Here is a 110820-nt window from a genome sequence, read left to right as displayed (position 1 = left end):
GCGAAGCTGCTGTGCAGGCCCTCGTCGGCGACCGGCTTGATCGCGGCCAGCGGGGAGACCGGCCGTGATCCCGCTCGGCCGGGTCCCCGACGCGCACGCCTGCTCCCGAGCGGGCTGCCCGCGGACGGCGACGTTCGCGATCGAGTGGAGGAACCCGAGGATCCACGCGGAGGACCGTCGGAAGACCTGGCTGGCCTGCGGCGAGCACCGGGAGTTCCTGCGCGAGTTCCTCCTCGCCCGCGGCTTCCCGCTCGAGGTGAAGCCGCTCTACACGGTCGACCGCGGAGCGGAACGATGAGCGGCGACGCGCCCCGTCCCTCCTGGCGCTTCGTCTTCTCGCGACGCTGGTTCGGCTACCTCGCTCTCGCGATCGTCTTCGCCGTCGCCTGCGTGCTGCTCTCGCGCTGGCAGGTCGCGCGGCTCGACCAGGCCGCCTCGACCAACCGGCTGGTCACCGCGAACTGGACCGCCGACCCGGTGGCGCTCGACGGGCTGCTCCCCGCCGACTCCACGTGGGACGACGCGCTCGAGTACCGCCCGGTCGAGGTCACCGGCGTCTACGAGACGCAGGGGCAGACCCTCGTCCGCAACCGGCCCTACAACGGCAACCCCGGCTTCGAGATCCTGACGCCGCTGCGGCTCGACGACGGCAGCGTGTTCGTCGTCGACCGCGGCTGGGTCCCCGTCGGCTCGACCCAGGACTCCCCCGACGCGATCCCCGCGCCGCCCGAGGGGGAGGTGACCGTCGTCGCCCGCCTGAAGCCCGCGGAGGGACGGATCGACGGACGCTCCGCACCGGCCGGCCAGATCGCCACGATCCAGCTCGACGACCTGTCGGCGCAGCTGGACGAGCCCCTGCGGACCTCGGCGTACGGCCTGCTGGTCGCCGAGGCGCCGGCGCCGGTCGAAGCTCCCCCGCTGGCCGCGATCAAGCCGGTCGCCGACGAGGGCCTGCACATCAGCTACGCCATCCAGTGGGTGCTGTTCGCCGTCATGGGCTTCGGCGGGCTCGGCTGGGCGATCCGCCACGAGTACCGCATCCGCAACGCCGACGACCCCGAGGTCGTGGCGGCCGAGGAGCGGCGCGAGGAGCGCCGCCGACGCCGCGGACGCAGCGACTCCGAGGTCGAGGACGAGCTGCTCGACGCTCGCTAGGCGAGCGTGATCAGGTCGAGGTAGTCGGCCGCCCAGTGGTCCTCGGTGCCCTCCGGCATGATCAGGACGCGCTCGGGGTTCAGCGCCTCGACGGCTCCCTCGTCGTGGCTGACCAGGACGACCGCGCCCTCGTAGTGCGCGAGCGCGTCGAGGATCTCCTCGCGGCTCGCGGGGTCGAGGTTGTTGGTGGGCTCGTCGAGCAGGAGCACGTTCGCGCCCGAGACCACGATCATCGCCAGGGCGAGACGGGTCTTCTCTCCGCCGGAGAGGACCCCGGCCGGCTTGTGCGAGTCGTCCCCGGTGAACAGGAACGAGCCCAGGACCCGGCGCGCCTCGGTCTCGGTGAGGTTCGGGCTGGAGGAGACCATGTTCTCGAGCACCGAGCGCTTGACGTCGATCGTCTCGTGCTCCTGCGCGTAGTAGCCGATCCGGAGGCCGTGCCCGGCCTCGATCACTCCGGTGTCGGGCTGGTCCACGCCGCCCAGGATGCGCAGGAGCGTCGTCTTGCCCGCTCCGTTGAGCCCCAGGATGACGACCTTGGAGCCGCGGTCGATCGCGAGGTCGACGGCGGTGAAGATCTCGAGCGAGCCGTAGCTCTTCGACAGGTTCTGAGCCTGCAGAGGGGTGCGACCGCAGGCGGACGGGGTCGGGAACCGGAGCTTCGCGACGCGGTCGACCGCGCGGACCTCCTCGAGCCCGCTGAGCATGCGCTCGGCACGCGCGACCATCTGGTGCGCCGCTGCGGCCTTCGAGGCCTTCGCGCCGAACTTCGCGGCCTGCAGCTGGAGGGCGCCGGCCTTCTTCTCGACGTTGACCCGCTCCTTCTTGCGGCGCTCCTCGTCGGCGGCGCGCTGGCGCTGGTAGTTCTTCCAGTTCATGTTGTAGACGTCGATGACCTGGCGATTGGCGTCGAGGTAGAAGACGCGGTTCACGGTCTCGCCGACCAGCTCGATGTCGTGGCTGATCACGATGAAGCCGCCGCGGTAGTTCTTGAGGAACTCGCGGAGCCAGACGACGGAGTCGGCGTCGAGGTGGTTCGTCGGCTCGTCGAGGATCAGCGTGCTCGCGTCGGAGAAGAGGATGCGCGCGAGCTCGATGCGGCGCCGCTGGCCACCGGAGAGCGTCTTGAGCGGCTGGTCGAGGATCCGGTCGGGGAGGTTGAGGTTGCTCGCGATCGACGCGGCCTCCGCCTCAGCCGCATATCCGCCGAGGGAGAGGAAGCGGTCCGTGAGGTTGCCGTACTTCTTCATGCCGGCCTCGCTCACGGAGGTGTCGCTGCTCGACATCGCGACCGTCGCCTCCTGCATGCCGAGCACCAGCTGCCCCAGCCCGCGGGCGTCGAGGATGCGGGTGCGCGCCAGCTCCTCCGGGTCGCCGGAGCGCGGGTCCTGGGGGAGGTAGCCGATCTCGCCGCCGCGGTCGACCGTGCCCTTCGAGGCGATGAGGTCGCCCGCGAGGACCTTGGTCAGCGTCGTCTTCCCCGCCCCGTTGCGGCCGACGAGGCCGACCTTGTCGCCGTCGCCCACCCGGAAGGAGACGTTCTCCATCAGGAGTCGGGCGCCGACTCGGAGTTCGAGGTCGTGCACGCTGAGCACAGTGCTGTCCGTTCCCGCCAAGAAATGGCGTTCGGTTCGGGAGGAGTGGGGCAAGGGGCCGCGATGCGGCAGCCCCCTAGTATATTTCCTGAGCCGCGGGGCGGATCCACGTCCGCTCACCGCGGACGCGCTCGCTCCTCGCTCTCGGGCGACCAGGACTCTCGGAGATCACCCATGTCCCCTTCCTCTTCCGCCCTCCCGCGCCCGGTCCTCGCCGACCGGCTCGTCACCCGCTCCGTCGCGACCGACGCCCTGCTGGTGCTCGCGGGTGCAGGTCTCACCGCAGCGATGGCGCAGCTGTTCATCCCGATGTGGCCGGTCCCCTTCACGGGCCAGACCTTCGCGGTCCTCCTGGTCGGCACGACGCTCGGCGCGCTCCGCGGCGCGCTGTCCATGCTCGTGTACGCGCTCGTCGGCGCTCTCGGCGCCCCGGTCTTCACCGAGGGCTCGCACGGCTGGGCGGTCCTCGCGGGTCCCACCGGCGGCTACATCGTCGGTTTCGTCCTCGCGTCGATCGTCACCGGATGGCTCGCTCAGCGGCAGTGGGACCGTCGCGTCGTCGGCACGCTGGTGACCTTCCTCGCCGGCACCGCCACCATCTACCTCGTCGGCCTGCCCTGGCTGGCCGCCGCCCTCGCCTCGCTGGGGCTGCCAGCCGACCTCGGCTCCGTCCTCTCCGCGGGACTCGTGCCCTTCCTGGTCGGCGACGCGCTCAAGGCGCTGGTCGCTGCCGCGCTGCTCCCCACCGCCTGGGCGATGCTCTCGCGACGCTCGCGCTGAGCGGTCGCACGGACGCCGAAGGGCCGGGAGGACGATACCTCCCGGCCCTTCGGCGTCCAGCAGCGGTCGAGCCGCCCGGTCCTCCTACTTGACCTCGGTGGAGACTCCACCGACTCGACCGGCGGGGACGACGACGGCCCTCGACGCCGGAGTCGACCCGTCCGGCCGTTCCGACTCCACGACGGACCGCGACCGGCTGAAGACGACAGGAACGCCGAAGGGCCGGGAGGACGACTCCTCCCGGCCCTTCGGCGTCGGTGTGCAGCGGCTAGATCGAGAAGCCGAGTGCGCGCATCATGTCGCGCCCGTCCTCGGTGATCCGGTCGGGACCCCACGGCGGCATCCAGACCCAGTTGATCCGGAACGCCTCGACGATGCCGTCGAGCGACTCGGCGGTCTGCTCCTCGAGCACGTCGGTCAGCGGGCAGCCCGCCGAGGTGAGGGTCATGTGGATGACGAGGGCGTCGTTCTCGTCGTCCCAGCCCAGGTCGTAGATGAGTCCCAGGTCGACCACGTTGACCCCGAGCTCGGGGTCCATGACGTCCTTGAGGGCCTCCTCGACCTGGTCGAAGAGCTTCGGCTCGAGAGTGGTGACCGCCATGATCAGACCGTCGCCGAGGTCAGGAAGCGGTCGTAGCCCTCGTCCTCGAGCCGGGTGGCGAGCTCCTTGCCGCCCTGCTCGGCGACGCGGCCGGCGACGAAGACGTGGACGAAGTCGGGCTGGATGTAGCGCAGGATCCGCGTGTAGTGCGTGATCAGCAGCACGCCGAGACCGGTGCTCTGGTGGGCGCGGTTGACGCCCTCCGACACGATCTTGAGCGCGTCGACGTCGAGGCCGGAGTCGGTCTCGTCGAGGACGGCGAACTGCGGGGCGAGCAGCTCGAGCTGGAGGATCTCGTTGCGCTTCTTCTCGCCGCCCGAGAAGCCCTCGTTGACGTTGCGCGCCGCGAAGGACGAGTCCATGCGGAGGTTCGCCATCGCCGACTTGACGTCCTTCGTCCACGTGCGGATGGCGGGCGCCTCGCCGGCGATCGCGGTCTTGGCGGTGCGGAGGAAGTTGGTGTTGGTCACACCGGGGATCTCGACCGGGTACTGCATGGCGAGGAAGAGGCCCGCGCGGGCGCGCTCGTCGACGGACATGTCGAGGACCTCGACGCCGTCGAGGGTGATCGAGCCGCCGTCGACGTGGTACTTGGGGTGTCCCGCGATCGTGTACGCGAGGGTGGACTTGCCGGACCCGTTGGGGCCCATGATCGCGTGGATCTCACCCTGGTTGATGGTGAGATCGACACCGCGGAGGATCTGCTTGGTCCCCTGCTCGGTCTCGACACTGACGTGGAGATCGCTGATCTGGAGAACGGACATTCAGACTTCCTTCGTGACGGTCGGGTCGATGTAGACGTCGCCGTCGATGATCTCGACGACGAAGACGGGGACCGGCTCGTAGGCCGGGAGGTTCAGCGGGGTGCCGGTGCGGAGGGAGAACTGGGAGCCGTGCGCCCAGCACTCGAGGCTGTCGCCCTCGACGAAGCCCTCGGAGAGCGAGATCTCACCGTGGGTGCAGGTGTCACCGATGGCGTGGATCTCGCCGGCGGAGTCCTGCACGACCGCGATCGCGACTCCGTCGACCTCGACACGCATGGCCTGGTTGGGGATCAGCTCGGAGACCGAGCAGATCATCGCGGCGTTGCTCATGCGGTGACCGCCGCTCCGCGGGAGGAGCCGGTCTGGCCGGCGCTGCCGGCGAGCTCCGCCTCGATCGCGAGCTGCAGGCGGTCCTCGAGCTCGGCGACCTTGATCTGCTGCACGATCTCGCTGAGGAACCCGCGCACGACCAGGCGTCGCGCCTCGTCCTCGCGGATCCCGCGGGACTGCAGGTAGAAGAGCTGCTCGTCGTCGAAGCGGCCGGTCGCCGAGGCGTGCCCCGCTCCGGCGATGTCACCGGTCTCGATCTCGAGGTTCGGGATGGAGTCGGCGCGCGTGCCGTCCGAGAGGACGAGGTTGCGGTTCTGCTCGTAGCTGTCGGTGCCGGTGGCGCTGTTGCGGATCAGGACGTCGCCGATCCAGACGGTGCGCGCGCCCTCGCCCTGCAGCGCGCCCTTGTAGGTCACGCGGCTGCGGGTGTCGGGGGCGTCGTGGTCGACGTACACCTGCTGCTCGAGGTGCTGGCCGCCGTCGGCGAAGTACAGGCCGAAGAGCTCGCCGTCCGCTCCGCGCTCGACGAGGTGCGCCGAGGGGTTCACCCGGACGATGGAGCCGCCGAGGGTGACCACGATGTGCTTCACCTTCGCGTCGCGTCCGACCCGCACGAAGTGGTTGGCCAGGTGCCGGGCGTCGTCCGCCCACTCCTGCACGGTGACGACGGTGAGCTGCGCGCCCTCGCCGACGAGGATCTCCACGTTCTCCGCGAGGGAGGCCTCCCCCTCGTTCTGCAGCACAACGACGGCGCGGGCGTAGGGCGCCGCCTCGATGATCGTGTGCGCGGCGCGGGGTGCGGAGCCGAGGCCCGAGCGGACGAGGGTGGCGACCTTCTCGTCCTCTCCCGTCACGCGGACGGCGAGAGCCTTCTCGAAGCTCGACCAGGCGTTCGCGGCGGCACGGTCCTCGGGGAGGCCGGCAGTGCCGATCCGCTGGTCGTCGCGGCCGACCCACGAGACGTCGACACCATCCACCGGCGTGTGCTCGACCGGGACGGGCGAGCCGTCGAGCGCGCCGTCGATGAGATCGCCGAGGCGGGCGACGGGGGTCAGCTTCCAGGCGATCTCGCGGCCGGTGACGGCCTCGAAGGCCTCGACGTCGGCCGACGCGAAGCGCTCGGAGCGCGTCTGCACGGGCGTGAACGCCCCGTCGGAGTGGGCGCTGATGCCCAGGCGCTCAGCGGCGGCCGCGCCGTCGATCTCGGGGGTCGCGGCGCTCGTGGGGACCGTCATCTGGCGGTGGTTCCTTTCGATGGGTGCGGGGCGCCCCGTCCGGGCGCCCCTTCGAGGGGGGAGGCGGGCGTCAACCGACGCTGCCCTCCATCCCCATCTCGATGAGCTTGTTCAGCTCGAGGGCGTACTCCATGGGCAGCTCGCGCGCGATCGGCTCGATGAAGCCGCGGACGATCATGGCCATGGCCTCGTCCTCCGGCAGGCCGCGCGACATCAGGTAGAAGAGCTGCTCCTCGCTGACCTTCGACACCGTCGCCTCGTGGCCGAGCTGCACGTCGTCCACGCGGATGTCGATCGCCGGGTAGGTGTCGGAGCGCGAGATGGTGTCGACCAGGAGGGCGTCGCAGCGCACGGTGTTCGCCGAGTGGTGCGCGTTCGCGTCCACCCGGACCTCGCCGCGGTACCCGGCGCGACCGCCGCCGCGGGCGATCGACTTCGAGACGATCGACGACTGCGTGTACGGCGCCATGTGGACCATCTTCGCGCCGGCGTCCTGGTGCTGGCCGGGGCCCGCGAACGCGACGGAGAGGGTCTCGCCCTTGGCGTGCTCGCCGACCAGGAAGATCGACGGGTACTTCATCGTGACCTTGGAGCCGATGTTGCCGTCGATCCACTCCATCGTCGCGCCCTCGTGCGCGATCGCGCGCTTGGTGACGAGGTTGTAGACGTTGTTCGACCAGTTCTGGATCGTCGTGTAGCGCACGCGGGCGTTCTTCTTCACGATGATCTCGACCACGGCCGAGTGCAGCGAGTCCGACTTGTAGATCGGAGCCGTGCAGCCCTCGATGTAGTGGACGTAGCTGTCCTCGTCCGCGATGATCAGGGTCCGCTCGAACTGGCCCATGTTCTCGGTGTTGATCCGGAAGTAGGCCTGCAGCGGGATGTCGACGTGGACGCCCTTGGGGACGTACACGAAGGAGCCGCCGGACCAGACCGCGGTGTTCAGCGCCGCGAACTTGTTGTCGCCCGCGGGGATGACGGTGCCGAAGTACTCCTCGAATATCTCGGGGTGCTCGCGCAGCGCCGTGTCGGTGTCCATGAAGATGACGCCCTGCTCCTCCAGGTCCTCGCGGATCTGGTGGTAGACGACCTCGGACTCGTACTGGGCCGCGACGCCGCCGACGAGGCGCTGGCGCTCCGCCTCCGGGATGCCGAGCTTCTCGTACGTGTTCTTGATGTCGTCCGGGAGGTCGTCCCAGGTCTGCGCCTGCTTCTCGGTGGAGCGGACGAAGTACTTGATGTTGTCGAAGTCGATATCCGACAGGTCGGCGCCCCACGTCGGCATGGGCTTGCGCTCGAAGAGCTTCAGGGCCTTCATGCGGCGGTCGCGCATCCAGGCGGGCTCGTTCTTGAGCGCGGAGATGTCGGAGACGACCTCGGGCGAGATGCCGCGTCGCGCGGAGGCTCCGGCGGAGTCCGAGTCGGACCAGCCGAACTCGTAGACGCCCAGGCTCTCGAGCTCGGGGCGGTCGATCAGGATGTCTGACATGTGTACCTCGTTTCCTACCCACTGCTAACCGGTCGGGTCCCGGAGTCATTCCCCCGGGGGTGGCCCGCGGGTGCTCTCCGGCCGGTCGCGCGATCGATCTGATGCGCGGAGCGGATGATGTGCGTCCCTGGATTCCGGAGGTGTGCGTCGGCGCTCCATCGGGCCGTGTGCGGATCACGTGCGCAGGGTGCGTCGAACCGTGACCAGCTTCTCATTCTACCGGCGTCCGCCGTTCAGCGGAACCTCCGCACCTGGGTGTCGGCCGGGCACCGGTGACGTGCCTCCAGACGCGCATGGCCATACCGGTGTCGGTGGTCCGTGATTCGGTTCCGCCATGACGAACGACGCATCGACCCCGATCCCCGCACGACTCGTGACCGCCCTGGTGGGCGCCGGCCTGCCGACCGGACCCGCACGGGCGTTCGGCCCTCTCGCCCGCGCGATCGCGGCCGACCTCCCGCTGCGGGCGCTCCCCCGCGTGCTCCTGCGCCTCCGGCGGCACCTGCTCTCCGCCGAGCCGGAGCCCGCGGTCAGGCGGCGGGCTGGAGCTCCTGGGCGGCGTCCCGGCGCTGGGCGCGCACGGTGAACAGCCTCGGGTTCACGTCGAGCAGCACGCGGACCGCGCCGACCCAGATGAGCGCCGAGCCGAGGAGGTGCACCGCGACGAGCGTCTCGGGCAGCGCGGTGAGCGACTGCACGACCCCGACCAGCGCCTGCAGCACGACGACCACGAGGAAGGCGATCACGCGCCGCCGGGCGAGCTCCGAGCCCGCCGCCCGCGACAGGCGCAGGAGCAGCGCGGCGCCCACGACGAGCACCGCCGTGCCGAGCACGCCGTGCACGACGGTCACGCTCTCCCAGTGGAACTGCATGCGGGGCACCTCCGCGGAGTCGCCGGCGTGCGGGCCGGTCCCCGTCACGAGGGTCCCCACGAGGATCACGAGGAGCGTCAGGCCGACGAGCCCGATGCTGAGCGCCCGCGTCGGGCGGTCGGGCTCGAAGGCCACGGACTGCGAGCGGTGGGCGCGGTGCCACGTCAGTGCGGTGGTGGTGAGGAGGGCGATGGCGAGAACGAAGTGCCCGGCCACGATGTACGGGTTGAGGCCCGAGTGCACGGTCGCGCCGCCCGCGAGGGCGTTCGCGACGACGAGCCAGAACTGCGACCAGGCGAGCCGGGTCATGGTGCGGTCGCGCGGCTTCTGCAGGCGCGCGGCCGTGATCGCCCAGCCCACCGCGACCACGAGGACGCCGGTGAACGCGCGGTTCGTGAACTCGATGAAGCCGTGGATCCCGAGCTCGGGGGTCGAGGTGAGCGAGCCCGGCTCGCACGCCGGCCAGGTGGGGCAGCCGAGGCCCGAGCCGGTCAGCCGGACGACGCCCCCGAAGAAGATGATCAGGATGCTCGCGACGAGCGCCGCGGTGGTCCCCCAGCGCAGTGCGCGCGGACCCAGGGTCACCCGCTCGGCGAGCAAGGAGAACGGCGTCACCATCAGAAGGGGAGCAGCGGGTCGATGCCGACGGCGAGGAAGAGCAGGGTGAGGTATCCGATGGACCCGTGGAACACCCGCATCGGCGAGACGTGCTCGTGACGGATCGCGAGGCTGTAGAGGCGGTGCGTCTCGGCGATGAACCAGACTCCGCTGCCGAGCGCGACCACCGTGTAGAGCACCCCCATTCCGGCGACGGGGATCAGCAGGAGCGAGCAGGCGACGGTGGCCCAGGCGTAGAGGATGACCTGGAGCCCGACGATCGTGCGCCCGCGCACGACGGCCAGCATCGGCACGCCGGCGGCCTGGTAGTCGTCCCGGTACTTCATCGACAGCGGCCAGTAGTGCGGCGGCGTCCAGAGGAAGATGACGGAGAAGAGGATGACGGGGGCCCAGTCGAGCGAGCCGGTGACCGCCGCCCAGCCGATCAGCACCGGCATGCAGCCCGCGATGCCGCCCCACACGATGTTCTGCGGCGTCCGGCGCTTGAGGAAGAGCGTGTAGAACACGACGTAGATCAGGATCGCGGCGAGCGAGAGGCCCGCGGAGAGCCAGTTGGCCGTGAGGCCGAGCCAGACGATCGACAGGACGCCGATCGTGGTCGCGAAGACGAGCGCGGCCCGGTCCGAGATCTCCCCGGTCACGAGCGGCCGGTTCTTCGTCCGGTTCATGATCCGGTCGATGTCGCGGTCGAAGTAGCAGTTGAACGCGCCCGCGGACCCGGCGCTCAGGGCGCCGCCGATCAGGACGTTGAGGACCAGCAGCAGATTCGGGATCCCGCCCTGCGCCAGGATCATCGTCGGAGCAGTCACCACGAGGAGCAGCTCGATCACGCGCGGCTTCGTCAGAGCGACGAAGGCCTTCACCTTGCGCGAGAGGGTCGTCGGCGACGCCCCGTCCCGCTCGACGGCGGTGGTCTCCACGACTGCGTCCATTGCTCCTCTAACGATTCGATGATCCCGAACGAGTGTAATGCGCCCGTCCGGGAGCCGGGCCCGGCGTGCACGCTTGTCCAATCGGACGCAGACATATGCGACCACGCAACCCCCGGTCAGCGGCGCACCCCCCTCCGTATACTCGAGACTGCTCGCCAGAGCGCCCGCCACGCACCCGAGCCCGCCCGACGATCGTCGGCACGGGGCCGAGAGGGCCGTCGCCGGAGCATCGTGTCGAAGTCGTCATGCGGCGTGCTCCACCATGCGAGAGGGCGGACGGTCCCCGTCTGCCCCACGTCTCGAGAAAGGTCAGTACCAAGTGTCAGAACTGCAATGGGAATCCATTGACGAGAAGGCAGTCGACACGGCGAGGGTTCTCGCCGCGGATGCGGTCGAGAAGGTCGGCAACGGCCATCCCGGAACCGCCATGAGCCTCGCGCCCGCCGCCTACCTCCTGTTCCAGAAGGTCATGCGCCGCGATCCGTCCGACGCGACCTGGATCGGCCGCGACCGGTTCATCCTGTCGGTCGGCCACTCCTCGCTGACCCAGTACGTCCAGTTCTACCTGGGCGGCTACGGACTCGAGCTCGACGACCTCAAGGCGCTGCGCACCTGGGGCTCGAAGACCCCGGGCCACCCGGAGTACGGCCACACCGACGGCGTCGAGATCACCACCGGGCCGCTCGGCCAGGGCCTCGCCTCCGCCGTGGGCTTCGCCTACGCCTCGCGCTTCGAGCGCGAGCTGTTCGACCCGGAGGCCGCCGCGGGCACCTCCCCGTTCGACCACTTCGTCTACGTGATCGCCGGCGACGGCGACCTGCAGGAGGGCGTCACCAGCGAGGCCTCCTCGCTGGCCGGCCACCAGAAGCTCGGCAACCTGGTCGTCATCTACGACTCCAACCAGATCTCGATCGAGGACGACACCAACATCGCCTTCACCGAGGACGTCAAGGCGCGCTACGAGGCCTACGACTGGCAGGTCCAGGTCGTCGACTGGAAGAAGACCGGCGAGTACCACGAGGACGTCGCCGAGCTGCACGCCGCGATCGAGGCCGCGAAGGGCGAGACCGACAAGCCGTCGCTCATCATCCTGCGCACCATCATCGGCTGGCCGTCGCCGAAGAAGCAGAACACCGGCAAGATCCACGGCTCCGCCCTGGGCGCCGACGAGCTCCGCGGACTCAAGGAGGTGCTCGGCTTCGACCCCGAGAAGACCTTCGACGTCGCCGACGAGGTCATCGAGCACACCCGCAAGGCCGTCGAGCGCGGCCAGGCCCAGCACGCCGAGTGGGACGAGCAGCTCGCCGCCTGGGCGTCCGCGAACCCCGAGAAGAAGGAGCTGCTCGACCGGGTCCTCTCGGGCGAGCTGCCCGAGGGCGTCCAGGAGGCGCTCCCCGTCTTCGAGCCCGGCAAGGAGGTCTCGACCCGCGCCGCGTCCGGCAAGGTCATCAACGCCCTCGCCGGCGTGATCCCCGAGCTGTGGGGCGGCTCCGCCGACCTCGCCGAGTCGAACAACACGACGATCGAGGGAGCCGGCTCCTTCGTCCCGACGGAGTTCTCGACCCACGAGTGGACCGGGAAGAAGGGCGGCCGCGTGCTGCACTTCGGCATCCGCGAGCACGCCATGGGCGCGATCCTCAACGGGATCGTCCTGCACGGCAACACCCGCCCCTTCGGCGGCACCTTCCTGATCTTCTCCGACTACATGCGCCCGGCGGTCCGTCTCGCCGCGCTCATGAAGGCGCCGGCCATCTACGTCTGGACCCACGACTCCGTGGCGCTCGGCGAGGACGGCCCGACGCACCAGCCGGTCGAGCAGCTGTCGACCCTCCGCGCGATCCCGGGCCTGGACGTCGTCCGCCCCGGCGACGCGAACGAGGTCGCCTACGCCTGGAAGACCATCCTCGAGCGCCGCGAGGGCCCCGCCGGCCTCGCGCTCACCCGTCAGAACATCCCGGTGTTCGAGCGCGGCGAGGGCGACGCGGAGGGCGAGACCTTCGCCTCCGCCGCGAACGTCGCCCGCGGTGCCTACATCCTGGCCGAGGCGCCGGGCGGCACCCCGGACGTGATCTTCATCGCGACCGGCTCCGAGGTCCAGATCGCCGTCGAGGCGCGCGAGGCCCTGAGGAGCGAGGGCGTCAACGCCCGCGTCGTCTCGGCTCCGTCCCTCGAGTGGTTCGAGGAGCAGGACGCCGAGTACCGCGAGAAGGTCCTGCCCTCCTCGGTGAAGGCGCGCGTCTCGATCGAGGCCGGCCTGAGCCTGGGCTGGCAGAAGTACGTCGGCGACGCCGGCCGCTCCGTCTCGATCGAGCACTTCGGCGCCTCGGCCGACTACAAGACCCTGTTCCGCGAGTTCGGGATCACCACCGAGGCGGCACTGTCCGCCGCCAAGGAGTCGCTCGCAGCCTCCTGACCCGAAGGCCGCGTCCACCACGGACGCGGCCTTCGCCGTCGGAGCAGCGGCCCCCTCACACCACGCACCACCTACGCAGAAGAAGAAGAGACATGACCGAGAACACCCCCACCGCAGAGCTCTCCGCCGCCGGCGTCAGCATCTGGCTCGACGACCTCTCCCGCTCGCGCATCTCCACCGGAGGGCTGCAGAAGCTCATCGAGGAGAAGAACGTCGTCGGAGTCACCACGAACCCCACGATCTTCGCCGCGGCCCTGACCAACGGCGAGTCCTACGACGCCCAGGTGCGCGAGCTCGCCTCCGCCGGCACCTCGGTGACCGACGCCGTCTTCGAGATCACCACCGACGACGTCGCCGCGGCGTCCGACATCTTCCGCCCGATCTACGACGCGACCAACGGCTACGACGGCCGCGTGTCGATCGAGGTCGAGCCCGGCCTGGCGCACGACGCCCAGGGCACCATCGAGCAGGCCAAGGCCCTCTGGGCCAAGGTCGACCGCCCCAACGCGATGATCAAGATCCCCGCGACCGTCGAGGGCCTCGAGGCCATCACGGAGGTCATCGGCTCCGGCATCTCGGTGAACGTCACCCTGATCTTCTCGCTCGCCCGCTACCGCGCCGTCATCAACGCGTACCTGGCCGGCCTCGAGAAGGCCAAGGACGCCGGCATCGACCTGTCGACCATCCACTCCGTCGCCTCGTTCTTCGTCTCGCGCGTCGACACCGAGATCGACAAGCGCCTCGAGGCCGTCGGCACCGACGAGGCCCGCGCCCTCAAGAGCAAGTCCGGCGTCGCCAACGCGCAGCTGGCCTACGAGGTCTTCGTCGAGGCGTTCGCCACCGAGCGCGCCCTGCTGCTCCAGGAGTCCGGCGCCAACCGCCAGCGCCCCCTCTGGGCCTCGACCGGCGTCAAGTCGACCGACCTCCCCGACACCCTCTACGTGACTGAGCTCGTCGCGGCCGGCGTGGTCAACACGATGCCCGAGAAGACCCTCGAGGCGACCTTCGACCACGGCGTTATCACCGGCGACACCGTCACGGGCTCGTACGCCGACGCGAACGCCGTCCTCGACGCCGTCGCGGCGCAGGGCGTCTCGTACGCCGACGTCACCGAGCTGCTCGAGAAGGAGGGCGTGGAGAAGTTCATCGTCTCCTGGAACGAGCTGCTCGACACCGTCACCGCGGCGCTCGAGGGCGCGAAGGCGCAGGCCTGATCATGGCCATCCAGATCCACGTCAGCGGAGACGCCGAGAAGGCCGTCGACCGCGTCGTCCCGGAGCTCGTCGCCGACGAGGTCGCCTCCGGCATCACCGCCCAGGTCCCCACCCTGTGGGGCGCCGCGGCGGAGGAGGAGGCGGCCAAGCGCCTCGGGTGGACCGAGTCGACCACCGTCTCCCGCCCCCTGATCCCCCAGATCCTCGCCCTGCGCGAGGAGTTCCAGGCCAAGGGCGTCGACCACATCGTCCTCGGCGGCATGGGCGGCTCCTCGCTCGCGCCCGAGGTCATCACCCGCACCGCCGGCGTCGAGCTCACCGTGCTCGACTCGACGGCGCCCGGCCAGGTGCTCGCGGCCCTGAACGACCGGCTCGCGTCGACCGCGGTCGTCATCTCCTCGAAGTCCGGCTCGACCGTCGAGACCGCGAGCCAGAAGAAGGCCTACGAGAAGGCGTTCACGGAGGCGGGCATCGATCCGCTCGACCGCATCGTCATCGTGACCGACCCGGGCTCGCCCCTGGACACCTCCTCCCGCGAGGCCGGCTACCGCGTGTTCAACGCCGACCCGAACATCGGCGGGCGCTTCTCGGCGCTCTCCGCGTTCGGCCTCGTGCCGTCCGGGCTCGCCGGCGCCGACATCGAGGCCCTCCTCGACGAGGCGGCCGAGGCCTCCCTCGGGCTCGCCGTGGACTCCCCCGAGAACCCGGGCCTGATCCTCGGAGCGGCGATCGCCGCGACCAGCCCGCGCCGCGACAAGCTCGCGATCGTCGCCGACGGGACCGACATCGTCGGCTTCGCCGACTGGGCGGAGCAGCTCATCGCCGAGTCCACCGGCAAGGACGGCACGGGCATCCTCCCCGTCGTCCTCGGCACGCTGGCCCCCGAGCTCTCGGAGGACCTGCCCGACGTGCAGGTCGTCCGCCTGGTCGAGGACGCCACGGCGCTGCACCTGTTCCCGCGCGACCGCCACGAGGGCGAGATCCTCCTCTCCGGCTCGCTCGGCGCTCAGATGCTGACGTGGGAGTACGCCGTCGCCGTCGCGGGTCGCCTCCTGGGCATCAACCCGTTCGACCAGCCCGACGTCGAGTCGGCGAAGGTCGCGACCCGGGCCCTGCTCGAGAAGCGCCCCGAGCCCGAGGCGCCCGCGTTCACCGACGCGGGCATCGAGGTCACCGGCAGCAGCAGCGTCACCGAGGGCGTCTCGACCGTCGCCGCCGCTGTCGACCGCCTCCTCGCGCAGCTGGGCGACGGCGGCTACGTCTCGATCCAGGCGTACGTCGACCGCCTCGCGCTCCCGCAGCTCGAGGGCGTGCGCGACCTCCTCGCCGCGCAGGCCCAGCGCCCCGTCACCTTCGGGTGGGGCCCGCGCTTCCTGCACTCGACCGGGCAGTACCACAAGGGCGGGGCGCCGACCGGCGTGTTCCTCCAGATCACCGAGCGCTCCGACGTGGACCTCGAGATCCCGGACAGCCCGTTCACCTTCGGCCAGCTCATCCTGGCGCAGGCCGCCGGCGACGCGAGCGTGCTCGCCGAGCACGGCCGGCCGGTGCTGACCCTCACGCTGACCGACCCCGAGGCCGACCTCGAGGCGCTCTTCGAGGCCCTCAACACCTGATCCGACGGGCACGCCGCCGCTGCGCTCTCGAGCGCGCGGCGGCGTGCCCGCGGTCGTCCCGCGACCACTTCCCGGGGCAGCAGCCGGGCCCGCCCGCTCCTCCCCCTCCCTCACCGATAGCAGTGCGCCGGTCCCACCGGCACACAGAAGGACACTGCACATGTCTGTGGACATCACCCCCGAGTTCAACCCGCTGAGGTTGAGCTTCGACCGCCGGTTGAACCGGATCGCCGGGCCCAGCGGCCTCGTCATCTTCGGCGTGACCGGCGACCTCTCCCGCAAGAAGCTCATGCCCGCGGTCTACGATCTCGCCAACCGCGGCCTCCTGCCTCCCGGCTTCGCCCTCGTCGGATTCGCCCGGCGCGACTGGGACGACCAGGACTTCGAGCAGGTCGTCCACGACTCCGTGAAGAAGCACGCCCGCACCGAGTTCCACGAGGAGGTCTGGGCGCAGCTCGCGCAGGGCATCCGGTTCGTGCAGGGCGAGTTCGACGACCCCGAGGCGTTCGCCCGCCTGAAGACGACCGTCGACGACCTCGACCGCGAGCGCGGCACGAACGGCAACTTCGCCTTCTACCTCTCGATCCCCCCGAAGTCCTTCCCGCAGGTCACCGAGCAGCTGCGCAGCTCCGGCCTCGCCGAGCAGAAGGACGGCCAGTGGCGCCGCGTCGTCATCGAGAAGCCGTTCGGCAGCGACCTGAAGACGGCTCGCGAGCTGAACGACGTCGTCGAGTCGGTCTTCCCGCCCGACTCCGTCTTCCGGATCGACCACTACCTCGGCAAGGAGACGGTCCAGAACATCCTGGCCCTGCGCTTCGCCAACATGATGTACGAGCCGCTCTGGAACTCGAACTACGTCGACCACGTGCAGATCACCATGGCCGAGGACATCGGCGTGGGCGGGCGCGCGGGCTACTACGACGGCATCGGAGCGGCGCGCGACGTCATCCAGAACCACCTGCTGCAGCTGCTCGCCCTGACCGCCATGGAGGAGCCGATCTCGTTCGACGCGGCCGACCTCCGTGCGGAGAAGGAGAAGGTCCTCGCGGCCGTCCGCCTCCCCGCCGACCTCTCCACTTCTACCGCCCGCGGGCAGTACGCCGGCGGCTGGCAGGGCGGCGAGAAGGTGCTCGGCTTCCTCGAGGAGGACGGCATGAGCCCCACCTCGACGACCGAGACCTACGCCGCCATGCGCCTGGACATCGGCACCCGACGCTGGGCCGGCGTGCCGTTTTACCTGCGGGCCGGCAAGCGCCTCGGCCGCCGCGTCACCGAGATCGCGGTCGTGTTCAAGCGGGCACCGAAGCAGCTCTTCGCCGAGAGCCAGACCACGTCGCTGGGCCAGAACGCGCTCGTCATCCGCGTCCAGCCCGACGAGGGCGTCACCATGCGATTCGGCTCGAAGGTGCCCGGCGCCGGCATGCAGGTGCGCGACGTGACGATGGACTTCGGCTACGGCCACGCGTTCACCGAGGCGAGCCCCGAGGCCTACGAGCGCCTCATCCTCGACGTCCTCCTGGGCGAGCCGCCGCTCTTCCCCCGGCACGAGGAGGTCGAGCTGTCCTGGAAGATCCTCGACCCGATCGAGGAGTTCTGGGCCACGCAGGGCCAGCCCGAGCAGTACCGCCCCGGAACCTGGGGCCCCGATTCCGCCGACGAGCTCCTCGCCCGCGACGGCCGCACCTGGAGGCGTCCATGATCGTCGATCTGCCCGACACCACGACGAGCGAGGTCTCGAAGACCCTCGTCAAGATCCGCGAGGAGGGCGGCGCCGTCGCCCTCGGCCGCGTCCTCACCCTCATCATCGCGACCTCCCGGGGTCACGAGGAGGAGGCCATCGAAGCCGCGAACGACGCGTCCCGCGAGCACCCGATGCGCGTCATCGTGGTCTCGAAGGACGACGGCACCACCACGGTCCCGGTCGACGCGACGGCGCGCGTCGACGCGCAGATCCGGGTCGGAGGCGACGCCGGCGCGAGCGAGGTCGTCGTGCTTCGTCCCTACGGAGACGCGGCCGAGGACGAGGAGAGCCTGGTCACGGGCCTGCTCCTCCCCGACGCCCCCGTCGTGGCCTGGTGGCCGAACAGCGCTCCGGACAACGCCTCCGCGTCCCCGATCGGCCGGATCGCCACCCGGCGAATCACCGACGCGTCGGCCCAGTCGAACCCGGCGGAAGCGCTGCACCACCTCGCGTCCACCTACGCCCCCGGCGACACCGACTTCGCCTGGACCCGCCTCACCCTCTGGCGCGCGCAGCTCGCCGCCGTGCTCGACCAGCCGCCCTACGAGCCGATCACGGCCGTCGAGGTCTCGGGCGCGCCCGACTCACCCTCGACGATCCTGCTCGCCGCCTGGCTGCAGCTCGAGCTCGACATCCCCGTCGACCACGAGCTCACGATCAGCGCCACCGGGTCCAGCGGGATCCACGGCGTGCGGCTCATCCGCGACTCCGGAGTGATCGAGCTCGAGCGCTCGGTGCCCAACGTCGCGACGCTCACGCAGCCCGATCAGCCGGTCCACGACATCTCGCTCCCCCGCCGCAGCCTCCGGGACTGCCTGGCGGAGGAGCTGCGCCGACTCGACCCGGATGACCTGTACGGTGAAGTGATCTCGCGCGGGGTCGACATGCTCACTGAGAAGGCCGAGGCCCGCAGCGCCTCCTGAGGTGTGGGCGCACGTCCAAGGCGCCCGCACCTCAGAGCTTCCCGACACGGAGCCGAACCCCGCCGATCGGCACCCGAACCCGAAGGAGTCCCCTGAGATGACCACCGAACGCCGCGTGCTGGTCCACCGCGACAAGCAGACCCTCGCCGGCTCGGTCGCCGCCCGGTTCCTCACCAAGACGATCGACGTCCTCGACGACCTGGGTTCGGCGAACGTCGTGCTCACCGGAGGGACGATGGGAGCCGCCACGCTCAAGGAGATCGGCTCCTCCTCCGCCGCCGGCAACGTGGACTGGTCGCGCGTGCACTTCTGGTGGGGCGACGAGCGCTGGGTGCCCCGCGGCCACGAGGACCGCAACGACGTCCAGGCCGGGGACCTCTTCAGCGTCCTCGATGTGCCGGCGGCGAACGTGCACTCCTACCCGGCCTCGGACGAGGGCCTGGACCTCGACGGCGCCGCCGCTGCCTACGACGCGGAGCTGCGCGAGCACGCCTCCGAGGGGCGCGACTACCCGCGCTTCGACATCACCTTCCTCGGCGTCGGGCCGGACGGGCACATCGCGTCGCTGTTCCCCGAGCGCTCCGCGATCCGCTCCACGACGCCCGGCGTCCTCGCCGTCCGCAACTCGCCGAAGCCGCCGCCCGAACGCCTCACCCTCACGCTGCCGCTGATCAACCAGTCGGACCGCATCTGGATGGTGCTCGCCGGCGCCGACAAGGCCTCGGCCCTGGGCCTCGCGCTCGCGGGTGCCAGCACGAACGAGGTGCCCGCGTCGGGCGCGTTCGGCCGCAAGCGCACGGTGTTCTTCGTCGACCAGGAGGCAGCGGCCGAGGTCCCCGAGTCGCTCATCGCTCCGAGCTACTGAGCACGGTCCGGAAACGACGGAAGGCCCGACCCCCGAGGGGGCGGGCCTTCCGTCGTTCGTCGTCCGGTGAGGATCAGGACGGGGTCGCGGTGCCTCGCCGGGCGCGCAACTGCTGCAGCGCCTCCTCGAGGAGCTGAGCCGCCTCGGCCTCGGTGCGGCGCTCCTTCACGTAGGCGAGGTGCGTCTTGTAGGGCTCGGTCTTCGCGACCTGCGGCGGGTTCGCCCGGTCGCGGCCCGCGGGGAGACCGGACTGCGGCGAGTCGATCACCTCGGGGATCTCGTCCTCGGGGAGGGCCGCCGAGAAGTGGCGCACCGTCTCGTTGCCGAGAGCGTCCCAGTAGGAGACCGCGACGCGCTCCGCGTGGAAGCCCCGGTCCTGCTCGCCCATGGGTCCTGCGCCGACGCGCGAACCGCGGATTGCACTGCCGCCTGATGCCATTGCGAGTACCCCTATGCTCCGGTGGTGAACTTGGTGATGAGTCCGAGCACCACGATGCAGGCCAGCCAGACGACGCCCAGGATCACGGTGATGCGGTTCAGGTTGCGCTCGGCGACGCCCGACGCGCCGAGGTTGGAGGTGACTCCGCCCCCGAACATGTCGGACAGTCCGCCGCCGCGCCCCTTGTGGAGCAGGATCAGCATGGTGAGCAGGAGGCTCGTGATGCCCAGGATGACCTGGAGCACGACCTGGAGGATGTCCACGCGGTACCTTTCGAAGTTCTGGCGCGTTGCGCGCCCCGACGAGTATAACGGCGCCTGCGAATCCGCGAGGAATGCGTCGTCCCGTGTTCGGGGCGATGTATACGAGTGTCCGTCGAGGGGCGGAGCGGGTGGCCTCGTCGCGGCGCCCTCGACAACCTCTCCAGTCGCCGGACCGCGAGCCTGTGATCCACGTACCAGCGGACCGATCGAGCCGAACGCGCCACTCTCTCGGAGAGCACCCCGCGACGAGCCGACAGCACCGCACCGGCCAACGCGCGAAGCCGGTGTGGGATCTCCGAGGCGAACCGGCGATCCGCGTCCCAGCGGATCTCCGTAGCCGAACGCATCCCGCTCTCGGAACCGCGCCCCGTCGCGAAGCCGACCCCGCCACGCCGCGCGGGGAGCGGCGTGGACGAAGCGAGGCGAACCGGCGATCCGCGTCCCAGCGGATCGACGTAGCCGAACGCATCCCGCTCTCGGAACCGCGCCCCGTCGCGAAGCCGACCGCGCCACGCCGTGCAGGGAGCGGCGTGGACGACGAGAGGGCGGGCCCGATGGGCCCGCCCTCTCGTCGCAGCAGCTCAGACCCCGACGTGGTTCCGGAATCGTGCGATCGCCGCGAACTCGTCGACCTGGAGGCTGGCGCCTCCGACGAGTGCTCCGTCGACGTCGGGCTCGCGCATGAAGCCGGCGATGTTTCCGGACTTCACGGAGCCGCCGTAGAGGATGCGGGTCTTCGCGGCGGTGTCGGCGCCGAGGACGTCGGCGACGACTCCGCGGAGCGCCTTGCAGACCTGCTGGGCCTGCTCGGGCGTCGCGGCCTGTCCGGAGCCGATGGCCCAGACCGGCTCGTAGGCGACGACGAGGTCGGCGTCCGCGGGGAGGCCGGTGAGGGCCTCCTTCAGCTGGGCGACCGGCACAGCCGACGGGCCGTGCTTCTCGAGGTCCTCCGCGGTCTCGCCGACGCAGATGATCGGAGCGACGCCGTGATTGACGGCCGCGGCCGACTTGGCGGCGATGTCCGCGTCCGTCTCGCCGTGGAGCGTGCGACGCTCCGAGTGGCCGACGATCACGTAGTCGCAGTCGAGCTGCTTCAGGAACTGGCCCGAGATCTCACCGGTGTAGGCGCCGCTGTCGAACTTCGAGACGTCCTGCGCGCCGTACTTGAGCGGCAGCTTGTCCGAGTCGACGAGGATCTGCACGGGCCGGAGGTCCGTGAAGGGCGGGAACACCGCGACCTCGACACCGTCGAAGTCGTGGTCGGCGTCCTTGAGGCTCCACGCCAGCTTCTGCACGAAGGCGATGGCCTGGAGGTGGTCCAGGTTCATCTTCCAGTTGCCGGCGATGAGCGGGGTGCGGGCGGCGGTGTCTACCATCCGAGGACCTCCAGTCCGGGGAGGCGCTTGCCCTCGAGGAATTCGAGGCTCGCTCCGCCTCCCGTCGAGATGTGGCCGAACTGGTCGTCGCGGAACCCGAGGGCGCGGACGGCCGCGGCGGAGTCGCCTCCGCCGACGACGCTGAGACCGTCGACCTCGGTGAGCGCCTGCGCGACGGTCTTGGTGCCCGCCGCGAACGGCTCGAGCTCGAAGACGCCCATGGGGCCGTTCCAGAACACCGTCTCGGACGCCGCGATGATCTCGGCGAAGTGCGCGGCGGTGTCCGGTCCGATGTCCAGGCCGAGGCCCTTCTCACCGAAGGGCGTGCCCTCGATCGCGTCGGCCGAGGCGACCTGGTGCTCGGCGTCGGGGCCGAACTCCGACGCCACGACGACGTCCGTCGGCAGGACGATCTCCACGCCCAGCTCCTTCGCCTTCGCGAGGTAGCCGAGCACGGTGTCGACCTGGTCCGCCTCCAGCAGGCTGGCGCCGACCTCGTGGCCCTGGGCCTTGAGGAAGGTGAACAGCATTCCGCCGCCGATGAGGATCGAGTCGACCTTCGGCAGCAGGTGCTCGATCACGCCGAGCTTGTCCGAGACCTTCGAGCCGCCGAGGACGACCGCGTAGGGGCGCTCGGGCTTCTCGGTGAGCCGCTCCAGCACCTCGAGCTCGGCCGCGATCAGCGTGCCGGCGGCGCTGGGGAGAAGCTCGGCGAGCTCGTAGACGCTCGCCTGCTTGCGGTGCACGACGCCGAACCCGTCGGAGACGAAGGCGTCGCCGTAGGCGGCCAGCTTCTCGGCGAAGGTGCGGCGCTCGGCTTCGTCCTTGCTCGTCTCGCCGGCGTTGAACCGGAGGTTCTCGAGGACGACGACCTGGCCGTCCTCGAGGGCGTCGACGGCGGCCGAGGCCGCCTCCCCGACGGTGTCCTCGGCGAAGGCCACCGGAGCGTCGAGCAGCTCGCCGAGGCGGGCGGCGACGGGAGCGAGGCTGTACTTCGCCTCGGGCTTCCCCTCGGGGCGCCCGAGGTGGCTCACGACCACGACTCGGGCGCCCTCGGAGACCAGACGCTGGAGCGTGGGCACCGACGCGCGCACGCGGCCGTCGTCCGTGATCGTTCCGTCCTTCAGGGGGACGTTCAGATCGCAGCGGACGACGACGCGCTTGCCTGCGAGGGAGCCCAGTGAGTCCAGAGTGCGGAGCGTCACTGCGCGCAGCACTTAGAGCTTGCCGGCGACGAACTCGGTGACGTCGACGAGGCGGTTGGAGTAGCCCCACTCGTTGTCGTACCAGGAGGCGACCTTGACCTGGCTGCCGATGACCTTCGTGAGGCCCGCGTCGAAGATCGACGAGTGCGGGTCGGTCACGATGTCGCTCGAGACGATCGGGTCCTCGGTGTACTTGAGGATGCCCTTGAGGTCTCCCTCGGAGGCCGCCTTGTACGCCGCGTTGATCTCCTCGACGGTGGCGGGCTTGGTCAGCTCGACGGTGAGGTCGGTGATCGAGCCGGTCGGGACCGGGACGCGGAGGGCGTAGCCGTCGAGCTTGCCGACGAGCTCCGGGATGACCAGGCCGAGCGCCTTGGCGGCACCGGTCGAGGTCGGGATGATGTTGACGGCGGCGGCGCGGGCGCGACGCAGGTCGCTGTGCGGGCCGTCCTGGAGGTTCTGGTCGGCGGTGTACGCGTGGACCGTGGTCATCAGGCCGCGCTCGATGCCGAAGTTGTCGAGCAGCACCTTGGCGAGCGGCGCGAGGCAGTTCGTGGTGCAGGACGCGTTCGAGATGATGTCGTGCGTCGCGGGGTCGTAGGTGTTCTCGTTCACGCCGAGGACCAGGGTCGCGACGTCGCTGCCGGTGGCGGGAGCGGAGACGATGACCTTCTTGGCACCCGCGGTGATGTGCTTGCGCGCGTCCTCCGACTTGGTGAAGCGGCCGGTCGACTCGATGACGACGTCGACTCCCAGCTCGCCCCAGGGGAGGTTCGCGGGGTCGCGCTCCTCGAGGACGATGATCGGCTTGCCGTTGACGACGATGCGGTCGCCGTCGAGCTCGACGGTCGCGTCGAGGCGTCCCGTGATGGAGTCGTACTTCAGGAGGTGCGCGAGGGCCTTGTTGTCGGTGAGGTCGTTGACCGCGACGATCTCGAGGTCGCTGCCCTTGGCGAGGGCTGCACGGAAGAAGTTACGGCCGATACGGCCGAAGCCGTTGATGCCGATCTTGACGGACACAGATATCTCCTGGTGAGGAAAGGCACCTCGACGGTGCAGTGGAGGGGTGGAAGCCGACGACAGGGCGTCCCGGACGCGGGGCCCGGGACGCCGAGATCGCTACGACAGTAGCAGCAGGCCCGAGGTCTTCTCGCGGGCCTTCTCGAAGCGCGCGGAGACGTCGGCCCAGTTCACGATGTTCCAGAACGCCTTGACGTAGTCGGCCTTCACGTTGACGTAGTCGAGGTAGAAGGCGTGCTCCCACATGTCGAGGAGGAGGACCGGGACGGTCGCCGCGGCGAGGTTGCCCTGGTGGTCGTAGAGCTGCTCGATGATGAGCTTCTCGCCGAGCGAGTCCCAGGCGAGGATCGACCAGCCGGAGCCCTGGATGCCGAGGGCCGAGGCGGTGAAGTGGGCGCGGAACTTGTCGAACGACCCGAAGTTGTCGTCGATGGCCGCGGCGAGCTCGCCGACGGGCTTGTCGCCGCCGTCCGGCGAGAGGTTGTTCCAGAACACGGTGTGGTTCACGTGACCGGCGAGGTTGAAGGCGAGGTCCTTCTGGAGCTTGTTCACGTTCGCGAGGTTCTCGCTGTCGCGAGCTTCCTGCAGCGAGGCGAGGGCGGTGTTCGCCCCGGCCACGTACGTCGCGTGGTGCTTGTCGTGGTGGAGCTCCATGATCCGCCCACTGATGTTCGGCTCGAGGGCCGAGTAGTCGTAGGGCAGTTCGGCGAGCGTGTAGTCAGCCATGTGCGATCTCCTGTTCGTGGTCGTCGCTCCCGTGCGACCCGCCGGCGTCTCGGCGTCCTCCGCGAGGCGGAGGAGGAGGGCCGGGAGTGTCCTGAGCGACCCGATCAGTCTAGCGAGGGGGCCCCTCCGCGTTCGGAGGGCTTGCGTTGATCGACCAGGAGACACTCAGCGTTCGCCGGGCGGGGCGCGCCGTGCGGCCGGGCCTACAGGTCCTGCAGCTCTGCCGGGAGGTTCGCGTCGGTGCCCGGGATGTCGAGGTCGGACGCGCGCTTGTCGGCCATCGCGAGGAGGCGGCGGATGCGGCCGGCGACGGCGTCCTTCGTCATCGGCGGATCGGCGTGGTGGCCGAGCTCGTCGAGGCTCGCGTCGCGGTGCGCGAGGCGCAGGCGCCCGGCGTAGCGGAGGTGCTCGGGGATGTCGTCGCCCAGGATCTCCATCGCGCGCTCGACGCGGGCGCACGCCGCGACGGCGGCCTGGGCGGAGCGGCGGAGGTTCGCGTCGTCGAAGTTGACGAGGCGGTTCGCGGTCGCCCGCACCTCGCGGCGCTGGCGCAGCTCCTCCCAGCTCGCGACGGTCGCGGTCGCGCCCATCAGGGTGAGCATCGCGCTGATGCTCTCGCCGTCGCGGATGACGACCCGGTGGACGCCGCGCACCTCGCGGGACTTGGCCTGGACTCCCAGGCGTCCGGCGGCTCCGACGATCGCCATGGCCGCCTCGTTGCCGGGGCAGATGATCTCGAGCGCCGCGGAGCGGCCCGGGTCGGTCAGCGAGCCCTGGGCGAGGAAGGCGCCGCGCCACAGGGCGGCGAGCTCCTCGCGGGAGCCGGTCGTGAGGCGGTTGGGCAGGCCGCGGACGGGCCGGCCCCGCTGGTCGAGGAGGCCGGTCTGCCGGGCGAGGGTGTCCCCGCCCTCGACGACGCGCACCAGCCAGCTCGTGGTCCTCCGGGATCCGCCGGCCGAGACGATGCTGCCCTCGCTGCGGACGCCGTACAGCTCGGCGAGGTCGCGGCGCACGCGGGTCGCGAGCGGGGCGGAGTCGAGCTCGACCTCGACCGCGAGGCGGTTGGAGATGATGTGCAGTCCTCCGGAGAAGCGGAGGATGGTCGCCAGTTCGGCGGCACGGACGGTGTTCTTGCGCGAGACGATCGCGACCAGTTCGCCCTTGACGTCTGCGGTGAGGGCCACGGAGTCTTCCTTACGTCGGGTGCGCGGCTGAGCGCGCGGGGATCATTCTCGGCCGAGGTCGCGGTGCGCCACGTTGACGGCGACGCCCGGCAGCTCGGCCAGACGGGCCGCGACACGGCCCGCGACCGCGACGGAGCGGTGCTTGCCTCCCGTGCAGCCGATCGCGATGGTCGCGTGGCGCTTGTTCTCGCGCTGGTAGCCGTCGAGCACGGGGCGCAGGGCCCGGGAGTAGGAGTCGATGAACTCCTCGGCGCCCTGCTGGGCCAGCACGTAGTCTCTCACCTCTTCGTCGAGACCCGTGTGCGGACGCAGCTCCGGGATCCAGTACGGGTTCGGCAGGAACCGCGCGTCGGCCACCATGTCGGCGTCCGTCGGCAGCCCGTACTTGAAGCCGAAGCTCATCACCGTGACCTGGAGGCCCGCGCGGCCGGCCTCGGCGAAGCGCTCGGTGATGCTGGTGGCCAGCTGGTGGATGTTGAGGTCCGAGGTGTCGATGACGATGTCGGCCGATTCCCGCAGCTGAGCGAGGCGCGTCCGCTCGGCGGAGATGCCGTCGAGGAGGGTCCCCCGGCCCTGCAGCGGGTGCGGACGGCGCACCTGCTCGAAGCGGCGGACGAGCGCGGCGTCGGTGGCCTCGAGGAACACCACTCGGAGGTCGACCCCGGCGCGCAGCTCGCGGACGATGTCGCCGAGGTCCTCGAAGAAGTCGCGTCCGCGGACGTCGACGACCGCCGCGATCTTCGGCAGCGTGTCCCCCGCACGCTGCGCCAGGTCGACCAGCGGGCGCAGCATCTGCGGCGGCAGGTTGTCGACGACGTACCAGCCGAGGTCCTCCAGCGCGTTCGCGGCCGTGGACCGGCCCGCTCCGGACATCCCCGTGACGATCAGCACGTCCTGCTGCTCGCTCTCCGTGCTCATGCGCTCTCCGTGCTCGTGTCTGCTCGTGTCCTCGGTGCCGGGCACCGGCCGCTCTCCCCCGGAGCGCGGGCCTCCAGCCTAGGGCGTGCCCCCGACGGCGGACCCGTCCGGATGCAGGTGCGCGTGGATCGCGCCCGCCAGCGTCGGGCCGATGCCCTTGACCTCGGCGATCTCGGCCTCGCCCGCCTCGCGGAGCCGGGCGACGGATCCGAAGTGCTTCAGCAGGTCGCGAACTCGCGTGCCTCCGAGCCCGGGCACCTCGGCCAGCTGCGACGAGATGTCGCGCTTGCGACGCGTCCTCTGGTGGGTGATCGCGAAGCGGTGCGCCTCGTCGCGGATGCGCTGGAAGAGGAAGAGCGCATCGCTGTTGCGCGGCAGGATGACGGGGAAGTCGGAGTCCGGCAGCCAGATCTCCTCGAGGCGCTTGGCGATCCCGCAGAGGGTGATGCCGGTCACCCCGGACTCGTCGAGCGCGCGCTGCGCGGCTGCGACCTGCGGCTGGCCGCCGTCGACGATCAGCAGCTGCGGGGGGTACGAGAACTTGCGCCGCTTGGCCTCGCCGGTCTCGGGGTCGACCGCCGCGGGCTCGACCGGCTCGCGGAGGTACGCGAGGCGGCGGGTGAGCACCTGGTGCAGCGACTCGGTGTCGTCCGTCGACTCCGCGATGGAGAACCGCCGGTACTGGTCCTTCCGCGCGAGCCCGTCCTCGAAGACCACCATCGAGGCGACGATGTTGGTGCCGCTGAGGTGGGAGACGTCGTAGCACTCCATCCGGAGCGGCGCCTCGCTCATGCCGAGGGCGTCGCGGATGTCCTCCAGGGCCTGCGTCCGAGCGGTGAAGTCGGCGGAGCGGCGGGTCTTGTAGAGCATCAGCGAGTGCTTCGCGTTCTGCGTCGCCGTCTCGAGGAGGGCGGCCTTGTCTCCGCGCTGGGCCGCTCGGAGGCGCACGTTCGTGCCGCGCAGTCCGCTCAGCCACTCCTCGAGCGCCTCGGTGTCCTCGGGCAGCTCCGGCACGACGACCTCCCGGGGCGGGACGTCGCCGGTCTCGTAGGCGGCCTGGAGGGCCGTGTCGACGAGCTCCGCCGTGCTCATGTCGAGCTCCTTGTCGACGACCCAGCCCCGCTCGCCGCGGATGCGCCCGCCGCGGACCCGGAACTGCTGCACGGAGGCGGCGAGCTCGTCGTGGACGATCGCGTAGAGGTCGACGTCCACGTTGTCCTTGAGCACGACCGCGCTCTTGGCGAGGACCGCGTCGAGGGCGGCGGCCTGATCGCGCAGCTTCCCCGCGCGCTCGTACTCCATCGCCGCCGCGGCCTCGCGCATCTCCTTCTCGAGCTCGCCGATCATCCGGCGGTCGTGGCTGCCCATGAAGGCGACGAAGCGGTCGACCATCTCGCGGTGCTCGGCGAAGGTGACGCGGTGGGAGCAGGGCCCGCCGCAGCGGCCGATCTGCGACGCGAAGCAGGGCTTGCCGCTCTGCATGGCGCGCTTGTAGTTGGAGTCGTTGCAGGTCCTGATCGGGAACGCCTTGATCATCAGGTCGATCGTCTCGTGGATCGCCCAGATCTTGGGGTAGGGCCCGAAGTAGCGGGCCTTCCTGATCTTGGCGTTCCGCGTGACCATCACCCGCGGGGCCTCGTCGCCGAGCGTCACCGCCATGTAGGGGTAGGACTTGTCGTCGCGGAACTTGACGTTGAAGGGGGGATCGAACTCGTTGATCCAGGTGAACTCGAGCTGCAGGGCCTCGACGTCGGTGCCGACGACGGTCCACTCGACGCCGGAGGCCGAGGTGACCATCCGCCGGGTGCGCTCGTGCAGGCTCGGCAGCGGGGCGAAGTAGTTGCTCAGCCGCGCGCGGAGGTTCTTGGCCTTGCCCACGTAGAGCACCCGCCCCCGGGCGTCCGTGAAGCGGTACACGCCCGGGAGGGTCGGGATCTCACCCGGCTTCGGCCGGAAGTCGACTGTCTGCGCCATGCCTCTCGCTCGCGTCAGCCGAGGATCTCGGCGAGGAACATGCCGGTGTGGCTGCCCTCGACCTTCGCCACGTGCTCGGGGGTGCCCACCGCGACCACCTGTCCGCCGCCGGCGCCGCCCTCGGGACCCATGTCGATCAGCCAGTCGGCGGACTTGATGACGTCGAGGTTGTGCTCGATGGTGATCACCGTGTTGCCCTTGTCGACCAGGCCGTTGAGGACGAGGAGGAGCTTGCGGACGTCCTCGAAGTGCAGGCCCGTCGTCGGCTCGTCGAGCACGTAGACGCTGCGGCCGTTGGAGCGGCGCTGGAGCTCGGTGGCCAGCTTGACGCGCTGCGCCTCGCCGCCGGAGAGCGTGGTCGCGCTCTGGCCGAGGCGGACGTAGCCGAGGCCCACCTCCACCAGCGTGCGGAGGAAGCGGTGGATCGCCGTGATCGGCTCGAAGAAGTCGGCCGCCTCGGCGATCGGCATGTCGAGCACCTCGGCGATGTTCTTGCCCTTGTAGTGCACGGTCAGGGTGTCGCGGTTGTAGCGCGCTCCCCCGCAGACCTCGCACGCCACGTAGACGTCGGGCAGGAAGTTCATCTCGATCTTGATGGTGCCGTCGCCCGAGCAGGCCTCGCAGCGGCCGCCCTTGACGTTGAAGCTGAAGCGGCCGGGCAGGTACCCCCGCGCCTTCGCCTCGGTGGTCTCGGCGAAGAGGTTGCGGATGCGGTCGAACACGCCCGTGTAGGTGGCGGGGTTCGAGCGCGGCGTGCGGCCGATCGGGTTCTGGTCGACGTGCACGACCTTGTCGAGGTTCTCGAGGCCGGTGACGCGCGTGTGCTTGCCCGGCACCTTGCGGGCGCCGTTGAGCTGGTTGGCGAGCACGCGGTAGAGGATGTCGTTCACGAGGGTGCTCTTGCCGGAGCCGGAGACCCCGGTGACCGCGACGAACGTGCCGAGCGGGAACTCCGCGTCGACCTTGCGGAGATTGTTGGCGTTCGCCCCGACGACCTTGATCATCCGCTTGCGGTCGATCTTCCGCCGCTTCTTCGGGACCTCGATCGCCTTGCGGCCCGAGACGTAGTCGCCGGTCAGCGAGTGGGTGTTCTCGAGCAGCGACTCGTAGGAGCCGGAGTGCACGACCTTGCCGCCGTTGACCCCGGCGCCCGGGCCGATGTCGACGATCCAGTCGGCGGTGCGGATGGTGTCCTCGTCGTGCTCGACCACGATCAGCGTGTTGCCCAGGTCGCGCAGCTTGATGAGGGTGTCGATCAGGCGGCGGTTGTCGCGCTGGTGCAGGCCGATGCTCGGCTCGTCGAGCACGTAGAGCACGCCGGTCAGCCCGGAGCCGATCTGGGTCGCCAGGCGGATGCGCTGCGCTTCGCCGCCCGACAGGGAGGCGGCGGCGCGCGAGAGGTTGAGGTAGTTGAGCCCGACCTCGATGAGGAAGTCGATGCGCGCGCGGATCTCGCGCAGCACCTGCGCGGCGATGTGCGCCTCGCGGTCGGTCAGCTCGAGCCGGCTCATGAAGTCCTGGGCGTCGCCGAGGCTGAGGTCGGCCACGTCCGCGATGCTCGCCCCGTGCACGAGCACGGCGAGCACCTCCGGCTTCAGGCGGGAGCCCTTGCACACGGGGCAGGGCACCTCGCGGAGGAACTCGGACCAGCGGGTGCGCTGGACGTCGGTCTCGGCCTGGACGAACTGGCGCTCGATGTAGGGCACGACGCCCTCGAAGCCCGAGGTGTAGCTCATCTCGCGGCCGTAGCGGTTCTTCCACTTGACCTTGACCTCGAAGTTGTCGCCGTGGAGGACGGCCTGCTGCACCTCGGTGCTGAGGCGCTTCCACGGGGTGGTGAGCGTGAAGCCGAGGTCGCGGGAGAGGCCGTCGAGCAGCTTCTCGTAGTACTGGAACAAGCCCTTGCCCTGGGTGGTCCAGGGGATGATGACGCCCTCGGCGATGCTCAGGTCGGGGTCGCCGAGCAGCAGCTCGTCGTCGACCGACATGCGCGTGCCGAGGCCCGAGCACTCCGGGCAGGCGCCGAAGGGCGCGTTGAAGGAGAAGGTCCGCGGCTCGATCTCGGTCAGCGAGATCGGGTGGTTGTTGGGGCAGGACAGCTTCTCGGAGTAGGTGGTCCAGGCGCCGTCGCCCTCGCCGTCGACGTAGTTGATCTGCACGATGCCGTCGGTGAGCCGCAGGGCCGTCTCGAGCGAGTCGGTGAGGCGCCCGAGGATGTCGGGGCCGGCCACGAGCCGGTCGACCACGACGGAGATGTCGTGCTTGTACTGCTTCTTGAGCACCGGCGGCTCGCTCAGCTGGACGAGCTTCCCGTCCACCATGGCGCGGGAGTAGCCGCCCGCGGTCAGCTCCTTGAAGAGGTCGACGAACTCGCCCTTCTTCTGGGAGACGACGGGGCTGAGGATCTGGTAGCGGGTACCGGTCTCGAGCTCCATCAGCTGGTCGGCGATCTGCTGCACGGTCTGCGCGGAGATCCGCTCGCTGCAGATGGGGCAGTGCGGGACGCCGATGCGCGCCCAGAGCAGACGCATGTAGTCGAAGATCTCGGTGATCGTGCCGACGGTGGAGCGCGGGTTGCGGTTCGTCGACTTCTGGTCGATCGAGACCGCGGGGCTGAGGCCCTCGATGAAGTCGACGTCCGGCCGGTCCACCTGCCCGAGGAACTGGCGGGCGTACGCGGAGAGGGACTCGACGTAGCGCCGCTGGCCCTCCGCGAAGATCGTGTCGAAGGCCAGGGAGGACTTGCCCGAGCCCGAGAGACCGGTGAACACCACCATCGAGTCGCGCGGGATCTCGAGGTCGACGTTCTGCAGGTTGTGCACCCGCGCGCCGCTCACCACCAGCTTCGAGGACGACTCGTCGAGCGAGGAGACGAAGCGGTGGAAGGAGGGAGAGGGGGTGGAGGAGGGGTCCGTAACGGCGTTCAGGATCGACACTCCGAAAGTGTATGCGGAGCCACCGACATCGCCCGTGGCGTTCGCTGGGCGCTGATCCGCGGGCCCCTCCCCTTGCGGATCAGCGCCCCCGATCAGGACAGGTGCCCGGCCTTCTCCATCTGGCGGAGCTCGCGCTTGAGCTCCTGGACCTCGTCCCGCAGCCGGGCCGCGAGCTCGAACTTGAGCTCGCCCGCCGCCTGGAGCATCTGCCCGTTGAGGTCGGAGATGATCGCCTCGAGGTCGTTGCCGCCGTTCGCGGCGAGACCCTGACGGCGCAGGTTCGGCGTCGGGCTCTTCTTCTTGGCGTCGCGCCCGGCGAGCAGCTCGGCGGTGTCGGCCCCCTCGCGGGCGAGGGCGTCGGTGATGTCGGCGATCTTCTTCCGCAGCGGCGTCGGGTCGATGCCGTGGTCGAGGTTGTAGGCGACCTGCTTCTCGCGTCGGCGGTCGGTTTCGTCGATCGCGAGCCGCATCGAGTCCGTCACCTTGTCGGCGTACATGTGGACCTCGCCCGAGACGTTGCGCGCCGCACGGCCGATCGTCTGGATGAGCGACGTGGACGAGCGGAGGAAGCCCTCCTTGTCGGCGTCGAGGATCGCCACGAGCGAGACCTCCGGCAGGTCGAGCCCCTCGCGCAGCAGGTTGATGCCGACCAGGACGTCGTACACGCCCGCTCGCAGCTCCGAGAGGAGCTCGACGCGCCGCAGGGTGTCGACGTCGGAGTGCAGGTAGCGGACCCGGACGCCGGCCTCCGTGAGGAAGTCGGTGAGCTCCTCGGCCATGCGCTTCGTCAGCGTCGTGACGAGCACGCGCTCGTCGCGCTCGGTGCGGCGCTTGATCTCCTCGAGCAGGTCGTCGATCTGGCCCTTCGTCGGCTTGACGACGATCTCGGGATCGATCAGGCCGGTCGGGCGGATGATCTGCTCGACGATGCCGTCGGCGATGCCCATCTCGTAGCGGCCCGGGGTCGCCGAGAGGTAGACGGTCTGGCCGACGCGCGACTTGAACTCCTCCCACTTCAGGGGCCGGTTGTCCATCGCCGAGGGCAGGCGGAAGCCGTGCTCGACCAGCGTGCGCTTGCGGGAGGCGTCGCCCTCGTACATCGCACCGATCTGCGGCACCGTCACGTGCGACTCGTCGATCACGACGAGGAAGTCGTCCGGGAAGTAGTCGAGCAGGCAGTGCGGGGCCTCTCCCGACTCGCGGCCGTCGATGTGCCGGGAGTAGTTCTCGATGCCGGAGCAGAATCCGATCTGCTGCATCATCTCGAGATCGAAGGTCGTGCGCATCCGCAGGCGCTGCGCCTCGAGGAGCTTGTTCTGCTTCTCGAGGTCGGCCAGGCGCACCTCGAGCTCCTGCTGGATGGTGTCGATCGCACGGTGCATGACGTCCTGGCTGGCGACGTAGTGCGAGCCGGGGAAGACCGACACGGAGTCGAGCTTCCGGACGATGTCGCCGGTGAGCGGGTGGAGCGTGTAGAGCGCCTCGATCTCGTCGCCGAACATCTCGATCCGGATCGCGAGCTCCTCGTACATCGGGATGATCTCGATCGTGTCGCCCCGCACTCGGAAGGTGCCGCGGGCGAAGTCGACGTCGTTGCGCGCGTACTGCATCGACACGAACTTGCGGATGAGGCGGTCCCGGTCGACCCGCTGGCCGACCTGGAGCGCCACCATCGCCTCGAGGTACTGCTCGGGCTGGCCGAGGCCGTAGATGCAGGAGACGGTCGACACCACGATCACGTCGCGGCGGCTCAGGAGCGAGTTCGTGGTGGAGTGGCGCAGCCGCTCGACCTCGGCGTTGACCGAGCTGTCCTTCTCGATGAAGGTGTCGGTCTGCGGGACGTAGGCCTCGGGCTGGTAGTAGTCGTAGTACGAGACGAAGTACTCGACGGCGTTGTTGGGGAACAGCTCGCGGAACTCGTTGGCGAGCTGCGCGGCGAGGGTCTTGTTGTGCGCGAGCACGAGCGTGGGACGCTGCACGGCCTCGACGAGCCAGGCCGTGGTCGCGGACTTGCCGGTCCCGGTGGCGCCCAGCAGGACGACATCGGTCTCGCCGGCGTTGATGCGGGCGCTCAGATCGGCGATCGCGCCGGGCTGGTCACCGCTCGGCTTGTACTCGCTGATGACCTCGAACGGGTGCACGGCACGGGTTGGCTCCATGGTTCGAAGCGTAGCCGCGACCACCGACACCGGACGGCGCGTGCGCTGGCGGCGAACGGGGGTGCGCTCTCCGGCCGGGCCGCTCGGCCACGAGGGCGGGTGGCCGGGACGGACCGTCAGCGGGCGAGACGCTCCCACAGCGCGTCGGTCCGAGCGAGCGTCTCCTCCAGCGTGCCGGAGGAGTCGATCACGACGTCGGCGAGGGCGAGGCGCTCCTCGTCGCTCGCCTGCGACGAGACCCGCGCACGAGCCTCCTCCTCGGTCAGTGCCCGGAGGGCGACGAGACGCTCGATGCGGAGGGGCTGCGGCGCGTGCACGACGACCACCTCGTCGAACTCCCCCGCTCCACGGCCCTCGGCCAGGAGGGGGACGTCGTAGACGACCACCGCGTCCGGGTCCGCCTCGGCGGCCTCCGCGAACAGCCGCTGCGAGCGGAGCGTCACCGCCGGATGGGTGATCGCATTGAGGTCGGCGCGGGCCGCCGCGTCCGAGAAGACGATCGCGCCGAGCGCCGGGCGGTCCAGCGCGCCGTCCGCGCGGATCACGGACGGGCCGAAGCGCTCGGCGATCGCCGCCAGCGCCGGCTCCCCCGGCTCGACGACCTCGCGCGCGAGGACGTCGGCGTCGACCACCACCGCTCCGTGCTCGGCGAGACGGCGGGCGACAGTGGACTTGCCCGAGGCGATGCCTCCGGTGAGGGCGACGAGATGCACCCGGCCACCCTACCCAGCGCCGTCGCCCGGAACGCCGAACGGCCGGCCCCCGAGGGGACCGGCCGTTCGATGCGATGTGCTCGCGATCAGTTGTTCGAGGACAGCTTCTCGCGGAGCGCGGCGAGCGACTCGTCGTCGGCGAGGGTGCCGCCGGTGGTCGACTCGCTGGTGAAGCCGGCGCCGACCGAGACGCCCTCGGAGACGGTGGCCGCCTCCTCCTGCGACTTGGCCACCTGGGCCTTGTGGGCCTCCCAGCGCGCCTGAGCAGCGGCGTACTCCTGCTCCCAGGCCTCGCGCTGCGACTCGAAGCCCTCGCGCCACTCGTTGGTCTCGGGGTCGAAGCCCTCGGGGTACTTGTAGTTCCCCTGGTCGTCGTACTCCGTGGCCATGCCGTAGAGCGCCGGGTCGAACTCGGTGCCCTCGGGGTCGACGTTCTCGTTCGCCTGCTTGAGCGAGAGGGAGATGCGGCGACGGTCGAGGTCGATGTCGATGACCTTGACGAACACCTCTTCGCCGACCGACACGACCTGCTCGGCGAGCTCGACGTGCTTGCCCGACAGCTCGGAGATGTGGACGAGGCCCTCGATGCCGTCCGCGACGCGGACGAAGGCACCGAACGGGACCAGCTTCGTGACCTTGCCCGGCGCGACCTGTCCGATCGCGTGGGTGCGGGCGAAGACCTGCCACGGGTCCTCCTGGGTCGCCTTGAGCGAGAGCGACACGCGCTCGCGGTCGAGGTCGACCTCGAGGATCTCGACGGTGACCTCCTGGCCCACCTCGACGACCTCGGAGGCGTGCTCGATGTGCTTCCAGGAGAGCTCGGAGACGTGGACGAGACCGTCGACGCCGCCGAGGTCGACGAACGCGCCGAAGTTGACGATCGACGACACGACGCCCTTGCGGACCTGACCCTTGTGCAGGTTGTTCAGGAACGTGGTGCGGCTCTCGGACTGGGTCTGCTCGAGGAGCGCGCGACGCGACAGGACCACGTTGTTGCGGTTCTTGTCGAGCTCGAGGATCTTCGCCTCGATCTCCTGGCCGAGGTACGGCGTGAGGTCGCGGACGCGGCGCAGCTCGATGAGCGAGGCCGGGAGGAAGCCGCGGAGGCCGATGTCGACGATGAGACCGCCCTTGACGACCTCGATGACCGAGCCGGTGACGACGCCGTCCGACTCCTTGATCTTCTCGACGTCGCCCCACGCGCGCTCGTACTGCGCACGCTTCTTGGACAGGATCAGGCGACCCTCCTTGTCCTCCTTCTGGAGGACGAGGGCCTCGACGCTGTCGCCCACGTTGACGACCTCGGAGGGGTCGACGTCGTGCTTGATGGAGAGCTCGCGCGAGGGGATGACGCCCTCGGTCTTGTAGCCGACGTCGAGGAGGACCTCGTCGCGGTCGATCTTCACGACGGTGCCTTCGATGAGGTCTCCGTCGTTGAAGAACTTCAGAGTCTTTTCGACCGCGGCAAGAAAGTCTTCAGCAGACCCGATGTCGTTGATCGCGACCTGCTTGGTTGCCTTGTCGGTCGTTGCGGTTGTCATTAAGGGATGCTCCAGGATGGATGGGTCTCGGGCGGCGGCCGCCTGCGGGCCTCGCGGCTCGGCGGAGTGGTGACCACTGCGGTGGTGAGGGATGTGCCTCCGGCCCGGGAGCCGCGCTCGGCCGGCCGGAGGACCGGCCTTCCTCGCGCGCCGCGGGCACGGCGGCGCCACAGATGTGACACCCCAGCTTAGACGCCCCGGGAGGCGCACGGCAATCTCGCCGCGCCCGTCCAGGCGCGGGTTCCGGAGTCAGCCGGCGAGGGAGGAGCGGAGGGTGTCGAGACCGACGCCGCCGAGGTCGAGCGCCCTCCGGTGGAAGGCCGCGAGCGAGAACGCGGCGCCCTCGCGCGCCTCCGCCTCGTCGCGCAGCTGCTCCCAGATCCGCTGCCCGATCTTGTAGGACGGAGCCTGCCCCGGCCAGCCGATGTACCGGTTCACCTCGAAGCGCACGAACGCGTCGTCCATGTTCACGTTGGCCCGCATGAAGTCGAGGGCCGACTCGGCGGTCCAGACGGTGCCGGAGCCCGGCATCGGCTTCTGGAGGTGCACGCCGATGTCCAGCACGACGCGCGCCGCGCGCATCCGCTGGCCGTCGAGCATGCCCAGGCGGTCGGCCGGGTCGTCGAGGTAGCCGAAGCGCTCCATCAGCCGCTCCGCGTAGAGCGCCCAGCCCTCGGCGTGGCCGGAGGTCCCGGCGAGCTGACGGCGCCAGGTGTTGAGGCGGGCGCGGTTGTGGACGGCCTGGCCGATCTGCAGGTGATGGCCCGGGACGCCCTCGTGGTAGACCGTGGTCAGCTCCCGCCAGGTGGCGAACTCGGTGACTCCGGCCGGGACCGACCACCACATCCGCCCTGGGCGCGAGAAGTCGTCGCTCGGACCGGTGTAGTAGATGCCGCCCTCCTGGGTCGGCGCGATCCTGCACTCGAGGCGGCGCACCTCCTCCGGGATGTCGAAGGCGGTGCCGGCGAGCTCGCGGACGGAGCGGTCGCTGGTCTCCTGCATCCACGCCTGCAGAGCGTCGACGCCGTGCAGAGTGCGGGCCGGGTCCGCCTCGAGGTGGGCGATCGCCTCGGCGACGGAGGCGCCGGGCAGGATCTCGCGCGCGATCGCCTCCTGCTCGGACGTCATGCGGGCCAGCTCCTCGATCCCCCACTCGTAGGTCTCGTCGAGGTCGACGACAGCGCCGAGGAAGCGGCGGGAGTGCAGCGCGTACAGCTCCCGGCCGACGGCGTCCTGCTCGGTCGCGGCGGGGGCGAGCTCGCCCCGGAGGAACTGCGCGAGCGACCCGTAGGCGGCCGAGGCACGGCGGGCGCCGTCCTCCAGCCGCTGAGCGAGCGACGCGGGCAGGGATCCGGCGGCGGGAGCGGCCTCCGCGGCCAGCTCGGCGAAGAACCCGCGGGGAGCGGCGATCTTCCGCGCCTGCTCGGCGACGAGCTCGACCTGGCGGCGGGCGGGGACCACGCCGGTGCGGATCCCCTCGCGCAGGGTCTCCGCGTAGCCCTCGAGGGCGGCCGGCACGGCCAGCAGCCGCTCGGCGACCGCCTCCCAGTCGGCGACCTCGTCCGTCGGCATCAGGTCGAAGACGTCGCGCAGCTCCTGCGCCGGGGACGCGATCACGTTGAGGTCCCGCAGCGGCAGACCGGCGTCGTGCCCCTCCAGGGAGAGCCGGAGCTCGGCGCCGAGGTCGGCGGCCGTGACGCGGTCGACGTCGTCCACGGGGTCGGCGGCCTCGAGCTCGGCGAGGGCCGAGGCGGTCGCCGCCCGGGCCTGCTCGAGACCGGCCGGCGAGTAGTCGCCCAGACGGCCGTTCGCGCCGCTGCGTCCGATCGCGGTGCCGAGGGTGGGGTCGAGGTCGACGAGCGTGTCGACCCAGCGCTCGGCGACGGCGTCGACGGCGGTGGGCTCGCGGGGGGTGTCGGTGCTCATGCCTCCGAGCCTAGCCAGGCCCTGCGGCCGGCTCAGTGCGCGGCGACGTCCCAGTCGGACCCGTGGCCCACCTGCACCTCGAGCGGGACGCTCAGGTCGGCGGCACCCGCCATCCGGCCGCGGACGACCGCCTCGAGCGACTCCTCCTCGCCGGGGGCGACGTCGAAGATCAGCTCGTCGTGCACCTGGAGGAGCATCCGCGAGCCGAGCCCCTGCTCGTCGAGGTCGGCCTGCACGCCGATCATCGCGCGCTTCATGATGTCGGCGGCCGAGCCCTGGATCGGCGAGTTGAGTGCCGCCCTCTCGGCGTTGTCGCGGAGGACGCGGTTCGCGCTCTGCAGGTCGGGGAACGGACGCCGGCGTCCGAAGATCGTCTCGGTGTAGCCGGTCTCGCGGGCCTGCTCGACGACGCTGCGGAGGTAGTCGCGCACCGCGCCGAAGCGGACGAAGTAGTCGGTCATCAGCTGCTTGGCCTCGGCGCTCGAGATGCGCAGCTGCTTCGACAGGCCGAAGGCGCTCAGGCCGTAGGCGAGACCGTACGACATCGCCTTGACCTTGTTGCGCATGGCCGAGGTGACGTCGCCCGGATCGACGCCGAAGATCCGCGATCCGACGAAGCGGTGCAGGTCCTCGCCGGAGTGGAAGGCCTCGATCAGCCCGGCGTCCCCGGAGAGGTGCGCCATGATCCGCATCTCGATCTGCGAGTAGTCGGCGGTGAGGAGGGTGCTCGCGTCCGCTCCGTGGACGAAGGCGGTGCGGATGCGGCGGCCCACCTCGCTGCGGACGGGGATGTTCTGCAGGTTCGGGTCGTTGGAGGAGATCCGGCCGGTGGCCGTGCCGGTCTGGTCGTAGCTGGTGTGGATCCGGCCGTCGGCGGTGACCGACTTCTCGAGCGTCTCGATGATCTGCTTGAGCTTGGTCGCGTCGCGGTGCTCGAGGAGCAGCCCGAGGAACGGGTGCGGGTGGGACTCCTGCAGGTCGGCGAGGGCGGAGGCGTCGGTGGTGTAGCCCGTCTTCGTGGCCCGGGTGCGCGGCATGTCGAGCTCCTCGAAGAGGACCTGCTGCAGCTGCTTGGGCGAGCCGAGGTTCATCTCGTGGCCGATCTCCGCGAACGCGCGGCTCGCGAGGTCGGCGGCCGAGACGGTCAGCTCGGCGCGGAGGCGCGCCAGCACGTCGGCGTCGATCGCGACGCCGGTGAGCTCCATCGTCGCGAGGACCTGGACGATCGGCAGCTCGATGTCGACGAGCACCGAGAGCATCCCCTCGCCCAGCCGCTCGCGCAGCGGAGCGACGAGCCGGTACGCGTACCAGGCCTCGGTGGCGGGCCCCATCGGCTCGACGGTGGGGACCAGCTGGTTCGGGTCGCCCTGCGCCATGGTCTCGTCGAGGTGCTGCGCGACCTGCGCCGCGAGCGTGGCCGGGTGCCCGGTGGGCTGCACCAGCCAGGAGGCGACGCGGGTGTCGAACGCGAGCCCCGCGACGGGGAGTCCGGCCCTCCGCAGCGCCTTGATCTGGGGCTTCGCGTCGGCGAAGTACTTGGGGGCGGGCCCGGCCAGCCACTGCTCGAGCGCGGTGTAGTCGGGTCGCTCGGCGGCCCACGGGACGAACGCCGTCTCCTTCTCGACCGCGAGACCCACACCCTCGAGCCCGCCGGCTCCGAGCAGGACCTGCACGGCGACGGGCGCGGTGCCCTTCGCCGACACGCGGTCGAGCCAGTGCGCGAGCTCCTCGTCGACCAGGGTGCGGACGGCGGGTGCGGAGGTCGTGACCACGTCGCCCGCCAGGGCCGCGGCAGCGCCGTCGACGCCCTCCTCCGCGGCGATCGTGAGGACCCGCTCCTGCAGGGTCTTGAACTCGAGGCGGCTGAAGATCTCGCGGACCGCGTCGGGATCGATCGGACGGCGCGTCAGATCGTGCGGCCCGAGGGGGAGCTCGACGTCCGTCACCAGCCGGTTGAGGCGGCGGTTGCGGAGCGCGTTCTCCTTCTGCTCGCGTAGCTTCTCGCCGACCACGCCCTTGATCTCGTCGGCGTGGGCGATGATGTCGGCGACCGTGCCGTACTGGTTGACCCACTTCGCGGCCGTCTTGGGGCCGACCTTGTCGACGCCGGGCAGGTTGTCGCTGGTCTCGCCGACGAGCGCGGCGATCTCGGGGTACTGGTGCGGCTCGACGCCGTACTTCTCGAAGACCTTGTCGCGGTCGTAGCGGGTGAGCTGCGAGACGCCCTGGGTGGAGGGGTAGAGCAGGGTGACGTCCGGGGTCACCAGCTGGATGGTGTCGCGATCGCCCGAGACGACCAGCACGCGGAAGCCGGCCTCGGCCCCCTGGCGCGCGAGCGTCGCGAGGATGTCGTCGGCCTCGAAGTCCTCCTTCGAGACGGTCCGGATGTTCATGGCGTGCAGCGCCTCCTCGAGGAGGGGGACCTGGCCCTTGAACTCGGGCGGCGTCTCGCCGCGGGTGCCCTTGTACTCCGGGTACTCGCGGGTGCGGAACGAGTAGCGGGAGATGTCGAACGCGACGCCGAGGTGGGTCGGCTTCTCGTTCTTCAGCAGCAGGATCAGCATCGAGAGGAAGCCGTGGATGGCGTTGGTGTGCTGGCCCTCGCGGGTCTGGAAGCTGTCGACCGGGAGCGCGTAGAACGCCCGGAACGCCAGGGAATGGCCGTCGACGAGCAGGAGGGTAGGCTGTTCCGGATCTGACACAGGGCCAGACTACACAGCGCCTCCGACACCGGATCGGCCCGCTCGCGCCCGCCGGTCTGGGCCGCTCCGAGGCTCCAGCGCGAGGAGCGACGTGACCGAGCCGACCCCCACCACGACCGCCTGGATCCGCCCGCCCGCGCTCGACCTGGTCGCCGGGATCGGCCGCGGCATGGGCGAGCTCGCCGAGCGGATGGGGATCCTCTGGCACGAGCTCACCCCGCAGCACTCGGTGGCCTCGATGCCCGTCGAGGGCAACCGGCAGCCGGTCGGCATCCTGCACGGCGGCGCACACGTCGTGCTCGCCGAGTCGATGGGCTCGATCGCGGCGAACGTGCACGCCGGCGCGGGCCGCCTGGCGATGGGCATCGAGCTGAACGCGAGCCACAGCCGGTCGGTCCACTCGGGCTTCGTGATCGCCACCTGCGACGCGATCCACCTGGGCTCCACCCTCACCACCCACGAGATCGTCGTGCGCGACCAGGAGGGGCGCCGCCTCTCCACCGTGCGGATCACCAACATCATCCGAGACGCCCGCTGACGGGGAGCGGACGGGTCCCCCTCGCGGGAGCGGAGGGCGAGGACCGCGATCGCCGTCGGGACCGCCCGCGCCTGCGCGCGACCGGGGATCGACCGGTCGGCCGCGCCGCTCGGAGGCCCGGCACCGCGGCGAGCGGCACTGTCAAGCGACGGCGCGCGACTGTGCCCGGTGGTGCCCGAAGGGCGACACTGAGCGGATGAGCCTTCGCCATCTCCTCAAGAGCCTCCCGTCCATGCCCTCCGACCTGCCCTCGTTCGATGCGGAGGCGGCTCCGGCCGATCCTCTCGAGCTGTTCGCGCAGTGGCTCGAGGAGGCGAAGGACGCGGGCCAGCTCCTCCCCCACGGCGCCACGCTCTCCACCGCCTCCGACGACGGCACCGTCTCGGCGCGCGTGCTCGTGCTGCGCGAGATCGACGAGGCGGGCTGGGCGTTCTCCACCCATGCCACCAGCCCCAAGGGACGCGCCATGGAGGAGAACCCGCACGCCGCGCTGACCTTCTTCTGGCCGGTCCAGGGCCGTCAGGTCCGGGTCGAGGGCCGGGTCGAGCGCGCCTCCGCGCAGGAGTCGGCCGACGACTTCCGCCGCCGCTCCGAGGCCGCTCGCACCGCCCTGCTCGTCGGACGCCAGAGCGAGCCGATGCGCAGCGCGCAGGACTTCGGCCTCGTCACGCTCCAGACCAGCGTCGCCGTGGGCTGCTCGCCCGCGACGCTCGACCGGGAGTGGGCCGTCTACCGCGTCGTGCCCGAGCGCATCGAGTTCTGGCAGGGCTCGACCGCGCCGGAGCAGGATCACACCCGTCTCGAGTACCGCCCGGGAACGACGGAGGCGGGCGGCTCCCCGTGGGAGCGCACCCGCCTCTGGCCCTGAGGCCGTGGGCCCTCGGGCCCGGCCTCGCGCTAGGCCTTCTTCGTGCTCAGCTGCTCGATGATCGCCTGCGCGACGTCGTGCATGGTGAGCCGGCGGTCCATGGAGGCCTTCTGGATCCAGCGGAACGCCTCGGGCTCGGTGAGCCCCATCTTCTCGTTGAGCAGGCCCTTGGCGCGGTCGACGAGCTTGCGGGTCTCGAAGCGCTCGACCATGTCGGCGACCTCGGCCTCGAGGGTGAGGATCTGGGCGTACCGCGAGAGGGCGATCTCGATCGCGGGCAGCAGGTCGTTGGGCGTGAAGGGCTTCACGACGTAGGCGAGCGCTCCGGCCTCGCTGGCGCGCTCGACGAGCTCCTTCTGGCTGAAGGCGGTGAGCAGGACGACGGGCGCGATGTGCGCCTTCGAGAGGCGCTCGGCCGCCGAGATGCCGTCGAGCTGGGGCATCTTGACGTCCATGATGACGAGATCGGGGCGCAGCTCGGTGGCGAGGGCCACAGCGGTCTCGCCGTCGCCGGCCTCGCCGACGACCTCGAAGCCGTTGTCGCGGAGGATCTCCACGATGTCGAGGCGGATGAGGGATTCGTCTTCGGCGACGACGACCCGACGGGGTGCGGTCGACGAGGGTTCCTGGTCAGTCACGCCGATGAGCCTACGGTATTCTCGACGGGCTGGTGATGAGCCGGTGTGGCGGAATGGCAGACGCGGGGCACTCAAAATGCTCTGTCCGAGAGGGCTTGTGGGTTCGAGTCCCACCACCGGTACCCGCCTGGTCGCGCGGTGCGCGCCTCCGCTCGCTAGCGTCGTCGGATGAGCACCGACCCCTGGCCCCTGTTCTCGCTGGAGCTGCGCACGCCGCGGCTCGAGCTGCATCCGGTCCGCGACGCCGACCTCGGCCCTCTCGCCGACGCGGCCCTCGCGGGCGTGCACGAGAGCGGCCGCTCGCCGTTCCCCTCCCCCTGGGCCGAGGCGCCGGCGGAGCGCCTGCCCGGCGAGCTCGCCCGCTTCCACTGGTCGCAGCGCGCGCAGACGACGCGGGAGGCGTGGCGCGTCGCGTTCGCCGTGGTCGAGGACGGCCGGGTCGTCGGCTGTCAGGACGTGGTCGCCGAGTCCTTCGCCGCCACCCGCACCCTGACCTCGGGCTCGTGGCTCACCCGCTCGGCGCAGGGCCGCGGCCTCGGGCGGGAGATGCGCGCCGCCGTGCTCCTCCTCGCCTTCGACCACCTCGGAGCCGAGGTCGCCGAGAGCGCCGCTCTCGCCTGGAACACCCGCTCGATCCGGGTCTCGGAGGCCCTCGGCTACCGGCCGAACGGGACGCACCGGATCGTCGGTCCGGACGGTGCGCCGGTCGAGGAGCTGCGGTTCCGCGTCACACCGGAGACCCTGGTGCGGCCGGAATGGACGCTGGAGGCCTCGGGGATCGACGCCGCACGAGCGGTCCTCGTCCAGGACCCGCTCGGTCCGCCCTCCCCCGTCTGATTCACCAGAACATCGTGCCCGGCGAGCCCTTGAACGGACCGACCACGCGCGAGGTGATCCAGCCGCCGTAGAAGTCGCCCGGCTGCGGCTGGACCGCCTCGCCGTCGACGGTGCAGGAGTCCATCCGGGCGGGGTAGAGGGCGACCGTGTCGACGAGGGCCTCGAAGCCGTCCATCGGCTCGGGGTACGTCCAGCCCGCCGCCTCCGCGACCGCTCCTCCTCCCCCGCGCACGGTGAGGTAGGAGGCCGCGCCCTTGAACTCGCAGATGCTGCGGCCGGGCGCGGGCTCGAGCGCCCCGGGCGCGAACGAGGACACGGGGAGGTAGTAGACGGGAGGGTGGCTCGTCTCGAGGACGCGGAGAGCGTCGCGGGTCTCGGCGACGACGACGCCGCCCAGCCGCACGACCACGTGCTCGGTGGTGGTCTCGACCCTCGGGGGTCGCGGGTAGTCCCAGACGGATTCCTGGCCCTCGGCGGGCGGCACGCGCTTCATCCCGCTCACGCTACGCGGCGGGGAGCGGTGCTCCGGCGCCTCCCAGAGGATGCCCGGGCGGACGCCGCGGCCCCGCGGATCGCCGCCGCCGGGACGCGCGAGGGCCCCGGTCGCGTAACGTCGTCCCTGCGGCGGAACCCCGAGCCCGCGCGCAGAAGGAATCCAGAGTGCCCACCGAATGCATCCACGGCCTCGACATCGCGCTCTGCGACGTCTGCACCCCGAAGAAGCTCCCCGAGCAGGTCGGCCGTGCCACCCGCGCCCCCGCGCGCGTGCCCGGGACCTCCCGTGCGGCCACCGCCCGTGCCGCCGCCCGCGGCACGGCGCGCGAGAAGCCCCTGCCGAAGGTCGACATCGCCGCGCAGCGGATCTACCACGTCACCCACCTCGACAACCTCGAGGCGATCGTCGCCGCCGGCGCGATCCTGGCGGACCAGCAGCTCCAGGAGCGCCCCGCGATCGACGTCAGCGCCGAGACCACCCGCGAGCACCGCCGTGCCGTGCAGGTGAAGGACGGCGTCAGCGTCGCCGGCTTCGTGCCCTTCTTCCTCTCCCCCGACGCCGCCCTCTGGGCCGACCTGCGCGGCGAGCGGGTCGCTCCGCACTGGTCGCCGAGCGCCCACGAGACCACCGCTTCGCAGTACGTCGTCCTGGTGGGCTCGCTCGCCTCCGCCCCGGTCCTGAGCGACGGCGACGCCTCCCACGTCCTCACGCGCTTCACCGAGGGCGACGCGCTCGTGCGCACCTTCGCGCGCCTCCTGGTCGACGAGCCGGCCCTGCGCAGCGCCGAGGCGCTCGTGCCCGAGCGCTTCCCGCTCGAGGGCGTCGCGACGGTCGGCGTGGCGTCGGTCGCCGCCCGCAACCGCGTCAAGGCTCTCTTCGAGGGCATCGACGCCTCTCCCCGCGTCGCCGTCTACCCGCCGTGGTTCCACCCGGTGGCCGAGGAGGAGTGACCCGGCGCTAGTCGGCCTCGAGGAGGTCGAGGCGGTCGGCCAGGTACCGGCGCAGCGGCATCAGTCCCTGCTCTCCCAGACCGGGCGCCCAGCGCACGAGCACCTCGGAGCCGTGCAGTGCCAGCGGCTCCTGGCCCGACTCGAGCGCTGCGGCGTCCAGTGCGAGGCGCCGGCAGCCGTAGTTGACGATCTCGCCCTCCTGGAACGGACCGTCGAAGGCGGCGCGCCGGATCTCGCGGCGCGCCTCCTGCGACTCGGACTGGTTGTTGGCGTGCAGCGGAGCGACGGCACGCGTGACAGAGCCCGTCGCGAGGAGCTCTCCCTCGCGTCCGAGGAGGAGCACGCCGAGGCGCCACGCGCGGGTCACCGGCGCCATCACCGGCTTGCGGTGGAAGCCGAGGATCGCGCGCGGCGTCCGCAGCTCGGCGACGGCCTGGTCGGCGATGCCGCGGGCGTCGAGCTCGGCGGAGACCTCGCGCAGGAGCGCAGCCAGATCGGCAGCGGCCTGCTCGGCCCCGGGTGCTGCGGGCATCGCTCCTCCTCGGCTCGTCCCGCCAGCCTACGGGCGCGGTGTGCACCGGCCACCCTGCTCCGCACCGCTAGCATCGCCTGACGACACCGAGGAGGACGAGCGATGCGCGTCATCATGATGGGCCCGCCCGGCGTGGGCAAGGGCACCCAGGCGGCCGTGCTGTCGCGCGAGCTGGGGGTGCCGGCGATCTCCACCGGCGATCTGTTCCGCGCGCACGTCGCCGACGGCACCGACCTCGGACGGCGTCTGCGGGCGCTCGTGGAGGCCGGCGAGTACGTGCCGGACGAGCTGACGAACGCCCTGGTCGCCGAGCGCATCGCCGAGGAGGACGCCCGGGACGGGTTCATCCTCGACGGCTACCCGCGCACGCTCGCCCAGGTGGACGCGCTGGCGGAGCTCCTCGAGGAGCGGGGCACGCCGCTCTCGTGCGTCGTACTGCTGACGGCCGACGCGGACGTGGTCCTCGAACGGCTGCACGTGCGGGCGCAGGAGCAGGACCGCGCCGACGACGACCCCGAGGTGGTGCGGAACCGGATCGAGGTCTACGAGCGCGAGACGGCTCCTCTGGCGGAGGTCTACGACGAGCGCGAGCTCCTGGTGCGGATCGACGGCTCCGCCTCGCAGGACGAGGTCGCCGCGAGGATCATCGCGGCGTGCCGACCCGAGTGAGCCGACCCGCCGCGACGCCGGGTCAGATCGCCGAGGCGAGGACCTCGTCGAGCTTGGCCGAGGCCTCCTCGTCGGTGCCCTTCAGGGCGAGCGAGAGCTCCGACACGAGGATCTGACGCGCCTTGAGGAGCATCCGCTTCTCGCCGGCCGAGACGCCGCCCGCCTGCTCGCGGCGCCACAGGTCGCGGACGACCTCGCTGACGCGGTACACGCTGCCGCTGGCCATCTTCTCCTGGTTGGCCTTGAAGCGGCGGGACCAGTTGCTGGCCTCCTCCGCGACGTCGCTGCGCAGGACGTCGTAGACCGCCTGGACTCCGGCGTCGTCGATGATCTCGCGGACGCCGACGAGCTCGGCGTTCTCGACGGGGAGGGTGATGGTGAGCTCGCTCGTGTGCACGTTCATCGTCATGAACGTCTTCTCGACGCCCTTGACCGAGCGCTTCTCGAGCCCGGTGATCGTCACCGCTCCGTGGTGCGGGTAGACCAGGGTCTCGCCGACCTCGAATGTCATCATGTCGTGCCTTTCGTCGTGGGGCGTGGTGGGAGTGAGGAGTCCAGGGGGCGCAGCGGCGCCGCGGCGAGCCAGGCCGGGAGCAGCGCGACGAGGTGCTCGACCAGCTCCTCGTCGGTGCCGTCGAGGGAGCCGGCGAGCCAGGCGCCGACCACGGAGAGGACGCCGCCGGCCGCGAAGATCGCGGTGAGCTCGGGGTCGACCGCTGCGGGGACGTCGACCCGGGCGAGCACCTCGCGGTGCAGGGCGAGCGCCGTGTCGAGCACGGCGTCGTCGGAGGCGACCCGGGCGGAGGGCCGCGCGCGGAGCCGGGCATGGAAGGCGTGGCGGTCGACCAGCCGCTCGACGAGCCGCGAGTAGCCGCGCTGCAGGGCGTCGGCTCCGGAGCGGTCGGCGGGATCGCCCTCGGCGACGTCGGCGACCACGAGGTCCTGACGGAGCAGCGCGGAGGCGACTCCCGCCGCGTCGTCGAAGTGGGCGTAGAACGAGCTGCGGCTGATCCCGGCCTCGCGCACGATGTCGCTCACCGCGATGCCCTCGGCCCTCTCGCCGTCGCTCTGCATGACGAGCCGCTCGACCGCGTCGAACACGCGGCGGCGGGTGCGCCGGGCTCGCGGATCGGCGGAGCCGAGCGCCGAGGGGGACTCCGCCGCGGGCACGGAGGCGAGGCGGGCGGGAGTCATCGACGTCAGTCTACCACTTCCCGGACAGGTGTACGGGAAGAGCGTCAGGCGCCCGTGCGAACCTGGTCGAGGCCGGCGATGCGGTCGATCGCGGCCTGCTCGCTCGGCGAGACCCGGCCGAGATACCGGCCCAGGAACACGAACAGCAGGCGGTTCGCCGTGATCGCGGGCCACCACGGGCGCCGGAGGCCCAGGAGCCTCCGCACCTCGGGGCTGAGTGAGGCGACCGCGCCGGCGAACAGCAGCGGGTAGACCACGCCCGCCTCGCCCGGCAGCCGGATGTCGCGGAGGAAGCCGACCGCCTCGTGCACGCGTGCGTCGGGCTTGAGCTCGCCCGCGAATCCGGCGAGCTGCGCGCGGAGCTCCGCGACGCTCTCGGGCGGATCCTGCACTCCGAGCAGCCGGCCGGAGGCGGCCCACTCGCGCACGTAGGCGTCGGGGCCGCCGGGGATCCGTCCGCCCCAGATCTCGTGGGCGCCGAGGAACGCGTCGGTGAAGGCGTCGTGCACCCAGAGCAGCAGGCGGGGGTCCTGCGCCGAGTAGGAGCGCTCGCGCCCGCCGGCGTCCTCGTAGGAGCCGACGATCCGCTCGTGCACGCCGGTCACCCAGCGCGCCGCTCCGCTCGCCGCGGCGGTGTCGCCGAAGCTGGTGGTCAGGACCCAGCGGACCGTGTTGTCGAGCCGGCCCATCGGGTCCTCGCGGTAGCGGGAGTGGTCGTGCACACCGGCCATCGCTCCGGCGTGGAGGGTCTGCATGAGCAGAGCCCGCACTCCGGCGATCATCGTGGGCAGGCCGCCGTTGACCGCCCAGACCGCGCTGCCCGGTCCGAAGAGCCCGGCGTCGTCGCCCTTCTCGAGGGCCACGATCCAGTCGGCGCGGGGGCGGGGGCGGCGGCGTCTCATCCGCTCAGTGTGCGCTCGGATCCTGGGCCGCGGCTGGCCGTTCTGTCACCCTTCGTGGGGCCGTGGTCACTCGGCCAGCAGTTCGCGGACGTCGTCGGCCGACAGCGCCCGGGCGAAGAGCTCGCCCTCGTCGAGCACCGCCGTGCTGAGGCGGCCCTTGCGCTCCTGGAGGCGCACGATCTTCTCCTCGATCGTGTCCGTCGCCACCAGCCGGTACACGTTCACCCGCCGCTCCTGGCCGATGCGGTGCGCGCGGTCGACGGCCTGCGCCTCGGCCGCCGGGTTCCACCACGGGTCGAGGATGAAGACGTGGTCGGCCTCGGTGAGGGTGAGCCCGGTGCCGCCCGCCTTCAGGCTGATCAGGAAGACGGGCGCGGCTCCGGAGCGGAACTCCTCGATCACTCCCGCGCGGTCCCGCGTGGAGCCGTCGAGCTGCACGAACGGGATGCCGCGCCGACGCAGCCGCTCCCCCGCCCGCTCCAGGTACGAGGTGAAGGTGCTGAAGACGAGGGCCCGACGGCCCTCCGCGATCACGTCGTCGAGCTGCTCGACGAGCACGTCGAGCTTCGCGGACGGGACGTGCCGGTAGGCCGGGTCGACCAGGGACGCGTCGAGCGCGAGCAGGCGCAGGAGGGTGAGCGATCGGAACACCGTGAAGCGCTGCCGGTCGAGGTCGTCGACCAGGCCCAGGAGCTTCCGCCGCTCGCGCTGGAGGTAGCCGTCGTAGAGCACCCTGTGGGCGGGCGTCAGCGCGACCTCGATCGTCTGCTCCTGCTTCTCGGGGAGCTCTGGCGCCACCGCCTCTTTGGTGCGGCGGAGCAGGAACGGACGCAGTCGTCGGCGCAGTCTCTCGAGGCGGTGGCGCGCGCCCTCGGTGTGGCTGACGGTCCGTCCCTCGGACAGATCGGGCGAGGCGATGCCGACGGGCGCCTCCGCGTGCAGGATCGGCCGGGTGTACTCCTCGCGGAAGCGGCGCAGCGGCGGCAGGAGCCCGGGCGCCACCAGGGCGAGGACCGCCCAGAGCTCGTCGAGCGAGTTCTCCAGCGGTGTGCCGGTGAGCGCGAGCGTGACGGGCGCGCCGACCCCGCGGGCGGCCCGGTGCGTCTGCGAGGCGGGGTTCTTGACGAACTGGGCCTCGTCGAGGATCAGCGCCGACCACGTCCTCGACGCCCAGCGCTCGCCGCCGAGGCGCAGGACCGCGTAGCTGGTGAGGACCACGTCCGCGTCGGCCGGGATCGCGTCGAGCGCGCCCTCCCGCGAGCTCGCGACGACGTGGACGCGCAGGGCGGGCGCGAAGCGCTCGGCCTCCGAGCGCCAGCCCGGCACGACCGAGGTGGGGGCGACCAGGAGGAACGGCGCGCGGCGGATCCCGGCGCGGCCCGCCTCCTCGACCGCGTCGAGCATCATGGCCAGCGCCTGCAGGGTCTTGCCGAGGCCCATGTCGTCGGCCAGGATCCCGCCGAGCCCGTGACGGAGGCGGTGCACGAGCCAGGCGTAGCCCGCCCGCTGGTACGGACGCAGCCGGGCGGTCAGGCCCTCCGGCGGCTCCACGTCCTCCGGCGACCCGGCGGCCAGCGCGGAGTCGAGCACGGCGCGCCACGCGTCGGAGGGGACGCTCTCGTCGGCGAGCTCCTCCAGCTCGTTCCACAGCCCGGCCTGGTGCCGGCCGAGCCGCGGTCCCGTCTCCCACTCCTCGAGCTCGTCCGCCCGGGTCAGCAGCTCCCGGAGCCGGTCGAGGCCGGGGTGCGCGAGCGAGAGGTAGGAGTGGTCGACCAGGCGGATGCGGTCGCCGCCCGCGGCCAGAGCGCGGAAGAGGGGCAGGAACGGCACGGTCGCGTCGCCGATGGTCACGACGACGCCGAGGTCGAACCAGTCGGCGCTCTCGGTGTCGACCGCGGTGATGGTGAGCGTGAGCGGTCCGGTCAGCAGGCGGTAGTCCGGGGCCGCGCCCTCGCGCTCGATCCGGACCCCGCCGATCCCCTCCAGCTGCGGGAGCTGCTCCACCACGAACACCGCCGCCTCGGCCCCGCGCAGGACCGCGCTCGTCCCCGGCTCCGGCACGAGAGCGGACCCGGCCTCGCCGAGCACCGAGCGCACCCGGCGGAGCACCGCGCGCTCGAGAGCCGCGTCGGCCGTGCCGTCGAGCTCGCCCGCGCGATCGGGCGAGCGGCGCCAGTGCCAGCCCACCCTGACGGCGCGCCGCGGCTCGAACGAGACCGTGCAGACCAGGCGCGGGGGCTCCGGATCGTCCAGGACGAGGTCGACGCCCTCCTCGCGCACCGCGACGCGGCCGCGGAGGGCGGGGAGGTGCTCGCCGACGAACTCGGGCACGTCCTCCGCCGGGACCTCCGTCTCCTCGGGGTGGTCGAGGAGACGCAGCTCCTCGTCGTCGAAGGGCAGGGACGCGGGCGCGAGCAGGAGCGAGGACGGATCGCCGCCCTCGACCGCGTAGACGCCGTGCCGGGCGACCGGACGCGCCGACTCGGGCGCGTGCTCCGCGCCGTCGATCCGCAGGACGGGCCGCAGCCGGAGCGCTCCCTCCTCCGCCGAGACCGTCACCGCCACATGCGCGGGACCGGCGAGACGGACCGCGCCCTTCTCCGGGGCGAGCAGCGGGATCCCGGCGGCCTGCGCCTGCTCGAGCAGCCGCCAGAGCAGTGGGCTCTCGTAGTCGTCGAGGTGGATCCAGTCGGGGTCCTGCCCGAGGTGGACGGTGCGCGTGGCGCGGTGCAGAGCCGCGAACTCGGCGAACCAGCGCTGGTGAGCGGGGTCGAGCGAGAGCCGGTGGGTCTGGAAGTTCAGCGACTTCCAGGTGAGGGTGGTGCGGTTCCAGGCGCCCCCGCGCCCACGGACGGCGGGGCGGGTGGCCAGACGGTGGTCGCGGCGCTCGTCGGGATCGTAGGTCTTCGCCGTGACGCGCTCGCTCGCCGGCGCCCGCCACGGATCGTCGGCCCGGCGCACCAGCCGGCGCAGCTCGAACTGCAGCCCGATCGGAGTGAGGACGGTCGGCGACTCGGCCTCGGGGGGTCCGCTGAGCTCGCCGACGCGGGCGCGCCAGGAGGAGGGGGTCGACTCGGGAGGCACCGCCCCATGCTGCCACGCGCCGCCGACACCCCCGCCCGCACCGCGTGACGGGCAGAATCGGAGGATGACCAGCAGCGACTCCCCCGCGCCCACCGTCCTCACCCTCGGCAGCGAGAGCCTGCGCCTCGCCCTGACGACCGCCGGGGCCGAGATGACGTCCCTCCGCGACGACGAGGGCCGCGAGTACCTGTGGCAGGCCGGCCCGGAGTGGCGCCGGCACGCTCCCGTCCTGTTCCCGATCATCGGGCGCCTCCCCGGCGACACGCTGTACCACGACGGCGCGGACCACCGGATGGGGCAGCACGGCTTCGCGCGGGACCGGGTCTTCGAGCTCGCGGGCGTCTCGGCGGACGAGGCGGTGTTCCGGCTCCGGAGCGACGACGCCACGCGCGCGGTGTTCCCCTTCGACTGGACGCTCCTCATCGCCTACGCCGTGACCGGCGCCTCGCTCCGGATCACCCAGACCGTCGAGAACAGGGGTCCCTCTCCGCTGGGCTTCTCGCTCGGGAACCACCCGGCCTTCGCGCTGCCGCTGCCCGAGGGCCGCGGCGAGCACCGCATCCGCTTCGCGCAGCCCGAGCCGGAAGGGTACCGCCGCGCTCCGGAGAACCTGCTGCTCGAGGCGCGCCACCCGGCGCCGCTCGAGGACGGGGTCCTGACAGTGGACGACGCGCACTTCGAGGAGGGCGTGATGATCTTCGACGAGCCGCGCCGGCGGACCCTCCGGCTCGAGGCCGACGGCGCCGCCCGCGCGATCGTCGTCGACACCGGGGACTTCGACGTGGTCGGCGTGTGGAAGCCCGTCGGGGCCCCGTTCGTCTGCCTCGAGCCGTGGCGGAGCGTCCCGACCCCCGAGGGCTGGGACGGCGACATCGTCGACAAGCCGCGCCAGATCGTCCTCGAGCCGGGCGGCCGGCGGTCGCTGTCCTACAGCATCGCGCTGAGCTGAACGTCCTCGCGCTGGATCTGCGCGTCGAGCAGCTCGAAGCGGCGGATGATCAGCCCCTCGCGGGTGGCCCAGGGGCAGATCACCAGGGTCTCGATGCCGAGGGCGTCCATGGCCGCCTCCGCGACGAGAGCGCCCGCGAGCAGCTGCGGAGCCCGCAGAGCGGAGACGCCGGGCAGCGCTGAGCGGTCGGCCGCGCTGATCGCGGCGAGGCGGGCGGACCACAGCCGGAGATCGACCAGGTGCAGCTCGCGGCGCACCAGCGGACCGGCGGCGCTCGGAGCGGCGCCGGTGATCCGCGCCAGCGAGCGGAAGGTCTTCGACGTGCCTGCGACCAGGTCGGGGCGCGCCAGGGCGAGGAAGCCGCGGACGGGCTCCGCGAGCACCTCGCGGGCGTGACGCCGGGCGGCCTTCACGCTCGTGGCCGAGGCGGGATCGCCGACCAGCAGGTCCCGCGTCACCCGCCCCGCTCCGAGCGGGACCGACACGGCGAGCTCGGGCACCTCGTCCACGCCCATCGAGAGCTCGAACGAGCCGCCGCCGATGTCGAGGTCCAGGATCGAGCCCGCGCCCCAGCCGAACCAGCGGCGCACGGCGAGGAAGGTGGCCGACGCCTCCGCCTCGCCGCCGAGCTCCTGGAGGTGCACTCCCGTCTCGGCGCGGACCCGGTCGAGGACCGCCGCGCCGTTGCCGGCCTCGCGGATCGCCGAGGTCGCGAACGCCAGCAGGTCCTCCGCGCGGTGCTCGCGGGCGACCTCGGCGGCCTCGGTCACGAACGCGATCAGCTCGCGCTGGCCCCGCTCGGTGATCTCCCCCGCCTCGTCGAGGTGCGCCACGAGAGCGAGGCTCCGCTTGTGCGAGCGGTAGGGCACCGGGCGGGCGCCGGGGTGCGCGTCGACGAGGAGCAGGTGGACCGTGTTGGAGCCGATGTCGAGCACGCCGAGTCGCATGGGTCCACGGTATCCGCCCGCGGAGGCGCGTCCCGCCACGCGGACCGCCGGGGAACGCCGGAGGGCCCGGCCGCTCTCGCGACCGGGCCCTCCGGGGGTGCTGGACTCAGTGGTCCCAGTTCTCGGCCCTGTCGGCCGAGCTGGACGAGCCGACGATGTGCACCCGCATGTCGTTCGTCGTGCCGGCGCGCCCGGGGGGCGATCCGGAGACGACGACCACGGTCTCGCCCGCCTGGGCGAGGCCCTCGCGGAGCAGCACCGCGTCCACCTGCGCGAACATCGCGTCGGTGTGGTTGACGCGCGGCGTGACGAAGGACTGGACGCCCCAGTTCAGCGCCATGCGGCGGCGGACGGCCGGCTCGGGGGTGAAGCCGATGATCGGGATGCCGTGGCGCAGGCGCGTCATGCGGCGGACCGAGTCGCCCGACTCCGTGAACACGCAGAGGAACTTCGCCTCGACGAACTCCGCGACCTCGGCGGCGGCCAGCGTGACCGATCCGCCCTGGGTGCGGGGCTTGCTGCCCAGCGGGGGGATGCGCTCCAGGCCGTGCTCCTCGGTGGACTCGACGATGCGGGCCATGGTCTGCACGGTGACGACGGGCCAGGCTCCGACGCTGGTCTCGCCCGAGAGCATGACCGCGTCCGCGCCGTCGAGGATGGCGTTCGCGACGTCCGAGGCCTCGGCCCGCGTGGGGCGGGGGCTCTCGATCATCGACTCGAGCATCTGGGTCGCGACGATGACCGGCTTCGCCCAGCGGCGGGCGAGCTCGACGGCGTGCTTCTGCACGATCGGCACCGCCTCGAGGGGCAGCTCGACGCCGAGGTCGCCGCGGGCGACCATGATGCCGTCGAAGACGTCGATGATCTCCTGCAGGTTGTCGACCGCCTGCGGCTTCTCGATCTTGGCGATGACGGGAGCCTTGCGGCCCTCCTCCGCCATGATCTCGTGCACGCGCTCGATGTCGCTGGCGTTGCGCACGAAGGAGAGGGCGATGATGTCGGCGCCGAGGCGGATCGCCCAGCGGAGGTCGTCCTCGTCCTTCTGGGAGAGGGCGGGGACGTTGACCGCGACACCGGGCAGGTTGATGCCCTTGTTGTTCGAGACGTTGCCGGGGACGACGACCTCGGTGACGACCCGGGGGCCCTCGACGGCGGTGACGCGGACAGCGACCTTGCCGTCGTCGATGAGGAGCATGTCGCCCGGGTTCACGTCGTCCGGGAGGCCCTTGAACGTGGTGCCCGAGAGCTCGCGCGTGCCGAGGACGTCCTCGGTGGTGATGGTGAAGACGTCGCCCTCGGCGAGGGCGTACGGGCCGCCCTCGAACTTGCCGAGGCGGATCTTCGGACCCTGCAGGTCGACGAGGATCGCGACCGCGCGCCCGGCGTCGTCCGCGGCCTTCCGCACGATGCGGTAGATGCCTTCGTGGACGTCGTAGCTTCCGTGACTGAGGTTCATGCGGGCCACGTCCACGCCGGCGTCGATGATCGCACGAATGGTCTCGTACGACGACGTTGCCGGGCCGAGGGTGGCGACGATTTTCGCTCGTCTCATTGAGGGGGTGCTCCGTTGTTCTGCGCCCGGAGGCGCGTCGTTAGCGGGGAGGGTGAGCTGATTGCTGGCGGGCCGAGACTATCGCGTCCCGGGGACTAGAGCGTGAAGCCCCGGTCGTTGGGGCCGACCGGCGCCGGCAGCTGGGTCGTGCCCTCGAGGTAGCGGTCGACCTCGGCCGCGACGGAGCGGCCCTCCGCGATCGCCCAGACGATCAGGGACTGGCCGCGCCCGGCGTCGCCGGCCACGAAGACGCCGGGGACGGAGGTCTCGAAGGCGTCGCCGCGCGCGACGTTGCCGCGCTCGGTGAAGGGGACGTCGAGCTGGCGGCCGAGGTGGTCCGCCTCCGGGCCGGTGAAGCCGAGGGCGAGCAGGACCAGGTCGGCCGGGATCTCGCGCTCGGTGCCCGCCTTGGGGACACGGCGCCCGTCGAGGTACTCGGTCTCGGCCACGCGCACCGCGCGGACCTCGCCGCCCTCGTTCGCGAGGAACTCCACGGTCGACGCGAGGAACATCCGCTCCCCGCCCTCCTCGTGGGCGCTCGAGACCTCGAACACGGTCGGGTCCATCGGCCAGGGCTGGCTGTCCGGGCGCTGCGACGGCGGCTGCTGCCCGATCGCCAGGTTCGTGACCGACGCGGCCTTCTGGCGGTGGGCGGTGCCGATGCAGTCCGCTCCGGTGTCGCCTCCGCCCAGGACGACGACGTGCTTGCCCTCGGCCGAGATCTGCTCGAAGACGCGGTCGCCCGCGATCGCGCGGTTCGACTGCACGAGGTACTCCATGGCGAAGTGCACGCCGTCGAGGTCGCGCCCCGGGATCGGCAGGTCGCGCGGCACGAGAGCGCCGGTGGCGACCACGACCGCGTCGTAGCGCGCCCGCAGGTCGTCCCAGGTGATGTCGGAGCCGATGTCGACGCCCGCGCGGAACCGCGTGCCCTCGGCCTTCATCTGGTTCAGGCGCAGCTCGAGGTGCTTCTTCTCCATCTTGAAGTCCGGGATCCCGTAGCGCAGGAGGCCGCCGATGCGGTCGTCGCGCTCGTAGACCGCGACGGTGTGCCCGGCGCGGGTGAGCTGCTGAGCGGCGGCGAGCCCCGCCGGGCCGGAGCCGACGACCGCGACGGTCTTGCCGGTCAGGCGCTCCGGCGGGTGCGGCTGCACCCAGTCGTTGCCGAAGGCCTGATCGATGATCGAGACCTCGATCTGCTTGATCGTGACGGCGGGCTGATTGATGCCGAGCACGCAGGACGACTCGCACGGCGCCGGGCAGAGCCGGCCCGTGAACTCCGGGAAGTTGTTCGTCGCGTGCAGGCGCTCGATCGCCTGGCGGCCCTCGCCGCGCCACATCAGGTCGTTCCACTCGGGGATCAGGTTCCCCAGCGGGCAGCCCTTGTGGCAGAACGGGATGCCGCAGTCCATGCAGCGGCCCGCCTGCCGGCGCAGCACGGCGGAGTCGCCCTGCTCGTAGACCTCTTTCCAGTCCATCAGGCGGACGGACACGGGACGCCGCTTGGGCAGCTCCCGGTCCTGCACCTTCAGGAACCCCTTGGGATCAGCCACCGGTCACCTCCAGAATCCGTCCCCAGACGACGTCGCCGTCGGGGTCGAGCCCCTCCTCCACTGCGGATGCGCGCGTCGCGAGCACCGCGGCGAAGTCGCGGGGCAGTACCTTGACGAAACGCGAGACCGTTCCGTCGAAATCGTCGAGCATCCCCTGGGCCAGGGTCGACTCGGTCTCCGCCACGTGCCGCTCGAGCAGGTCGCGCAGGATCTCCACGTCGGCGCTGCCGAGCTCGGAGAGGGTCAGCTCGCCGGAGGCGATCGCGTCGCGGTTCACGAGCTCGCGGCGCAGGCCGTGGATGTAGGCCGTGCCGCCCGACATGCCGGCGCCGAGGTTCCGCCCGGTCTCGCCGAGGATCACCGCCAGGCCGCCGGTCATGTACTCGAGCGCGTGGTCGCCCACTCCCTCGACCACCGCGGTGGCGCCGGAGTTGCGGACCAGGAAGCGCTCGCCGACCATCCCGCGGATGAACATCGTGCCCTGGGTCGCCCCGTAGCCGATCACATTGCCCGCGATCACGTTCGTCGAGGCGTCGAAGGTGCTGCGGCGGTCCGGCCGCACCACGATCTGGCCGCCCGAGAGGCCCTTGCCGACGTAGTCGTTGGAGTCGCCCTCGAGCCGCAGAGTGATGCCGGCGGGGAGGAACGCTCCGAGCGACTGCCCGGCCGAGCCGCGGAGCGACACGACGATGGAGTCGGCCGGCAGGCCGTTCTCGCCGAATCGGACGGTGACCTCGTGGCCCAGCATGGTGCCGACGGCGCGCTCGGTGTTCTTGATCTCGCGCTCGATCCGCACGGTGCCGCGGTGGTCGAGCACGTTCGCCGCGAGGCGGATCAGCTCGTTGTCGAAGTGGTGCTCGAGCTCGTGCTCCTGCGCGCGGCCGTGGCGGCGCGGCTCCTCCGCCGTGAAGACCGGTCCGACGAGGATCGGCGTCAGGTCGAGCCCGCTCGCCTTCCAGTGCTCGATCGCCTGGTCGACGTCGAGCAGCTCGCGGTGGCCGACGATCTCGTCGACGCTCCGGAAGCCGAGCTGCGCGAGGTATTCGCGCACCTCCTGGGCGATGAACTCGAAGAAGTTGACGACGAACTCGGGCTTGCCGGAGAACCGCTGGCGCAGCTCCGGGTTCTGCGTCGCGACGCCCACCGGGCAGGTGTCGAGGTGGCAGACGCGCATCATGATGCAGCCCTCGACGATCAGCGGAGCCGTCGCGAAGCCGAACTCCTCGGCTCCGAGCAGCGCGCCGATGACGACGTCGCGACCGGTCTTCATCTGGCCGTCGACCTGCACGACCACGCGGTCGCGCATGCCGTTGAGCATCAGCGTCTGCTGGGTCTCGGCCAGGCCGAGCTCCCAGGGCGTGCCCGCGTGCTTGAGCGAGTTCACCGGGCTCGCGCCGGTGCCGCCGTCGTGACCCGAGACGAGGATCACGTCGGCGAGGGCCTTCGCGGTGCCGGCGGCGACCGCTCCGATGCCCGACTGGCTGACCAGCTTCGCGTGGATGCGCGCCGACGGGTTCGCCCGCTTGAGGTCGAAGATCAGCTGCTTGAGGTCCTCGATCGAGTAGATGTCGTGGTGCGGCGGCGGCGAGATCAGGCCGACACCGGCGGTCGCGTGCCGGGTGCGCGCGATCCACGGGTACACCTTCGTCGGCGGCAGCTGACCGCCCTCGCCGGGCTTGGCGCCCTGGGCGAGCTTGATCTGGATGTCGTCGGCGTGGGTGAGGTACATGCTCGTGACGCCGAAGCGGCCCGAGGCGACCTGCTTGATCGCGGAGCGGCGCTCCGGGTCGAGCAGCCGCTCGGTGTCCTCGCCGCCCTCGCCCGTGTTCGACTTGGCGCCGAGGCGGTTCATCGCGATGGCGAGCGTCTCGTGCGCCTCCGGCGAGATGGAGCCGTAGCTCATCGCGCCCGTCGAGAAGCGCTTCACGATCGCCTCGACCGGCTCGACCTCGTCGATCGGGATCGGCGTGCGCCCCGCGGTGTCGAGCTTGAACATGCCGCGGAGGGTCATCAGCGAGCTCGCCTGGTCGTCGACCATCTTCGTGTACTCGCGGAAGACGTCGTAGCGGCGGTTGCGCGTCGAGTGCTGCAGGCGGAACACCGTGTCCGGGTTGAACAGGTGCGGGGCGCCGTCGCGGCGCCACTGGTACTCGCCGCCGACCGCCAGGCGCTCATGCGCGACGATCGCGCCGTCCTCGGGGTACGCGGCGCGGTGACGCGCGGCGTTCTCCTCGGCGACGACGTCGATGCCGATGCCGCCGAGCTTCGAGACGGTGCCGGTGAAGTACTGGTCGACGAACGCCTGGCTGAGGCCGACGGCCTCGAAGGTCTGCGCCCCGGCGTAGCTCGACACGGTGGAGATGCCCATCTTGGACATGATCTTCAGCACGCCCTTGCCGAGCGCCTTGATCACGTTCTTCACGGCCTTCTCCGGCGAGACGTCCGACAGCATGCCGCTGCGGACGAGGTCCTCGCAGGTCTCCATCGCCAGGTACGGGTTGACCGCGGAGGCGCCGTAGCCGATGAGCGTCGCCACATGGTGCACCTCGCGGACGTCGCCCGCCTCGACCACGAGCCCCACTCGCATCCGGTTCTCGGTGCGGATGAGGTGGTGGTGCACGGCGGCGAGCATCAGCAGCGAGGGGATCGGCGCGAGGTCCTTGGTGGAGTCGCGGTCCGAGAGAACCAGGAACTGCGCTCCCGCGGCGATGGCCTCGTCGGCCTCGTCGCACATCTCGTCGATGCGGTCCTGCATCGCGCGGGGTCCCGCGTCGACGCGGTACAGGCCGCGGATCGTCGTGGTGATGTGGCTCAGCGGGCGCGGCGCGATGTGCTGGATCTTCGCGAGCTCGTCGTTGTCGATGACCGGGAAGTCGAGGACGACCTGGCGCGCGTGCTCGGCACCGGCGGTCAGCAGGTTGCGCTCGGGGCCGAGGCCCAGGCGGAGCGAGGTCACGACCTCCTCGCGGATCGAGTCCAGCGGCGGGTTCGTCACCTGCGCGAAGGCCTGCGTGAAGTAGTCGAAGAGCAGGCGGGGGCGCTTGGACAGGACGGCCACGGGGGTGTCCGAGCCCATCGCTCCGAGCGGCTCCGCACCGGCGCGCGCCATCGGCAGCAGGAGGAGGCGGACCTCCTCCTCGGTGTAGCCGAAGGTGCGCTGGCGGCGGTTGACCGAGGCGGGCGTGTGCACGATGTGCTCGCGCTCGGGGAGGTCCTTGAGGTTGATGCGGCCCTTCTCGAGCCACTCCTCGAACGGACCGGAGGCGGCGAGCTGCCCCTTGATCTCCTCGTCCTCGACGATGCGGCCCTGCTCGGTGTCGACCAGGAACATGCGGCCGGGCTGCAGGCGTCCCTTGCGGACCACCTTCGCGGGGTCGATGTCGAGCACGCCGATCTCGCTGGCGAGCACCACGAGCCCGTCGTCGGTCACGACGTAGCGGCCGGGGCGGAGCCCGTTGCGGTCGAGAGTGGCGCCGACGAGCTCGCCGTCGGTGAAGACGATCGCGGCCGGGCCGTCCCACGGCTCCATGAGCATCGAGTGGTACTCGTAGAACGCGCGGCGCTTCGGGTCGAGCGCGCCGTCCTGGTTCTCCCAGGCCTCCGGCACCATCATCATGACCGCGTGCGGGAGCGACCGGCCGGCCAGGTTGAGCAGCTCGACCGTCTCGTCGAACGAGGCGGAGTCGCTGCGGCCGGGCGAGACGATCGGGAACAGCGGAGCCAGGTCGCCCAGCTCGCGGCTCTTCAGCTGCGACTGCCGCGCGCGCATCCAGTTGCGGTTGCCCTGCACCGTGTTGATCTCGCCGTTGTGCGCGATCATCCGGAACGGCTGAGCGAGCGGCCACGACGGGAAGGTGTTGGTGGAGTACCGCGAGTGCACGAGCGCGAGCTTCGACGCGAAGCGCTCGTCGGACAGGTCCGGGTAGAACGGCTCCAGCTGGAGCGTCGTCACCATGCCCTTGTAGACGAGCGTCCGGCTCGAGAGCGACATGAAGTAGACCTCGAGCTCGCGCTCGACGCGCTTGCGCAGGCGGAAGGTCAGGCGGTCGAGGCGCACGGAGGAGAGGGGCGTGCCGCTCTCGTCGGTCAGCTCGCTCCGGATGAACAGCTGCTCGATCGCCGGCATGGCGGCCCGGGCGAGCGTGCCGATCTCGTCGGGCTGCACGGGCACGGAGCGCCAGCCGACCACGGCGAGGTTCTCCTCGCGGGCTATGTCGGCGATCGTCGACTTGACCCGCTCGCGCTCGAACACGTCCACCGGGAGGAAGGCGTTGCCCACCGCGTACTGGCCCAGCGGCGGGAGCTCGAAGGGAGCGACCGCGCGGAGGAACTCGTCCGGGATCTGCGTGATGATCCCCGCGCCGTCGCCCGTTCCCGCGTCGGAGCCGACGGCGCCGCGGTGCTCGAGGTTGCGCAGCGCGTTCAGCGCGGCGTCGATGATGTCGTGGCCGGCGGTGCCGCGCATGGTGGCGACCATCGCGAGACCGCACGCGTCCTTCTCGGCGGCCGGGTCGTACATCCCCTGCGCCGGCGGCATGCCCAGGAAGGGCACGGCGCGGGCCGGGGTCGAGGGCTGGGCGGAGGCCATGGGAACCGTCCTCACGGGGGTGATGGCTGATCGGGACGTCGCTGGCCCGCGGTGGTGGAGGAGGAGCGGCTCCCCGATCGGGAGGGCCGCAGGGTTCTGCCGTGGCGCGAGCGTCGCGCGCCATCGGCGGTGCCTGCACGACGACCCGCCCGCGGCAGCGCTCGTGGCTGCGCCGCGATGGGGCGGTCGTGGAGGTGTCGGGCACCCGGGAGGCGGTCGCGGAGGCTCCGCGACCTCCGTCAGGTGCGGGAGACCGTCGGCTTCTCGGCGTCGGTGCCGGAAGCAGGGGTGGTGGTGTCGTCGGAGTCGGACTCGACGTCCTCGAATTCTACCGCAGCCGGGGCGGGCGTCCACTCGCGACCCGGCCGGTAGGCCGAGGGCTCGGCGCCCGGGTGCTCGCGCTTCTGGATCACCACGAGGACCAGGCCGATGACCACGGCGATGAGCGCGGCCCAGACGTTGGTGCGGATGCCCCAGAAGAACTCGCTCGGGTCGATCCGGATGGACTCGAACCAGACGCGGCCGATCCCGTACCAGATCAGGTAGGCGGCGAAGACGGTGCCCCACTGCAGCTTGAGACGGCGCTCGAGCAGGAGGATGACCGCGATGCCGACGACGTTCCAGAGGATCTCGTAGAGGAAGGTCGGGTGGAAGAGCGTGCCCGCCGGGAGGCCGACGGGGAAGGCCGGGTTGGTGGTCTCGATCTCGAGGCCCCAGGGCAGGGTCGTGGGCAGGCCGAAGAGCTCGTGGTTGAACCAGTTGCCCAGACGCCCGAGCGCCTGCGCGGCGAGCATGCCGGGGGCGAGGGCGTCGGCGAAGGTCCAGAACCGCACTCCTGTCCAGCGGCAGCCGATGAACGCGCCGACCGCGCCTCCGATCAGCCCGCCGAAGATGGCGTTGCCGCCGTTCCAGATGCGGACGACATCCCACGGGTCGGCGCCGTCGTAGAAGTAGTCGCCGGGGTGGGTGAGCACGTGGTAGGCGCGGGCGCCGACGATGCCGAGCGGCACAGCCCAGATGATGATGTCGAGCACGACCCACGGCTCCGCGCCGCGGCGCTTGAGCCGCTGGTTCGTCATGATCGTCGCCACGATGATCCCCGCGAGGATGCAGAGCGCGTAGGTGTGGATCGCGAGCGTGAAGGTGCCGATCGTGAGGTCGTACTGACTCCACGCGTCGGGGGGGCTCGGAATGCTCAGCGGTACGGACACCGGTACTCGACCTTTCGAAGGAGGGGGTCCCCCGGGCGCGGCTCGGCCGCGCCCCGGTGGGCATCCCGATTGTAGCGGGAGGGTGTCAGCGCGCGGAGCGCAGGCGGGTGCCCTCGGCGAGGCCGCGGGAGGTCTCGGCGACCGCGTCGACCCCGCCGGACGCCAGCGCCCGCACCAGGGCGGATCCGACGATGGCGCCGTCCGCGTAGGCGAGGATCTCGGCGACCTGCTCGCCGGTCGAGATGCCCAGGCCGACGCACGCGCTCTCGGAGCCGGCGGCGCGGAGGCGGTCGACCAGGGTGCGGGCCGCGGAGTCGACATCGGTGCGCGCGCCGGTGATGCCCATCGTCGAGACCGCGTAGACGAATCCACGGCTCGAGTCGACGGCCTGGCGCAGGCGCGTGTCCGTCGAGGACGGTGCCGCGAGGAACACGCGGTCGAGTCCGAGCCGCTCGGAGACGGCGAGCCACTCGGCGCCCTCGTCCGGGATCAGGTCGGGCGTGATGAGGCCGGACCCGCCGGCCTCGGCCAGATCGGTGGCGAAGCGCTCGACCCCGTACTGCAGGACGGGGTTGTAGTAGGTCATCACCAGGACCGGCACGTCGACGCGCGCCCGGATCTCGCGGACGGCCTCGAAGCCGTGGCGGAGGCGGAAGCCGCCCGCGATGGCGGCCTGGGTCGCCTCCTGGATGACGGGTCCGTCCATCACCGGATCGGAGTAGGGCAGACCGAGCTCGATCGCGTCGACGCCGTTCTCGGCCATGGCCACGGCGGCGTCGATGCTGGTCGGCAGGTCGGGGAAGCCGACGGGGAGGTAGCCGATCAGGGCGCCCGCCGCCTCCTCGTTCCGGCGCCGGACGGTCTCGGCGACGCTCGGTCCGCGGCCGCTCACGACTGCACCGCGCCCTGGTCCATGAGGCCGAAGTAGTGCGCAGCGGTCGTCATGTCCTTGTCGCCGCGGCCCGAGAGGTTGACCAGGATGGTGGCCTCGGGGCCGAGCTCGCGCCCGAGCTCCAGCGTGCCGGCCAGCGCGTGCGCGGACTCGATCGCGGGGATGATCCCCTCGGTGCGGCTGAGCAGCATGAGCGCGTCCATCGCGGCCGAGTCGGTGACCGCGCGGTAGTCGGCGCGGCCGATGCTCGAGAGCCACGCGTGCTCCGGGCCGATGCCCGGGTAGTCGAGGCCGGCCGAGATCGAGTGCGACTCGACGGTCTGGCCGTCCTCGTCCTGGAGGAGGAAGCTCCGGGCGCCGTGCAGGACTCCAGGGCGGCCCTTGCTGATGGTCGCCGCGTGGCGGGGGGTCTCGATCCCGTCGCCGCCGGCCTCGAAGCCGACGAGGCGGACCTCGGGGTCGTCGAGGAAGGCGTGGAAGATCCCCATCGCGTTGGAGCCGCCGCCGACGCAGGCGGTGACCGCGGTGGGCAGCGAGCCGGTCAGCTCGAGGACCTGCTCGCGCGCCTCCTCGCCGATGATCTTCTGGAAGTCGCGGACGAGGGCCGGGAACGGATGCGGGCCCGCGACGGTGCCGAAGATGTAGTTCGTGGTGCCGACGTTCGTCACCCAGTCGCGCATCGCGTCGTTGATCGCGTCCTTGAGGGTGCGCGAGCCGGTCGTCACGGGGATCACCTCGGCGCCGAGCAGGCGCATGCGGGCGACGTTGAGGGCCTGGCGCTCGGTGTCGACCTCGCCCATGTAGACCACGCAGTCGAGGCCGAACAGGGCGGCGGCCGTGGCGGTCGCGACGCCGTGCTGGCCCGCTCCCGTCTCGGCGATGACGCGGGTCTTGCCGATCCGCTTGGTGAGCAGCGCCTGGCCCAGCACGTTGTTGATCTTGTGCGAGCCGGTGTGGTTGAGGTCCTCGCGCTTGAGGATGATCCGCGCTCCGCCGGCGTGCTCGGCGAACCGCGGCACCTCGGTGATGATCGACGGACGGCCGGTGTAGCTGCGGTGCAGCTCCATCAGCTCGGCCGCGAACGCGGGGTCGACCTTCGTGCGCTCGTACTCGGCGCTCAGCTCGTCGAGGGCCTCGACGAGGGACTCGGGGACGTAGCGTCCGCCGAACTCGCCGAAGTAGGGGCCGAGTTCATCCCGGAGTGCCATGGGGGTACCGCCTATCGGTGTGGTCAGTGCGCCAGGAAGCCGGCGAGGGTGGAGACGGGGTCGCCGCCGGTGACGAGAGCCTCGCCCACGAGGACGACGTCGGCTCCGGAGCCGCGGTAGTGCGCGACGTCGTCGGCGGTGAGGACGGCCGACTCGGCCACCTTCACCGCGTCGTCGGGGAAGCGCTCGGAGAGGCGGCCGAAGAGGTCGCGGTCGAGCTGGAAGGTGGAGAGGTCGCGGGCGTTCACGCCGATGAGCCGCGCGCCGAGGTCGGCGGCCCGCTCGAGCTCGTCGGCCGAGTGCGTCTCGACGAGCGGGGTCATCCCCAGCTCGAGGACGAGGGCGTGCAGCTCGGCGAGCAGGGGCTGCTCGAGCGCGGCGACGATGAGGAGGACCAGGTCGGCTCCGGCCGCGCGGGCCTCGAGGACCTGGTACGGCTCGGCGACAAAGTCCTTGCGCAGGACGGGGATCGACACGCGCTCGCGGACCGCCTCGAGGTCCGCCAGGGACCCCTTGAAGCGGCGCTCCTCGGTGAGGACGCTGATCGCGCTCGCTCCCCCGAGCTCGTACTGTCCGGCCAGCTCGGCGGGGACGGGGATGTCGGCGAGGGCTCCGCGCGACGGGCTGGCGCGCTTCACCTCGGCGATGATCCTGACGCGCTCGGCGGGGGCCAGAGCGGCCAGGGCGTCGAGGGCGGGCGCCTGGGCGAGCGCGCGGCGCTCGACGGCTTCGAGCGGGGCGCTCTCGCGGCGCCGGGCCGCGTCGGCCAGGGCGCCGGCGGTGAGGTCGGCGAGCACCTAGGCGCGCGCCTTCGGGTTCGCCTTCGCGCCGTTGACGCCGTAGCCCGCCTTGGCCATGCCCATGCCCACGAGCAGACCCACCACGACCAGGCCGGCCGAGAGCCAGACCACCAGGGGCACGTCGAACCAGAACGCGATCGTGCCGATCGTGAATCCGACCAGCATGATGACGACGGCCGTCCACGCTGCGGGCGAGTGGCCGTGGTTGTCGTCGTCGTGCTCGGTGCTCATGGGTCTCCTCCTGGGGGTGCATCGGGACCAGAGCAGTCTAGCGTGAGGCGCCTGAGCGCCCGGCCCCGGACTCGCCTGCGCAGCCGCCTGCAGGAGGCGGGGATGCCGGACCGCCGGACACGACCGCGGCCGGTGTCAGCGGCCCGAGGTGGGGTCGTCGCCGCGCGAGAGCTCGTCCCACGAGACGACCGGGTCGATGTCGCCGTCGTCCGTCTGCACGGTCGACGCGCCGTGGCCGTAGCCGTCGGCGGGCTCGAAGCGGGAGGCGCGCTTCCGCGCCGCTCCCGGCCAGCGGCCCGAGGTCACGAGGACGCCGATCCCGAGCAGCGCGGTGAGCACGCCGCAGACCAGGGCGACGACGGGCCAGGCCGTCGCGGAGGACGAGGCCACGAGCGCCGCGACGGACTGCTCCCCCGCGATGGCGGTCGCCTCGGTGACGAGCGAAGCGCCGGCGCGCACGGGGTCGCCCAGTGCCGTCGCGGCCGCGAGCACCACCGAGGCGCCGAGGACGGCCTGGAGCACACCGAGCACGATCCGGAAGACGGGGCCGGCGATGGCGAGGGCCGCGGCGAGGGCGAGGCCCGCGAGCGCCAGGGCGGAGAGCGCGGGCGCGGCGACGGTCCCGGCCACGTCGATCCGCTGGCCCTCCCCCTCGATCGCGGCCAGGGTCAGCGTGGACCAGGTCTGGGTGGAGGAAGTCAGCTCGAGCGCGGCGAGCAGCACGACCCCGAGGATCGCCGTGTACTTCAGCCGCCGTCCGCTCATGCTCACTCCGCCGGACCGAGGCCGGTGAACGGCACGAGGGGGTCGACGTCGAAGCAGGCGTGCTCGCCCGTGTGGCAGGCTGCGCCGATCTGCTCGACCTGGACCAGCAGGGTGTCGGCGTCGCAGTCGAGGGCGGCACCCCGCACGTACTGCGCGTGCCCGGACGTGTCGCCCTTGCGCCAGTACTCCTGGCGCGAGCGCGACCAGAAGGTGACGCGGCCCTCGGTGAGGGTCCGCCGGAGCGCCTCGCGGTCCATCCAGCCCATCATGAGCACCTCGCGGGTGTCGTGCTGCTGGATGATCGCGGGCAGGAGCCCGGTCGGATCGAAGGCGGCGCGGTCCAGGACGGCGTCGAGCTCGGCGGGGGTCATCGGATCTCGATCCCGGAGGCGGCGAGCGCGCGCTTGACGTCGCCGATCGTCAGCTCGCGGTTGTGGAAGACGGAGGCGGCGAGCACGGCGTCGGCTCCCGCGTCGACGGCCGGAGCGAAGTGCTCGACGGCGCCGGCGCCTCCGGAGGCGATGACCGGCACGGAGCTCAGCTCGCGCATCGCGGCGATCAGCTCGAGGTCGAAGCCCTGCTTGGTGCCGTCGGCGTCGATGGAGTTGACCAGGAGCTCCCCGGCGCCGCGCTCGACGGCCTCGGCCGCCCAGGCCAGGGCGTCGAGGTCGGTCTCGCGGCGTCCGCCGTGAGTGGTGACGACGAAGCCGGACGGCGTGGCGTCGCTCCGCTTGACGTCGAGCGAGAGCACGAGCACCTGCGCGCCGAAGACGTCGGCGATCTCGCCGAGGAGCTCGGGCCGGGCGATCGCGGCGGAGTTGACGCCCACCTTGTCGGCGCCGTGCGCGAGCAGTCGCGAGACGTCCTCGGCGCTGCGCACGCCTCCGCCGACCGTGAGCGGGATGAAGACCTGCTCGGCGGTCGCCCGCACCACGTCGTAGGTGGTCGAGCGGTCGTCGACCGTGGCGGTGACGTCGAGGAAGGTCAGCTCGTCGGCGCCCTGCTCGAAGTAGAGGCGGGCGAGCTCGACGGGGTCGCCCGCATCGCGCAGGTTCTGGAAGTTGACGCCCTTCACGACGCGGCCGGCGGCGACGTCGAGGCAGGGGATGACGCGGACGGCGAGACTCATCGGCTCCCCCTCTACAGGCGCGCGGCGTGGATGGAGGTGACCAGGATCGCGCGGGCGCCCAGGTCGTACAGGCGGTCCATCACCTGGTTCATGTCCGAGCGCGGCACCATCACGCGGACCGCCACCCACTCGGCGTCGTGCAGCGGCGAGACCGTCGGCGACTCGAAGCCCGGGGCGATCGCCGTGGCGCTCTCCAGGAGCGCGACGGGGCAGTCGTAGTCGAGCAGCACGTACTCGCGGGCGACCAGCACGCCCTGCAGGCGGCGCAGCAGCACCGGGATGCCCTCGGGCTCCCCCGCGGCGGAGACCAGGACGGCGGTCGAGTCCAGGATGACCGGCCCGAAGATCTCGAGGCCGGCCTTGCGGAGCGTGGTGCCGGTCTCGACGACATCGGCGATGACGTCGGCGACGCCGAGCTGGATCGCGGACTCGACCGCGCCGTCGAGGCGGATCAGCGTCACCTCGACGCCGTGCTCCCGGAGGAAGCGGCCCACGAGGCCCGGGTAGCTGGTCGCCACGCGGAGGCCGTCGATCTGCGCGAGCTCGTCGTAGCGGCCTGCGGGCCCGGCGAAGCGGAAGGTGGAGTTCGCGAAGCCGAGGCTCGCGATCTCGCGCGCCTCGGAGCCGGAGTCGATCAGGAGGTCGCGGCCGGTGACCCCGACGTCGAGAGCGCCGGAGCCGACGTAGGTGGCGATGTCGCGCGGGCGCAGGTAGAAGAACTCGACCCCGTTGCGCTCGTCGACGACGTGCAGCTCCTTCGGGTCGCGGCGGCCGGTGTAGCCGGCCTCCGCGAGCATCTGACCGGCGGTCTCCGAGAGGGAGCCCTTGTTGGGGACGGCGACGCGCAGGAGCGCCGGGGCGGGGGTGGTGGTCACGGGACGTCCTTCATGACTCGACGGCTGTTCAGGGGGCGGCACGGCTCCTCGGGGAGCGTGCGGGCGCGACGGCGCGGAGCGGAGGCGCACCCCGGCGAGCGGGGCGGGGCTCACAGATGCCGGTAGACGTCGGCCGTCGTCAGTCCCTTGGCGAGCATGAGCACCTGCAGGTGGTAGAGCAGCTGCGAGATCTCCTCGGCGGTGCGCTCGTCGCCCTCGTACTCGGCGGCCATCCACACCTCGGCTGCCTCCTCGACGATCTTCTTGCCGATGAAGTGCACGCCGGCGTCGAGCTCGCGGACGGTGCCCGAACCCTCGGGACGGGCGGCGGCCTTCTCGCCCAGCTCAGCGAAGAGGTCGTCGAAAGTTTTCACCGGGGAAGTCTATACGGCGGCCGGGCGCGGGACGCCTCAGTGCCGGTGCAGGTGAGCGGTCGCCGTCTCGCGCAGCGACGCGATCGCGGCCTCCGGGTCGTCCGCGCCGAAGACCGCGGAGCCCGCGACGAAGGTGTCGGCTCCCGCCTCCGCTGCGATCTCGATCGTGCCGGGTGCGATCCCGCCGTCGACCTGGAGCCAGACGTCGAGCCCGGTGCGGTCCACCACGTTCCGGAGCGTGCGCAGCTTGGGCATCGTCTCCTGCATGAAGGACTGGCCCCCGAAGCCGGGCTCGACCGTCATCACGAGGACCTGGTCGAACTCGGGCAGGAGGTCGAGGTAGTCGTCCACCATCGTGCCCGGCTTGAGCGCGATCCCCGCCCGCGAGCCGATCCCGCGCAGGCGCCGCGCCAGGGCCACGGCGTCGCGCGCGGCCTCGGCGTGGAAGGTCACGGAGAAGGCGCCGGTCTCGGCGTAGTCGGGTGCCCACCGGTCGGGGTCGTCGATCATCAGGTGCAGGTCGAGCGGGCGGGGCGAGACGTCCTGGAGGCGCTGGACCATGTTCAGCCCGAAGGTGAGGTTCGGCACGAAGTGGTTGTCCATCACGTCGACGTGCACGAGGTCGGCTCCGGCGATGCGCTGCAGCTCGGCCTCGAAGTTCACGAAGTCGGCGGAGAGGATGCTGGGGTTGATCCGTGCGGGCATGCGTCCAGCCTAGATCGGAGCGTCCTCGGCGTCCGCCCGGCTGAGCACGCTCCCGCTCCGGAGGGGTCAGGCGTCTCCGGACGCCGCCTCGAGGGGCCGGAGGCGGCGGAGGAGCTGGACGAACATGGCGTCGGTGCCGTGCCGGTGCGGCCAGAGCTGCACGTGGAGGGGGCCGTCCGGCAGCGGGAGCGGGTCCGCCGTCACCGCGCGCAGCACGGCCGGCGTGTCGACGAGCTCGAGCTCGTGCCGCTCCTGCGCGAGGGCGAGCACGCGCCGGGTCTCGCCGAGGTGCGGCGAGCAGGTCACGTAGGCCAGCAGCCCGTCGGGAGCGAGAGCCCGGACCGCGGAGTCGAGCAGCTCGCCCTGGAGGGCGGCCAGCGGCTCCACGTCGGCCGCGGACTTGCGCCAGCGCGCCTCGGGCCGACGCCGCAGCGCACCGAGACCGGTGCACGGCGCGTCGAGGAGGATGCGGTCGAACGAGCCCGGCTGCTCGTCGCCCAGGTCGCGCCCGTCGCCGGTGCGCACCTCGACCGACGGGTCGACGGCGGCCAGCGCCTGCCGCACCAGGCCCGCGCGGCCCGGGACCACCTCGTTGGCGAGCAGCGCCGCCCCGCCTGCGCGCGCCTCCGCCGCGAGCAGCGCCGCCTTGCCGCCGGGTCCCGCGCACAGGTCGAGCCAGCGCTCGCCCGGGCGGACCGGCCGTGCCCGGGAGAGCGCCAGAGCGGCGAGCTGGGAGCCCTCGTCCTGCACGCGCACGCGGCCCTCGTGCACCGCGGGGACTGCCTCCGGGTCGCCGCCGGTGCTGGTCATGCCGACCGGCGAGAAGCGGTCGGATTCGGCGCCGGCGATCTCGCCGGGAGACGCCAGGCCCGGCAGAGCCACCAGGTTCACCCGCGGAGCCGCGTTGTCGGCGGCGAGCAGCGCGTCGAGCTCGTCGGCCGCCCCCTCCGCCGCCAGCGCCCGTCGCAGGGCGCGCACGATCCACACGGGGTGGGAGCTCAGCGCGGCGATCCGGTCGTCGCCGGAGACCGCGGCCGCGGAGACCCGCTCGCGCCACTCGCCGGCGCCCGAGCGCGAGACCGCGCGCAGCACGGCGTTGGCGAAGGCCACCGCTCCCCGCGAGGAGCCGGCCGCGACGAGCGCGACGCTCTCGTTCACCGCGGCGTGCGGGGACACGCGGGTCGCGAGCAGCTGGTGCACGCCCAGGCGCAGCGCGTCGAGCACCGGCGCATCGATGCTCTCGACGGACCGGCCGGCCGCGAGGGCGATCACGCGGTCGTAGTAGCCGGACATCCGCAGAGTGCCGTAGCAGAGCTCGGTGGCCAGTCCCGCGTCGGCGGGCGAGAGGCCGGCGGCGCTGATCCGCGCGGGCAGGACCAGGTTGGCGTAGGCGTCCGACCCGCTCACCGCGAGCAGGACGTCGTAGGCGACCCGCCGGGCGGGAGCGGCCTCGCGACGGGCGCTCACGCGAGCACCGTGCTCTCGCGCAGGCCGCGGGCCCAGGCGGCGCCGGCCATCGGGGTCCTGCCGGCGGGCTGGACGGTGACCAGCTCGACCGCTCCGTCCGCGGTGCCGACGAGGGCGCGCCCCGAGTCGAGGCGGACGACGCCGGGAGCGAGGTCCCCCTCGGCCGCGCGGACCGCGAGCACCTTGAGGCGCGCGTCCCCCACCGCGGTCGAGGCTCCGGGCTCGGGAGTCGTTCCGCGCACGAGCGCGAGGACCCGCGCGGTCGGGAGGCTCCAGTCGATCCGGCCGTCGGCGGCGTCGAGCTTGGGAGCGGGGGTCGCCTCTCCGGCCTGCGGAGTCGCGACGGCCGTGCCCTCCTCCAGCGCGTCGACCACGCCGAGGGTGAGGCCGGCGCCGCTCGCGGCCAGCTCCGTCAGCAGCTCGCCCGCGGTGCGCTCCCCCGCGTCGACGGCGAGCTCGGCGTACACGTCACCGGCGTCGAGCTCGGCGACCAGCTGGAAGACGCTCGCGCCGATCCGCGTGTCGCCCGCCATCAGCGCCCGCTGGACGGGAGCCGCCCCGCGCCAGCGCGGCAGCAGGGAGAAGTGCAGGTTCATCCAGCCCAGGCGCGGCACCGCCAGCAGGCGCTGCCGGACGAGGCCGCCGTAGGCCACGATCACGCCGAGGTCGGGGGCGAGCTCCGCGATCCGGTCGGTCACGTCCTCGTCGAGGCGGTTCGCCCGGATCACCGGGATCCCCAGCTCCTCGGCCACGACGGCGACCGGCGAGGGGGTGAGCACGCGCTTGCGTCCCACCGGGGCGTCCTCCCGGGTGACCACGGCCACGACCTCGTGCGCGGAGGCGGCGAGGTCGCGGAGGGTCGGAACGGCGGCGGCGGGCGTGCCGGCGAAGACGAGGCGCACGGGGGTCTCCTGGGGAGTCAGAGGATGTCGGGGTCGTCGAGACGGACCCGGAGCCGGGGGGCCGGCCGGAAGCGGCCGGGCGTGGTCGGCGGGCGACGACGGCGCGTGGCGTTGCGGATCACGGCGGAGCGGAGGCGCGCGGCCACATCCGCACCGCGAGCGTAGTCGAACCGGACGATCGCCCGGACGGAGCCGTCCTCGAGCCCGACAGGACCGAGGACCTCGTGCCGGTCGTCCTCGTCGAGCGCCTCGAGCGCCTCCTCCACCGCGTGCGCGTCGCCGCTCACCGTGGCCAGGCGCACCGCGGGCGGGAAGCGCAGAGCGCGCCGCTCCTGGAGCTCGGCCCGGAGGTACTCGGCCTGCCGCCAGGTCGCCAGGGCGGTCGCGAGCCGGCCGCCGACCCCGACCAGGAGGACCGGCGCGCCCGGGCGGGCCAGCGCCGCGGCGTTCGACCAGGTGCGGAGCGCGTCGTCGGCGACCCGCAGGCTCTCGCGGGCCAGCATCCGCTCGCCGTCCAGCAGCAGGACGGCGTGGTAGCCGCCGTCGGCCCGCGGCTCCGCCCCGCGCGTGGCCACGACGAGCGCGGGCTCGTCGGGGAGGGTGAGCACGGGGCGCTGCCCGTCGGCGACGATCACCTTGGCACCCGGGAAGGCGCGTCCGAGCTCCTCCGCGGTGCGGCCCGCGCCGAGGGAGACGAGGCGCAGAGCCGTCGCCTCGCAGACGGAGCAGGTCCAGTCGGCCGCGATCAGGCCGCACCAGCCGCAGCTCGGCCGCCCGCCCTCGGAGTGCACGCCGAGCGGACCCTGGCAGCGGTTGCAGCGTGCGACGGTCCGGCAGCGGGCGCAGGCGACCACCGGCGCGTAGCCGGGGCGCGCGACCTGGACGAGCACGGGACCGGAGTCGAGGGCCTTCCGCGCCTCCCGCCAGGCGGAGGAGGGGATGCGCGCTGCCGCGTCGTGCTCGTCGGCCGCCCACTGCTGGGCGGTCGGCACGACGTGCGGGCGGCGGCTCGGCCGCGGCTCCACCTCGGTCGCGAAGCCGATCTCGACGAGCCGCTCGACCTCGACCGTGCGCGTGTTGCCGAGCAGGACGAGGCCGGCGCCGCTCTGCTCCTGCCGCACCAGGGCGACGTCGCGCGCGTGCGCGTAGGGCGCGAGCGGCTCGGCGAAGAGCGGATCGCCGTCGTCCCAGAGCCCGATCAGGCCGAGGGCGGAGGAGGGCGCGTAGAGGACGGAGCGGTTGCCGACGACGACCCGCGGCCCGGGATCGAGGCAGCGGACGAAGGCGGAGTAGCGCTCGGCGCCCTTCTGCCGCGCATCGAGGCGCACCACCGCCTCCGCGGGGACGAGGGCGGCGAGGGCCAGCTCCAGCTGCTCCTGGTCGCGGTAGTCGGGGACGGCCAGGATCGCGTCGCGGCCCGCGGCGAGCGTGTCCCGGGCGAGCTCGGCGAGCGTGACGGCCCAGCCGCCGACCCACGCGCCCGAGTCGAGCCTCACCGGAGCCGGCACGGCGCCGACCGCCAGCCGGGCCCCCTCGGCGAGTCCCGCGAAGGAGGCGTCGGGGTAGCCCGTCACGCCGCCCGCCTCGACCGCGGGCGCCGCAGGAGCGGGACCCGCGGCGAGTCGCGCCTTCTCGACGCGGACGTGGCGGCGCGGCACGGCCAGGCGCAGCACGTCGCTCGCGCCCCCGGAGGCGCGGTCGGCCACCCGGCGGGCGAGGGCCCAGACCTCCGGGGTCAGCACGACGAGCGGCGAGACCAGCTCCTCGATGCCGCTGAGCGCTCCGGCGTGCTCGGTCCCCTCCCCCGTCTCGACGACGAACGCGTCGGCGATCCGGCCTCCGGTCCGCAACGGCACCCGCACGCGCACGCCGGGGACCACCTCGCCGCGCAGCGCCTCCGGCACCGCGTAGTCCAGGAGCCGGTCGAGCTGCGGGAGGGGCGAGTCCAGGAGCACGCGCGCGACGGCTCCGCTCGTCGCCATCGCCGCCGCGCCCGCTACGAGAGGCCCGCGGCGGAGCGCAGGTCGTCGACCCGGTCGAGGCGCTCCCAGGTGAAGTCGGGCAGCTCCCGGCCGAAGTGGCCGTAGGCCGCGGTCTGCGCGTAGATCGGGCGGAGCAGGTCGAGTGCGTGGATGATCGCGGCCGGGCGCAGGTCGAAGACCGAGCGGATCGCCTCGGTGATCGTCTCGTCGGAGACGGTGCCGGTGCCGAAGGTCTCGACGTAGAGGCCGACCGGGGCTGCCTTGCCGATGGCGTAGGCGACCTGCACCTCCAGCCGCGAGGCGAGCCCCGCGGCGACCGCGTTCTTGGCGACCCACCGCATGGCGTAGGCGGCCGAGCGGTCCACCTTCGACGGGTCCTTGCCCGAGAACGCGCCGCCGCCGTGGCGGGACGCTCCGCCGTAGGTGTCGACGATGATCTTGCGGCCGGTGAGCCCGGCGTCGCCCTGAGGGCCGCCGATCTCGAAGCGGCCCGTCGGGTTGATCAGCAGGCGCACGGCGGAGGAGTCGAGGTCGACCGTCTCGAGGACGGGGCGGATGACGTGCGCCGCGATGTCCGCGTGGATCGTCTCGGTGCTGACGTGCTCTGCGTGCTGGGTGGACAGGACGACGGTGTCGATGGTGGACGGCGTCGTGCCGTCGTAGCCGATGGTGACCTGGGTCTTGCCGTCGGGTCGGAGGTAGTCGAGCTCGCCCGACTTGCGGACGGCGGCCAGGCGCTCGGCGAGGCGGTGCGAGAGCCAGCTCGGCAGCGGCATGTACTCGGGGGTCTCGTCGGTCGCGAAGCCGAACATCAGGCCCTGGTCGCCCGCGCCCTGGCGGTCGAAGGCGTCCTCGCCCGCCTCGGAGGAGCGGACCTCGAGCGCCGTGTCGACGCCCGCCGCGATCTCGGGCGACTGCTGGCCGATCGAGACCGAGACGCCGCAGGAGCGGCCGTCGAAGCCCTTCTCCGAGGAGTCGTAGCCGATCTCGACGATCGTGTCGCGCACGATCTTGGGGATCTCGACGTAGCCGCTCGTGGAGACCTCGCCCGCGACGTGCACGAGCCCCGTCGTGACCAGCGTCTCGACGGCGACCCGGCTGTGCGGGTCCTCGCGGAGCAGGGCGTCGAGGATGCGGTCCGAGATCTGGTCGCAGATCTTGTCCGGGTGGCCCTCGGTGACGGACTCGGAGGTGAACAGGCGGAGGGGACCGGAGGTCATGCTTCTCTTCTCGTCCCGGCTCGTGCGGACCGGGGTCGTTCGTACCGGGAGTGGCCTGGCGGGCGCGATGCCGGGCGGCAGGCGATCGGCGCCTGGGCGGGCGGACCGGCGGGGCTAGCGCACGACCGCGTCGAGGACGCGATCGGCCACCTTCGCCTTGCTGCCCGAGGCCTCACCAACTATATCGCCGGCCCGATCGAGGACCACGACGGCGTTGCTGTCGCTCTGGAAACCCTCGGCCCAGCCCACCCTGTTGAGGACGAGCAGGTCGCAGCCCTTCCGGGCGATCTTGGCGCGGCCGAGGGCGAGCATCGCGTCCCGGTCCGGCTCGGTCTCCGCGGCGAAGCCGACGACGATCTGCCCCTCCCGCCGGGAGGCGGAGATCTCGGCGAGGACGTCCGGGTTCTTGACGAGCTCGAGGACGAGACGGTCGCCCTGCTGCTCCTTCTTGATCTTCGCGTCGGCGACCGCGGCGGGCCGGTAGTCGGCGACGGCCGCGGCCATGATCACCACGTCCGCGCCGGGGGCCGCGGCGAGGGCGGCCTCGCGCAGCTCGAGCGCGGTGCCCACCGGGAGGACCGTGACGCCCTCCGGCGCCGGCACGTCGAGGTTCGCGGCGAGGAGGGTGACCTCCGCGCCCCGGGCCGCAGCGGCCAGCGCGAGCGCGACGCCCTGCCTGCCGCTGGAGCGGTTGCCGACGAAGCGCACCGGGTCGAGGGGCTCGCGGGTGCCGCCGGCGGTCACGAGGACGCGCACGCCCGCGAGGTCGCGGCGGGCGGAGGCGGAGCGGGCGTGGACGGCGAGGGCCTCCGCCACGATCGTCTCGGGCTCCTCCATGCGGCCGGGGCCCGAGTCGGCGCCGGTGAGGCGGCCGACCGCGGGTCCGACGACGTGCACGCCGCGGGAGCGGAGCACCGCCGTGTTCGCGACGGTGGCGGCGTTCGCCCACATCTCGGTGTGCATCGCGGGGGCGACCACGAGCGGGGCGGTGCTCGCGAGCACCGTGTTGCCGAGCAGGTCGTCGGCGAGGCCGGCGGCGAGTTTGGCGAGCGTGTGCGCCGTCGCGGGCGCGATCACGATGAGGTCGGCGGCCTGGCCGATGGCCACGTGCCGGACCTCGGCGACGCCCTCGTAGAGCTCGGTGTGCACCGGGTTCCGCGAGATGGCCTCGAGGGTGGGCTTCCCGACGAAGCGCAGCGCGGCCTCGGTCGCGACGACGTGCACGTCGTGCCCCGCGAGGACCAGCGCGCGGACGACTCCGACGGCCTTGTACGCGGCGATGCCGCCGGTGATGCCGACGACGACGTTGAGCCGTCGGCCGGCCTCGAGAGAGGAGCCCACCCGGAGGGGACTACTCGGCGAGGGGCTTGGAGACGAGCTTGTCCTCGTTGATCTCGTGCAGTGCGACCGAGAGGGGCTTGTCGTCGATGGTGGAGTCGACCAGCGGGCCGACGTTGTCGAACAGGCTGCCCTCGTGGAGGTCGGCGTAGTAGTCGTTGATCTGGCGGGCGCGCTTGGAGGCGAAGATCACCAGCGCGTACTTGGAGTCGACCTTCGAGAGGAGCTCGTCGATGGGCGGGTCGATGATGCCGAGGTTGTTGGCCATGGATGTCTCCTTGCAGGCGCATCAGCGCCGATCTGCGGCTCCGGAGCAACACGGCGCGCGGGCTCCGAGGGGCGTGTGCCCGGTGGGACCCGGGGCGTCGGCCCGGAGGTGGTCGGTGGCCCGGTGTCAGCGGCCCGGGTCAGCGGGCGCGCCGTCGGCACGAGGCGACATCAATTCTACGACCTCGCGGGCCGCTTCGGGCACGGTGCTGTTGACGACGGCGAAATCGAACTCGTCCTGCGCGGCCAGCTCCACCTTCGCGGTGGCCAGACGGCGCTCCTGCTCCTCCGCGCTCTCGGTGCCGCGGCCGACCAGCCGGCGGACCAGCTCGTCCCAGCTCGGCGGCAGGAGGAAGACCAGCCGCGCGTCCGGCATCCGCTCGCGCACCTGGCGGGCACCCTGGATGTCGATCTCGAGCATCACCTGCCGGCCCTGCTCCAGCGCGGCGTCGATGGGGCCGCGGGGCGTGCCGTAGCGGTGAGCGTTGTGGACGACGGCGTACTCGAGGAACTCCCCCGCCGCGACCATCCGGTCGAACTCGGCGTCGTCGACGAAGTAGTAGCTGACGCCGTCCACCTCGCCCGGACGCGGGGCCCGGGTGGTGGCCGAGACCGAGAGCAGGACGTCCGGGTAGTTCTCGCGGATGTAGGTCGACACGGTGCCCTTGCCGACCGCGGTCGGACCGGCGAGGACGAGCAGGCGGTTGCGGCCGGGGCGGCGCTGCCGCGACTCCCGCTCCTCCAGGAACGACGACAGGCCCTCGACCTGGCGCCGGCCGAGCCCGCCGAGGCGCTTCGACTCGGCGATCCGCAGCTGGTCCATCACCCGGGGCGTCTTCACCACGCCGAGTGCGGGCACGGCGCGGAGCAGCTCGCTGACGCGCATCCGCCCCTCGACTCCGAGCGGCTCGGCCTGGGCCGCCGCGAGCACGGCGGTCGCGGGGCGGCGTCCGGCGGCGACGGCCTTCTTTACGGCGGCGCGGGCACGGCGCGCCGCGATCGCGGCCTCGGAGGCGGCGCGCCGGTCGACCTCGGGCGGCGAGGGACGGCGCACGGCCTCCGGGCGCGAGGAGGCGCCGGGATCGGGGCTGACGGTTTCAGCGGACAAGGGTCTCCTGGATGTCGGTCGCGCGGCGGGTGATCTCGGCCGCGATCCCCGAGGGGCCGGCGCCGAGCACGCTGCGCGACTCGCTGACGATGGTGGCGGCGCTCAGCGCGCCGAACAGCCGCTGCGCGTCCGCGACGGCTGCGCCCTGGTGGCCGAAGCCGGGCGCGAGCACCGGAAGTGCGGGGTGCAGCGGCTCGTCGATGCCGATGCCGAAGTCGCCCAGGGCGACAGTGGCGCCGAGCACCACGCCGACCGAGCCGATCGACGCGCGAGCGTGAGCGTCGTTCCAGGATGCCACGTCCGCCACGACCGCGCGTGCCACGGTGGATCCCGCCCGGCCGCCGTCCTGCACGAGGGCGCGCTGCACGGGGCGGGCCTCGGGGTTGGAAGTGGCTGCGAGGACGAACACGCCCTTGCCCGCCTCCTCGGCGAGGGTCAGCATCCCCTCGAGGGAGCCGAGCCCCTGGTAGGCCGCGGCGGTCATGGCGTCCGCCTCGAGCGGCGAGCCCGGCCGGAGCCACGCCTCGGCGTAGGCGGTGACGCTCGTGCCGATGTCGCCGCGCTTGACGTCGGCGATCACCAGCAGTCCGGCCTCGCGGGCGTCGGCGAGCACGCGCTCGAGCGCGGCGTAGCCCGCCGAGCCGTGCCGCTCGAAGAAGGCGATCTGCGGCTTGACGACGCCCACACGGCCGGCCGCCGCCTCGACGACCGTTCGGCCGAAGCTCTCGAGCCCGGCCGCGTCGTCGGCGAGGCCCCACGCGTCGAGCAGGTACGCGTGCGGGTCGATCCCGACGCAGAGCCGGCCGTGCGCGGCGAACGCCGCCTCGAGGCGCGAGCCGAAGGAGGCGGTGCCCGCCGCGCCGCCGCTCACGCGGTGCGCTCCGCGCGGCGCAGGGCGTAGTCCTGCAGGCTCGTCACCTCGAAGGGCTCGTTCGCCGCGTCGAGCGAGGCGACCGCCGCCGCGAGCTGGGCGATCGTGGTGAACAGCGGCTTGTCCGCGGCGACCGCGGCGGCGCGGATCTCGTAGCCGTCGGCGCGGGTCGCTCCTCCGCTGGGCGTGTTGATCACCACGTCGACCTCGTCGCGGGCGATCAGCTCGACGATGGAGGGCGCGTCGCCCTCGGCGGTCTCGCTGTACTTGCGGACCACGCGGGCCTGGATCCCGTTGCGGTTCAGCACCTCGGCCGTGCCCTCGGTCGCGAGGATGTCGAAGCCGAGCTGACGCAGGCGCAGCGCGGGCAGGACGATCGAGCGCTTGTCGCGGTCGGCGACCGAGATGAAGACGGTCCCGCTCGCCGGCATGCCGCCGTACGCGGCGTCCTGGCTCTTCGCGAAGGCGCGCGGGAAGTCGCGGTCGATCCCCATGACCTCGCCGGTGGAGCGCATCTCGGGCCCGAGCAGCGAGTCGACGATCTGGCCCTCCTTGGTGCGGAAGCGCTTGAACGGCAGGACCGCCTCCTTCACCGCGATGGGAGAGTCCATCGGGACGTCGGAGCCGTCGCGCTCGGGCAGCAGGCCCTCGGCCTTCAGCGCGGCGATGGTCTCGCCCACCATCAGGCGCGACGCGGCCTTCGCGAGCGGGATGCCCAGCGCCTTCGACACGAACGGCACGGTGCGCGAGGCCCGGGGGTTCGCCTCGAGCACGTAGAGCACGCCCTGGCCGATCGCGAACTGGACGTTCAGCAGTCCTCGGACGCCGACGCCCTGCGCGATCGCGAGGGTCGCCTCCCGCACCTGGTCGATCTGGCGGCGGCCGAGCGTCACCGGCGGGAGCGTGCACGCCGAGTCGCCGGAGTGGATGCCGGCCTCCTCGATGTGCTCCATCACTCCTCCGATGTAGAGCTGCTCGCCGTCGAAGAGCGCGTCGACGTCGATCTCGATCGCGTCGTCGAGGAAGCGGTCCACCAGCAGCGGGTGCGCCTCGTCGATGATCCCCTCGCCGGCCATTCGCTCGAAGTAGTCCTCGAGCTGGGGCGTGCCGTAGACGATCTCCATGCCGCGCCCGCCGAGGACGAACGACGGACGGACGAGGACCGGGTAGCCGATCTCCACCGCGACCTCGCGGGCGCCGTCGAGGTCGGTCGCGGTGCCGTTGCGCGGAGCGAGAAGTCCCGCCTCGTCGAGGATCCGCGAGAACGCGCCGCGCTCCTCCGCGAGGTCGATGTTCGCGGGGGTGGTGCCGAGGATGGGCACGCCGGCCGCCTCGAGGCCCGCGGCGAGCCCGAGCGCCGTCTGGCCGCCCAGCTGCACGACGACGCCGACGAGCTCGCCGGACTGCGACTCCGCGTGGATGACCTCGAGCACGTCCTCGAGAGTCAGCGGCTCGAAGTAGAGGCGGTCCGAGGTGTCGTAGTCGGTCGAGACCGTCTCGGGGTTGCAGTTGATCATGATCGTCTCGAAGCCCGCGTCCGAGAGCGCGAACGAGGCGTGCACGCAGGAGTAGTCGAACTCGACCCCCTGGCCGATGCGGTTGGGGCCGGAGCCCAGGATGACGACCTTGCGGCGGTCGGCGGCGACGACCTCCGTCTCCTCGTCGTACGAGGAGTAGTGGTACGGCGTGAGCGCCGGGAACTCGCCCGCGCAGGTGTCGACGGTCTTGTAGACCGGGCGCACGTCCAGCGCGTAGCGGGTGCGGCGGACCTCCGCCTCGTCGAGCCCGCGGAGCTCGGCGATCTGCGCGTCCGAGAAGCCGTGGTCCTTCGCCAGGCGGAGGAGTCCGGCGTCGAGGCCGTCGTGCTCGCGCACCAGGTCGGCGATCTCGTTGATCAGCACGATCTGGTCGAGGAACCAGGGGTCGATCTTCGTGGACTCGAACGCCTGCTCGACCGTGGCTCCCAGGCGCAGCGCCTGCTGCACGGTGACGATGCGGCCGTCGGTCGGGGTCCTCGCGATCTCGAGGAGCTCCTCGACCGAGCGCTCCTGCGCGCCCCAGTGGAACGACGAGCCGCGCTTCTCGAGCGAGCGGAGCGCCTTCTGCAGCGCCTGCGCGTAGTTGCGGCCGATCGCCATCGCCTCGCCCACCGACTTCATGGTCGTGGTCAGCGTCTTGTCGGCGGCCGGGAACTTCTCGAACGCGAACCGCGGGACCTTCACGACCACGTAGTCCAGCGTCGGCTCGAAGCTCGCCGGCGTCACCTTGGTGATGTCGTTCGGGATCTCGTCCAGGCGGTAGCCGATGGCGAGCTTCGCGGCGATCTTGGCGATCGGGAAGCCGGTCGCCTTGGAGGCGAGGGCGGAGGAGCGGGAGACGCGCGGGTTCATCTCGATCACGATGATCCGGCCGTCCGCCGGGTCGATCGCGAACTGGATGTTGCAGCCGCCGGTGTCCACGCCCACGTCGCGGATGATCCGGATGCCGATGTCGCGCAGCTTCTGGTACTCGCGGTCGGTGAGGGTCAGCGCCGGTGCGACGGTGATCGAGTCGCCCGTGTGCACGCCGACGGGGTCGACGTTCTCGATCGAGCAGACGACGACCGTGTTGTCGGCCGTGTCGCGCATCAGCTCGAGCTCGTACTCCTTCCAGCCGAGGATCGACTCCTCCAGGAGCACCTCGGTGGTGGGGCTCTGGTGCAGGCCGTCGCCGACCATCCGCACCAGCTCCTCGCGGGTGTAGGCGAAGCCGGAGCCCAGGCCGCCCATGGTGAACGACGGGCGGATGACGAGGGGATAGCCCAGGTCCTCGGCGTACTCGATCGCCTCGTCGACGGTGTGCGCGATGTAGGACTTCGCGACGTCGGCGCCCGCGTCCAGCACCAGCTGCTTGAAGATCTGCCGGTCCTCGCCGCGGTTGATCGCCTCGAAGCTCGCGCCGATGAGCTCGACGCCGTACTTCTCGAGGATCCCGAGGTCGTGCAGCTGGATGGCCGCGTTCAGGGCCGTCTGCCCGCCGAGGGTCGGCAGGATCGCGTCCGGCTTCTCCTTGGCGATGATCGCCTCGATCGCCTTGGGCGTGATCGGCTCCACGTAGGTGGCGTCGGCGAAGTCGGGATCGGTCATGATCGTCGCCGGGTTGGAGTTGACGAGGATCACGCGCACCCCCTCGGCGCGCAGCACGCGGCAGGCCTGGGTGCCGGAGTAGTCGAACTCGACGGCCTGTCCGATGACGATCGGGCCGGAGCCGATGACCAGGACGCTCTGGATGTCTTCCCTGCGCGGCATTACTTCTGCTCTCCGATGCTGCTGGTCGTGGGGATGTCGGTGGGCTCCGAGGCCCCGCGCCCGGCCGTGCGCTGCACGACCATCTCGCGGAAGCGGTCGAAGAGGTGGTTGGAGTCGTGCGGGCCGGCCGCCGCCTCCGGGTGGTACTGCACCGAGAAGGCGGGGATGTCGAGGCAGCGCAGGCCCTCCACGACCGAGTCGTTGAGGGAGTAGTGGCTGACCTCGACGCGGCCGAAGCCCTCGGGCGAGTCCAGCTCGCCCTCGATCGGCGCGTCCACGGCGAACCCGTGGTTCTGCGAGGTGATCTCCACGCGGCCGGTGAGCTTGTCGAGCACGGGCTGGTTGATCCCGCGGTGGCCGAACGGGAGCTTGTAGGTGCCGAAGCCGAGAGCGCGCCCCAGCAGCTGGTTGCCGAAGCAGATGCCGAAGAACGGCAGGTCGGCGCGCAGGGTGGTGCGCAGCAGCTCGACGTGGCGGTCCGAGGCCTCGGGGTCGCCGGGGCCGTTGGAGAAGAAGAGCGCGGACGGGTCGAGCGCGAGCACCTGCTCGGCGGTCACCGACTCGGGCAGCACGTGGACGTCGAAGCCGCGCTCCGCGAGGTAGTTGACCGTCGAGGTCTTCACCCCCAGGTCGATGACCGCGACCGAGCCGACGCGCTCGCCGCGGGCAGGCACCGTGTACTGCTCGTCGGTCGAGACCGAGGAGGAGAGGTTGAGCCCCTGCATCTGCCGGCCGCCGAGGACCAGCGCGAGCTGCTCCTCCTCGGGGAGGGCGAGGTCCTCGCCGGAGAACACGCCGGCGCGCATCGAGCCGGCCGAGCGGATGTGGCGGGTGATCGCCCGGGTGTCGACGCCGGAGATCCCGACGATGCCGTCGGTCTCCAGGTCGTCGCCGAGGGAGCGCTGCGCGCGGAAGTTGGAGACGACGCGGGAGGGGTCGCGGACGACGTAGCCGGCGACCCAGATGCGGCGCGACTCCATGTCCTCGTCGTTGGTCCCGGTGTTGCCGATGTGGGGCGCGGTCTGCACGACGATCTGGCCGGCGTAGCTCGGGTCGGTCAGCGTCTCCTGGTAGCCGGTCATGCCGGTGGCGAAGACGATCTCGCCCAGGGTGCGGCCTCGGGCGCCGTAGGCCTGTCCCCGGAATCGTCGTCCGTCCTCGAGGACGAGGACGGCGGTGGGTTCGGTGCTGAGGCGTGTCGTTGGCACGGACTAGGAGCCCTTCTGGGTCGTGTCGGGGCCGCCGTCGGCGGCTCCGGGGTGGGAGGGGGAGGAACGGGGGCCGGCGAGGCGCTGCAGCTCGGCGACCAGGTGCGCCCGGAGGGCGGGCTCGGCCACGCGGAGGTAGCTGTCGACGGTCTCGTCGCCGCGGGGCGACCAGGAGATCACGAGCAGGCCGCCCTCCTCGACGACGCGGTCGATCACGTAGCTGCCCTGGCCCGCTCCGCGCAGGAGGGAGGCCGGGATCACCGTCTCGCGCTCGCCGACGGGGGCGATCACGACGCCGCGCTCGTGGAGGCGCAGCACAGCGTTGCCGCGGAAGCCGAGCCCCGGCAGCACGACGCGCTCGAGCGGCTGCTCGAAGCGGGTCGTGGCCACGTACGGGAGGTCGACGCGCTCGACCTCGGCGCCCAGCGAGGACGCGGGCACGGGCTCCGGCGCGAGGGCGGTCGAGCGGCGGCGCCGCGCGCGCCAGGAGAGCAGCATGCCGACGAAGACGAGGACGACGACCGCGGCGATGACGATCGTGATCGCGGCCCTATCCACGGGAGGCCTTCGCGGAGGCGGCGACGACCGCCGCGTCGACGAGCTCGCCGTCCAGCACGGTCGGGAAGCCCCGGTGGAGGGTGGCGACGACGCGGCCCGGCAGCTCGCGACCGAGGTACGGGGAGTTGCCGCTGCGGCCGCGCAGGTCCTCGACGGAGAAGCGGCGTCGCGCCTCCGGGTCGTAGAGCACGACGTTCGCGGCGGCCCCGACGGCGAGGCCGCGGTCGTAGCCGTCGAGCCGGCCGATGCGGGCGGGGGCGGAGGAGAGCACGCGCGCGACGTCGGACCAGCTCATCCGCCCGTCCTCGACGACGGCGGCGTGCACCACGCTCAGCGCGCTCTCGAGGCCGACCATGCCGAACGCCGCGGCGTCCCACTCGCAGTCCTTCGCCTCGACCGGGTGCGGCGCGTGGTCGGTGGCGACGATGTCGATGGTGCCGTCGGCGAGGGCCTCGCGGAGGGCGAGCACGTCCTCGTCGCGGCGCAGCGGCGGGTTCACCTTGAAGCGGGCGTCGTAGCTCGGCCCGTCCTGGCCGGCGACGGCCTGCTCGGTGAGGAGCAGGTGGTGGGGGGTGACCTCGGCGGTCACGTCGATCCCCCGGGCCTTCGCCCAGCGGATGACGTCGACCGAGCCCGCGGTCGAGACGTGGCAGACGTGCAGGCGGGAGCCCACGTGCTCGGCGAGGAGCACGTCGCGGGCGATGATCGCCTCCTCGGCCACGGCGGGCCAGCCCTGCAGGCCGAGGGCGCTGGAGACGGCGCCCTCGTTCATCTGCGCGCCGACGGTGAGCCGCGGCTCCTGCGCGTGCTGGGCGACGACTCCGTCGAACGCCTTGACGTACTCGAGAGCGCGGCGCATCAGCAGCGCGTCCGAGACGCACTTCCCGTCGTCCGAGAAGACCCGCACGGCCGCGCGGCTGCGGGCCATCGCGCCGAGCTCGGCGAGCGACTCCCCCGCCAGACCCACGGTCACCGCGCCGATCGGGCGGACCGTCGCGTAGCCGGCGTCCTCGCCCAGGCTCTGCACCTGCTCGACCACGCCCGCGGTGTCCTGCACCGGCGAGGTGTTCGCCATCGCGAAGACGGCGGTGAAGCCTCCGGCGGCCGCAGCTCGCGTGCCGGTGAGGATCGTCTCGCTCTGCTCGAACCCCGGCTCGCGCAGGTGCGTGTGCAGGTCGACCAGGCCGGGCAGCGCCAGCAGGCCGTCGGCGTCGATCACGCGGGCCCCGCGCGAGTCGAGGTCGGCGCCGATCTCGACGATCACGCCCCCGTCGATCAGCAGGTCGGCGGTCGACTCGTCGGCGAGCGTCGCTCCCGAGATCAGGATCCGCTCCGGCGCCGTGCTCTGAAGCGGCTGGGCAGTGCTCATCAGTGGACCTCCCGTTCGCCGGACAGCAGCAGGTAGAGCGCGGCCATCCGGACGGACACTCCGTTCGTGACCTGTTCGAGCACCGTGGAGCGGCTCGAATCGGCGGCCGCCGAGGAGATCTCGACGCCCCTGTTCATGGGTCCGGGGTGCATGACGATGGTATCGGGACCCAGCCGGGCGAGCCGCTCGTCGTCGAGGCCCCAGATCCGCGCGTACTCCCGGCCGTTGGGGAAGAACCCGCTCGACATCCGCTCGAGCTGGATGCGCAGGAGCATCACGACGTCGGGGAGCCCGGTGTCGATCGCCTCGTCCAGATCGAAGCGGATGGTCGCGGGCCAGTCGCGCGTGTCGACCGGCACGAGGGTCGGCGGTGCGACCAGCGTCACCTCGGCGCCCAGCGCCGTCAGCAGCCAGACGTTCGAGCGCGCCACCCGCGAGTGCAGGACGTCGCCCACGATCGTGACCGCGACGCCGTCGAGGCTCTTGCCGCGGGACGCGGAGGCGCCGTGCAGGCGCCGGCGGATGGTGAACGCATCCAGGAGCGCCTGGGTCGGGTGCTCGTGGGTCCCGTCGCCGGCGTTGAGGATCGACGCGTCGATCCAGCCGCTCGCCGCCAGAACCGCGGGGGCTCCGGAGGCGCTGTGGCGGATGACCACGCCGTCGGCGCCCATCGCGGCGAGCGTCTGCGCGGTGTCCTTCAGGCTCTCGCCCTTGGAGACGCTGGAGCCCTTCGCGCTGAAGTTGATGACGTCGGCCGAGAGCCGCTTCGCCGCCGCCTCGAACGAGATCCGCGTGCGGGTGGAGTCCTCGAAGAAGAGATTGACCACGGTCTTCCCGCGCAGGGTCGGCAGCTTCTTGACCTCGCGGTTCTGCACGTCCGCCATGTCCTCGGCGATGTCGAGGAGTGCGATCGCGCTCGCGCGGTCGAGGTCCCGGGTCGAGAGCAGGTGCTTCACGGAGCCGTCTCCTCGCCGGTGGCCTGCGACTCGATCGCGACCAGGTCCTCACCGTCCGTCTCGACGAGCCGGACGTTGATCCGCTCGCTCAGGCTGCTCGGCAGGTTCTTGCCGACGAAGTCCGCCCGGATCGGGAGCTCGCGGTGTCCGCGGTCGACCAGCGCGGCCAGCCGCACGGCTCGCGGACGGCCGATGTCGCTGAGGGCGTCCAGGGCGGCGCGGATGGTGCGGCCCGAGAAGAGGACGTCGTCGACGAGGACCACGGTTCGGCCGTCGATGCTCGCGGGGACGGCGGTGCGCGCGGGGGTGCGGACCGGGTGCCGGGAGAGGTCGTCGCGGTACATCGTCACGTCGAGGGAGCCGGCGAAGACGGGGGGCCCGTCCGGCTCGATCCGCGCGATCGTCTCGGCGATGCGCCTCGCGAGGGCGACGCCGCGCGTCGGGATGCCGAGGACGACCAGCGACTCGGGGCCGCGGTTCGACTCGAGGATCTCGTGGGCGATGCGCGTGAGCGCTCGCGTGATGTCAGCGCCGTTGAGCACGATTCGTGCCGTCACACCGACCTCCTTCCCCGCCTCACAGGACGGCTGTTAAAGGAAAAGCCGTGACGAGTATAGGGGCCGTCGCGCGGCCCGCCGGACGGGCAGCCCGGGAACGACTTCGGCCCGCCCGATCACGGGGATCCGGCGGGCCGAGCAGGTCTCCGGGGCGGGTCAGGCCGTCGTGCGGGACTCCGCGACGGAGGCGAGGAGCCCGTTGATGAAGCCCGCCGAGTCGTCGGTCGACAGCGACGTGGCGGCCTCGACGGCCTCCGAGATGGCGACGCCGTCGGGCACCGCGTCGTTGTGCAGGATCTCCCACACCCCGATCCGGAGGATCGCGCGGTCGACCAGCGGCATGCGCGAGAGTGTCCAGCCCTGGGCGAGCCGGGCGATCAGCTCGTCGATCTCGTCGGCGTGGTCGATGACCCCGTCGACGATCTCGCGGGCGTAGAGCCACGAGGCCTCACGGGCCGGCTCGTTCGCCGCTCGCTCGGCCTCGGCGCGCAGCGACTGGGCGAAGCTGATCTGCCGGACGTCGGCGTTGTAGAGGATGTCGAGGGCGCGCTTGCGCGCCTTCGTGCGAGCACTCACGGGAGGCCCGGCTCAGCTGACGCGGCCGAGGTAGTCGCCCGTGCGGGTGTCGACCTTGACCTTCGTGCCCTGCTCGAGGAAGAGCGGGACCTGGATCTGGTAGCCGGTCTCGACCGTCGCGGGCTTGGTGCCGCCGGTCGAGCGGTCGCCCTGGAGGCCCGGCTCCGTGTACGTGATCTCGAGGACGACCGAGGCGGGGAGGTCGATGTAGAGCGGGTCGCCGTCGTGCAGGGCGAGGGTCACGTTCTGGTTCTCGAGCATGAAGTTCGCCGCGTCGCCGACGACCGCCTCGGGGACGGTGATCTGGTCGTAGTCGCTGGTGTCCATGAACACGAAGTCCGCGCCGTCGCGGTAGAGGTACTGGAAGTCGCGGCGGTCGACGTTGGCCGTGTCGATCTTGGCGCCCGCGTTGAAGGTCTTGTCGACGACCTTGCCCGTGAGGACGTTCTTCATCTTGGTGCGGACGAAGGCGCCGCCCTTGCCCGGCTTGACGTGCTGGAAGTCGATGACGTTCCAGAGCTGGCCGTCGATGCTGAGGACGGTGCCGTTCTTGATGTCGGTGGTAGAGGCCATGCGAAGGGGGATCCGTTTCGGTGGAAGTCTGCGCCGGCGAGCCCGGTACGCGGGCGCGGCGATATCGGCCGGTCCGGCTGACCCGTCGAGTGTAGTCGACGCGGCCCCGTCGGCAGAGGAGTCTGGACGCCGCATGCGAATCGCCCCAACGGCGCCGCCCGGGCTCAGCCGAGTCGGACCTACGATCCGATCTCCTGGTACGCCGCGAACAGCAGCGACGTCTCCGGCCCCTGCAGGATGCTCGGGCGGGCGATGTCGTCGAGGACCACGAAGCGGAGCATGCCCGCACGGGTCTTCTTGTCGCGCTGCATCGCGGCGAGGAGCGTCTCCCACCGTCCGAGCGGGTAGCTCGTCGGCAGGGTCAGCGACTCGAGGACCCGGCGCTGGCGGTCCACGACCGCGTCGCTGAGCGATCCGGTCAGGCGCGAGAGCTCGGCCGCGAACATCATCCCGACGGAGACGGCCGCGCCGTGGCGCCACTGGTAGCGCTCGGCGTGCTCGACCGCGTGCCCGAGGGTGTGCCCGTAGTTCAGGATCTCGCGCAGACCCTTCTCGGTGAAGTCCTCGCCGACGACCCGCGCCTTGATCCCGATCGACAGCTCGACCAGGCTGCGGAACTCCTCCGACGTCGGGTCGGTGGCCAGGTCGATGTCGGACTCGATGATGTCGAGGATGCGCGGCTCGGCGATCATCCCGTACTTCACGATCTCGCCGAAGCCGGCCAGGATCTCGTTGCGCGGGAGGCTGGTCAGCACGTCGAGGTCGGCGACGACCGCCCGCGGCGCGTGGAAGGCGCCGACGAGGTTCTTGCCCTCGGCCGTGTTGATGCCGGTCTTCCCCCCGACGGCCGCGTCGACCATCCCGAGCACGGTGGTCGGCACCTGCACCAGGTCGACCCCGCGGAGCCAGGTGGCGGCGACGAAGCCGGCCAGGTCGGTGATCGCGCCGCCGCCGAAGCCGACGACCGCGTCCGTGCGGGTGAAGTCCGACTGCCCCATCACCTGCCAGCAGAAGGCCGCCACCTCCACGCGCTTCGCGGCCTCGGCGTCCGGGACCTCGGCGAGCAGCACCTCGTAGCGCTCGAGCAGGCTCTCGCGGATCTCGGCGGCGAGGACCGCGAGGGTCGGCGGGTGCACGATGAGCACCTTCGCGGCCCGGGGGCCGATCGCGTCAGCGAGGCCGTCGAGGAGTCCGCGCCCGACGTGGATGTCGTAGCCGTTCTCTCCGGCGACGGGGATGGCGGTGGTGCCGTCGTTCATGACTGTCTTCCGCTCGGGCGGCTCGTGGCCGCCGGGTCCGATGGTACAGGGGTGGCGGAGGGGCGCTGCGCGCGCACCCACTCCGCGATCTCGGCGGCGATCAGGGTGATCGGCCGCCGGGAGGTGTCGACCACGGTGTCCGCGAGGGACTCGTAGACCGGGCGCCGCTCGTCGAAGATGCGGACCCAGTCGCCGACCCCGCCGCGCACCAGCGGGCGGGAGCCGGAGCCGAGCCGGTCGCGGACGGCCTCGGCCGTGGTGGTGAGGAGCACGACGGGCACGTCCGCGAGGTCGGCGCGCGTCGCGGGATCGAGCACCGCTCCCCCGCCGAGGCTCAGCACCACGTCGCGACGGACGGCGCGCTCGACGACACGGCGCTCCTCCCGGCGGAAGGCCGGCTCGCCGTGGGCGTCGAAGTAGGGGGCGATCGGGCCGTGGGTGCGCACGAACTCCGCGTCGGAGTCGACGAACCCGGCGCTCAGCGCCTTCGCGACCCGCTTGCCGATCGTCGTCTTGCCGGCGCCCATCGGGCCGATCAGGACGAGGCGGGCGCGGGCCGCGCCGGTATCGTGACCCGCCATCAGCGGGCCGCCGAGGACGCGGCCATCAGGCGAGCCCGAGACCCGGGTCGCTCGCGGCGGCCGTGCGGAGCTCGTCGGGGATGGCGGCGAGGTAGCCCTGCAGGTTGCGGCGGGTCTCGGTGACGCTGTCGCCGCCGAACTTCTCGAGCACGGCGTTCGCGAGCACCAGGGCGACCATCGCCTCCGCGACGACACCGGACGCCGGCACCGCGCAGACGTCGGAGCGCTGGTGGTGAGCGCCGGCCGCCTCGCCGGTGGCGACGTCGACGGTGCGCAGCGCGTGCGGCACGGTCGCGATCGGCTTCATGCCGGCGCGGACCCGCAGCACGGTCCCCGTGCTCATCCCGCCCTCGGTGCCGCCGGCCCGGTCGCTGGACCGGGAGATTCCGGCGGCGGACTGGAAGAGCTCGTCGTGCGCCTCCGAGCCGCGGCGGGTGGTGGTGAGGAAGCCGTCGCCGACCTCGACGCCCTTGATCGCCTGGATCCCCATCAGGGCCGCCGCGAGCTGGGAGTCGAGACGACGGTCCCAGTGCACGTAGGACCCGAGTCCGGGCGGGAGACCGTAGGCGAGGACCTCGACCACGCCGCCGAGGGTGTCGCCGTCGTCGTGGGCGCGGTCCACCTCGGCGACCATGAGGGCGCTGGTCGCGGCATCGTGGCAGCGCAGCGGATCCGCGTCCAGGGCGGCGACGTCGGCCGGGCCGGGCAGCGGCGAGCCCTCGGGCACGCGGACCGGCCCGATGGCGAGGGTGTGGCTGACGAGCGAGACGCCGAGCTCGCCGAGGAAGCGGCGGGCGACGGCGCCGAGGGCGACGCGGGCCGCGGTCTCGCGGGCGGAGGCGCGCTCGAGCACGTTACGGGACTCGGGGAAGCCGTACTTCTGCATCCCGACGAGGTCGGCGTGGCCCGGGCGGGGCCGTGTGAGCGCGGCGCCGCGGCCCTTGGGCAGGCTCTCGGGGTCACGGGGCTCCGCCGACATGACGTCGACCCAGCGCGGCCACTCCGTGTTGCCGATGCGCAGGGCGATGGGGCTGCCCATCGTCGCTCCGTGCCGGACGCCGGAGGAGATCGTCAGCTCGTCCTGCTCGAAGTTCATCCGGGCTCCGCGGCCGTAGCCGAGCTTCCGGCGCGCCAGATCGGCGCGGATGTCGTCGAGGGAGACGGGGACGCCCGCCGGCAGTCCTTCGAGGACGGCGACGAGTTCGGGACCGTGGGATTCCCCGGCCGTGAGCCAACGGAGCATCCTCCGATTCTGGCACACGAGGTCAGTGCGCCGGACCCGCCGAGACGGCTCGGCGCATCGCCGCGAGCACCTCGTCCTCGCGATCGAGAGGCAGGACCGGGTCGCCGCCGACGAAGATCCGCACCTGCACGAGTGCCTGGTGGAGCAGCATCCCGAGCCCGGAGACGACCGGGGAGCCGCCCTGCTCCCAGCGCCGGGCGAGCGCGCTCGGCCACGGGGAGTACGCCACGTCGAACAGGGTCGAGCCCGCGACCGCCGCGTCGGGCACGTCGAGGCCGTCCGCCGCCCCGCCGGGGAGCGTCGAGATCACCAGTGGCGCTCCGGTGGACCAGTCGGCGAAGGAGCGGACCGAGAGCGGGACGCCGAGCGACTCCGCGAGCGGAGCGAGCTCGACGGCCCTCGACGCCGTCCGCAGGACGAGGTCGACCCGCGCCGCGCCGAGCTCGGCGGCGGCGGCCAGGGCGGAGGCGGCGGTCGCTCCCCCGCCGAGCACCTGGACGCGCTCCGCCGAGACGACGCCCGCCTCGGCGAGGGCGCGCACGATGCCCGCGACGTCGGTGTTGAACCCGCGGAGGCGGGGTGCCGGGCCGGAGCGGTCGACCAGCACGGTGTTGACCGCGCCGGTGACCCGGGCGACCGCGTCCTCCTCCGCCAGCAGCGGTCGCACCGCGTGCTTGAGCGGCATGGTCAGCGACAGTCCGTGCCAGGGCTCACCGGACACGACCTCGGAGAGGGTCGCCTCCGTCGTCTCGACGGCGCGGTAGCTCCAGTCGAGTCCGAGCACCCGGTAGGCGGCCGCGTGCAGCGCGGGCGACTTCGAGTGCGCGATCGGCGCGCCGAGGACCGCGAGGCGGTACCCGACGGCCGTCACTGGTACTCCGGGTGGTCCCGCATCCAGGCCTGCCACTGGTCGACGGCCGCGTTGTGCTCGGCGTCGGTGGTGGAGTAGACCGTCTCGCCCGTCTCGAGGTTCACCGTGACGAAGTACATCCAGGTGCCGTCCGCGGGGTGCATGACCGCGTCGATCGCCACGTCGCCCGGGTTCGAGATCGGCGCGGGCGGCAGGCCGTCGCGCTGGTAGGTGTTGTAGACGTTGCCGGCGTCGTTCCGCTCGGCGTCCGTGGTCGAGACGCGGTCGGTCGCGCCGGTGCCGTACGCCACGGTCGCGTCCGACTGCAGGCGCCACCCCTGGTCGAGGCGGTTCTGGAACACGCGCGCGACCTTGGGGAAGTCCTCGGCGACGCGGGCCTCGCGCTGCACGAGGGACGCGAACACCACGACGCGGTAGCGGTCGTCCGCCGGCACGCCGGCCTGGTCGAGCGACTGGTACATCCGGTCGACCAGCGTCTTCAGGATGTCGTGCGCCGGCGTCGACGGGTCGATGTCGTAGGTCGCGGGGAACAGGAACCCCTCGAGGCTCGTCGCCCCGGCCGGGAGCCCGAACGAGCCCCAGTCGGCGGCGGCCGCCTCGAGGTCCGTCAGCGCGACCCCGGTGCCGTCCGCGATGAGCGGCAGCGCCTCCTTGAGCGCCGTCCCCTCGGGGATGACGAAGGTGTTCGCGAGGCGCGTCGACTCGGAGTCGAGCAGCGCCGACAGTGCGGCCTTGGCGCTCATCTCGGCCTTGAGCGAGTACGCGCCGGGCTGGAAGACGGGCTCCGGACTCTGGGCGAGGAGCAGGTCGTAGAAGGGGTCGTACGACTTGATGACCCCGTCCGAGACGAGGTTGTTGGCGATGTCGCTGCCGCCGTCGCCCTGGTGGATCGTGAACAGCACCTCGCTCGAGCCGGTGCCGGTGAAGTCGGTCGGCTCGGGCTCGTCGAACAGGCCGCGCACGGGCTCAAGGAAGATCGTCACGGCGATGGCGACGAGCGCTGCGAAGACGCCGAAGGCCAGAAGCCCGCCGATGAGCCCGCGGCGGCTGCGGCGCTTCTTCGCGCCGCCCGTCGCGGGAGCCGCGCGGCGCCGCTTCGGGCGCGCGTCCGGGTCGAACGCGGCCGCGTCGTCGCGGCCGCGGGGCTCGGGCACGTCGGGCCCGGTGAAGAGGCGGCCCAGCGGATCGTGCGCCTCAGTCGGCGCGGGCTGCTGCTCCGGAGTCGGGTCGGGCGGAGTCGGCTGCGCCTGCTCGGCGGCGCGGGCGTCGCGGCGGCTCGGGGGGACGTCGGTCACGGGGAGGTCCTTCGTTCGGTTCGAGCAGGACTCCGGCCGGGGTGCCGGCCGAGCGCTCGGAATCGATGGCGTGCTGCAGGATCACCACGGCGGCGACCTGGTCGATCACGGCTCGGGAGCCGCGGGTGGTGCGTCCGGAGCGGTGCAGGGCGCTCTGAGCGGTGACCGTCGACAGCCGCTCGTCGACGAGCCGCACCGGAGCGGTGGGCACCGCCTCGGCGAGCAGTCGAGCGAATCCGCGCGCGTCCTCCGTCGAGGCCGTCTCGGCCCCCGACAGCGACAACGGCAGTCCGACGATGATCGCCTGGGCATCGTACTCGGCGGCGAGGTGCGCGATCCGGGAGACGTCCGAGGATCCGCCGTCAGTGCCCGCCCGCGCGACCGTCTCGACGGGCACCGCGAGCAGGCCGTCGGCGTCGCAGCGGGCGACCCCGATGCGGGCGCGGCCCACATCGATGCCGAGCCGGACGCCGAACCGGCCCATTCAGCTGGTCGCTTCCTGCACCACGGCCTCGAGCGCCGCGCCGATGGCGGAGACGTCGGAGCCGCCGCCCTGGGCGAGGTCGTCCTTGCCGCCTCCGCCGCCCCCGAGGATCCCGGCGGCGCGCCTGGCGAGCGCACCCGCGCGGCGGCCCTGGTCGCGGGCGGCCTGGTTGGTGGCGACGATCACCGCGGGCTTGCCCGAGACGTCGGCGGCCAGCGCGACGACGGCCGGCTCCTGGCCGAGCCGCTCACGGACGGAGGTCACGAGGGAGCGCAGCTCGTCGGTCGATCCCGCGGTGCCGATGCTCTCGGCGACGACGGTCGTACCGCCCACCGTGCGACGGGTCGCGGCGAGGGCGGGCACCCGGTCGGCGAGGGCCTTGGCCTCGAACGCGGCGATCCGCTTCTCGGCGGCCTTGAGGCTCGCGACGAGCTCGCCGATCCGCTCGGGGAGCTGCTCGCGCGGGGTCTTCAGCGAGGACGAGATCGTGCTGACGAGGGCGCGCTCGGCGGCGAGCTCCTGGAAGGCCTCGCGGCCCACCAGCGACTCGACTCGGCGGTTGGTCGATCCGACCGAGGACTCGCTGACCAGGCTGATCACGCCGACCTCGGACGAGCGCCCGACATGGGTGCCCGCGCAGAGCTCGCGCGACCAGGGCCCGCCGATGTCGACCACGCGGACGACGTCGCCGTACTTCTCGCCGAAGAGGGCCATCGCGCCGAGCGCCTTCGCCTCGTCGATCGGGAGCTCGCGCGTGACGACCTCGAGGTTGTCCCGGATCGCCGTGTTGGCGATCTCCTCGATCTCGCTGCGGGTCTCGAGCGAGAGGGCCTGGTTCCACGAGAAGTCCAGGCGCAGGTAGCCCGCCTTGTTGTAGGAGCCGGACTGGTGCGCCTGCGGGCCGAGCACCTGGCGCAGCGCGGCGTGGATGAGATGGGTGCCCGAGTGCGCCTGCGTGGCGCCCCGGCGCCAGTCGCGGTCGACGACGGAGGTGGCGGCGTCGCCCACTCCGACCTCGCCGCTGGCGACCTGGACCTTGTGGCTGATGAGACCCTTGACGGGCTTCTGCACGTCGAGGACCTCGAGATCGAAGCCGGAGCCGACGATGCGGCCGGCGTCGGCCTCCTGGCCGCCCGACTCCGCGTAGAGGCTGGTCGCCTCGAGGATCACCTCGGCGATGTCGCCCGCGACCGCCTTCGTGACGGAGTGCCCGCCGACGATGAGGCCGAGGATGCGCGTCTCGGTGTCGAGCACGTCGTAGCCGGTGAACAGCGTCTCGCCGTGGGCGCGGAAGTCGGCGTAGACCGAGAGATCGGCCAGCGCCGACTTCTTCGACTTCGCGTCGGCCTTCGCACGCGTGCGCTGCGCGGTCATGAGGGAGTCGAACGCCTCGCGGTCGACCGTCAGACCCGACTCCTCGGCGATCTCGAGGGTGAGGTCGATCGGGAACCCGAAGGTGTCGTGCAGGAGGAACGCGGTGTCGCCCGGCAGCGTCGGCGACTCGGCCTTCTTCGTCTTCAGGACCGCGAGGTCGAGGATCTCGGTGCCGGCCGCGAGGGTGCGCAGGAACGCCTCCTCCTCGCCGTAGGCGCTGGTCGAGAGGCGCTCGAACTCCGTGGACACCTCGGGGTAGGCCGACGCCATCGCGTCGCGCGAGGCGGCGAAGAGCTCGGGGAACGTCGCGGTGTCCACTCCGAGCAGGCGCATTGCGCGCACCGTGCGGCGCATCAGGCGGCGGAGGATGTAGCCGCGCCCCTCGTTGGACGGCGTCACGCCGTCCGACAGCAGCATCAGCGAGGAGCGCACGTGGTCGGCGATGACGCGCATGCGGACGTCGTCCTCGTGGACGGCTCCGTAGCGGCGGCCCGAGAGCTCGGCGGCGCGATCGAGGACCGGACGGACCTGGTCGATCTCGTACATGTTCTCGACGCCCTGCTTGAGGAAGGCGACGCGCTCGAGGCCCATGCCGGTGTCGATGTTCTTGCGCGGCAGCTCGCCGAGGATGTCGAAGTCGACCTTGCTCGTGCCCTCGCCGCGGAGGTACTGCATGAAGACGAGGTTCCAGATCTCGACGTAGCGGTCGTCGTCCGTCGCCGGGCCGCCGTCGATCCCGTAGGCGGGTCCACGGTCGAAGAAGATCTCGGAGCAGGGGCCCGCGGGGCCGGGCTGGCCGGTCGACCAGTAGTTGGTGTCCTTGTCCAGGCGCTGGATGCGCTCGTCCGGCAGTCCCGCGATCGTCTTCCAGAGCGCGATCGCCTCGTCGTCGTCCTTGTAGACGGTGACCCAGAGGTCCTTCTCGTCGAAGCCCAGTCCCCCGTCGCTCTCGGCGCCGGTGAGCAGCTCCCAGGCGTAGCCGATCGCCCCCTCCTTGAAGTAGTCGCCGAAGGAGAAGTTGCCGTTCATCTGGAAGAAGGTGCCGTGACGAGGCGTCTTGCCGACCTCCTCGATGTCGTTGGTGCGGATGCACTTCTGCACGCTGGTGGCACGCGGGTAGGGCGCGGGGACCACTCCGGTGAGGTAGGGCACGAACGGCACCATGCCGGCGACGGTGAAGAGGAGGCTCGGGTCCTCGCTCACGAGGGAGGCGGAGGGGACCACGGTGTGGCCGCGGCTCCCGAAGAAGTCGAGCCAGCGGTTGCGGATGTCTGCGGTCTGCATGGGTTCCGTTACGGTTCGGTCGGTGACGACGCGGATGTCGGGCGGCGGGGCGTCAGCCCTCGCCGATGGCGGCCTTCAGTTCGGCCTCGCGCTGGTGGTAGCCCTCGGAGACGGCCTCGCCGAGCTCCTTCGCGGTGCGGTTGATGTCGGCGAAGAGCCGGGCGCCCGCCTCGGTGCGCGAGACCTGGTGGGCGACCGCGAATCCGAGGCCGATCCCGATGACGATCAGGAGGATGTTCTTCACGGGGTGTCCTTCCACAGCGGCGGGGCGGGCGCGACGGCGCGACGACCCGTTCGATTCTAGGGCGCGGGCGCGGCGCTACTTCGAGCGCGGGCGCTTCGTGCGCTTCGCGGCGGAGCGGCCGACCGCGGCTCCGGCCTTGTCGGCCGTCCGTCCGGCGACGAGCACGGCGCGGACTCCGGCGGTGAAGCCGGCGAGCTTGATGAGCGGACCGCCGACGGTCGCGGCCGTGAGGGCGACGAGCGCGTTGACGTTGCCGGTGACCTCGGCGACGTCCTTGGTGATCGTGTCCACCCGCGCGAGCTGGTGGTTGGCCTCGCGGAGGGTGGAGGCCGACTCGTCGAGGATCGGCGTCAGTCCGTCGCTGGCCTGCTTGATGGCCTCGCTCGTGCTGTCGAAGACGCGTCCGAGCTTCCAGAGCGGGACGGCGGTGATCGCCACCAGGATCGCGAACACCCCCGCGGCGATGAGCCCTGCGATGTCTCCACCGGTCACGGTGACCTCCGTTCGATGCCGCCCAGCGCGGCACTCCAGCCTACCGACGGGCCGCGAGAGGGTCGGACGCGGGGACGGGCGCTCGGCTCGGGCGCGACGGCCGGATCGGGCGCAGCGCGGGACTCTCGGAGCGCGGCGGGCACTCCGGATCGCGACCCCGGGAACGGGAAAGGCCCCGGTGCGGACACCGGGGCCTTTCTCTGCGGGGCTGGACTCAGCGGGCCGCGTAGTACTCGACGACGAGCTGCACTTCGCAGGTCACGGGGACCTCGGCGCGCTTCGGGCGGCGCAGGAGCGTCGCCTGCAGCTTGTCGATCTCGACCTCGAGGTAGCCCGGGGTCTTGGGGAGGACGTCGACGTGTCCACCGGCGGCGGCGACCTGGAAGGGCTCGGTGCCCTCGGAGCGGGTCTTGACGTGGATGACCTGGCCCGGCTTCACGCGGAAGGAGGGGCGGTCGACCGTCTTGCCGTCCACCATGATGTGGCGGTGGGTGACGAACTGGCGGGCCTGCGCGGTGGTACGGGCGAAGCCCGAGCGCAGGACGAGGGCGTCGAGGCGCATCTCGAGGAGCTCGACCAGGTTCTCACCGGTCAGGCCCTGGGTGCGGCGCGCCTCCTGGAAGGCGATGCGGAGCTGCTTCTCGCGGATGCCGTACTGGGCGCGCAGACGCTGCTTCTCACGCAGGCGGACCGCGTAGTCGGAGTCGGCCTTGCGCTTCGAGCGGCCGTGCTCGCCGGGAGCGTAGGGACGCTTCTCGAGGTAGCGGGCGGCCTTCGGGGTTAGGGGGATGCCGAGGGCGCGCGAGAGGCGCGTCTTCGAGCGGGTACGGGACGTGGTCGACACAGTGGTCCTTCCAAGGTCTGAGAGGTTCGGTCGCAGCTCTCGACCGCCGGCTCCGGGAGGAGGGCGGACGCCGCGGTCGTGTCCTCCGCGGGTGCGGGGGAAGGGTGACCGCAGTGGCGGGCTGCGCGATTCAGAGGGATGCGCTGCTCCGCTCGGCTACAGAGCGGTGGGCAACCTCGCAAGACTATCAGGCCACGGCCTCCCGTGCGGGTCGAGCGAGTTCGCGGTCGGCGCGGTCAGCCCCGGTCGCCGCGGATGATGCGCAGGAGCTTCGCCAGTCGTGCGGAGACGTCGCGCTCGTTGCCGTGCTCGGTGGGCCGGTAGTACCGCGCGCCCTGGAGCGGGTCCGGGAGGTACTGCTGCTCGAGGACGCCGAGGTCGGCGTCGTGCGGGTACCGGTAGCCCTTCCCGTGGCCGAGCTTCTTGGCGCCGGGGTAGTGCGCGTCGCGCAGGTGCGCCGGCACCCGACCCGCGCGGCCCGCGCGCACGTCCGCGATGGCCGCGTCGATGGCGGAGTAGGACGCGTTCGACTTCGGGGCGGTCGCCAGGTGCACGACCGCCTGGGCGAGCGGGATGCGCCCCTCCGGCATGCCGATGAACTGCACGGCGTCGGCCGCGGCGATCGCGACGACGAGCGCCTGCGGGTCGGCCATGCCGATGTCCTCGGACGCGGAGACGATGATGCGGCGGGCGATGAACCGCGGATCCTCCCCCGCCTCGATCATCCGGGCCAGGTAGTGCAGCGCCGCGTCGACGTCCGAGCCCCGGATGGACTTGATGAAGGCGCTGATGACGTCGTAGTGCTCGTCGCCGTTGCGGTCGTAGCGCAGCAGGGCGCGGTCGACGGCGCGCGCGACGACCTCGGTCGTGATCACGGGGAGCGCGGGCTCCTCGGCGGCGGCCTCGACGGGAGCGCCCTCGTCGTCCTCGTCCTCCTCGTCCGGGTCCTCCGCGGCGGCGGCGCGGGTGACCCGGTCGGCCTCGCGGGCCTCCGAGCGGGCGGAGGTGGCGGCGGCCTCGAGCGCGGTCAGCGCCCGCCGGGCGTCTCCGGAGGCGAGCCGCACGATGCTCGCCCGGGCCTCCTCCTCCAGCGTCACTGAGTCGCGCAGACCCCGCTCGTCGTGCAGGGCGCGGTCGACCAGGACGCCCAGGTCGTCGTCGCTGAGCGGCTCGAGGGTCAGCAGGAGCGAGCGCGAGAGCAGCGGCGCGATCACCGAGAACGAGGGGTTCTCGGTCGTGGCTGCGATGAGGATGACCCACCCGTTCTCGACCCCGGGCAGCAGTGCGTCCTGCTGCGCCTTGGTGAAGCGGTGGATCTCGTCGAGGAAGAGCACGGTGGACGTGCCGTAGAGGTCGCGGGTGGAGAGTGCCTCCTCCATCACCTGCCGCACGTCCTTCACGCCCGCCGTGACGGCGGAGAGCTCGACGAAGCGGCGGCCGCTGGAGTGGGCCACCGCCTGCGCGAGCGTGGTCTTGCCCGTGCCGGGAGGGCCCCAGAGGATCACGGACACCGCTCCCCGCTCCCCCGTCGTGTCGGCGGCGAGGGCGACCAGGGGCGAGCCGGGCGTCAGGAGGTGGCGCTGGCCGGCGACCTCCTCGAGGCTGCGCGGCCGCATCCGCACGGCGAGCGGAGTCGCCCCGGAGCGGAGTCCGGCCTGCTGCATGGTCATGCCCCCAGCGTAACGACGGCCTCCGACAGAGCCCCGGCCCGACTGCCCGGCGCGACGGAGCGGCGTTTGTCGCGCCTCCGGCGGTTCTCGTAGGCTCGACGCGGCCTGCGTGCGCGGGCCGCCGCGCCGAAGCCGCGCGGACGAGGACGTCGGAGGAACACGTGGCCCAGGGCAAGTCGAACGACCGCGAGGCGCGCACCCGGCTCCGGGCCTACCAGGCCCGTCAGAGCCTCCACCGCTCGAGGCAGAAGCGGCGCGTGCGCGACAACGTGATCGCGGCGATCGCCGCCGTCGTCGTGATCGGGCTCGCGGTCGTCGCCCAGATCCTCTACTTCTCCGGCGGCCCCGGCACCCCGGTCGCCGAGCCGACCTCCTCCTCCTCCGCGACCCCGACGCCCGAGGCGACGGGGGCGAACACCGGCGACGTCCCCTCCTCCGACATCGCCGAGGGCCGCGACTGGACGGGCACGCTCACGATCGGCGAGGACCCGCTGGGCATCACGCTCGCCGGCGCCGCTGCCCCGCAGGCGGTGTCCTCCTTCATCTCGCTGACGCAGTCCGGCTTCTACGACGGCGTCTCCTGCCACCGCCTCACCACGGAGGGCCTCTACGTCCTCCAGTGCGGCGACCCGGACGGCGACGGCACCGGCGGCCCCGGCTACAGCTACGGTCCCGTCGAGAACGCGCCCGAGGACGGCGTCTACCCGGCCGGGACCATCGCGATGGCCCGCCAGGGCGGCAACGGCTACAGCCAGGGAAGCCAGTTCTTCGTCGTCTATCAGGACACGACCCTGCCCGCCGACGCGGCCGGCGGGTACACCGTGCTCGGGCAGGTCACCTCGGGACTCGACGCCCTCGTCAGCGACGTCGTGTCGAAGGGCACGGCCGACGGATCGGGTGACGGCGCCCCCGCCGAGCCCGTGACCATCACCTCCGTCTCCGTCCAGTAGCCGCACCCGCGGCGTCGTCACGGTCCGCCCGCGCGGGGAGTGCAATAGGCTTGTCGTCACTGCCCGTTCGCGGCCGAGCGCGGTCTTCGGCCCTCCGGCCGTCGAGCCCCACCGGCCGACGACGCGACGGGCACCGAGAAGCACGACATCGAACAGCAAGGTGAGGCTCCGAGCGATGAGTGACCAGCAGCCGTGGGGACGGGTCGGCGACGACGGGACGGTCTACGTCCGCGTCGGCGACGGGGAGCGAGAGGTCGGCCAGTACCCCGATGCGACTCCCGAGGAGGCGCTCGCCTACTACGAGCGCAAGTACACGGAGCTCGCCGGGCAGGTCTCCCTGCTCGAGCAGCGCGCCAAGCGGGGCGCGCCCGCCGGAGACGTCGCCCGCACGGTGCAGTCGCTGTCCGCGGCCATCGCGCAGGCGAACGCCGTCGGCGACCTCGAGTCGCTGCAGACCCGGGTCGACGCGCTGAGCGGCTCCGTCGAGGATCTGACCGAGCAGCAGGCGGCCGAGTCGAAGGCCGCGCTGTCCGAGGCCCTCGCCCACCGCGAGGCCATCGTCGCCGAGGCCGAGGCCCTGGCGGCGGTCGACCCGGCGAAGACGCAGTGGAAGCAGGCCAGCGCCGCGATCGACGACCTCTTCGCCCGCTGGCAGAACCACCAGCAGCAGGGCCCGCGCCTTCCCAAGAACGACGCGAACGAGCTGTGGCGCCGGTTCCGCGGAGCGCGCACCACGATCGAGCAGAACCGCAAGGCGTTCTTCGCTGACCTCGACTCCGCGCACCGCGAGGCCAAGCAGGCCAAGCAGGCGCTCATCGACCAGGCCGAGGCGCTGGTGCCGCAGGGCGCCGATGCCATCCCGGACTACCGCGCGCTCCTGGAGCGCTGGCGGGTCGCCGGCCGCGCAGGCAAGCGGTTCGACGACGCGCTCTGGGCGCGCTTCAAGGCCGCCGGCGACGCGATCTATGGCGCCAAGGCCGAGATCGTCGCGCAGGAGAGCGTCGAGTACACCGAGAACCTCGACCTCAAGCTCGCCCTCCTCGAGGAGGCGGAGCCGCTCCTGCAGGAGCAGGACCGCGAGAAGGCCAAGCGGGTGCTGCTCTCGATCCAGGAGCGCTGGGACGCCGTCGGCCGCGTGCCGCGCGAGCAGGTGCGCACCGTCGAGGACCGCCTCCGCAAGGTCGAGGCGCACGTCCGCAAGCTCGACGAGGAGCACTGGAACCGCAGCAACCCGGAGCGCAAGGCCCGCTCCGAGGGTCTCGCCTCGCAGCTGACCGCCGCGATCCAGAAGCTCCAGGACGAGCTCGACAAGGCGAAGGCGCGCGGCGACCGCGACGCGATCGCCCAGGCTCAGGAGGCGCTCGACGCCCGCAAGGTCTGGCTCGACGCGATCGGCTAGACCCGCGCCGGCGGATCCCTCCACAGATCCGCTCGCAACCCTCCGGAGGGGAGGCGCATCGGCCAGCATGGCCGGATGCGCCTCCCCTCCGTGCTCCTCCCCGGGCACCTTCCTCTCGCGGAGCTGTGCGCCGCCCGCCTCGACGGCGAGCTGGTCGCGCTCGACGAGGGCTTCCTCGTCGCGGATCTGCCCCTGGGGGCGTCCGAGCGGGCCGCCTCCCTGCGCTCGCTGCTCCCCCGCGGCGCCGTCGCCGATCGTCTCTCCGCCGCGTGGGTGCACGGAGCGACGCACGGCCCACCGCCGGTGCACAGCGCCTCGATCGACCGGCGGAAGCGCCGGCAGGCGCCGTCGAACCCCCGCCTGCGCTGCCACGAGGTCCTGCTCGACGAGGACGACGTCGTCCTCCTCGGCGGCGCGCCGGTCACGTCGCCTGCTCGCACGCTGATCGACCTCGCCCGGACGGAGGACGCGGGCGCGATCCTCCGGGCGCTCTCTCGGAGCACCCGGACCGGCCTCGACGCCGTCCTCGCGAGGCTGGAGGAGGGCAGCGCCGTCGCCGCACGGAGGATCGTCGGACGACGGCTGCGGGCGGCGCTCGGCGAGGCGCCGCCCGTGGATCAGCCCGCGTTCACCCGGTAGACGTCGTAGACGGCGTCGATCCGGCGCACGGCGTTCAGCACGCGGTCCAGGTGGGTGGTGTCGCCCATCTCGAAGACGAACCGGCTGATCGCCAGCCGGTCGCTCGAGGTGGAGACCGTCGCCGAGAGGATGTTGACGTGGTGCTCCGAGAGCACGCGCGTCACGTCGCTCAGCAGGCCCGAGCGGTCCAGCGCCTCGACCTGGATCTGCACGAGGAAGATGCTCTTGGAGGACGGCGCCCACTCGACGTCGACGATCCGCTCCGGCTCCTTCAGCAGCTCCTGCACGTTGTGGCAGTTCGCCTGGTGCACGGAGACGCCGGCTCCCCGCGTCACGAATCCGACGATCTGATCGCCCGGAACCGGGGTGCAGCACTTCGCGAGCTTCACCAGGATGTCCGGCGCGCCCTTCACGAGGACACCCGACTCGCTGCTCCGGCTCCGCGGCCGGGGCGAGCGCGGGAGGGTGACCTCGTTCTCGTCCGACTCCGGATCGCCCTGGATGGAGGAGACGACCTTCTCGAGCACCGACTGGGTCGAGACGTGGCCCTCGCCGACGGCCGCGTAGAGCGCCTCGACGTCGTTGTAGCGCAGCTGGCTGGCCACCTCGGTGAAGGTGTCCTGGCTCATCAGCTTCTGCAGCGGCAGGTTCTGCTTCCGCATCGCCCGGGCGATGGAGTCCTTGCCCTGCTCGATCGCCTCGTCGCGCCGCTCCTTGGTGAACCACTGCCGGATCTTGTTGCGGGCCCGGGGGCTCTGCACGAAGTGGAGCCAGTCCTGGCTCGGTCCCGAGTCAGGGTTCTTCGAGGTGAAGACCTCGACCACGTCGCCCGTCGTCAGAGCCGACTCCAGCGGCACGAGGCGCCCGTTGACCTTGGCGCCCATCGTCCGGTGCCCGACCTCGGTGTGCACCGCGTAGGCGAAGTCGACGGGGGTCGCACCGGTCGGCAGGCCGATCACGCGTCCCTTCGGGGTGAAGACGTAGACCTCCTTGGCGCCGATCTCGAAGCGGAGGGAGTCGAGGAACTCGTTCGGGTCGGTGGTCTCCGACTGCCAGTCCGAGAGGTGCGCGAGCCAGGCGAGGTCGGTGTCGTTCGATCCGGAGGTGGGCACCTTGCCGGTGGCCATCTGCTCCTTGTACTTCCAGTGCGCCGCGATGCCGAACTCCGCGTGCTGGTGCATCTCGTTGGTGCGGATCTGGATCTCGACCGCGCGGCCCTTCGGCCCGACGACCGTCGTGTGCAGCGACTGGTAGAGGTTGAACTTCGGAGTGGCGATGTAGTCCTTGAACCGGCCCGGCATCGGCGTCCATCGGGCGTGGATCGAGCCGAGCACGGCGTAGCAGTCGCGCACCGAGTTCACGAGGACGCGGATGCCGACCAGGTCGTAGATCTCGTCGAACTCGCGACCGCGGACGACCATCTTCTGGTAGATCGAGTAGTACTGCTTCGGCCGGCCGACGACGCGACCGCGGATCCGCCCGGCCCGCAGGTCCTCGCTGATCAGGTCGATGACGTTCTGCACGAACTCCTCGCGCTGCGGCGTCCGCCGCTTCACCAGGCTCTCGATCTCGTTGTAGATCTTGGGGTAGAGCACCGCGAAGGACAGGTCCTCGAGCTCCCACTTGATGGCCTGGATGCCGAGGCGGTGCGCCAGCGGCGCGTAGATCTCGAGGGTCTCGGTGGCCTTGCGGGCCGCGGACTCGGCGGGGACGAAGCCCCAGGTCCGCGCGTTGTGAAGGCGGTCGGCGAGCTTGATGATCAGGACGCGGATGTCCTTCGACATCGCCACGATCATCTTGCGGACGGTCTCGGCCTGCGCGCTGTCGCCGTACTTGACCTTGTCGAGCTTGGTGACGCCGTCGACGAGCATCGCGACCTCGTCGCCGAAGTCCGCGCGGAGCTCGTCGAGCTGGTAGTCGGTGTCCTCGACGGTGTCGTGCAGCAGCGCGGCGGCGATCGTCTTCGAGCCGATGCCGAGGTCGGCGAGGATCTGCGCGACGGCCAGCGGATGCGTGATGTAGGGCTCGCCGCTGCGGCGCTTCTGGTTCGCGTGCGCCCGCTCCGCGACCGAGTACGCGCGCTCGATGAGCGCGATGTCGCTCTTGGGGTGGTGCATCCGGACGGTGCGGACGAGGGTGTCGACAGCACCGGAGGGCTGCGCGCGCGAGAAGATCCGCGGGACCAGTCTGCGCAGGGCAGCGGTCGAGGACGTCGTCGTCGTTTCCGTCACGCGAGGATCTCCATCGCCCCATTATCGCCCGTGCGGACGGCGCCGATGACCGTTCCGCCCGGGGCGGACGGCGCCGGCGTCAGCCGATGCGTCCGGGGCGCCCCTCGCCGTCGACCACGTCGCCGCCCGCCGCGGCCCAGGCGGTCATGCCGGCGTCGACGTTGGCGACCTCGTATCCGGCGCCCTCGAGGGCCTGCGTCACCATCGCGGAGCGGACTCCGGAGTGGCAGACCACCAGGATCGCCGTGTCGGCCGGGAGCTCGTCCTGCCGGGCGCCGATCTCCCCCATCGGGATGTGGTGGGCGGCCGGAGCATGCCCCGCCGCCCACTCGTGCGGCTCCCGGACGTCGAGCAGCCAGACCTCGTCGCGCTCGACGAGTCCGACGGCGTCGGCCGCCGTGACCTGGGCGTAGTCGGCCACGGCTCAGCCCTGCACGGCCGGCGCGGCCGGAGCGGTCGCCTTCGCCCGGGCCGACTCCACGCGCTTGTCGTGCTTGGAGATCTCGGGCTCCCGGCTGCGCAGCTGGGCGTACAGCGGCGCCGCGACGAAGATCGTCGAGTACGTGCCGACGATGATGCCGATCAGCAGGGCGAGGGAGATGTCGCGGAGAGTGCCCGCGCCGAGGACGAACGCGCCGATCACGAGGATCGCGGCCACCGGGAGGGCGGCGACGATCGAGGTGTTGATGGAGCGCACGAGAGTCTGGTTCTCGGCCAGGTTCACCGTCTCGGAGAAGGTGCGGGTCGTGCTGCCGAGCGCCTCCACGGTGTTCTCGCGGATCTTGTCGAAGACCACGACCGTGTCGTAGAGCGAGTAGCCGAGGATCGTCAGCAGTCCGATCACCGCCGCCGGCGACACCTCGGTGCCGGTGATGCCGTAGACGCCCGCCACGATCACGAGGTCGTGCAGGAGCGCGACGATCGCCGCGAGCGACATCTTCCAGGTGCGGAAGTACGCCCACATGGCCAGGGCCGCGAGGACCACGAAGATCACCAGGCCGCGCAGGGCCTGCTGAGTCACGTCGTTGCCCCACGCCGCTCCGATGAAGGAGGAGGCGACCTGGTCGGTGGGCACGTCGTACGCCTCCGACAGGGCGTTCCGCACCGCGGTCGACTCGTCTGTCGAGAGCTGGCCGGTCTGCACGCGGATGGAGTCGTCGCCGACGATGGACACTCGCGGCACGGTCTCGGGAGCGACCGAGGTCACCGCATCCGTCGCCGTCGCCTGCTCGAGGCTCGACGGCGAGGACACCGTGAACTGCGAGCCGCCGGTGAACTCGATTCCGAAGTTGAAGCCGCCGCGGGCGACCGTCCCGAGCAGCGTGATCAGGATCAGGGCGAGCGAGACGAGGTACCACGTGCGGCGCCGGCCGACGAAGTCGATCGATCGCGCACCGGTGTAGAGGTCGTTTCCGAACTGCGAGAAGCTGGCCATCACGCGTCCTTCCCGTTCGAGTCGTTGGAGTCGCGCAGGCCGGCCGCCTCGGCGGCCTTCCGCTCGGCGATGGTCTGGCGCTTGGCCGCCTCACGGGACGCGGAGGCGCGCTTGCCGGCGACCACCTGGTCCTGCGGACGGAAGGCGGCTCGGCCGCGGTAGACGGCCCCGAGCGCCCGGGGATCCAGGCCCGAGGCCTTGTGCCCCTCGGCGAAGAACGGTCTCGTGGCCATCAGCTGCAGGATCGGGTGGGTGAACAGCGCCACCACGATCAGGTCGATGATCGTCGTGATCCCGAGGGTGAGCGCGAAGCCGCGGACACTGCCGACGGCGAGGAGGAAGAGGACCACCGCGGCGAGCAGGTTCACCATGTCGGACGCGAAGATCGTGCGCAGCGCGCGCCGCCAGCCGGACTCGACGGCGGACTCGAGGCCGCGTCCGTCGCGGAGCTCGTCGCGGATGCGCTCGAAGTACACGATGAACGAGTCGGCCGTGATGCCGATCGCGACGATGAGACCCGCGACTCCTGCGAGCGAGAGGCGCAGTCCCTCCCGCCAGGACAGCAACGTGACGACGAGGTAGGTGACGATCGCCGCGACGAGCAGCGAGGCGATCGTGACGGCTCCGAGCACGCGGTACTGCGCGATGGAGTAGACGATGACGAGGATCAGGCCGATGAGGCCGGCGAGCAGGCCGCTGGCGAGCTGGGCGGAGCCGAGCGTCGCCGAGATGCTGTCCGAGCTCTGGACCTGGAAGCCGATCGGCAGCGCGCCGTACTTGAGCTGGTCGGCGAGCGTCTTCGACGACTCCTGGGTGAAGGAGCCCGAGATCTGCGCGTTGCCGTCGGTGATGGCGGCGTTCGTCGACGGGGCCGAGATGACCCGGCCGTCGAGGACGATCGCGAACTGGTTCTGCGCACCCTGCAGCGCCACGAGGCGCGAGGTCACGTCGCCGAAGGCCTGCGTGCCCTGGTCGTCGAACGAGAGGTTGACGGCCCAGGTGCCGGTGCTGGCGCCGGAGGAGGTCGTCATCAGGCCGTTCGAGGCGTCCGAGATGTCCTCGCCGGTGATCTCCACCGGGCCGAGGACGTACTTCACCGTCCCGCTGTCGTCGCAGGTGATGAGCGGCTGGTCGGCCGGGGCGAGGTTCGGGTCCTGGCCGTTGAGGAACGCGCAGTCGAACGAGGTGTACTGGGCCTCGAGCGCCGGCGTGAGGTAGGCGAGGTCGCTCGCGTTCGTCGGCGAGGCGGTCGGCTCCGTCGCGAGCGACGGGTCGACGGGCGTCGGCGTGGGCGAGGACGTCGCGTCGCCGCCGACCGAGCTGTTGGTGGCCTGGCTCGCGACGAGGACCGGGCGGAAGTCGAGCTTCGCCGAGGCCTCGATGCGCTGGAGCGTCTCGTCGTCGGGCGTGCCCGGGATCGAGACGACGATGTTGCTCGAGCCCTGGGTCGTGATCTCGGCCTCGGAGACGCCGGACGCGTCGATGCGCTGGCGGATGATCGAGACGGCCTGCGTCAGCTGCTCCGACGAGACGGTGTCGCCGTCGTTCAGCTGCGGCTGCAGGACGATCTGCGTGCCGCCCTCGAGGTCGAGGGCGAGCTTCGGCGTCCAGGAGCCGCCGCCCCAGAGGACGGCCGCCGTGTTGAGTCCGACGAGAGCGAGGATCAGGACACCGAGCCAGCTCAGGGAGCGGCGGGCCTTCCGGACGGGGGTTGATGCGGCCACCCAGGGCTCAGCTTTCTCTTCGGTCGACGGTGATCGGCCCGGGGTCGCCCGGGCGTGGAGAAGGGCGGGCGGGCGCCGATGCGCCCGGCCCGACCAGGAGACTACTGCGCGTCGGGGCGGCGGTCGCGCTCGACCGGGTCCACCAGCGGGTCGCGGTGCGCGGAGTCGCGCTCGCCGAACTCGGGCGAGCCGGTCGCGGTCAGCGGGTCGGCCTCGTCCTCGGTGTCGACGGCGACGGCGTTCTCGCTCGGGTCGATGAGGCGGGCGATCGCCTGACGGTGGATGGTCAGCAGCGTGCCGGGGGTCGACTCGATGACGATCTTGTTCGCCTCGTCGTCGATCGACACGACGGTGCCGAAGAGGCCGGAGCCGGTCATGAGCTCCACCCCCGGCTGGAGGTTGTTCTTCATGCTCTCCGCGTCGCGCTGGCGCTTCTTGTTGTTGCGGAACATGAAGATGATCATCACGGCGAGCAGCAGGACGAGCAGGATGATCGTCGGATCCATGGGTGGGCCTTCCGGAGTGGATGGGCGATCCGCCGCGCGGCCTCAGGTCGAGGCGGAGCGGATCGAGCGGCCCGTCGGGCCTAGAGAATCATAGATCATCGGGGAACAGGGGCGGCTGAGCCGCCGTCCCCCGGGGGTCGATGCCGAAGTGGCGGTAGGCGGCGGGGGTCGCCACGCGGCCGCGCGGCGTCCGGGTCAGCAATCCGATCCGCACGAGGAACGGCTCGACGACGGCCTCGACCGTCTCCGCCTCCTCCCCCACCGACACGGCGAGGGTGTTCAGGCCGACCGGCCCGCCGTCGAAGCGGGTCAGCACGATCTCCATCACCGCGCGGTCGAGCCGGTCGAGTCCGAGCGCGTCGACGTCGTAGAGCTCCAGCGCCGCGCGGACGGCGGTCACGTCGGCCCGTCCGCCGTGGACCAGGGCGAAGTCCCGCACCCGCCGGAGCAGGCGGTTGGCGATGCGCGGGGTGCCTCGGCAGCGGCCGGCGATCTCGGCGATCGCGTCCGCGTCGATGTCGAGCTCGAGCAGCCGTGCCGCCCGGGCGAGCACCTGCCGCAGCTCGTCCTCCGCGTAGAACTCGAGGTGCGCGGTGAAGCCGAAGCGGTCGCGGAGCGGATTGGGCAGCAGGCCGGAGCGGGTCGTGGCGCCGACGAGCGTGAACGGGGCGAGATCCAGCGGGACGGACGTCGCTCCCGCCCCCTTGCCGACCATGATGTCGATCCGGAAGTCCTCCATCGCGAGGTAGAGCATCTCCTCCGCGGAGCGCGCCATGCGGTGGATCTCGTCGATGAAGAGGATCTCGCCGGGCAGCAGCGAGGAGAGGACGGCGGCGAGGTCGCCCGCGTGCTGGATCGCGGGGCCGCTGGAGAGCCGCAGGGGCGAGGAGCTCTCCTCCGCCACGATCATCGCGAGGGTCGTCTTGCCGAGCCCGGGCGGGCCCGCGAGCAGGATGTGGTCGGGGGTCCGGCCCTGCATGGCCGCGGCCTTGAGCAGCAGCTCGAGCTGGCCGCGCACCTTGCGCTGGCCGACGAACTCGCTGAGGTTCCTGGGCCGCAGGGCGCCCTCGAAGGCGACCTCGGCCTCCGACGCGACCTCGGCGCCCAGCACCTCGTCGCTCACGAGCGGGCCGCCGGACCGAGGCGGGCGAGGGCGAGCCGGAGCAGCGCCTGCACGTTCGCGGCGTCGGAGGCCTGCGCGTCGAGCAGGATCTCGTCGACCACATCGGCCGCGGTGCGCTCGGGCCAGCCCAGGCCGACGAGCGCCGCGAGCACGTTCTGCGCGGCGGTGGCGGCGGGACCGGAGCCGCGGGCGGCGCGCGGACGGACGGTCACCTTGCCGGCGAGGGACAGGATGATCAGCTTGGCCGTCTTCGGGCCGATGCCGCTGACCTTCCGGAACACCCCGTCGTCCTCGTCGGCGACCGCCTGCGCGATCCGGTCCGGCTCGACCGCGCCGAGAACGCCGAGGGCGGACTTCGGGCCGACGCCGGTCACGCCGATCAGCAGCTCGAAGATCTCGAGCTGCTCCTCGTCGGGGAAGCCGTAGAGGGTGAGCGAGTCCTCGCGGACGACGAGCACGGTGCTGACCGTGGTCTCGTCGCCGACGCGCATCTCGAGCGCGTGCTGCGGGGTCACGTTCACCGCGTAGCCGACGCCGTGGACGTCGAGGACGGCGAGGCTCCCGCGGGCGGAGAGGACGGTGCCGCGGAGGGAGGAGATCACCGCGTCAGTCTAGATGCTCGAACAGGCGTTCGACTCGCGGCCTCGGCGGCGCGCCACGCCCGCTGCGCTGCTGTGCCGCCCGCCGCTCCGTCGGCACCGGCTCCCGCCGACCCGGAGGAGGGCGCGAGAGGGGCCCGCCAGGCGTGGCAGACGGCCAGGGCGAGAGCGTCGGCCGCGTCGGCCGGCCGCGGCGGGGCGTCGAGCCGGAGGACGCGCTGGATCATCGCGGTGACCTGGCGCTTGTCCGCGGCTCCGTAGCCGGTGACGGCGGCCTTCACCTCGCTCGGCGTGTGCATCCCGACCGGGAGCCCGCGACGGGCCGCCGCGACGAGGGCGACGCCGCTGATCTGCGCGATGCCCATCACGGTGCTGACGTTGTTCTGAGCGAAGACCCGCTCGATCGCGACGGCGTCGGGGCGGTGCTCGTCGAGCAGCGCCTCGAGTCCGTCGCCCAGGGCCAGCAGGCGGCGCTCCAGCGCGTCGTCGGGCGGTGTCCGGAGGACCGTCACGTGCACGAGGGTCGCGCGGCGGTCGCGCGAGACGTCGACGATGCCGACGCCGCAGCGGGTGAGCCCGGGGTCGATCCCGAGGACGCGCATCAGGCCGCCCTCCGGGATCGGGCCGGGCTCACCGCGTCACTCCTCGTTCTCGAGCTCGGCGCGCACCTCTGCCGTGATGTCGAGGTTGGTGTAGACGTTCTGCACGTCGTCCGAGTCCTCGAGCGCGTCGATCAGGCGGAAGACCTTGCGGGCCGTCTCGGCGTCGGCCTCGACCTGGAGGGAGGCGACGAACTCGATGTCGGCGGAGTCGTAGTCGATGCCCGCCTCCTGCAGGGCCGAGCGGGCCGGGACGAGCTCGCTCGGCTCGACGCGGACCTCGAAGCTCTCGCCGTGGTCGAGCACGTCGTCGACGCCGAAGTCGAGGACCGCGCCGAGCACGTCGTCCTCGGTGACGCTCTCTCCGTGGGGCACGGAGATGACGCCCTTGCGCGCGAAGTTGTAGGCGACGCTGCCCGGGTCGGCCATGGTGCCGCCGTTGCGGGTCATCGCGGTGCGGACGTCCGCCGCGGCGCGGTTCTTGTTGTCGGTGAGGCACTCGACGAGCAGGGCGATGCCGTTGGGGCCGTAGGCCTCGTACATGATCGTCGTGTAGTCGATGACCTCGCCGGTGAGGCCGGCGCCGCGCTTGATCGCGCGGTCGATGTTGTCGTTCGGCACCGAGGTCTTCTTCGCCTTCTGCACGGCGTCGACGAGCGTCGGGTTGCCGGAGAGGTCGGCGCCGCCGATCTTGGCGGCCACCTCGATGTTCTTGATCAGCTTGGCGAAGGACTTCGCGCGGCGCGAGTCCTTGATCGCCTTCTGGTGCTTGGTCGTGGCCCACTTGGAATGCCCGGACACGGTGCTCCCTCGGAAATCTCGTTGCGTGCGGCCCCCGAGGGCGCCGCTGATGGCAGGGGCCAGTCTATTCGAGAGCCGGTCCGCGCCCGTCTCGGCCCGAGCACCGAGCCTTCCGCGCCCGTCTCGCCGGCGACGAGCCGCCCTCCCGGCGCGCCCCCGCACCGCCGAACGCACGATCCGCGTCCCAGCGGATCGTGCGTTCGGCGGTGCGGGGGCGCGCCG

At 71.9% G+C, this 110820-nt stretch carries 98 protein-coding genes, 1 tRNA gene and 1 pseudogene; 19 read left to right on the top strand and 81 right to left on the bottom strand.

The genetic code is table 11. The annotated features are described in order from the left end of the window. Positions 1 to 64: 64 nt before the first annotated feature. A complete protein-coding gene (locus tag C5C95_RS07815) occupies positions 65 to 298 on the top strand; it encodes a hypothetical protein (protein WP_104324172.1) in 234 nt (77 codons plus the stop codon). Then, complete coding sequence (locus C5C95_RS07810; protein WP_104324171.1) at positions 295 to 1155, top strand: SURF1 family protein; 861 nt, start codon at positions 295 to 297, stop codon at positions 1153 to 1155. Before C5C95_RS07815 ends, C5C95_RS07810 begins: the two co-directional genes overlap by 4 nt. Here the strand turns inward: C5C95_RS07810 and C5C95_RS07805 are convergent. Beyond that, on the bottom strand, positions 1152 to 2750 hold the full coding sequence (locus C5C95_RS07805) for an ABC-F family ATP-binding cassette domain-containing protein (RefSeq protein WP_104221943.1): 1599 nt from the start codon (positions 2748 to 2750) through the stop codon (positions 1152 to 1154). The two genes, C5C95_RS07810 and C5C95_RS07805, sit on opposite strands and share 4 nt — an antisense overlap. 174 nt (positions 2751 to 2924) lie before the next feature. Between C5C95_RS07805 and C5C95_RS07800 the strand changes: the two genes are divergently transcribed. Continuing rightward, complete coding sequence (locus tag C5C95_RS07800) at positions 2925 to 3530, top strand: biotin transporter BioY (RefSeq protein ID WP_104324170.1); 606 nt, start codon at positions 2925 to 2927, stop codon at positions 3528 to 3530. Between the two features lie 268 nt (positions 3531 to 3798). On the opposite strand, the gene C5C95_RS07795 is transcribed toward C5C95_RS07800, so the two are convergent. The 7 genes from C5C95_RS07795 to C5C95_RS07765 form a co-directional block, all read right to left on the bottom strand. Continuing rightward, on the bottom strand, positions 3799 to 4131 hold the full coding sequence (locus tag C5C95_RS07795; RefSeq protein WP_104221939.1) for a metal-sulfur cluster assembly factor: 333 nt from the start codon (positions 4129 to 4131) through the stop codon (positions 3799 to 3801). 2 nt (positions 4132 to 4133) lie between these two features. Next, entirely contained in the window at positions 4134 to 4895 is a 762-nt protein-coding gene (gene sufC, locus C5C95_RS07790; RefSeq protein ID WP_104221937.1) for a Fe-S cluster assembly ATPase SufC, read from the bottom strand. Further along, positions 4896 to 5225, bottom strand: a complete 330-nt coding sequence (locus tag C5C95_RS07785) for a non-heme iron oxygenase ferredoxin subunit (RefSeq protein ID WP_077222834.1) — start codon at positions 5223 to 5225, stop codon at positions 4896 to 4898. Beyond that, positions 5222 to 6460, bottom strand: a complete 1239-nt coding sequence (gene sufD, locus C5C95_RS07780; RefSeq protein ID WP_104324169.1) for a Fe-S cluster assembly protein SufD — start codon at positions 6458 to 6460, stop codon at positions 5222 to 5224. The genes C5C95_RS07785 and sufD overlap by 4 nt, the downstream gene beginning before the upstream one ends. Before the next feature lie 70 nt (positions 6461 to 6530). Next, positions 6531 to 7949: a Fe-S cluster assembly protein SufB gene (gene sufB / locus C5C95_RS07775; protein WP_104221933.1), complete on the bottom strand. Its 1419-nt coding sequence runs from the start codon at positions 7947 to 7949 to the stop codon at positions 6531 to 6533. 530 nt (positions 7950 to 8479) lie between these two features. Further along, on the bottom strand, positions 8480 to 9439 hold the full coding sequence (locus tag C5C95_RS07770; RefSeq protein WP_104324168.1) for a heme A synthase: 960 nt from the start codon (positions 9437 to 9439) through the stop codon (positions 8480 to 8482). Continuing rightward, positions 9439 to 10371 (bottom strand): heme o synthase, encoded by a 933-nt coding sequence (locus C5C95_RS07765; protein ID WP_104221928.1) that lies wholly within the window; start codon positions 10369 to 10371, stop codon positions 9439 to 9441. Before C5C95_RS07765 ends, C5C95_RS07770 begins: the two co-directional genes overlap by 1 nt. Positions 10372 to 10690: 319 nt before the next feature. Here C5C95_RS07765 and tkt point away from each other — a divergent pair, with 319 nt between their 5' ends. The 6 genes from tkt (at position 10691) to pgl (ending at position 19143) form a co-directional block, all read left to right on the top strand. Then, the gene (gene tkt / locus C5C95_RS07760) at positions 10691 to 12784 is read left to right on the top strand and encodes a transketolase (RefSeq protein ID WP_104225291.1); all 2094 of its coding nucleotides are present in this window, start codon (positions 10691 to 10693) and stop codon (positions 12782 to 12784) included. A gap of 92 nt (positions 12785 to 12876) precedes the next feature. Next, a complete protein-coding gene (tal, locus tag C5C95_RS07755; protein WP_104221924.1) occupies positions 12877 to 13998 on the top strand; it encodes a transaldolase in 1122 nt (373 codons plus the stop codon). Positions 13999 to 14000: 2 nt separating this feature from the next. After that, positions 14001 to 15614: a glucose-6-phosphate isomerase gene (locus C5C95_RS07750; RefSeq protein ID WP_104221922.1), complete on the top strand. Its 1614-nt coding sequence runs from the start codon at positions 14001 to 14003 to the stop codon at positions 15612 to 15614. A gap of 160 nt (positions 15615 to 15774) precedes the next feature. Then, positions 15775 to 17313 carry a glucose-6-phosphate dehydrogenase gene (gene zwf, locus C5C95_RS07745; RefSeq protein WP_104225293.1) on the top strand — a complete coding sequence of 513 codons (1539 nt, stop codon included), beginning with the start codon at positions 15775 to 15777 and terminating at the stop codon, positions 17311 to 17313. Then, a complete protein-coding gene (locus C5C95_RS07740) occupies positions 17310 to 18278 on the top strand; it encodes a glucose-6-phosphate dehydrogenase assembly protein OpcA (RefSeq protein WP_104232638.1) in 969 nt (322 codons plus the stop codon). The genes zwf and C5C95_RS07740 overlap by 4 nt, the downstream gene beginning before the upstream one ends. 97 nt (positions 18279 to 18375) lie before the next feature. Further along, positions 18376 to 19143: a 6-phosphogluconolactonase gene (pgl, locus tag C5C95_RS07735; protein ID WP_104221917.1), complete on the top strand. Its 768-nt coding sequence runs from the start codon at positions 18376 to 18378 to the stop codon at positions 19141 to 19143. 73 nt (positions 19144 to 19216) lie between these two features. On the opposite strand, the gene C5C95_RS07730 is transcribed toward pgl, so the two are convergent. The 15 genes from C5C95_RS07730 to polA all read right to left on the bottom strand — a co-directional run bounded on the left by C5C95_RS07730 (position 19217) and on the right by polA (position 40225). After that, complete coding sequence (locus C5C95_RS07730; RefSeq protein ID WP_055791968.1) at positions 19217 to 19582, bottom strand: RNA polymerase-binding protein RbpA; 366 nt, start codon at positions 19580 to 19582, stop codon at positions 19217 to 19219. Between the two features lie 11 nt (positions 19583 to 19593). Further along, positions 19594 to 19845: a preprotein translocase subunit SecG gene (gene secG / locus C5C95_RS07725; protein ID WP_104221915.1), complete on the bottom strand. Its 252-nt coding sequence runs from the start codon at positions 19843 to 19845 to the stop codon at positions 19594 to 19596. A 581-nt stretch (positions 19846 to 20426) separates the two neighbouring features. Continuing rightward, a complete protein-coding gene (gene tpiA / locus C5C95_RS07720; RefSeq protein WP_104221913.1) occupies positions 20427 to 21221 on the bottom strand; it encodes a triose-phosphate isomerase in 795 nt (264 codons plus the stop codon). Next, the gene (locus C5C95_RS07715) at positions 21215 to 22426 is read right to left on the bottom strand and encodes a phosphoglycerate kinase (RefSeq protein ID WP_104263177.1); all 1212 of its coding nucleotides are present in this window, start codon (positions 22424 to 22426) and stop codon (positions 21215 to 21217) included. Before C5C95_RS07715 ends, tpiA begins: the two co-directional genes overlap by 7 nt. A gap of 12 nt (positions 22427 to 22438) precedes the next feature. Then, a complete protein-coding gene (gene gap, locus C5C95_RS07710) occupies positions 22439 to 23446 on the bottom strand; it encodes a type I glyceraldehyde-3-phosphate dehydrogenase (protein ID WP_104221909.1) in 1008 nt (335 codons plus the stop codon). A gap of 99 nt (positions 23447 to 23545) precedes the next feature. Then, positions 23546 to 24172 (bottom strand): superoxide dismutase, encoded by a 627-nt coding sequence (locus C5C95_RS07705; RefSeq protein ID WP_104221907.1) that lies wholly within the window; start codon positions 24170 to 24172, stop codon positions 23546 to 23548. 203 nt (positions 24173 to 24375) lie between these two features. Continuing rightward, positions 24376 to 25356, bottom strand: a complete 981-nt coding sequence (gene whiA / locus C5C95_RS07700) for a DNA-binding protein WhiA (protein ID WP_104221905.1) — start codon at positions 25354 to 25356, stop codon at positions 24376 to 24378. A gap of 42 nt (positions 25357 to 25398) precedes the next feature. After that, entirely contained in the window at positions 25399 to 26274 is an 876-nt protein-coding gene (gene rapZ / locus C5C95_RS07695) for an RNase adapter RapZ (protein ID WP_097166020.1), read from the bottom strand. A 78-nt stretch (positions 26275 to 26352) separates the two neighbouring features. Next, on the bottom strand, positions 26353 to 28248 hold the full coding sequence (gene uvrC, locus C5C95_RS07690; RefSeq protein ID WP_104268633.1) for an excinuclease ABC subunit UvrC: 1896 nt from the start codon (positions 28246 to 28248) through the stop codon (positions 26353 to 26355). A 14-nt stretch (positions 28249 to 28262) separates the two neighbouring features. Next, the gene (gene uvrA, locus C5C95_RS07685; protein WP_244229661.1) at positions 28263 to 31088 is read right to left on the bottom strand and encodes an excinuclease ABC subunit UvrA; all 2826 of its coding nucleotides are present in this window, start codon (positions 31086 to 31088) and stop codon (positions 28263 to 28265) included. Positions 31089 to 31276: 188 nt separating this feature from the next. Then, a complete protein-coding gene (gene uvrB, locus C5C95_RS07680; protein WP_104324167.1) occupies positions 31277 to 33343 on the bottom strand; it encodes an excinuclease ABC subunit UvrB in 2067 nt (688 codons plus the stop codon). 116 nt (positions 33344 to 33459) lie between these two features. Continuing rightward, on the bottom strand, positions 33460 to 34056 hold the full coding sequence (gene coaE, locus C5C95_RS07675; RefSeq protein WP_104324166.1) for a dephospho-CoA kinase: 597 nt from the start codon (positions 34054 to 34056) through the stop codon (positions 33460 to 33462). An 86-nt stretch (positions 34057 to 34142) separates the two neighbouring features. Then, positions 34143 to 35597, bottom strand: coding sequence for a 30S ribosomal protein S1 (gene rpsA, locus C5C95_RS07670; protein ID WP_104221897.1), 1455 nt, complete (start codon positions 35595 to 35597; stop codon positions 34143 to 34145). A gap of 249 nt (positions 35598 to 35846) precedes the next feature. Then, a complete protein-coding gene (locus C5C95_RS07665) occupies positions 35847 to 37523 on the bottom strand; it encodes a DUF885 domain-containing protein (protein WP_104324165.1) in 1677 nt (558 codons plus the stop codon). 32 nt (positions 37524 to 37555) lie between these two features. Beyond that, positions 37556 to 40225 (bottom strand): DNA polymerase I, encoded by a 2670-nt coding sequence (gene polA / locus C5C95_RS07660; protein ID WP_104221893.1) that lies wholly within the window; start codon positions 40223 to 40225, stop codon positions 37556 to 37558. Positions 40226 to 40316: 91 nt separating this feature from the next. Here polA and C5C95_RS07655 point away from each other — a divergent pair, with 91 nt between their 5' ends. Then, a complete protein-coding gene (locus C5C95_RS07655) occupies positions 40317 to 40763 on the top strand; it encodes a PaaI family thioesterase (protein WP_374953047.1) in 447 nt (148 codons plus the stop codon). 196 nt (positions 40764 to 40959) lie between these two features. Beyond that, complete coding sequence (locus C5C95_RS07650; RefSeq protein ID WP_104221891.1) at positions 40960 to 41631, top strand: pyridoxal 5'-phosphate synthase; 672 nt, start codon at positions 40960 to 40962, stop codon at positions 41629 to 41631. 29 nt (positions 41632 to 41660) lie between these two features. Here C5C95_RS07650 and C5C95_RS07645 read toward each other — a convergent pair whose 3' ends face one another. Continuing rightward, positions 41661 to 42269: an ANTAR domain-containing response regulator gene (locus tag C5C95_RS07645; RefSeq protein ID WP_104221889.1), complete on the bottom strand. Its 609-nt coding sequence runs from the start codon at positions 42267 to 42269 to the stop codon at positions 41661 to 41663. A gap of 39 nt (positions 42270 to 42308) precedes the next feature. On the opposite strand from C5C95_RS07645, the gene C5C95_RS07640 reads away from it, so the two are divergent. Continuing rightward, a tRNA-Leu gene (locus tag C5C95_RS07640) sits at positions 42309 to 42391 on the top strand. A 46-nt stretch (positions 42392 to 42437) separates the two neighbouring features. Continuing rightward, positions 42438 to 43106 (top strand): GNAT family N-acetyltransferase, encoded by a 669-nt coding sequence (locus tag C5C95_RS07635; RefSeq protein ID WP_104324164.1) that lies wholly within the window; start codon positions 42438 to 42440, stop codon positions 43104 to 43106. Position 43107: 1 nt separating this feature from the next. On the opposite strand, the gene C5C95_RS07630 is transcribed toward C5C95_RS07635, so the two are convergent. Then, on the bottom strand, positions 43108 to 43599 hold the full coding sequence (locus C5C95_RS07630; RefSeq protein WP_104309123.1) for a DUF427 domain-containing protein: 492 nt from the start codon (positions 43597 to 43599) through the stop codon (positions 43108 to 43110). A gap of 167 nt (positions 43600 to 43766) precedes the next feature. Here C5C95_RS07630 and C5C95_RS07625 point away from each other — a divergent pair, with 167 nt between their 5' ends. Further along, positions 43767 to 44552, top strand: coding sequence for a DarT ssDNA thymidine ADP-ribosyltransferase family protein (locus tag C5C95_RS07625; RefSeq protein WP_104221883.1), 786 nt, complete (start codon positions 43767 to 43769; stop codon positions 44550 to 44552). Positions 44553 to 44559: 7 nt separating this feature from the next. On the opposite strand, the gene C5C95_RS07620 is transcribed toward C5C95_RS07625, so the two are convergent. Beyond that, positions 44560 to 45084: a hypothetical protein gene (locus tag C5C95_RS07620; protein ID WP_104221881.1), complete on the bottom strand. Its 525-nt coding sequence runs from the start codon at positions 45082 to 45084 to the stop codon at positions 44560 to 44562. 102 nt (positions 45085 to 45186) lie between these two features. Between C5C95_RS07620 and C5C95_RS07615 the strand changes: the two genes are divergently transcribed. Continuing rightward, on the top strand, positions 45187 to 45753 hold the full coding sequence (locus tag C5C95_RS07615) for an adenylate kinase (protein WP_104221879.1): 567 nt from the start codon (positions 45187 to 45189) through the stop codon (positions 45751 to 45753). Between the two features lie 22 nt (positions 45754 to 45775). On the opposite strand, the gene C5C95_RS07610 is transcribed toward C5C95_RS07615, so the two are convergent. The 4 genes from C5C95_RS07610 to C5C95_RS07595 form a co-directional block, all read right to left on the bottom strand. Then, a complete protein-coding gene (locus C5C95_RS07610) occupies positions 45776 to 46264 on the bottom strand; it encodes a CarD family transcriptional regulator (protein WP_068257183.1) in 489 nt (162 codons plus the stop codon). Then, complete coding sequence (locus C5C95_RS07605; protein WP_104225305.1) at positions 46264 to 46947, bottom strand: TetR/AcrR family transcriptional regulator; 684 nt, start codon at positions 46945 to 46947, stop codon at positions 46264 to 46266. The genes C5C95_RS07610 and C5C95_RS07605 overlap by 1 nt, the downstream gene beginning before the upstream one ends. A gap of 44 nt (positions 46948 to 46991) precedes the next feature. Beyond that, the gene (locus C5C95_RS07600) at positions 46992 to 47849 is read right to left on the bottom strand and encodes an oxygenase MpaB family protein (protein WP_104221875.1); all 858 of its coding nucleotides are present in this window, start codon (positions 47847 to 47849) and stop codon (positions 46992 to 46994) included. Between the two features lie 66 nt (positions 47850 to 47915). After that, a complete protein-coding gene (locus C5C95_RS07595; RefSeq protein WP_104324175.1) occupies positions 47916 to 50933 on the bottom strand; it encodes a DEAD/DEAH box helicase in 3018 nt (1005 codons plus the stop codon). A 64-nt stretch (positions 50934 to 50997) separates the two neighbouring features. Here C5C95_RS07595 and C5C95_RS07590 point away from each other — a divergent pair, with 64 nt between their 5' ends. Further along, entirely contained in the window at positions 50998 to 51882 is an 885-nt protein-coding gene (locus C5C95_RS07590; protein WP_104324163.1) for an aldose 1-epimerase family protein, read from the top strand. On the opposite strand, the gene C5C95_RS07585 is transcribed toward C5C95_RS07590, so the two are convergent. The 42 genes and pseudogenes from C5C95_RS07585 to C5C95_RS07380 form a co-directional block, all read right to left on the bottom strand. After that, a complete protein-coding gene (locus C5C95_RS07585; protein ID WP_104221871.1) occupies positions 51861 to 52829 on the bottom strand; it encodes an exopolyphosphatase in 969 nt (322 codons plus the stop codon). The two genes, C5C95_RS07590 and C5C95_RS07585, sit on opposite strands and share 22 nt — an antisense overlap. Positions 52830 to 52935: 106 nt before the next feature. Beyond that, on the bottom strand, positions 52936 to 54381 hold the full coding sequence (pyk, locus tag C5C95_RS07580; protein ID WP_104221869.1) for a pyruvate kinase: 1446 nt from the start codon (positions 54379 to 54381) through the stop codon (positions 52936 to 52938). 95 nt (positions 54382 to 54476) lie between these two features. Beyond that, on the bottom strand, positions 54477 to 55934 hold the full coding sequence (locus tag C5C95_RS07575) for a glutamate synthase subunit beta (protein ID WP_104221867.1): 1458 nt from the start codon (positions 55932 to 55934) through the stop codon (positions 54477 to 54479). Continuing rightward, complete coding sequence (gene gltB, locus C5C95_RS07570; RefSeq protein WP_104232656.1) at positions 55927 to 60522, bottom strand: glutamate synthase large subunit; 4596 nt, start codon at positions 60520 to 60522, stop codon at positions 55927 to 55929. Before gltB ends, C5C95_RS07575 begins: the two co-directional genes overlap by 8 nt. A gap of 239 nt (positions 60523 to 60761) precedes the next feature. After that, entirely contained in the window at positions 60762 to 61733 is a 972-nt protein-coding gene (lgt, locus tag C5C95_RS07565) for a prolipoprotein diacylglyceryl transferase (protein WP_258072637.1), read from the bottom strand. 85 nt (positions 61734 to 61818) lie between these two features. Then, positions 61819 to 62625, bottom strand: a complete 807-nt coding sequence (gene trpA, locus C5C95_RS07560; protein ID WP_104232657.1) for a tryptophan synthase subunit alpha — start codon at positions 62623 to 62625, stop codon at positions 61819 to 61821. Continuing rightward, positions 62622 to 63833, bottom strand: a complete 1212-nt coding sequence (gene trpB / locus C5C95_RS07555; protein ID WP_104225310.1) for a tryptophan synthase subunit beta — start codon at positions 63831 to 63833, stop codon at positions 62622 to 62624. The genes trpA and trpB overlap by 4 nt, the downstream gene beginning before the upstream one ends. Before the next feature lie 23 nt (positions 63834 to 63856). After that, on the bottom strand, positions 63857 to 64630 hold the full coding sequence (gene trpC / locus C5C95_RS07550; RefSeq protein WP_104221862.1) for an indole-3-glycerol phosphate synthase TrpC: 774 nt from the start codon (positions 64628 to 64630) through the stop codon (positions 63857 to 63859). Then, positions 64631 to 64864 (bottom strand): DUF6704 family protein, encoded by a 234-nt coding sequence (locus C5C95_RS07545; protein WP_104221860.1) that lies wholly within the window; start codon positions 64862 to 64864, stop codon positions 64631 to 64633. A 135-nt stretch (positions 64865 to 64999) separates the two neighbouring features. Next, entirely contained in the window at positions 65000 to 65629 is a 630-nt protein-coding gene (locus C5C95_RS07540) for a Trp biosynthesis-associated membrane protein (protein ID WP_104260723.1), read from the bottom strand. Positions 65630 to 65631: 2 nt separating this feature from the next. Then, the gene (gene hisI / locus C5C95_RS07535; RefSeq protein ID WP_104221855.1) at positions 65632 to 66000 is read right to left on the bottom strand and encodes a phosphoribosyl-AMP cyclohydrolase; all 369 of its coding nucleotides are present in this window, start codon (positions 65998 to 66000) and stop codon (positions 65632 to 65634) included. Next, positions 65997 to 66758 carry an imidazole glycerol phosphate synthase subunit HisF gene (hisF, locus tag C5C95_RS07530; protein WP_104324162.1) on the bottom strand — a complete coding sequence of 254 codons (762 nt, stop codon included), beginning with the start codon at positions 66756 to 66758 and terminating at the stop codon, positions 65997 to 65999. Before hisF ends, hisI begins: the two co-directional genes overlap by 4 nt. A gap of 11 nt (positions 66759 to 66769) precedes the next feature. Beyond that, positions 66770 to 67633 (bottom strand): ATP phosphoribosyltransferase, encoded by an 864-nt coding sequence (gene hisG / locus C5C95_RS07525; RefSeq protein WP_104221851.1) that lies wholly within the window; start codon positions 67631 to 67633, stop codon positions 66770 to 66772. Between the two features lie 110 nt (positions 67634 to 67743). After that, positions 67744 to 68007 (bottom strand): phosphoribosyl-ATP diphosphatase, encoded by a 264-nt coding sequence (locus C5C95_RS07520; protein WP_055791842.1) that lies wholly within the window; start codon positions 68005 to 68007, stop codon positions 67744 to 67746. A 36-nt stretch (positions 68008 to 68043) separates the two neighbouring features. Next, positions 68044 to 68712 carry a ribulose-phosphate 3-epimerase gene (rpe, locus tag C5C95_RS07515; RefSeq protein WP_104263167.1) on the bottom strand — a complete coding sequence of 223 codons (669 nt, stop codon included), beginning with the start codon at positions 68710 to 68712 and terminating at the stop codon, positions 68044 to 68046. A gap of 66 nt (positions 68713 to 68778) precedes the next feature. Beyond that, positions 68779 to 70179, bottom strand: a complete 1401-nt coding sequence (locus C5C95_RS07510; protein WP_258072636.1) for an RsmB/NOP family class I SAM-dependent RNA methyltransferase — start codon at positions 70177 to 70179, stop codon at positions 68779 to 68781. Continuing rightward, complete coding sequence (locus C5C95_RS17410) at positions 70176 to 71081, bottom strand: methionyl-tRNA formyltransferase (protein ID WP_181125603.1); 906 nt, start codon at positions 71079 to 71081, stop codon at positions 70176 to 70178. Before C5C95_RS17410 ends, C5C95_RS07510 begins: the two co-directional genes overlap by 4 nt. Positions 71082 to 71098: 17 nt before the next feature. After that, positions 71099 to 73063 carry a hypothetical protein gene (locus C5C95_RS07500; protein ID WP_104297627.1) on the bottom strand — a complete coding sequence of 655 codons (1965 nt, stop codon included), beginning with the start codon at positions 73061 to 73063 and terminating at the stop codon, positions 71099 to 71101. Positions 73064 to 73077: 14 nt separating this feature from the next. After that, a complete protein-coding gene (metK, locus tag C5C95_RS07495) occupies positions 73078 to 74283 on the bottom strand; it encodes a methionine adenosyltransferase (protein WP_104221839.1) in 1206 nt (401 codons plus the stop codon). Positions 74284 to 74397: 114 nt separating this feature from the next. After that, the gene (gene coaBC / locus C5C95_RS07490) at positions 74398 to 75624 is read right to left on the bottom strand and encodes a bifunctional phosphopantothenoylcysteine decarboxylase/phosphopantothenate--cysteine ligase CoaBC (RefSeq protein WP_104324160.1); all 1227 of its coding nucleotides are present in this window, start codon (positions 75622 to 75624) and stop codon (positions 74398 to 74400) included. Positions 75625 to 75634: 10 nt separating this feature from the next. Further along, positions 75635 to 75889, bottom strand: coding sequence for a DNA-directed RNA polymerase subunit omega (gene rpoZ, locus C5C95_RS07485; protein WP_104324159.1), 255 nt, complete (start codon positions 75887 to 75889; stop codon positions 75635 to 75637). A 126-nt stretch (positions 75890 to 76015) separates the two neighbouring features. Then, complete coding sequence (gene gmk, locus C5C95_RS07480; RefSeq protein WP_181028723.1) at positions 76016 to 76942, bottom strand: guanylate kinase; 927 nt, start codon at positions 76940 to 76942, stop codon at positions 76016 to 76018. A gap of 43 nt (positions 76943 to 76985) precedes the next feature. Next, positions 76986 to 77867 (bottom strand): orotidine-5'-phosphate decarboxylase, encoded by an 882-nt coding sequence (gene pyrF / locus C5C95_RS07475; protein WP_104225320.1) that lies wholly within the window; start codon positions 77865 to 77867, stop codon positions 76986 to 76988. Next, positions 77864 to 81154 (bottom strand): carbamoyl-phosphate synthase large subunit, encoded by a 3291-nt coding sequence (gene carB, locus C5C95_RS07470; protein WP_104221829.1) that lies wholly within the window; start codon positions 81152 to 81154, stop codon positions 77864 to 77866. Before carB ends, pyrF begins: the two co-directional genes overlap by 4 nt. Continuing rightward, entirely contained in the window at positions 81154 to 82362 is a 1209-nt protein-coding gene (gene carA / locus C5C95_RS07465; protein ID WP_104225321.1) for a glutamine-hydrolyzing carbamoyl-phosphate synthase small subunit, read from the bottom strand. The genes carB and carA overlap by 1 nt, the downstream gene beginning before the upstream one ends. A 3-nt stretch (positions 82363 to 82365) precedes the next feature. Beyond that, positions 82366 to 82920 (bottom strand): hypothetical protein, encoded by a 555-nt coding sequence (locus C5C95_RS07460; protein ID WP_104324158.1) that lies wholly within the window; start codon positions 82918 to 82920, stop codon positions 82366 to 82368. Next, on the bottom strand, positions 82913 to 84289 hold the full coding sequence (locus C5C95_RS07455) for a dihydroorotase (protein ID WP_104224748.1): 1377 nt from the start codon (positions 84287 to 84289) through the stop codon (positions 82913 to 82915). The genes C5C95_RS07460 and C5C95_RS07455 overlap by 8 nt, the downstream gene beginning before the upstream one ends. Then, a complete protein-coding gene (locus tag C5C95_RS07450) occupies positions 84289 to 85245 on the bottom strand; it encodes an aspartate carbamoyltransferase catalytic subunit (protein WP_104224749.1) in 957 nt (318 codons plus the stop codon). Before C5C95_RS07450 ends, C5C95_RS07455 begins: the two co-directional genes overlap by 1 nt. Next, positions 85242 to 85802 (bottom strand): bifunctional pyr operon transcriptional regulator/uracil phosphoribosyltransferase PyrR, encoded by a 561-nt coding sequence (gene pyrR / locus C5C95_RS07445; protein ID WP_104224750.1) that lies wholly within the window; start codon positions 85800 to 85802, stop codon positions 85242 to 85244. Before pyrR ends, C5C95_RS07450 begins: the two co-directional genes overlap by 4 nt. 156 nt (positions 85803 to 85958) lie before the next feature. Beyond that, the gene (gene nusB / locus C5C95_RS07440; RefSeq protein ID WP_104224751.1) at positions 85959 to 86378 is read right to left on the bottom strand and encodes a transcription antitermination factor NusB; all 420 of its coding nucleotides are present in this window, start codon (positions 86376 to 86378) and stop codon (positions 85959 to 85961) included. Positions 86379 to 86390: 12 nt separating this feature from the next. Further along, positions 86391 to 86951 carry an elongation factor P gene (gene efp / locus C5C95_RS07435; RefSeq protein ID WP_068210208.1) on the bottom strand — a complete coding sequence of 187 codons (561 nt, stop codon included), beginning with the start codon at positions 86949 to 86951 and terminating at the stop codon, positions 86391 to 86393. 179 nt (positions 86952 to 87130) lie between these two features. Next, complete coding sequence (gene aroB, locus C5C95_RS07430; protein WP_104225324.1) at positions 87131 to 88210, bottom strand: 3-dehydroquinate synthase; 1080 nt, start codon at positions 88208 to 88210, stop codon at positions 87131 to 87133. Then, complete coding sequence (locus C5C95_RS07425) at positions 88207 to 88791, bottom strand: shikimate kinase (protein WP_104324157.1); 585 nt, start codon at positions 88789 to 88791, stop codon at positions 88207 to 88209. The genes aroB and C5C95_RS07425 overlap by 4 nt, the downstream gene beginning before the upstream one ends. Before the next feature lie 25 nt (positions 88792 to 88816). Further along, positions 88817 to 90034 carry a chorismate synthase gene (gene aroC, locus C5C95_RS07420; RefSeq protein ID WP_104246778.1) on the bottom strand — a complete coding sequence of 406 codons (1218 nt, stop codon included), beginning with the start codon at positions 90032 to 90034 and terminating at the stop codon, positions 88817 to 88819. 22 nt (positions 90035 to 90056) lie between these two features. Beyond that, complete coding sequence (locus tag C5C95_RS07415) at positions 90057 to 90905, bottom strand: shikimate dehydrogenase (RefSeq protein WP_181125601.1); 849 nt, start codon at positions 90903 to 90905, stop codon at positions 90057 to 90059. Beyond that, positions 90902 to 92200, bottom strand: coding sequence for an endolytic transglycosylase MltG (mltG, locus tag C5C95_RS07410; protein ID WP_104324156.1), 1299 nt, complete (start codon positions 92198 to 92200; stop codon positions 90902 to 90904). Before mltG ends, C5C95_RS07415 begins: the two co-directional genes overlap by 4 nt. A gap of 10 nt (positions 92201 to 92210) precedes the next feature. After that, positions 92211 to 92684: pseudogene (ruvX, locus tag C5C95_RS07405) on the bottom strand (Holliday junction resolvase RuvX); the annotation flags it as partial. Continuing rightward, positions 92685 to 95342 (bottom strand): alanine--tRNA ligase, encoded by a 2658-nt coding sequence (alaS, locus tag C5C95_RS07400; protein WP_104269497.1) that lies wholly within the window; start codon positions 95340 to 95342, stop codon positions 92685 to 92687. Between the two features lie 52 nt (positions 95343 to 95394). Further along, on the bottom strand, positions 95395 to 95586 hold the full coding sequence (locus C5C95_RS07395) for a hypothetical protein (protein ID WP_104225329.1): 192 nt from the start codon (positions 95584 to 95586) through the stop codon (positions 95395 to 95397). A gap of 75 nt (positions 95587 to 95661) precedes the next feature. Further along, positions 95662 to 96078 carry a DUF948 domain-containing protein gene (locus C5C95_RS07390; protein ID WP_104224759.1) on the bottom strand — a complete coding sequence of 139 codons (417 nt, stop codon included), beginning with the start codon at positions 96076 to 96078 and terminating at the stop codon, positions 95662 to 95664. A gap of 214 nt (positions 96079 to 96292) precedes the next feature. Then, positions 96293 to 96922: a 30S ribosomal protein S4 gene (gene rpsD / locus C5C95_RS07385; protein WP_068210518.1), complete on the bottom strand. Its 630-nt coding sequence runs from the start codon at positions 96920 to 96922 to the stop codon at positions 96293 to 96295. 236 nt (positions 96923 to 97158) lie between these two features. Continuing rightward, entirely contained in the window at positions 97159 to 98592 is a 1434-nt protein-coding gene (locus C5C95_RS07380; protein WP_104324155.1) for a replication-associated recombination protein A, read from the bottom strand. 161 nt (positions 98593 to 98753) lie between these two features. Between C5C95_RS07380 and C5C95_RS07375 the strand changes: the two genes are divergently transcribed. The 3 genes from C5C95_RS07375 (at position 98754) to C5C95_RS07365 (ending at position 101580) form a co-directional block, all read left to right on the top strand. Beyond that, the gene (locus C5C95_RS07375; RefSeq protein ID WP_104233313.1) at positions 98754 to 99542 is read left to right on the top strand and encodes a peptidylprolyl isomerase; all 789 of its coding nucleotides are present in this window, start codon (positions 98754 to 98756) and stop codon (positions 99540 to 99542) included. 175 nt (positions 99543 to 99717) lie between these two features. Then, on the top strand, positions 99718 to 100941 hold the full coding sequence (locus C5C95_RS07370) for a DUF349 domain-containing protein (protein ID WP_104324154.1): 1224 nt from the start codon (positions 99718 to 99720) through the stop codon (positions 100939 to 100941). A gap of 75 nt (positions 100942 to 101016) precedes the next feature. Continuing rightward, on the top strand, positions 101017 to 101580 hold the full coding sequence (locus C5C95_RS07365; protein WP_104324153.1) for a type IV toxin-antitoxin system AbiEi family antitoxin: 564 nt from the start codon (positions 101017 to 101019) through the stop codon (positions 101578 to 101580). Here the strand turns inward: C5C95_RS07365 and C5C95_RS07360 are convergent. The 9 genes from C5C95_RS07360 to C5C95_RS07320 form a co-directional block, all read right to left on the bottom strand. Then, complete coding sequence (locus tag C5C95_RS07360) at positions 101559 to 103811, bottom strand: bifunctional (p)ppGpp synthetase/guanosine-3',5'-bis(diphosphate) 3'-pyrophosphohydrolase (RefSeq protein WP_104225334.1); 2253 nt, start codon at positions 103809 to 103811, stop codon at positions 101559 to 101561. The genes C5C95_RS07365 and C5C95_RS07360 overlap by 22 nt on opposite strands. Before the next feature lie 79 nt (positions 103812 to 103890). Further along, positions 103891 to 104232, bottom strand: coding sequence for a rhodanese-like domain-containing protein (locus C5C95_RS07355; protein ID WP_104233315.1), 342 nt, complete (start codon positions 104230 to 104232; stop codon positions 103891 to 103893). A gap of 3 nt (positions 104233 to 104235) precedes the next feature. Continuing rightward, complete coding sequence (secF, locus tag C5C95_RS07350; RefSeq protein WP_104233316.1) at positions 104236 to 105246, bottom strand: protein translocase subunit SecF; 1011 nt, start codon at positions 105244 to 105246, stop codon at positions 104236 to 104238. Beyond that, positions 105246 to 106970 carry a protein translocase subunit SecD gene (gene secD / locus C5C95_RS07345; RefSeq protein ID WP_104246772.1) on the bottom strand — a complete coding sequence of 575 codons (1725 nt, stop codon included), beginning with the start codon at positions 106968 to 106970 and terminating at the stop codon, positions 105246 to 105248. Before secD ends, secF begins: the two co-directional genes overlap by 1 nt. A gap of 101 nt (positions 106971 to 107071) precedes the next feature. Continuing rightward, positions 107072 to 107476 carry a preprotein translocase subunit YajC gene (yajC, locus tag C5C95_RS07340; RefSeq protein WP_104224768.1) on the bottom strand — a complete coding sequence of 135 codons (405 nt, stop codon included), beginning with the start codon at positions 107474 to 107476 and terminating at the stop codon, positions 107072 to 107074. An 88-nt stretch (positions 107477 to 107564) separates the two neighbouring features. Continuing rightward, positions 107565 to 108599, bottom strand: a complete 1035-nt coding sequence (ruvB, locus tag C5C95_RS07335) for a Holliday junction branch migration DNA helicase RuvB (RefSeq protein WP_104224769.1) — start codon at positions 108597 to 108599, stop codon at positions 107565 to 107567. After that, a complete protein-coding gene (gene ruvA / locus C5C95_RS07330; RefSeq protein ID WP_104225337.1) occupies positions 108596 to 109201 on the bottom strand; it encodes a Holliday junction branch migration protein RuvA in 606 nt (201 codons plus the stop codon). Before ruvA ends, ruvB begins: the two co-directional genes overlap by 4 nt. After that, entirely contained in the window at positions 109198 to 109800 is a 603-nt protein-coding gene (gene ruvC / locus C5C95_RS07325; protein WP_104225338.1) for a crossover junction endodeoxyribonuclease RuvC, read from the bottom strand. The genes ruvA and ruvC overlap by 4 nt, the downstream gene beginning before the upstream one ends. 36 nt (positions 109801 to 109836) lie before the next feature. Next, positions 109837 to 110598 carry a YebC/PmpR family DNA-binding transcriptional regulator gene (locus C5C95_RS07320; RefSeq protein WP_104224772.1) on the bottom strand — a complete coding sequence of 254 codons (762 nt, stop codon included), beginning with the start codon at positions 110596 to 110598 and terminating at the stop codon, positions 109837 to 109839. Positions 110599 to 110820: the final 222 nt, after the last annotated feature.

Origin of the sequence: Rathayibacter sp. AY1B7 (assembly GCF_002932735.1) — a bacterium.
GTDB lineage: Bacteria > Actinomycetota > Actinomycetes > Actinomycetales > Microbacteriaceae > Rathayibacter.
The sequence above is the reverse complement of the archived record's forward strand: the minus strand, read 5'-3'. Positions and strand labels throughout refer to the sequence as shown.

Coding starts and splice junctions, on each gene's coding strand:
- C5C95_RS07810 (WP_104324171.1), top strand. CDS start 295: ATGAGCGGCGACGCGCCCCGTCCCTCCTGGCGCTTCGTCTTCTCGCGA.
- C5C95_RS07800 (WP_104324170.1), top strand. CDS start 2,925: ATGTCCCCTTCCTCTTCCGCCCTCCCGCGCCCGGTCCTCGCCGACCGG.
- C5C95_RS07795 (WP_104221939.1), bottom strand. CDS start 4,131: ATGGCGGTCACCACTCTCGAGCCGAAGCTCTTCGACCAGGTCGAGGAG.
- sufC (WP_104221937.1), bottom strand. CDS start 4,895: ATGTCCGTTCTCCAGATCAGCGATCTCCACGTCAGTGTCGAGACCGAG.
- C5C95_RS07785 (WP_077222834.1), bottom strand. CDS start 5,225: ATGAGCAACGCCGCGATGATCTGCTCGGTCTCCGAGCTGATCCCCAAC.
- sufD (WP_104324169.1), bottom strand. CDS start 6,460: ATGACGGTCCCCACGAGCGCCGCGACCCCCGAGATCGACGGCGCGGCC.
- sufB (WP_104221933.1), bottom strand. CDS start 7,949: ATGTCAGACATCCTGATCGACCGCCCCGAGCTCGAGAGCCTGGGCGTC.
- C5C95_RS07770 (WP_104324168.1), bottom strand. CDS start 9,439: ATGGTGACGCCGTTCTCCTTGCTCGCCGAGCGGGTGACCCTGGGTCCG.
- C5C95_RS07765 (WP_104221928.1), bottom strand. CDS start 10,371: ATGGACGCAGTCGTGGAGACCACCGCCGTCGAGCGGGACGGGGCGTCG.
- tal (WP_104221924.1), top strand. CDS start 12,877: ATGACCGAGAACACCCCCACCGCAGAGCTCTCCGCCGCCGGCGTCAGC.
- C5C95_RS07750 (WP_104221922.1), top strand. CDS start 14,001: ATGGCCATCCAGATCCACGTCAGCGGAGACGCCGAGAAGGCCGTCGAC.
- zwf (WP_104225293.1), top strand. CDS start 15,775: ATGTCTGTGGACATCACCCCCGAGTTCAACCCGCTGAGGTTGAGCTTC.
- C5C95_RS07740 (WP_104232638.1), top strand. CDS start 17,310: ATGATCGTCGATCTGCCCGACACCACGACGAGCGAGGTCTCGAAGACC.
- pgl (WP_104221917.1), top strand. CDS start 18,376: ATGACCACCGAACGCCGCGTGCTGGTCCACCGCGACAAGCAGACCCTC.
- C5C95_RS07730 (WP_055791968.1), bottom strand. CDS start 19,582: ATGGCATCAGGCGGCAGTGCAATCCGCGGTTCGCGCGTCGGCGCAGGA.
- tpiA (WP_104221913.1), bottom strand. CDS start 21,221: ATGGTAGACACCGCCGCCCGCACCCCGCTCATCGCCGGCAACTGGAAG.
- C5C95_RS07705 (WP_104221907.1), bottom strand. CDS start 24,172: ATGGCTGACTACACGCTCGCCGAACTGCCCTACGACTACTCGGCCCTC.
- rapZ (WP_097166020.1), bottom strand. CDS start 26,274: ATGAGCACGGAGAGCGAGCAGCAGGACGTGCTGATCGTCACGGGGATG.
- uvrC (WP_104268633.1), bottom strand. CDS start 28,248: ATGGCGCAGACAGTCGACTTCCGGCCGAAGCCGGGTGAGATCCCGACC.
- uvrB (WP_104324167.1), bottom strand. CDS start 33,343: ATGGAGCCAACCCGTGCCGTGCACCCGTTCGAGGTCATCAGCGAGTAC.
- rpsA (WP_104221897.1), bottom strand. CDS start 35,597: ATGACAACCGCAACGACCGACAAGGCAACCAAGCAGGTCGCGATCAAC.
- C5C95_RS07665 (WP_104324165.1), bottom strand. CDS start 37,523: ATGAGCACCGACACCCCCCGCGAGCCCACCGCCGTCGACGCCGTCGCC.
- C5C95_RS07650 (WP_104221891.1), top strand. CDS start 40,960: ATGAGCCTTCGCCATCTCCTCAAGAGCCTCCCGTCCATGCCCTCCGAC.
- C5C95_RS07635 (WP_104324164.1), top strand. CDS start 42,438: ATGAGCACCGACCCCTGGCCCCTGTTCTCGCTGGAGCTGCGCACGCCG.
- C5C95_RS07630 (WP_104309123.1), bottom strand. CDS start 43,599: ATGAAGCGCGTGCCGCCCGCCGAGGGCCAGGAATCCGTCTGGGACTAC.
- C5C95_RS07620 (WP_104221881.1), bottom strand. CDS start 45,084: ATGCCCGCAGCACCCGGGGCCGAGCAGGCCGCTGCCGATCTGGCTGCG.
- C5C95_RS07615 (WP_104221879.1), top strand. CDS start 45,187: ATGCGCGTCATCATGATGGGCCCGCCCGGCGTGGGCAAGGGCACCCAG.
- C5C95_RS07610 (WP_068257183.1), bottom strand. CDS start 46,264: ATGACATTCGAGGTCGGCGAGACCCTGGTCTACCCGCACCACGGAGCG.
- C5C95_RS07605 (WP_104225305.1), bottom strand. CDS start 46,947: ATGACTCCCGCCCGCCTCGCCTCCGTGCCCGCGGCGGAGTCCCCCTCG.
- C5C95_RS07600 (WP_104221875.1), bottom strand. CDS start 47,849: ATGAGACGCCGCCGCCCCCGCCCCCGCGCCGACTGGATCGTGGCCCTC.
- C5C95_RS07590 (WP_104324163.1), top strand. CDS start 50,998: ATGACCAGCAGCGACTCCCCCGCGCCCACCGTCCTCACCCTCGGCAGC.
- C5C95_RS07585 (WP_104221871.1), bottom strand. CDS start 52,829: ATGCGACTCGGCGTGCTCGACATCGGCTCCAACACGGTCCACCTGCTC.
- pyk (WP_104221869.1), bottom strand. CDS start 54,381: ATGAGACGAGCGAAAATCGTCGCCACCCTCGGCCCGGCAACGTCGTCG.
- gltB (WP_104232656.1), bottom strand. CDS start 60,522: ATGGCCTCCGCCCAGCCCTCGACCCCGGCCCGCGCCGTGCCCTTCCTG.
- trpB (WP_104225310.1), bottom strand. CDS start 63,833: ATGGCACTCCGGGATGAACTCGGCCCCTACTTCGGCGAGTTCGGCGGA.
- C5C95_RS07545 (WP_104221860.1), bottom strand. CDS start 64,864: ATGAGCACCGAGCACGACGACGACAACCACGGCCACTCGCCCGCAGCG.
- C5C95_RS07540 (WP_104260723.1), bottom strand. CDS start 65,629: ATGAGCGGACGGCGGCTGAAGTACACGGCGATCCTCGGGGTCGTGCTG.
- hisI (WP_104221855.1), bottom strand. CDS start 66,000: ATGACCCCCGCCGAGCTCGACGCCGTCCTGGACCGCGCCGCCTTCGAT.
- hisF (WP_104324162.1), bottom strand. CDS start 66,758: ATGAGTCTCGCCGTCCGCGTCATCCCCTGCCTCGACGTCGCCGCCGGC.
- rpe (WP_104263167.1), bottom strand. CDS start 68,712: ATGCCCGCACGGATCAACCCCAGCATCCTCTCCGCCGACTTCGTGAAC.
- C5C95_RS07500 (WP_104297627.1), bottom strand. CDS start 73,063: ATGGCGACGAGCGGAGCCGTCGCGCGCGTGCTCCTGGACTCGCCCCTC.
- metK (WP_104221839.1), bottom strand. CDS start 74,283: ATGACCTCCGGTCCCCTCCGCCTGTTCACCTCCGAGTCCGTCACCGAG.
- rpoZ (WP_104324159.1), bottom strand. CDS start 75,889: ATGGCCAACAACCTCGGCATCATCGACCCGCCCATCGACGAGCTCCTC.
- carB (WP_104221829.1), bottom strand. CDS start 81,154: ATGCCGCGCAGGGAAGACATCCAGAGCGTCCTGGTCATCGGCTCCGGC.
- C5C95_RS07455 (WP_104224748.1), bottom strand. CDS start 84,289: ATGAGCACTGCCCAGCCGCTTCAGAGCACGGCGCCGGAGCGGATCCTG.
- efp (WP_068210208.1), bottom strand. CDS start 86,951: ATGGCCTCTACCACCGACATCAAGAACGGCACCGTCCTCAGCATCGAC.
- aroB (WP_104225324.1), bottom strand. CDS start 88,210: ATGAACGACGGCACCACCGCCATCCCCGTCGCCGGAGAGAACGGCTAC.
- C5C95_RS07425 (WP_104324157.1), bottom strand. CDS start 88,791: ATGGCGGGTCACGATACCGGCGCGGCCCGCGCCCGCCTCGTCCTGATC.
- aroC (WP_104246778.1), bottom strand. CDS start 90,034: ATGCTCCGTTGGCTCACGGCCGGGGAATCCCACGGTCCCGAACTCGTC.
- alaS (WP_104269497.1), bottom strand. CDS start 95,342: ATGCAGACCGCAGACATCCGCAACCGCTGGCTCGACTTCTTCGGGAGC.
- C5C95_RS07380 (WP_104324155.1), bottom strand. CDS start 98,592: ATGACCATGCAGCAGGCCGGACTCCGCTCCGGGGCGACTCCGCTCGCC.
- C5C95_RS07370 (WP_104324154.1), top strand. CDS start 99,718: ATGAGTGACCAGCAGCCGTGGGGACGGGTCGGCGACGACGGGACGGTC.
- C5C95_RS07365 (WP_104324153.1), top strand. CDS start 101,017: ATGCGCCTCCCCTCCGTGCTCCTCCCCGGGCACCTTCCTCTCGCGGAG.
- secF (WP_104233316.1), bottom strand. CDS start 105,246: ATGGCCAGCTTCTCGCAGTTCGGAAACGACCTCTACACCGGTGCGCGA.
- yajC (WP_104224768.1), bottom strand. CDS start 107,476: ATGGATCCGACGATCATCCTGCTCGTCCTGCTGCTCGCCGTGATGATC.
- ruvC (WP_104225338.1), bottom strand. CDS start 109,800: ATGCGCGTCCTCGGGATCGACCCCGGGCTCACCCGCTGCGGCGTCGGC.